This is a genomic window from Flagellimonas olearia, from assembly GCF_004150225.1.
Taxonomy (GTDB): Bacteria; Bacteroidota; Bacteroidia; order Flavobacteriales; family Flavobacteriaceae; genus Flagellimonas; species Flagellimonas olearia.
Window position 1 is genome coordinate 863,104 of sequence record NZ_ML142907.1, and the last position, 115,343, is coordinate 978,446.

Here is a 115,343-nt window from a genome sequence, read left to right on the forward strand (position 1 = left end):
GAATATACTTTTTGGGGTCTTTGATGGAAGAAGGGAAGGTTTCTTTACCACCTCTGAACAAAAAAACACCCTTTTGACCTTTGTGATCAACGGTGCTTTTGAGGTTCAAAATCGGTTGTTGGAATCTCGTGATAGTTTAATATTAAGCCAAACAAGGCTATTGGAGCTAGAGGCACTTTCAGAAAATGCCATTGTTCTGATACTGGAAGAAAATAATTGATGTTGACTTGGTTTTGTTTTTTGATCTTAAAGGCCAGACTCTTACCAAAAGTAACTGTTCTGGTCTTTTTGTTTTAAAACCATATGGTCTTCAAAATACATTATTATCATTCCCAAAAACTTTTTTGTTTCTTTGCTCAAACAAAAATTCCTCCCATTTATGGAAATTCTTGGTATTGATATCGGTGGATCAGGCATTAAAGGAGCCTTGGTGAATGCAGAAACTGGCGAAATGTTAACCGAAAGACACCGTATTCCCACTCCAAAGTCCAGAAAACCAAAGGAAATGGCCAAAGTCGTAGCTGAAATTGTGGAACACTTCAACTACAGTGGCCCTGTGGGCTGTGGCTTTCCTACCATAGTAAAAAATGGGGTCTGCATATCTCCCGGTAATTTGGACCCAAGTTGGGTAGGGGTCAATATTGATGAACTGTTCACCGAAGCCACTGGACATGAGGTCACGGTTTTGAACGATGCCGATGCTGCTGGTTATGCCTCCATGAACTACGGCGCCGGAAAGGGACAGGATGGCCTTGTGATCATGATAACCATTGGTACCGGATTGGGCAGTGGAGCTTTCTACAATGGTGTCCTACTTCCCAATTTTGAATTGGGGCAGATTCCCTATAAAAAATACAAGAAGATTGAAAAGTGGGCCGCAGCCTCTGCCAAGGAGCGTGAAGGGCTCAGCTACAAAAAGTGGGGCAAGCGTTTCAACAAATTCCTGAATTTGGTGGAATTGATCGTAAATCCCGACTTGATCATTGTTGGCGGAGGTACCTCAAAAGACTGGGACCAGTTTAAACACTTGATTGATGTTGAAACCAAAGTAGTGAAAGCGGAACTTATGAACCATGCCGGAATCATTGGGGCTGCCGTAGGTTGTTTGCGCGAGCAACATCACGGACACTTGCATTGACCTTAAGAGTCAAGTTCAAGTACAAACCCACCGTCAGTGGACTATTTTAGTTGGCAAGCCAAACCTCCAGCAAGTACGCCAAAAAGCTTCTTGACTCCTTAACTCACCTTGTTTCGCTTACGGTCTACTTCCTTTAAATAGATTTTTCGGAGTCTGATATGGTTAGGGGTTACTTCCACATACTCATCTTTTTGAATGTATTCCAAGGCCTCTTCCAATGAAAACTTGATGGCCGGTACAATTTTGGCCTTGTCGTCCGCTCCAGCGGAACGAACATTGGAAAGTTTCTTGGTCTTGGTCACGTTGATGGTCATATCGTCACCCCTAGAGTTTTCACCAATTACCTGACCTTCGTAGATTTCCTCTCCCGGATCAATAAAAAACTTACCTCTTTCCTGTAGTTTATCAATGGAATAAGGAATAGCGGTTCCATTTTCCATGGAAATCAAGGAACCGTTCAATCGTTGTGCAATGTCTCCCTTCAAAGGTTGGTATTCCTTAAATCGGTGGGCCATGATGGCCTCACCGGCAGTGGCGGTCAACAATTGGTTTCGCAATCCAATAATCCCTCTTGAAGGAATCATGAACTCGCAGATCATTCGGGAGCCTTTGGCCTCCATGCTGATCATTTCCCCTTTTCTGATGGAAACCATTTCCACGGCCTTTCCGGAAACCTCTTCCGGCAAATCTATGGTAAGGTGCTCCATGGGTTCACATTTTACCCCATCCACTTCCTTGATGATTACCTGCGGCTGTCCAATCTGAAGTTCGTATCCTTCCCTACGCATGGTCTCGATCAATACGGAAAGGTGCAATACCCCACGACCAAATACCATGAATTTATCGGCACTGTTGGTCTCTTGTACCCTTAGGGCCAAGTTCTTCTCCAACTCCTTTTCCAATCTTTCCTTGATGTGTCTTGAAGTAACAAACTTTCCATCTTTTCCAAAAAATGGACTGTCATTGATGGTGAACAGCATACTCATGGTAGGTTCGTCAATGGCGATGGTCTTCAACTTTTCAGGGTTCTCGAAATCCGCTACGGTATCCCCTATTTCAAAACCTTCCATCCCAACAATGGCACAAATATCGCCTGCGGTCACTTCGGAAACTTTTTGTCTGCCCAGACCTTCAAAGGTGAACAACTCCTTGATACGGGTCTTTACAATACTTCCATCCCGCTTTACCAAGGAAATCTGTTGCCCTTCCTTTAAAGTACCTCGTTGCAATCTACCAATGGCGATTCGTCCGGTAAAGGATGAAAAATCCAAAGAGGTAATCAACAATTGCGTGGAGCCTTGCTCTGGTTTAAATTCTGGGATATGTTCCACCACCATGTCCAAAAGTGGCTCAATACTCTCTGTAGGCTTTTGCCAATCGGTACTCATCCAGTTGTTCTTGGCAGAACCATACACCACTGGAAAATCCAATTGCCATTCTTCTGCACCCAATTCAAACATAAGGTCAAAAACCTTTTCATGCACCTCTTCGGGCGTACAGTTTTCCTTATCCACCTTGTTGACCACCACGCAGGGTTTCAATCCAAGGTCAATGGCCTTTTGCAATACAAAACGGGTCTGTGGCATAGGGCCTTCAAAGGCATCCACCAGCAACAATACCCCATCGGCCATATTGAGGACACGTTCCACCTCCCCACCGAAATCGGCGTGCCCAGGAGTATCTATGATATTGATTTTGGTGTCTTTGTATTGAACGGAAACGTTCTTGGAGACAATGGTAATTCCGCGCTCCCGCTCCAGGTCATTGTTGTCCAAAATTAAATCCCCCTTGTTCTCATTATCCCGGAACAACTGGCAGTGATACATGATTTTATCAACCAAAGTAGTCTTACCGTGGTCTACGTGGGCAATGATTGCAATGTTCTTGATTTTGGACATAACCTATTTTTTTAAGGCCGCAAAGATACTGCTATTTTCCACTTGTCAATACGCTAAAATGTTATTTTTATCTTATTGATTTTGTGCAAGTTCTGAAGTTAACGCCCCACACACCATCTTTTTTCGCTTACGATCCAGCCCAAACTCAAATTTACCACCGGATAAATGCCCCCTTTAAAAGGTCCTACATAGTACCCGGCTCCGGCATCAATGGAGAAACTTATTCCGGAATCATAGCTGCGCTGCACGCCATATACCAGACCTCCATAGCCATGAACACCATCCACAATCCTATTCTCCACCACACGACTCCCGGGCGAAAATATCGCTGCCGAAGGAGCCAAGTAATTCCCTGAGTTTCCGTAAATGGGTTTTCTTCTACGCTCCCTTCCATTGAAATTATGATAATATCGGTTCTGGACCGTGATGGTGGGGAAAAAATCAAGATTTTCCATAGGGGCCTCACTGGCAGGTTCCAAGGCCATCTGCCAAGCTACCCGTACATCCAAGGTACTGTTCACTCCCAAACCCATTTCGTACTCCACCCCTGGGTTAAAAACGTTGATCTTGATTTGCCGTATCTCGCAATTCATACCGTATTGGGGAAAGGAAGAAATACTGGAAAACAAGAATACCATAAAAAGAAAACGACGCATGGTAGGTTAATTTGGTATTCTTATAACATTTACTTTTTCAAAATAGTATTTTTGTTGAAAATATATGCCCATGCGACTAGATGCCATTCCCCAAATAAAATATGCCGATAGCAACAACTTTTTTCTATTGGCCGGTCCCTGCGCCATTGAGGGCGAGGAAATGGCCATGCGTATAGCGGAAAAGGCAGTTGCCATCACGGATAAACTGCAAATTCCCTATATATTCAAAGGAAGTTTCAAGAAGGCCAATCGAAGTCGCATTGATTCCTTCACCGGGATCGGGGATGAAAAGGCATTGAAAATCCTTAGAAAAGTCTCCGAGACCTTCAAGGTACCCACGGTTACCGACATCCATGAAATCTCAGATGCCTCAATGGCTGCCGAGTATGTGGATGTGCTTCAAATACCGGCATTTTTGGTACGCCAGACCGATTTGGTGGTTGCGGCTGCAGAAACCGGGAAGGTGGTCAACTTGAAAAAAGGGCAATTTATGAGTCCCGAAAGCATGAAACATGCCGTTACCAAGGTTACGGAAACGGGCAACGAACAGGCCATAATAACCGATAGGGGCACCATGTTCGGCTATCAGGACATGATCGTTGATTTTAGAGGCGTTCCCACCATGAAGCAGTACGCACCTGTGGTATTGGACGTGACCCACTCCCTACAACAGCCCAACCAGTCCTCTGGGGTTACCGGAGGTAGACCTGCATTGATCGGCACCATGGCCCGGGCCGGTATTGCGGCAGGTGTGGACGGTCTTTTTATGGAAACCCATTTTGACCCAGCCAATGCCAAAAGTGATGGGGCAAACATGTTGGATTTAAGTTTATTGGAAAAATTACTGACCGATTTAACGGCCATCCGACGTACCATTAACTCCCTTTAGAATACAGCTTAAATCTTACACACACCACAACCTGATGTTTATCAGTTGATTACAATTATTTAACAACTTTATTTTTAATTAGTCTAAATATTCCTTGCTCGGATAGGAGCTGGACTATACATTTGCAATCAAAATTTATTTAGACCAATTATAAATAAAATGAACCGTATACTACTCATCATTGCTTTGGCCTCCACTTTTTTGGCCCAAGCCCAATCCGGAAACTTAAGAGGAAAAGTAACCGATCAAAACAACAACCCGCTCGGCAACGTGAATATTGCCGTATCCAATACCAGTTTAGGCACAAATACGAACTACTCTGGGGAGTATGAGATATCCGATCTTGCCCCGGGCCCCTATACGTTGACCTTCTCCATGGTAGGTTATGGCACACAGAACCAAACCGTGACCGTTTACGCCAATCAAACCACGAACGTACAAGCCATCACTTTGGTGGAGCGACAAGAACAACTGAACGAGGTTGTGGTTGAAGGAACCCAAGCAAACACATTTGCACGTAAGGCAAGTGTTTATGTATCCAAGATGCCTTTAAAGGACATTGAAAACCCACAGGTATACAATTCCATCTCCACAGAATTGCTGCAGGACCAAGTGGTCACCAATTTTGATGATGCCCTTAAAAATGCCCCCGGAATTGACAAACTTTGGGAATCAACGGGACGTGGTAGTGATGGTGCAGGCTACTTCTCCCTACGTGGTTTTGCCGTACAGCCCACCATGATCAACGGATTGCCCGGTTTAACCAACGGTAGTCCCGACCCTGCGAACGTCGAGTCCATTGAAGTGATCAAAGGCCCTTCGGGAACTTTGTATGGTAGTAGTTTGATTTCCTATGGTGGTTTGATCAACATCAACACCAAAAAACCATTCTACGGCTTTGGTGGGAACATCTCCTATACTTCCGGCAGTTATGGATTGAACCGTGTGAGCGCCGATGTAAACACCACTTTGGGCAACCAGAACAATATTGCGCTTCGTGTGAACACTTCGTACCACACCCAGAACAGCTACCAGGATGCCGGATTCAGGAAATCCTTCTTCTTTGCGCCATCCTTGGCGTTTCAGGCCAATGATAGGCTTTCGTTCAACATCAACACTGAGTTTTATAATGGTAGAAGCACCAATCAAACCATGTTGTTCGTAGATCGTGGTTCGCCACTTCGTGTGACCAATCTGGATGAATTGGGTTACGATTACAAACGTTCGTACACTAGCAACGATTTATACATCGACACACCAACCTACAGCCTTCAAGGTCAGATGAACTATATTTTGAGTGATTCTTGGACCTCCCAGACCGTAGTTTCAAGATCTAATGCAAAGTCCGATGGTTACTATTCCTACTTGTATGAGGTAACCTCAACCGTGGAAGGTCTTTCAGGTGCTCCAATAGCCGATGGCATTATTTTGGCCCGCTATACCAGTAACCAAAACTCCGAGACCTTGGGAACCGACATTCAACAGAACTTTATAGGGGATTTCAATATTGGAACCATGCGCAACCGCTTGGTCGTAGGATTGGATTATTTTAAAACAAGAACCATTAACAACAGTACAGGCTACGGAAACCAAGGTTTCACCTATGTGGGATCAAACCCGGATGAGTTCCAAGCTGTTGTCCCAGCTCTACATGCATACTACGGAACCCCAATGGGAACCGGTTTGTACGACTCGGGTGTATTGACCCAGGCAGGTGCCGATGCAGGAATCGCGACCTTGGCCAATCCAGGGGCCCAATTCAGTGAAGCGGAGCAAGAGATCTTTAGTGCCTACGCCTCCAACGTCATCAACCTATTGCCAGAATTGTCTGCAATGGCCAGCTTGCGCGTAGACCGTTTTTCCAATGACGGGTACAATCAGACCGCATTCTCACCAAAATTTGGAGTGGTATACCAACCTATCCTGAACAAAGTTTCCCTGTTCGCCAACTATATGGACGGATTTAGCAACGTAGCTCCCGTAACCGAGCTATCCAACGGAAACACATCCGTAAGGGCATTGAACCCAGAGCACGCCAACCAATTTGAAGTAGGTACCAAGTTGAACTTGTTCAACGATAAACTTTCTGCCACTTTGAGCTATTACGATATTACCGTGAGCGATATGGCACAGCGAATCGATACCGATGCCAACAACTATTTCTACACCCAAGATGGGGAACAAAGCAGTAAAGGTTTTGAAGCGAGCATTATCGCCTCACCCATTGACGGATTGAACATCGTCGCCGGTTATAGCTACAATGACAGCGAATTGGTTGAGGGAGCAGACAGTTTCACCGGTTTTAGACCCGAGAGTGCAGGTCCAATGCACCTGGCCAATATTTGGGCCAGCTATCGGTTCACACAAGGGACCTTGCAAAACTTTGGTCTTGGATTTGGTGGCAACTACGCCAGCGAGAACAAAATTTTCAATAGAACCAACGGTACGTTCGCCATTGACGAGTATACCATTCTTAATGCATCTACCTTTTATGATGCCAAAGACTTCAGAATCACCTTGAAACTGGACAACATTGCAAACAAAGACTATTATAAAGGTTGGTCCACCATCAGCCCTCAAAATCTAAGAAGTCTTTCGGCAAACTTCACCTATAAATTCTAAGACAAAAGCCATGAAAAAACTCATTACCACCATATTGTTGGTTACCCTCCCCGTACTGTCCGCATCCGCACATTATTTATGGATAGAGACCAACGGAACAGGCACCTTGGGTCAATCCCATGAAATCCGTGTACACTTTGGGGAATACACCTACGGGGTCGTTGAAGAAGTGGAAGGGGAAGCTTTCCCGGCCGTTTCAAAGTTTACCCTTTGGGTAATTGCTCCCGATGGCTCAAAAAATGTACTGAACACCACTCCCAAGAAAGACCATTACCTGGCCCATTTTACTCCAAGTAAAAATGGGGTATATACCATAATGCTCAATAATGATGAGATTGATGTCATTGATTACACCCAGTATGATTTCGGCATCTTCAAAACCCATTATCACTCGACCGCAAAGGTCCAGATTGGCAGTGCTGATGCTGATACCAACGCGGCGAATCCCAACGGTATCGTGGTAAAGCAATTGACCAATAACGGGAATGAGGTTAAGCTCCAAGTACTGTACAAAGACCAACCCTTGGCCAAAAACGAACTGCAAGTCTATGTGGCAGACCTTTGGTCAAAAACCCTGCACACCGATGACAACGGTGAAGTATCCTTTGCCCTGCCTTGGAACACCAAGTACATTGTAGAGACCACGACCAAAGAAGAAGTACCTGGCTCGTACAAAGGAGAAGACTATCAGTTTATTTGGCATTGCGCCACCTATTGCATAAAACAATAAGCTATGGTGACCCTCATTTCATTGCTCACTTTTATGGCCTTTTACCTGCTTTATGGCACCTCTAAAAAGATGGCCTCCATAGGTGAACTGGGCATTGGGAAATGGACAGGTGAACACAAAAAAATAGCTCAAGCAGCCAGTTTGGCCCTAATGATTTTTTCATTGGGGCTTAGCTGTTTTTTATGGGGGCTTGGTTCCGGCACCTTTACTTTTTTCATCCTCTTGATGACCGTTGCCAGTTTGGTGATTCTCTTGGCCCCTTTGCGATTATTGAACTACCCGTTTTTGGGTGTCCTTTTTATAGGCTCTATCCTTTTTGAAACCATACTGTTTTAACCTATGCCCGCCAATAAAAAATATTTGACTCCATCGGCATCCCAACGATTTGCCAAAATAACCGCTGCCATTTTAGGTGGTCTTATGGTGGCCGTTATGTTCCACATGGCCTTGGCGAGTTGGTTCAACCACGTTGCCATAATAATTACCAGTACCTTTTCCGCTTTCATTCTTTGGGCGGTTTTGATGGTCTTGGCGTTTTTGGGCAAAAATGGATGGAAAGTCTGGGGCATATATCTCTTGGCCAGTTTGGTGCTCTTCGTCATATTTTATTTTGGAAAACAAACCAACCCACTTGTTTAAAACCATGGGAAACCGCATTTACAATATTTTGTTCCATACACATACCGTAAGTGGTATTGTGATCAGTGTGGCACTCTACGTCATTTTTTTCACGGGATCCTTCTCCTTTTTTCGGGATGAAATTGCCAATTGGCAACGTGGACATTCCGTAAGTCAGGATGATGCATTGCCCAGCAGCTTGGATGGGCACCTTAACGACCTTTCCAAAGAATACAATTTGTACGGTCGGGAGGTGGAATTAAGACATTATTACAACGAAAGAAGTATTTCCGTTAACTTGGGGGCTTCCAAGGATTCATTGGCATCAGAAGAGGAAAAAGCACCCGTATTTTTCTATCTGGACCCTGAGGCCAAGACCAAGACCGACAGCTACGCAAGCAATTACCATTTGGGGGAATTCCTGTACCGACTTCACTTTCTCGATCAGATCCCCTACCCCTATGGCCGTTACTTGGCCGGATTGGTGGCTTTCTTTTTTCTTTTTGCCATCATTACGGGAATCTTGGTGCATTGGAACAAGATCGTTTCCAATTTTTATATCTTCAGACCTTGGGCCAAATTAAAGACCCTATGGACCGATGCCCATACCGCTTTGGGGGTAATAGGATTTCCATTTCAGTTTGTATATGCCGTTACCGGCGCCTTTTTCCTGTTGAAGGGTATATTGATTCTTCCTCTCGTAGCTGGACTCTACGATGGTGACCAAAACCAATTGTTTGAAGATTTGGAATACAACCACCCCGTTTATGAATTCCAAAACGAAAGACTGGACCAAACCATCAACTTGGACCAATATGTTGCCGATATGAAAGAAGAATGGGGTGATTTTAGGGTTACGGAGACCCATATCTTCAACTATGGCGATCAAAATATGCACGCCGCCATTAGCGGATATCTTGGGTATAACACCAAACTAAACGGTTTGGGGTACCGCATTTATAAAATTGCCGATGGTTCCGTTGCACAGGAAAAAGCACCTATTGCACAAACTTCTTATTTGGATGGGGTAAAAAATATGATGTTCCGACTCCATTTTGGCGATTACGCAGGCTATGGCCTAAGAGTGATCTCCTTTATCCTTGGATTGGTTTCATGCTTTGTGATCCTCTCCGGAATCATGATTTGGTTGGTGGCACGCGACAAAAAGAACATCCCGGAAAAACGCCGAAAGTTTAACCAACAAGTGGCCAATTGGTATATGGCCATCTGCCTTACCTTGTTGCCCGTTACCGCTTTGGAATTTCTTATCGTAAAGTTTGCTCCCGCAGTGAATATGGGTTTCCTCTACAAAACCTATTTTCCCATTTGGTTGTTCGCTACGGTATTTTTTATCCTTAAAAAGGATATTGCCTTTACCAATAAATGGACCTTGATCTCTGGTGGCGTTTTGGGCTTGTTGGTTCCAGTCGCTAATGGAATCGCAACCGGTAATTGGATATGGATGGCCTATCAAAACGGATATCAACATATCCTTTTGGTGGATTTGCTTTGGTTGGTTTTGGGTGTTGCATCCCTTTGGATCGCTTTCTTTAAACTAAGGACAGAAAGGAAGGAACTGACACCAACCCAAGGTTGATCACTTCCAAAAACCCTTATGGTTCACGGTTTCGGCATCTTTGATGACCGCCAAAAAAACATCCGCATCAAGATCCTCCAGAGTATGGTATCGAAGGGATCGCATCACTTTTCTGCCCTCGGTGACCATTTTGTCCAGATGAACGCTAAGGTGCGCCGAACTCCAAAAGCCTACATCCACATAGCCTTTTTTAGGGGATACGTTCAGGTAACAAAATGGTTTCCCTTTTAAATAATAGAAAGGAATGCGATACTTGTATTTGAGTTCCACACCGGGCACCGTGCTCTCTACCAAAACCTGTAATTGCAGCAATATGGTTTTAAAAGGCTCTTCTTGGTTAATGATATAGTCTTCAGCAGGGTTCATGTTCCAAAGATTGGAAATCGATTTCATTTTACCATTTCTTAACCCAAATTATTTTTCCTGCAAAGTGATAATACCCAGGTGTTTCATACATTTGAAAAAACCAAAGACCATGAAACTCCAACCTCTCTTTTTGTCCCTTTTTACTTCTGTTGTTATTTTTGCCCAGGAGCATTCCCATACCAGCTCAAGAGCGTTAACATTTCCCGATATTCCCAATTTTAAGACCTTAAAAACCGATTTCCATCAACACACTGTCTTTTCGGATGGAAATGTATGGCCCACCATCAGGGTCATGGAAGCCCTACGGGACAATTTGGATGTGATTTCATTAACAGAGCACTTGGAGTACCAACCCCACAAGCAAGACATTCCCCATCCCGATAGAAACCGTTCTTTTGAACTGGCCCTGGCCGAAGCAAAGGACCATGACCTTTTGATCATCCACGGCTCAGAAATTACCAGAGGGGCCCCCATGGGCCACAACAATGCCATTTTTATCCAAGACGCCAACAAGCTCTTGCACGATAAAGCGGAAACTGTTTTTGGTGAAGCCAAGAAACAAGGGGCCTATGTATTTTGGAACCACCCGGCATGGTATCCGCAATCCCCAAAAGGAAACCCTATTTTAAGTGATTTCCAAAAAGAGCGTATCAAAAAAGGGGAATTACAGGGGATAGAGGTCATCAATATGGGAGACTACGCAGAGGAATCCTTGGCCTTGGCCCTGGAAAACAACTTGACCATTATGGGCACCAGTGATATCCACGGTTTAATTGATTGGGACTATACCGAAAAAGGTCATGCCCGTCCCATTACCCTCGTATTTGCCAAAGAAAAAACTGCAGCCTCAGTGAAAGAAGCCTTGTTTGCAGGACGTACTGTTGCCGTTTACAATTCCCTATTGGTGGGAAAGGAAGAGAACTTATTACCCCTGCTCAAGGCATGTATTTCCATTGAGGAGGCCACATACATCAACAAAACCTCCATTTTAAAAGTCACCCTAAAGAATTTATCAAGCAGTGATTTGATCTTTGAGAACCAGATGCCCTATACCTTTTACTCCAGTCCTGCGGTGTTCACCGTTCCGGCTGAGGGCACTAAGGTGATTCAAATAAAGACCTTGGAAAAACTGGACTCCCTTTCCTTAAACCTAAAGGCGTTGGGGGCCTATGTAGCACCCAAACAGCACCCCGTGGTTGAGTGGGACATAACCGTTGAAAAAGAGGATTAAGCCACGGAAAAGAGTTCGTGTCCGTTGATTTCCGTATCAAAATCGATACGGATTTTTTCAATATGATCCGCTGGGGTCTTGTCCGATATCCACACCCATTGGTTTTTCATATCCACATCAAAATGAAAACAGGAAAAATCGGTACAGCAATCCCCATCGAACTTGGATAGCAGAAACTTGGTGATTTTAGGCCTAAGCCTATATTCCATGTCTATGCATGCCCGTTTAGCGGAGGAATCGGCATGTTCTGACAATATCCAATTGAACTTCATTTTCAGCGAAATAAGAGAATCAATATACTAAAAAAAACGCTATGTAGCACAAGGTGTTCCGTATACCGATGAAATGGGCTATTCCACCCCCTCCACGTACTCTTGGAGATAAGTGAAGCGAGGCGTCAACTTTCCATTTTGAGTCATCCGGGCCCGTTCCAAAATACCATCCTCATCCCCATTGAAGAAAGCAGGAATCACATATTTGGAAAACGCTTCCCCAAAACCATTGCTGGCATCCCTTGGCAGCTCACAAGGAAGGTTGTCCACTGCCATGACCGCAATGGCCTTTGAATCCATAAAATCGATTTCCATTTCAGAAATGGGATCATACCCATATACAGGGTCCGCGATGGTAGACGATCGTATCGTGGTAGCCACCGGGCCATCAATATCACAACTTATATCGGCCACCACCTTGATGTTGAAATCAGGATGCTTTGCATCTTCCCTTGTATAAAGGTATGGGGCGCCATCCCCATAAAAATGACCTGCAATATAAAAGTCGGTCACTTTGGCAAAACGGAAGAAGTTGGATTGATATTCCTGTGGATTTTGAAAGAAATCGGCCTTGTTGCCACGCACCCCATCTTTTCGCTTGTTGTATTCGGATGCATCAATCTGGCAGTATACGGGCTCTTGATAGGTTTTGTTCAGGTAATCGGAAACATTGACCCGCTTTATTTCCATGGCATCCAACATTTCCCGGGCACCGTTGCCCACCCTTCCCTTGCCGGTCAAAACAATTTTGATGGCGGGCAGTTTAATTCCTTTCAATGCTTTGATCAATGCTTGTTGGTCCTCCAAATTCTCTGCCTTTGGCAAGTTGAACAGTGCAAACTTCAAACCATAGGTCCTTATACCATTATAGGCGCCCACGATACCGGCGTACCGCCCGAAAGCTACCAGACGTTGCTCTTTGGTATTGGTGATCACTTCATGATCGTACAGTTCAATATTTTTCTCCAGAACAGCACGTAGCAAATCCCGATTATAAGGTTGCTTTTTTATGGTATGTGAAAAGAAGAAATACTTTTTATGGGGAAGAAGGGCCTCAATAGGCACTTCCTTTACACCGAGCAATACATTACAGTGTTCCATGGAGTCGGTTACAGGAATATTCCTTTCTTGATATTCTTCATCCGAAAAGACCCGTATTGGGGAGGTTTCCACCTCTATTTGGGCTTCAGGAAAGCTATCCAGGACTTTTTGACATTCCGCAGGAGACAAGACTACCCTGCGATCTGGCGGGTTTTTCCGCTCACGTATAATTCCGAACTTCATACTACGCTTTGGTATAATTGTTGACCAAAATAAGAGTATTGAACAGGGTAAGCAAACTTTTGATTAACTTTGCCATCCTTTTGAAAAAAGTTCTTTATTGTATTGGGGCCGACTGGTTTTGACAGCGAGACCAATGGCTATGTAAGCATGTCGAGCTATGGGAATGATGCTCGTTAATTCAATGTCTCAACTTTTTTAAATGGCGAGTCTAACTACGCTTTAGCTGCTTAATTGACTGAACTATAGTAAGTCCAAGCCTAGTCCCGCAAGGCGGGAAAGCTGAATGTCCCTTGGTAGCCCTTGTTGACGGCGACCTTTTTTGGGGCACCATAAAAGTCAACACCGGATTGTTGTGGCTTCGGCAGGAATCCTAAACTAAAGAAGCTAAGTGTACGATAGGCGGTCCTTGGTCGGTCGTGCATCGAAAATTGAACTTGGACTAAGCATGTAGAAAGCCTAGTTATTGCTTGTTTGGACGAGGGTTCGAATCCCTCCGGCTCCACTAAGACACCATCAAAACAACACATTAAACCTGTAAATTACTGATTTACAGGTTTTTTTATTTTATTTAATTTCATTTAAACTCAAATAAATTCAATTTAAAAGGCACCAAATCGATACCTAATTTACAAATTAAAAAAAGGTATCGATTTCTCTGTAAATTCCTCTTTTTTAATTTTTTACAAAACTCCAATAAGTTATTTTTTATACCTTTATTGACATAAAATCGATACCCAAAAATATGTCAAATTCCTTTGCAGCACTTTTTTACCTTAAAGACAAACGGCTCGACAAGAACGGTAAAGCCGGACTATACCTAAGATTAACAGTGAATGGCCAGCGATCTGTCATTAGCCTCCACAGAAAGATTGACCCTGAAAAATGGGACTCTAGAATGAACAAATTGAAAGGAAAAGGAGTTGAAGCAGAGGAATTGAATCGATTCATGGCCACTGTACGTCATAAGATAAATAAGATTCACCATGAGTTGGTTGAAGAAGGAGAATTTTTCACAGTGCATGATGTAAAAGATAAATTTTTAGGTAATGATAAAAGAGTAAAAATGTTATTGGAACTCTTTGATGAGCATAACGAGCAAATGAAGAAGCTGATTGACATTGAATTTGCCCTAGGGACCTATAAACGTTACCATACCACCAGAAGTCATGTCGCGGAATTTATCAAAACTGAACTGAACAAATCAGATATTCCTGTTCGGGATGTGGATCTGAAATTCATTAAAGGATTTGAATACTTTCTTAAAACGACCAAGGAATGCAATCATAACTCAGCATTGAAATACGTCAACAATTTCAAGAAGATCATCCGAATGGCCGTTGCCCATGAATGGATCAGCAAAGACCCTTTCTACAACTACAAAGTGCAGTTCAAAACAGTGGAACGGGAATTCCTATCCAAAGAGGAATTGCAAGCATTAGTGGACAAAAACATTAAAGGAAAACGCCTAAATATTGTCCGGGATATGTTTGTATTCTGTTGCTATACCGGGCTTTCCTATATCGATGTCCAAAAACTACATCCCGACAATATCGTAAAACATATTGACGGGAGCTTTTGGATAAAGTCCAAACGGACCAAAACCAAATCCAGATTGGGCATTCCCCTACTCCCAACCGCCATGGCCATCCTTGAAAAATATCAGGACCACCCCAAGGTTATCAATGGGGATTGTGTATTGCCTGTTTTGAGCAATCAAAAGTCCAATGCCTATCTCAAGGAAATTGCTGACCTCTGTGGCATTAAAAAAAATCTCACCACCCATTTGGCCAGACATACTTTTGCGACCACGGTGACGCTTTCCAATGGAGTGCCCATTGAAACCGTCGGGCAAATGTTAGGTCATAAAAATCTAAGAACCACACAGCATTATGCCAAGATTATTGATAGGAAGGTGGGTGAAGATATGGCTGCATTGAAAGGAGTATTGGCAAACGAACAAGTACATAGACTTGGAAAAAAGACGAATACTTAATGTATTATTTCGCTTGATAAACTCTTAAAAAAGTGCTTGTTACGTAAGGAATCGCGGGTTCGAGTCCCGTCCAGACCGCTTGGAATATTTCCAAATTTATGCAAAAGCCTGTAAACGAGATGTTTACAGGCTTTTTTCATTTCCATTGACACCAAAAAACATCAAAAAACACCATATAAAAGGTGAGCAATTCGGTGCGCATTTTATCTCCCAAAAAATGCTCACCGCCATCGCTATAATTAGCTGTTTTGCAAATTATTACAAGGATTTGTTAACATTTATTTAAGACCTCTTTTTGTACCTTCAAAGTGTTAAAACAAAACCCTTTGCCATGTTCTCTACAATCAACGTCATTTTTTATCCCAAAAAACGCAAATCAAGTAAGAGTGAATTAGTGCCTATCTATGCCCGTATTACATTGGATAGCAAGCGTGCAGAGTTCAGTACGGGCAAACAGGTCAACCCATTAAAGTGGGATGCCAACACTGGTCGATTACGTGGAAAAACCCCAGAAACACTGGTGCTGAACCGATTCTTCGACACATTGAAAAACAAGTGTGTAACCATCTATGATGACCTGGTCCGTAATGAGGAACATGTGGATGCTGAAACCGTAAAGAACGTCTTTTTGGGAAAGGGGCAGAAACAGTATATGATCTTGGAAATATTCCAAGATCACAATGATGAAATGGAAAGTTTGGTGGGCAAGGAATTCTCCAAAGGAACTCTGCAGCGATACAAGGCCACCTACAAACATATCTCCGATTACATAAGGTACAAATACAAAAAAAGGGATCTACCCCTTAAAAAGCTCGATTATGAGTTTATAACGGGCTTTGATTACTTTTTAAAAAGCCAAAAAAGCTGTTCGCACAATACATCGACCAAATATATCGTCAACTTCAAGAAAATTATACGCATCGCCTATGCCAACCAATGGATCGAACGTGACCCATTCTTCCATTGGTCCGCTAGTTGGAAACACAAGGAGCGGGAGTTTTTGACGCATCAGGAACTGGAATCGATGCTAAAGCAAGAATTTGAATTCGAAAGATTGGACACGGTGCGGGATATGTTTTTGTTCTGCTGTTATACCGGACTGGCCTTTGCAGATATTGAAAAGTTGACCAAGAATGATTTGGTCAAAGACATCAAGGGAAATAAATGGATCAAGACCAAAAGGAAAAAAACCAAGGTTTTGAGCAGCATTCCCCTATTGAGTATTCCTGAGGCTATTATCGAAAAGTACAAAGAGCATCCCAGGGTTATCGAAAAAAAGACATTGCTCCCGGTATACACCAATCAGCGCACCAATTCCTATCTGAAGGAAATTGCAACGGCATGTATGATCAAAAAGACATTGACCACCCATTTGGCCAGACATACTTTTGCAACGACTGTGACACTTTCAAATGGGGTACCGATTGAGTCAGTTAGCAAAATGCTGGGACATACCTCTTTAAAGACGACCCAAATCTATGCCAAGGTATTGGACAGTAAAATATCTGATGATATGGAAAAGTTGAAGAATGATCCTGCCTTATTAGAGTTTGCCAAATCAATCTGAATTAGGCTATGTCCTACTTTTAGGGAAGGCTACATAGGTCCCAGTCCCTATGGGTTTTCGATAAAATAATGAACATCTTGAGCATATACCTTCAATGAATTTTTAACGATTAGTTCAGTGAGCTTTTAGATGCTGATGTTGAGAGAGCTTGGGAACAAAACGGTTCCCTAGTTTTCCCAAGTATAAACTGTCACCACTAGCTAATAGATTAGGTTGGACCCGTCACTTTTCCAAGGCCTTTACTACTCCTTTCCATTACTCTCCACTTTGGAATTTGCTTGTAAAAATGGCGGAAGAAACAACTCTAATACATAATAAAACCACCTATCAAAATGCTTTAAACTTTTTTCTGAAAATCAGATAACTCAAATTAATATGAACGTAGCTACAATAAATGTTTGGAATAGAATTGCAGTAAGAACATTAAAGCCTGTATGAAAAAACAGGTTCCCATTTTAGTGATTATCCCAAACATGCGAACAAGTCCGGTCCATTTTTAGTTGAGAATTTACACTGCACTAATTGATGACAAAATTGATTTCATAAGCTATAGTACCAAACCGAAGACATATCCAGAAATAATCATGCCTACCCGATGACTGAAAAGCAAGCAACAATTAGCTTTTTTCGCATCACTTTTTTAAGAGTGATTATCATCGAATTGATCTACACATACTTTGGTCTACAGGCCCAAGAAACCTGCTAATAAAGTATTCACCCCACTGCACTAAACGGAGCATCTTGAAATATCTATTTATTCAAGCAAAGACCAGATACTTCCAATCAACCATTTTGTTAGTCTCTGTCTTCCGTCACATTTACTATTGTCTTAATAATTGATCAAAAAAATCATAAATCAAGAACAGCTTCCAAGTAGCGAACGCCATATCAGAAAATAGCCCGCTTGTCAAACAACTTTAATACCGGTACCTTAAGCCGAATGGGAATGTCGCTGCATCTTGGAGACATGGCCAAACTCGTATTCATTGCTGTGGAGCATTTTATGGTACACGGTCTCGTCCACGTTGACAGGGATTTTAAGATTGGGGAATTGAATCTGATAGGAATTACCTTTTTTTCCAATGAGTTTTACCTTAATTGGTTTTTTCTCCATAACCTAAATTTTTAAAAAAGTTAAACCATAAAAAAAATACCGTTTCAACTTGGGCAAAGGCCGTACCATAGTTAAAGACCTTCAATCCGTTCATCCTTATTCTTGGCAAAGTGTCAAATAAGATGTCAATATGACATATTCATCGTAAATATTTTATTAAAATCATATTTTCAAACACCAATCATTCCGAAAATATGACAGTGCCATTTAGAATCCCTTAACAAAAAAATGACAGATATCCATTTTGGCATGTGCTTTGTCCATGATACAATGGGGTTTTGAATAGCCCTATACGTTAAAATCATGTTGAACTAAAATTTTTGAAATCATGAGCAATTTAGTTTCTGTACCAAAAAATGGAAGTTTGGCAAAATCAAACCTGGACTTCCCAACCTGGTCCAACTGGATCGACAGTTTTTTCGGATCTGACCTTCCTTCGGTGTTCACCTCCAACTTCAGCACTGGCATGACCGTGCCCAAAGTCAACATTAAGGAAACGGCGGATACCTATTGGGTGGAAATGGCCGTCCCCGGAATGAAAAAGTCCGATTTCCAGATCGATCTGGACAACCAACAACTTTCCATCTCGAGCGAGGTGAAACAGGAAGAAGAGCGCAAGGAGGACAACTACACCCGTAGGGAGTTTGGGTATGCATCCTTCAAGAGGTCTTTCACACTTCCCGATTCCATCGAAGAAGACAAGATCAAAGCTTCGTACAACGATGGCATCCTGAGCATCCATCTTCCGAAGAAGGAAGAGGCAAGGCAAAAGCCGACCAGGACCATCAAGATCTCATAAAAGCATATATTTTTAACATTTAAAATGAACCGGGGCCGACTGACCGGCCCCTTCCATTCAACCCATCAATTGTTGAACCTAAATTTTTGCACAATGAGGATCTTTGGCAAAAAGGTGGGCAAGGCAATCCAAATCCCACCAATTTTAAAACCCTTAAAGTACTGGGCAAAGCGTGAGCGGAACATGGGCAAGTTAAGATCATTGACCATGCCATCGGTTGACAACACTGGTAATGGGACCGACTTTGGACTTTCCATTCCCATGCCCGGGTTCGATAAGGACAACGTGAAGATGGAACTTCAGGGTAACACCCTTATCATCAGCGACGGAAAGGAACAATCATGTGAAGTCAAGAAAAGCTATGGGGTTCACAGGGCATTTGTGCGTACCACCTTCCGCAGGAACTTGGATCTCCCGAGGGATGTCGACCCTAAAAGCATACACGCAACCCTGAAAAATAGGTTGTTGCAGGTTCGTTTTTCCAAAAGGGAAACGATGTACTAACGGCTCCTGAAGGTGACCTGAGCCCAAAGTCCAATATTTTAATATCGGTACGATATGGCACGGAAGTTCAAAGGAGGTGATCGGGTCAAGGCCAAGGGAGCGTCCAGCGGCCCCAAAACGGAGGTGTCCAAATATATCGCAAAGAAGGAACCTATATTTGGATTCACGGACAGGGACACCTATGTAGAATGTGTGTGGTACCGCAATGGTGAGTGAAAATCCCAAATATGCCATCAGAACCGCCTTTCCAAATTACGGGACAAGAAAGGAATCTTCAAGACCAAGCGCACAATCGATGATCAAAACAATGTTGAACCAAAAAACGAACAAAAATGAAAATTCAAACCCTATTTTTATCAGCTTTACTACTGGTACTGACCAGTTGTCAGGGCCAAGAGAAAATGGAAAGTGCATTGACCAAGGAAGGTGACCAGGAAGAGATTGCCCAACCCAAGGGCAGTTGGAAGGTCGACAGGGAATTTGACGAGAATGGAAACCTCATCCGTTATGACAGTATCTATACTTGGTCCTCCGATTCGTTTAGCAACCTTTCAGGTCTGGACAGGGACAGTCTATTGAGCAACTTCGAATCCAAGTTCTACAACCACTTTTCACAATTCAAGAACCAAGGGTTCGGGGACCTTTTCGAACCTGACTCACTTTTTAGTAAAAGGTTCTTCAATGATGACTTTTTTGAAAGCGATTTCGGGGAGGACTTTATGAAGCTTGATAACATCAGAAAGCGAATGATGGAAAGACAGAAGAGGTTCTTGGAGAAGTACCGTTACGACTTGGAGATCCACGAAAGGGACAGTCTGTAAAGAACATGGTACAGGCCAATCTTTGAACCAAACCCAGCTTCTTTTAAAATGAACAACCGAAGAAAGGGGGCAACACCTCCTTTTGACTTAAAATAGTGAAAATGAATTCAGAAACTTTGATCGACACCACCGTAGGGTTGGTGCTCTCCGGTGGAGGGGTAAAAGGAATGGCCCATATTGGTCTGCTCAAGGCCCTGGAGCATCGCGGGATCTATCCAAACCAGATATCGGGCGTAAGTGCCGGGGCACTTGTCGGCGGATTGTATGCTGATGGGGCCTCCATTGAGGAGATGCTCATTTTCTTCAAGGAAACCCCCTTGCTCAAATACAACTTCGTGACATTGAACAAACCTGGACTGTTCGATACGGACAAGTACTTACCCTTCTTTGAGGATTTTTTCACGGCCCATAGGTTCGAGGAGCTCGACAAACGGCTTGTGGTGGTAGCCACCAACCTGATGAAAGGTGAACCGGTATACTTCGAAAAGGGTGCGCTGTTCGGGCCCTTATTGGCCTCGGCGGCACTGCCCCCGGTGTTCAGCCCGGTGTCCATCGATGGGCAACTCTTCGCCGATGGAGGGATCATGAACAATTTTCCGGTGGAGCCCTTGGTCGGTGCCTGTGATATCATCATAGGATGTTATGCCTCCTCCATGAAGGAAGTGGGAAAGGGCCAAGTCAAGAGTGCCTTTCAAATTTCACAAAGGGCCAATCTTTTGATGTTGCATGCCAATTCCATGGACAAACTGTACATCCCCGATCTGTTGATCGTACCGGAAGAACTGGGAAACATCAAGGTCTTGGACAAAAAGGGAATCGACAAGGCATTTATCCTTGGCTATGATCATGCCAACTGGAAGCTAGATGAATGGCTACACTGAATAGGTCTCCATAGCAAAATAAAAAACTGAATGAAAAAACCTTAAAATATTTGGATATGGGAACATTTGCAATCGGAATCTCGTTGATTGTGGCAATTTATGCACTTTTTCTACACATCACCTACCATTATTTCTTGGGGAGCGGAAATTTCAAAAGACTATTCCTTAAAGATTTTTTCAAAAAGCTGAAAAAACTGAAAGAATTTCCAAAATCCACAGACCAAATGGGCAGATTGCAAAAACATTGAGGAGCAGTCACCGAAGGTCACAAGCTTGTAAAAGCTCGAAGCACCACTAAAAGGGTTCGTCGGAACTCGCCTAAGGACATGACCAACTAATTTTTATTTCCAAGAATGGTTTTTAGTGCCAAATTGTTCGGAGCTAAAGGCAAAGCCGCCTATCCAAAGAAAACGAATTGAACAAAACGAATCGAACCAAACGAATTGAACATGGTCAAAAAACTTGTGCCATCATACTATAACTTGGTCAAAAAGCAGGTTGTCGAACAGAACGATACCCATCACAAGGTATCATTTGTTGAAACGTATATCGAGCCATGAAACTTCAGAAATGGCCGATGTCTTGGAATCTTATCGCTGGAATGAATACACGTGGATCAAACCCTTCATCCAACCCATTTCAAAACCCCTCGGCACTAAGGAAAACTTTGTGGTGCAAGAGTGAGTCCTATCGATTTCTAAGTAAACACCATTTAACCGTTACAGTCCATAATTGCAAAAAAAGGTTATTGTTTACCCCCTTTCCAGAACCAAAGTGAGCTTAGCTGAAATGTGAAAGTGAACTACTCGGTTTATCCATATTGTGTCTCTTGCTTATTTTTTCGCCTATAATGCAATTGGGTCAATCCAGTGTCAAATGTTTTGATCTCGACAAACTCAAGTATTTGTTCTGGTCTTCCATCATCAAAAAGTCTCGTGCCACTACCTAACAAAACCGGAATAATTGAAATTACGAATTCATCGATCAAATCGTGCTTCAATAGCTCATTTATGATTTGGGCACCCCCGTCACAATAAATATTTTTTCCTTCCTTGGATTTTAGCCGCTTTACCAATTCCGCCATGCTTCCCGTATAAAAAATTGTTCTTCCCTCCTGTGGTCGTTTGGTCCTGGTGATGACATAAACGTCCCGTTGTCCATTATCATAATGACCAACACCAATTTCCTTAATTACATAATCGTAGGTTTTTCTACCAATGAGTATGGTATCCACTCTGTCCGTAAATTTCGTATAACCATAGTCCTCTCCTTCTTTTTCAACAATTTTTAGAAAACTAAGGTCATCATTAGGCTTTGCAATGTATCCATCTAAACTTGTTGCAATGAAAAGTGATATTTTTCGCATTCCCCTTAAATTTTAATATTTACACAAAAATACTTTTGGACAACCACCTGTACTTTGTAAAAACGCGACAAATTAGAGTTGTGACGGTGTAAGCCCTGTGTTTCTCTTGATTTCATTGGTAAGATGTGAATGGTCGTAATAACCACATTCAAAAGCAACCTCCAACAAACTACGTTTTTTCCCTGAACTTTTAATTAAACCCAAAGCATATTGAAATCGAACAATGTTTGCATATTCCTTTGGGGATAGACCGATGAACTTTTTAAAGTTACGTTCCAATTGTCTTACAGAAGTGAAATTTTGTTTTGACAGCTTGTCAATGGCAATTTGTCCGTTTGTTAAATGAATGTCACTGATAACGGATTGGAGTGGATTGCTTTTACATTTTATTCTCCTTAAGTAAAAATGGTCGAAATAATTGAAGGGGGCTTTAAGCATTTTATCAATATTGAATGATTTAGATTTTTCAAATTCCACGGTGTTATCGATCAATTCATTTTGTGAGGTGTAACTATAAAAATTTGCAAAAGTCCCTGGTTTAAAACACACTCCTATCAAGTGTGTATCATGATCAATGAAGCTGTCTTTGAAAGAAGTCATTGCACCGACCAAATATGTTTTACCAAACTCCAATGAAAGGCCACCATTATCTGTCAAACAACTATTACCTAAATTCATATATAAACCAGCGCATCCGTCAGGAAAAACCCGCTCCCAAAGTCCTTCCTGTTCATTTCCTTTCAATTCCCAATAAAAATGAATAAATGGCTCTAATTCTTTGTACGGCTTTATTTTTTTGTATTTCATTTATTGTTTTAGGATCTTTCTTTACAATGACTACCAAATAGGCTATAAGAATAATAATTATATTGATACAAGAAGAGTTCAACTATGCATTTGTCCTAAATTCCAAGGATTTCATTCCCGATTGTTTTTTTAACAATCGAGTAAAGTAGGATGGACTATCAAAACCCAGTTCATAGGCAGTTTCAGACACTTTATTTTCAGTTCCAATCAGTAAATTCTTAGCCTCTTTGACCAAAAAAATGTAGATGTGCTTCAAAGTGGAACCATAATCAGAATTGGATTGACATTTGACAAGTTAAACGTATTCGGAGTTGCCAAACAAAAGTCTCAGAGTCCAATTAATAACAAATACCCCTCATTCAATAAGTGATGCCCAACACCAATGTGGTCAAACCCCAAAAAAAGAATATCCACAGTTGAACTTGAAAGTTTTGCCGTCCTTTCCCATAAAAGATGGCATGGACATATGTGACGAAGACCATTGGGTCCAAAGAACCCGGATAATGAAACGAAAAGTATGTGGCAATTTAAACTTAGTATATTTGCCAAACAGAGTTTGGATCTTTATATATTTCAACCGCACACAATGAATAAGGACAAAAAAGTATGGTTAATTACAGGGGTGTCATCAGGATTGGGCAGACAATTGGCGAAGGAGGTTCTATCACAGGGACATATCGTGATCGGGACTTTTAGGAAGAAATCCCAAGTAGAGGCATTCAAAAATGAAATACCAGGAAATTCCTTCGGCATTCTCATGGATGTTTCATCTTCACAAATGATAACCGATGGTGTTAAAGCCATTTATAATAGGTTTGAGAAGATCGATGTTCTTGTCAACAATGCCGGTTATGGTATTATGGGGAGTATTGAGGAAGTTCCCGATAAGGAGGTGAGAAGACAATTTGATGTTAACGTTTTTGGTGTTTTGACCCTTATTAGGCAAATATTGCCCCATATGCGCAGACAACGCGCAGGGCACATCATAAATATTACATCGATCGCCGGACGTGTCGGCTCTGAAGGATTAGGCATTTACAACGGTTCCAAATTTGCTTTGGAAGGTATTGGGGAAGCTTTGGCCCTTGAATTAAAACCATTGGGGATTAAGGTCACCAATGTGGAGCCAGGTCCTTTCCGCACGGAATGGGCTGGAAGTTCGGCAGCTTACGACAATACAAAGATCAAGGACTACGAAAGTACCGTGGGTCAGCGTATAAAAAGCTTACAGGAATTAAGTGGAAATCAACCAGGGGACCCTAAAAAAGCTGCAAAGGCCATTTACAGATTGGCACAATTGGAAGAAGCTCCGGTACATTTGCCTTTAGGCAAAATTGCGTATGAGGTTTTTGAAAGGACAAACAATATTTTAATGGAGGAGTTGGCCCATTTTGAACAATTGGGTAAAGAATGTGACTTTGAATAGTTTAACATTTAAAAGACTTTAGAATATAAGGTGGGAATCGGTCAAATTTAATTTTTTGTGTAGAGCAGGAAAGGGCGATCAAATCATATTTCCGTATTTGTGTGTTCCCATAACGGCCAACAAAAACCTTTTCCTAAAGGTGGTCTAAAGTGATGGGTATCTGTTGGAAGGACCCGTACGGGACAGGCAATAAAGAATGGATATGGATATGGTTCGTTGGTACAGAACCGTTTCCCTTGGTAACCGCACCTCTTTTGAATACTAACCCGATAGTTGTTCCCGTTATCTTGTTATGAAGGATTTACACATGAACTTTCCCAGATTAAAGTATTTGGCCTTGTGGGTGTGGCTATTTTTTTTAGGTTGTTCGACTGACCAAGAAACGAAAAGTGATGTTGGCGGTACCCAAGACATCGTTGATGTCTCACAGAACCGAAAATCAGTGGGAGATTCGGCTGTAGACCTATTGGGGAACTCCCAATTTTTAGATTTACATCTTGAGATAGTCTATGTTGAAGGTCTGGAACCCAATTCGACCACTTTGGACAATTTCGAGATTTTTTTAAAGGAAAGGCTTAATAAGCCAGGAAGTATAACGATGGAGTTGACCGAGATTCCTTCCCCGGGACAAGAAGTCTATACGATTGCGGATATCCGGGAATTGGAGGACAATATCCGAACCGCCTATAACGAAACCAATGTCCTTAAGGTCTTTGGGCTGTTCATGGACGGTGAATACTCCGAGAATACTGAACAGGGGTCCGTTTTGGGTATTGCATACAGAAATACCTCTTTTGCATTATTCGCTGAAACCATTAGGGAGTTCAGTGGGCAGCCTCTGGGTCCAAGTACTACGGTCTTGGAAACCACGGTACTAAACCATGAGTTCGGGCATTTGTTGGGATTGGTCAACGCGGGTACCCCGTTGCAAAGTAGACATCAGGACTCCGAGCACGGTAGACATTGTACCACGGATGATTGTCTGATGTATTGGACTGCGGAAACCGGTGAGGGACTGGTAAATATGATCAGTGGTGGCAACATACCTGAACTGGATGCAGCCTGTTTGGCCGATCTGAAGGCCAATGGAGGGAAATAGGATATGGGCCAAGTACAAAAATACCCCTAATTGGGGCTTTTTCTATGATTGGCAATGTGTTCTTTTACAGGGAAGTAGTCCCGGACACGGTGACATTTTGCACTAAGCTGGAGGGCAGAGGTAACACTGATAGCCCTTAGGTTTAGCCCTGTAGCGGACTCTACTTGCAATTGGGAATTCAAATAAAACGTATTGCCTTATTGGGTATAGGAAACAAATATCGACTTGTATACCCCTTCTGCCAAAAAGTTCAAATTATAGGGGTTGTTGATGCGCCCTACCGCGGAACTGGAGGCGGCATTGGCAAACTGGAAATCGCTCTCGCCTTGACCCTGGGTTTCCACCTCGGTATTATAGGACCCTTTTTATAAGCGTACACCACAATTCTGTCAGAGGTATTCTGGGGGTCGGTTACCGTTCCTGATATCTCACCCGTTGTTTCCCGATTAATGATCCATATTCCGGCAACGAGTTCCGAAAGTGTAATGAAATCAAAATCCGATTTTAAAGTTCCCTGCTCCTCCTTTATGGTCCTGGATGGACGGCTCTCCTCACCGCTCAACAGGTTCTACACCACGGCCGAGAGCCGGAAATGATTCAATCTCCTATCCTTCATCGTTCTAGTTTTAAAAAAGTTCAAAACCAAAAAGTCTAAATGAGTTTATCGTTAAAATTTTTATAATTGCCACTTTTTTCTTTTATTTTTTTTTCATCTCTACTAATTTAACCTTTAAAACCCCAAATATCTTTTTAATAAAGCATTGTATAATTAGCATATTAATCAATTGTATTTTTTAATAATAATTATTTCTGTTTTGTTATGTCAACAAATTACTTTTCACTCCATTGTGCGTTTCGGCACATTTTAGTATCAACCATCAATTTTCTTTTTATTTTTTTAGGAATTTCCAATTTGGCCATTGGCCAAGGACCATCAGAAAAAAGGGAGAACGAATCCGCCTTTTTCTCTGATTTGATCAATCTTGAATCTACGGCGGACCAAGTATTTCGATATACGACGACCTTGGAGAACAATTCTTCGAACCCTCAGGTCTATGAGTTGATTACGGAACTTCCCAAAGGATGGTACGCCGCCTTTAAAACCCGAGGCAAACAATTCACATCAATTAAAGTAGATGGTGGCAGTAAGGAAACGATAACTTTAGAGCTTCATCCATCCCATGAAGCTCAACCGTCAAAATATAGTATTCCGGTAACTGCCAGATCTGACAATGAGTCGATTCGATTGGATTTAGAAGCGGTAATTAGCGGTACACATAAGCTGGAAATAAGCACCCCTACAGGACGATTAAATGGAAAGATAATCGAAGGGCAACGCAAGGAAATCCAATTGGTGGTCAAAAATACCGCCTCCTTGGATTTAGAGGACGTTATCCTAACCAGTAAAGCCCCCCCTAAATGGAGTGTTGTTTTCGAACCATCAAAAATAGACAATTTGTCCCCAGGGGAAACAGAAAATGTAATTGCTATCCTGACTGTTCCTGACAAGACCATTGCCGGGGATTACATGACCACCTTTACGGCTAAAAATGCCAATACCAGTGATCAGGCCGTTTTCAGAATGTCAGTGGTCACTTCGTTGACGTCCGGTTTGCTTGGAGGGACTGTCATATTGATCACCATTGCCATTGTGTATTTCCTAATCCGCAAGTACGGTAGAAGATAGGAAGCCATGAAAACATCCATTATTGAACTAAAAGGGTTGACCAAGACCTATGGCTTGACACATGTGGTCGACAATCTTGATCTCAACATAGAAAAAGGTGAAATCTTTGGACTTCTTGGCCCCAATGGTGCTGGTAAGACAACCACAATCCTAATGATGTTGGGCTTGGTCGAACCAACGTCCGGCACCCCCCTTATTAGCGGCCACAATGCCACGACCAATCCGATTTCCATAAAAAGCAAGGTCGGTTATATGCCTGACAATATTGGGTTCTATGATCAAATGACGGGGCTTGAAAATTTAATGTACATAGGACAACTCAACGGACTTTCCAGATTCGAGGTTGAAAAAATGGCGATTGAAGTTATGGATACCGTTGGATTGAGCCATGCCATCAACATGAAGACAGCGACATTCTCCAGAGGAATGAAACAACGCTTAGGTTTGGCCGAAGTGCTTATTAAGCAACCTGAAATTATCATTCTGGATGAGCCTACGCTTGGAATAGACCCGACCGGTGTCAAAGCGTTCTTGGAACTCATCAAGCAATTGAGTCATAAAAAGGGCCTTACGGTATTGCTTTCCTCACACCATTTGAACCAGGTCCAACAGGTTTGTGACAGGGTGGGTATATTCGTTAAAGGAAAATTATTGGCGGAGGGCAATATTTCGGAATTATCCAAAAAGCTGTTTCCAGAGGCCTCCTATCAAATCTACCTAACTTTAAAAGAACCTATTCAAATACCTTGGAAGGATCAACTCGACCTAATGCAATTGCACCATATAGAAAAGGTCACCATTAAAGAGAACCAGATTCATATTGCTTGTAACAAGGATCTGACCCCAGACATTGTACGTTTCATGGCAACCAAAAACTACGATATCATTGGAGTTCATCAAAAAGAGTATGGTCTTGTGGAAATTTATCAAAAGTATTTTGAAAACCCTACCTAAAAAGTTTATTCGAACATTATGATAACTTCTTGTACTGATTTCAATTCAAGAGTAAAGAGAAATGGAAATTCCCCTTTATGGGTGATGGTCAGAAAAGAGATTTCCGACCAGATCCGAAGCTGGCAATTCTTGGTTTTACTCATACTTATATCCTTTACGTTCTTTGGATCTATGTATATAGCTGTGAACAATTTAAATATTACGGTATCCAGTTCAGAGGATCCCAGTGATCTTTTGTTGTATTTGAAGCTATTAACGACCTCTGATGGTAGTTTACCATCTTTTCATGTGTTCATCAGTTTTTTGGGCCCATTATTGGGTATAAGCCTTGGGTTCAATGCCGTCAATGCCGAACAACAGAACGGGACATTGATCCGGATAATGGCCCAACCTATATACAGGGACAATCTGTTACTTTCAAAATTTATCAGTGTGACTTTTTTGGTAAGTATCCTATTTCTTTCGCTAACCCTGCTCATGGTAGGGGGAGGTTTGCTCATCACAGGAGTTCCCATCGAATTTGAGGAATTATTCCGTATATTACTTTACATCCTTATCTGCATTTTCTATGTCGGTTTCTGGTTCAGTCTTTCCATGATATTTTCAATCCGGTTCAAACAAGCTGCCACGGCTGCCATTGCATCGATAGGAGTGTGGCTTTTCTTTACCATTTTCTACCACATTATCCTCAACGTGATTGCTTCTGTTCTGGTCCCCAGATCCAGTCCCTTTCCGGCAAATCGGATTCCTTGGATGGCAGATTTATTACGCATGGCACCCAGTCAGTTATATACGGATGCCTCAACTACTTTATTAATGCCCAAGATTCGCAGTCTTGGACCGATGAGTATAGAACAAATGTCGGGTGCAATACCTAATCCGCTACCTATCTGGGACAGCCTTATGATTGTATGGCCACAAATGAGTGGGTTGGTTTCTGTCACCATTGTTTGTTTTGCACTAGCTTATTATTTTTTTATGCGCAAAGAAATCAAAGGTTAATATAATTGTCTATAGCATGTAAATCTTCAACTAGAAGTGGACTATTTTGATAACATTTAAAGCGACACTTTTAATATGGAAAAGAAAGTATGATAAGGATGGGACCGAAGGTCATTTAAGGAAAAAGCGGAAATCTGACACCTACCCCAACAGAATTCATCAAAAGAAGGTCGAATTGATTTTACGCTTAGAAAGGAAATACAAACTTGGCACATGGCTTATCAAATGGCACTTGGAAAGATATTATGATGTCAATATTTACGAATCAAGTTTTTAAAGGCCCCTTAAAAGAAATGACAAAAAAAGTATTGTTAAATTTATAGTAAACTAGGTCTTTAATGGTTCTAGGAACAGTTTTTGATATTTATTTTTCAGAAATAAAGCTTAAGTTACTATGATTAGATATGTACTTTTCCTATTTGGTTTATTTGTCGTTTCGTGTTCTTCGGATAACAATGTGGAGCAAGTTTTTGATATCAACAAATTTCCTCAAGAATGGGTTTTAGTGACATCGGAAATTACAAATAGCATGCCCAAAAGCGACACCTTGAATGAGCAAGAAAGTATAGTGTTGTTGTCTTCTGGAAGATTCACCAAGACTAAAGAAACTGAAAGCGGATATATTTCAAGTGAAGGTGACTTCGAATTCGTTCAATCAGATGATCAAATAACTATACAATTGAATCACGATGCTCAAAATGAATTAATAATTAATTGTTCAGATTCATTAATTGAACTATTTGCACTAGTATCCGATTCTTCATTATCTGGGGGAGCTGTTCCCTGTGACGGACCTTCAGTTTTTTATCAACGAATTAAATAGTTATTTTTCCTACATATCTTAAACTAAAGTTGGATGTAGACTCCTCATAAAACCGAACTATTTAAAAGAAGAATAATTAGACCCCCAAATCTTACATTATAATAGTTTTGTAGAAAACCTGTCCTAAAGATCGGGGTATCTACAGGATTAACTTGCCTTTAATAACAAGGTGTACAGCATTAGATTTGCAATCCCGATAGGGAATATTATAAAAATGTGGTTGATTTAGTCTCTTGTGATTTTAAGTCCACTTCCAAAGGACTTCAATATCTTTTTGCTTTCCAAAGCGTTTTAAAGGTACTCTTAGCCCAGTAAAAGAATTGATAATAGCAATACTGTGCCAACAACCAATATAACACCAGCTATTTCTCTAAAACTTAAAAAACCCAACGCCAAGCTTCCGTTAATTTTTTTGATTGTTGAATCTAACAAAGTCGCAAAATCCATAAAAGACAAAGCTGCTTTATGGGGATTTTCAACTACCCAATTTTTTATTCTTTTCGTTTTCATATAATTTAAGCATCCAAAAAAAATAATATTGTTGTTTACAATCAAAATAGCACCCAGGTATGTTTGTTCAATGTTAATTCATGTATCCGTAACCCAGATTTAATGATGGTTTTTTATCACTATCAATGCAAGTGCAAGGGCAGCCCATGTGGACGCCTCCCTCCTACAAGGCCACAACATTGAGTCCGACATATTCCAGTCATGGGGTAGATGGCATATCCCTTGATGAGTTGAAATACCATTATAAATAGACATTGGAATCGGACGGCTTCCTAATCATTGAGGATAACCAATGTGTGGGCCAACAAGAGGAAACTTTCATTTTCTATGACCGTCACGTTGGGTAATACTTCTATGCTCTTCAAGTAATCTTTGAAACAAAAGGATCAATTGGGTTTTGATCCTTTCAAAGTTTAAAGAACGCTCTATGAAATACAAGAAACCCAAGTCCATCCAACACTTCTGAAAGGGATGTATCCATCAAACTAAAGCGTTAAAAATGCCAGGACGGACAAACAAACCGAAATGAGAAAAGTGGTTGAACTGATGATGCCATATAACAAATTATGGGCCAATTTCCCTATAAGTTTCATGGAAGGGTCATAATAATTGTATTGATGTTTATCAATCATGAGGTATCTATAAAACCCTCTAAGGGACCCTACTATGAAGTGAATCTGAATGAACTTTACAATCATGGTCTCCATGTCCATATCCGAAGATTATTTATCTGTTTTGATGACATCACCCACACCTATAAAGGGAATGGCACCTGCACCTGTTACCCGGGGCAAGATCCCGTTCCATTTTTCCATGGCCTTTAGGTTTGCCTCTATCTTCCTGAGTTCGATCAGGTCGGGTGAAATATTCATTTTTTTTAGCCGTAATGCCTCTGCTTCGGCAGTTGCTGCAGCAATGGTCTGTTCGGCCTCGACCTTTATCCTGTCCAAGTCCCTTTTGGCCTTCAATGCATTTTGTTCAGCAGTTTGTTTTGCCTCTATGGCATCGGTAAAGGTCTGGGAAAAACTGAATGAGATGATCGAAAAGGCATCAACCGATATGTTCGATGCGAGCAATCTTGAAGTAAGGGCTTCTTGCATTTCCGAGCTTACCGCAAGTCTTTTGGTAATCAATTCCTCTGCGGTATACTTGGCCGACACTGCTTTCATAACCTCTTGAATGGCAGGGTCGATGATACGTTCCTTAAATTCCACACCGATGGTCTGATACACCAAATTGGTCTTATCGGGTATGATATGATAGTTAAGTGCAACGGACAAATCCACATCCTGAAGATCAGAGGATGAGGAAGCGGCATTGTCCAGAATTTTGGATCTTTATATCCATGGGGATCACGGTCTGTACTATGGGTATTTTGAAGTGGATCCCTTCATCCAATACCACGTCCTGTACCGCTCCAAAATTCTGGACAATACCTCTTTCACCTGCACCGATCTGCACCCATGGTTTAAATAGGAAAAGGAACACCACTAACGCAACACTGATGATCAAACCTCTCCATTGCCTTTTTTTCAGTACATTTTTTATCTCCCTCAAAGGGTCATTATCCATAATAATTGTGTTTAATTGCAAAGATGGGATTTAGCATCCCCAATATGTTATACCTGATCGGTCAGGTCTTACATAAATCATACTATGTCAAGCCTTGGCACATGGCCCTTTCCCATATTCCGGTAACCAAAAAACCAGAGTTGTGAAAGAAAAGGTGAATCCGATAGAAAAGGGATTATGGGAATTTGGCCTTTGGCGAAAGACCATTCCTGGAACAAAAAGTGTTTTAAGCCCCTCCGAAGCGTTTCGGGAGCGTTTTATCATTATCTGGCATTATGGCCTTTACAGCACTTTGCCGGTAAGGGGACAATTTCAAAATCTTAGGCCATTAAATAGCCCACGTCACCCATTTTATCTGTCTTAGCGCCATGTTAAACCCATCCCTATTATGTAAAGCTTAGACTATCTTTACATGCTATATCCAAGTGTTTATAAGGGAGCGTTTTGCCCCCATCACTAATAGTTAAATAGAGAAGAGTTATGAAGCCGAAAAAGAAAGTGCCCCAGGATAACAATCCGAGCATTGACAGACCAATAAGTCGTCATGAGAGCTGGAAAAACCATCGAAGGCACACCGCTCCGTTGCTAATGCGTTTTTCTTAATACCATAAATAATAAAGAGGGTTTTCACCCTCTTTTTTTTGTTGAATGTATTCTTGTCCAAGATATCCATTTCCCCAGTGTATCTCGGCATTTTTTAGGTTATGGTACCATACATGGCATATTCCCTTTCTTTTCCAATGGCCCACATGACATTGCCATAATCAAAATGCCAATATTCTTTCAGATCACACACAAAATCTTCATCTTCAAATAATCCGATCAACAGGGCCCTGTTTTTCTTTGCTTCTAGACCGATGCCCGGGTGGTAGGGGTAACATTGCTTTGAGAGTTTGATTTCCAGTCCAGTATTGGTTCCAAAATCCATGACGCAATCTTGAACGGCATCATAGATCAATGCATCTATTGCACCGCCTGTGGTATGCATTGACTTTTGGGGCGGAGCAATAAAATGGCTGACCATCTCTTCAATCTCTTTCGAAGGCTTTTCAGGATACATCCTTTGCATCCGTTGAAAGGATATGAATTTGGTTTCCCAAAGTAGCTGTTGGTGCTCAAAGGACCTCCATGCGGAGCGGATGATCAGAATCTTGTTCTGTGCGCCCAACTTTCGACTTATACGAGCTATTTTTTCGATCATATCCTCCCGGACCAGATATTGATAATCATCCATGAACGAAGGTTCAAAAATCAAATCAAGACCTGTCTCTTTTAAGCTTTTAAGGGCGGTGTGATTTTCCCGGATCGGAATGGTCGGGACCAAGATCTTGTTTCGGGCATCTTTGGCTTCCACTGCTTCACAATACTTCTTGGCATTTTTGATAGTTGACATGGTTTTTTGTTATATGTATAGAATTCAGCCCTCTCAAGAGGGCATTGTAGTCAAGGTCGAATGTCACGGTATCCCCCACCGTTAAATTTGCCTTATTGTTATCCACCACAATATGATCGCTACTTGCCCCTAAAATGGTCACCTCTTGTTTTGGTACAATTCCGGAAACCAAAACATCCTGTTGGCCAATGCCCAAAATGGCCCTGCTCATTAATCCAATATCTTTAAAACAGGGGATTTCACCGTTCATGTTTTGATAGGCTTTACCATAAGGCATGGAAGGCTTTTGTTTTGCCTCTATAACCTCGGCCACAAGGGTAAATATATCGGTGAAAAGCCCAGGGATGGGTTCCCTGCAAAGTGCTTCCCTACCAAGAAAAATAGATTCTCCCAAACGCAAACTGTTAATTCTGCCCAGTTTTTTTGACGATTTGAACCAATGATAATTTGCGGAGTTCCCCCCTGACACAATGTTCAAGCAAATACTGAACTTGTTTTCTAAATGTACTGCTATGGAGGATAGCTCGGTCATCTTATCAAGGTCGGGAGCTATTCCATTGAAACACGCAAGGTTTGTACCGATCCCAATCAAAACGATGCCTTTCAAGCCGATTACTTCCCGTACCATATTCTCCATTTCCGAAGGCATGATCCCCTCACGCAGATCTCCAAGTTCCACCATTAGGATCACTTTATGGATACTATGATTTTTCAAGGCATGCTTTGAAAGTTCCTTGAGCACTATGAGTTCCGAATTCAGGCTGATATGGACATGGGTGGCCACTTTCTCCACTTGGCTGAGTGCGGGTGACCTTAGTAACATGTACTGTGCCCTTATACCGGCTTTACGCATTCTCAATATGTTTTCCAATCTGGAGTCCGCAAGGATTTTGATGCCATTGTCCACCAAGATCCTAGCAATGGCCGGATTTCCGCCAATGACCTTGGTAACACCTATTATTTTGATGCCTTTGGAGCCATATAGTGTTGTCAATTTTTGGACGTTATGTGCAATTTTCGCGGAATCGATATCTATTCTCGGAAGATTCAAACGGAAACCGATTCCCTTACAAGCTCTGGAAATGTCCTGAGCAATGCTTTTACCAATTTATCGCACCCATACTTCAAAACATCTGTGACGGGCAGATTAAATTCGGATTCATATCTCTTAATGAATTGGCTTATTTCGGCATTGTCCATCTTTTCATGATTAATGGTAATAGCTATGATTCTGGCCTTGGAGAATGTCTCAATCATTTCAATCTCACCTACCAGCCCCAACATTGGAATTTTCGGATAATCACAATAGCTTTTTCGCTTGGGAGGGTGTTGTAAAATAATGACATCGGGCATTGCTCCTCGCAGGATGGCGCTTGAAGAGGTAAATGCGGGATGGCTCAACGCTCCTTGACCTTCCACTACAATGATATCAGGTTCCTCTTTCTCACAGGCATTCAGAATGGCATGCTCAACCTCTCCCGTGGCAAACCCAGAGGTCAGTACGTCCACTGCCACCCCATATTCGGAACCTTGGAGGAGGCCCGTTTGACCGGTGGTGACAAAAACGGCATTTAAGCCTTCATTCCGAAGTGCTTCCACTAAAAACAAGGCAGTGGTCCTTTTGCCGACCGCACAATCAGTTCCCATGACCGCTACGATCGGAACCTTTATGTATTGGATACGTCCTGTAAAATTGTGGAGGTTTTCACGTGCAGGTGGTTTTCGCACATCTTGGATGGATACCCCATATTCATGGGCCACCCGAACAAATTGTGGGTCATCGTTAAAAAATTCGGGAAGACCATTGACGATGTCCATCCCATTTTTCATGGCCGTAAAAATAACCTCTCTTTGTTCATTGCTCAAAAATGAGGTAAGTGGTGCGATACCATAGATAAAATATTTTGGAATACTGCCCAGCTTTTCCAGGGCACTCCCAATGTTCTTAAAAATTGGAATTGCCCTTTTCACGCCATCAAGATACTCTCCTGCATCTTGTCCGGCTTTGGTACTGTCCACTACCCCAACAATGGCATATCTTTCCGATTGCCTAATGAGTCCATTGGCCACTTTGCCGTCTAAACTCCCAAATTCGTTTTCACAATAAACCAAGGCACTTTGTTTCATACTATTTGTTGTTGACATTTAACAATCGACAGATTGCCTAAATAGGGTCTAAGCTCGCTGTCGAAATAAACCAGTTCATTTGCGGTAGGGTCGTTGTGGATGGCACAGTAGTAGACCTTGCGGACATACAATCGCACAACAAGTGTGACACAGGGCCTTACCTTTGCGTAAACAAGGTCTCCTTTTTTATATCTATTTGTTATGTGATTCTTTTTCATTGGATATGCTTTTGTGCAGAAGAAATGTATGGGGTCATTCATTTTTCATAGTGGTACACAACATCTTAAACTTATGGTTTGCTTCAAAGGAGCAGGATGTGGATGCAGGTATAATTATGGAATCCCCTCTCCGCATAAAAGTGGAATTGCCGTTTATGACGACCTCGGCCTTTCCTTCAATGATATGGATGAATCGAATAAAAGGGGATTCATTATGGGACAAAACCTTGCCATAATCAAATGCGAATGCCTGTATGATACAGTTGTTCTGGACACATATGTTTTTTACCACGATGGCATTGGAATTGAACTCCAGTATATCTGCTAGGTTAAACGTCTTGGATTCCTCAAATTCACCCCTGTCCATAATCAATGGTATTAAGATCAATGTCCCTTTTTCTCTATTCCGACCAATCTTTGGCATTCCGTTTGGCCCTTTTTGCCGCCTTTTTTTCTTTAGGGGTTTTTGAAGGTGGGGTTTTTCCCGATTTTTTCTTTCCCTCTCTTTCTTTTGACATAGTGTATTTATTTAAGTTATGATTGCTTCATGGCAATGTGCTTGCCAGTACGAGCATTGTTATGAACAGAATAAAATAGATGACACATTTTCGCATCAGGGTATTGATTTAACATTATTGGGGCCCGTTCTGTGTTTGTGGTTTCAAAACCATGTTCATAGAGGCCGTGGGCCATTTTGGAGTTTGGCACTTTAGGTTTAAAAAGGGCAGTGTTTTTTAGTTCCTGCCCTTTTTTGAGCCCCTGAAAAAAAAATCAGAAGCATTTACTCACTTACTAAATCAGTAGAATTTTTGAAACAGAAGGCTGTACAAATTATATAGGCCCCTTTAATCTTTTCTGGTCTTAAATGAACCAATGTGAATTTTTGTCGGTTTTTAATTCTTCAGTTATTCGGCCGCTTCTTCCATTATAAAACATGGGTCTACAGAAGCTCCTGAATTTTTCAAGGACAAGGTGGATAAAGTTTTTTCTTTTCATAGTATATCATATTAGCTGTTCGCTTTTTAGTCAAAACCGAACAACACAAAGATGGCACATAGAATTGGGGAGTCCACAACATAAATCTTTATTAATCTTACATATATCATAGGTCTATCGCATATTGATCATAAATTCTTCATCAAAACGACCCTAGTTCCCAATGAGACACTATATCATCTGATCATATTCCTTCCCGGTAATCTTTGCTTCTCAAAAACCCTGAGCTGTACCTTGAGAAATTTATAATACTCCTCAAATTCGATTTTGGACATCCCTTTGTTTTCATAGTCCAAAAAGAGTGGTGTTTCCGATAAATTGTCGTATATTACAGGGAACTCCATTTGAAAGGAAAGCGTCAAATCAAAAATCCCTTTCATCAGTTGATTTCCTTTTCTTTTATTTTGCATAGCCTTACTTTTCTTGCTCGATGGAAGGTAAGTTTAAATCCGCTTCTGTTATTTATATGATTTCCAGCAAAAGTTATATAAATCACATAGTTACAATCCCAGCTCTTGGCTTTTCCTTGAACAACAAACACAAAAAAAATGTTGCTATTCATAAAATACATGGTGAGCCTGCGCTGCAAAATGGTGGTAAAGGAGGAGCTCAAAAAGCTTGGCCTTCATTATGTCAATGTGGATCTTGGAACCATAGAGATCTTGGAGGACATCACTGATCTTCAAAGGGAGCAGCTACGTGAAAGCCTCATGAAATACGGTCTTGAACTTCTTGATGACCATAGGAAGATCATCATTGAAAAAATCAAGTCGGTGATCATCGAAATGATCCATTATTCGGATGAACTACCCAAAGTGAACTATTCTGACTACATCAGCGAAAAATTGGGATATGATTATACCTATTTGGCAAACACGTTTTCAGAAGTAAAGGGAATCACCATTCAGCAATTCATAATCATGAACAAAATAGAAAGGATAAAGGAACTTTTGCTCTACGATGAGTTGAACCTGACCGAGATATCCTATTTACTGCATTACAGCAGTGTCTCACATTTATCGAACCAGTTTAAAAAAATTACGGGACTGACCCCTTCCTATTATAAAAAACTGAAAAAGAAGCGCTTTAAAAACCTGGAAGATCTGTGATTGTCTTGGAAAAGGAAGATTGCCCAGGCTAAATTCCCGGGATGCAACAAATGTCATTCCGACACCTATTAACTATACCATAAATGTGGGAAAACTGCAACTATTCCTCTTCCACATGTAATACATTATCCTTAAAAATCCCGCACCTTTATCCGGACGACGGGGAATGCCTAAAACCCCTATTACCTCCCCGTAAAATTTTAGCTATGGAAAATAATATAGAGGTAGAAAAATCAAAAGTCTTTATCATTGTCGAGATCATTGAATACATTCCCAATGCTGTGGTCATCAAGACCATCATAAAAAAAACCACTGGGAATGTCACTGCGGTCTCTTTTGATTCAGGTGAAAACCTAACAGAAAAAACATTGCCATTCGATACGTTCATCCAAATCATCGAGGGCAGGGCCGAAATCTTGATCGACGGCAATTCACAAACCTTGGAGACGGGACAGGCCATTATCATTCCTGCCCATTCAAAAAATGTCATAAAGGCCAATGAACGGTTCAAAATGATCTCCACTATCATTAAAAGTGGTTATGAGTAGCCCCATCTTAAATAAAGTCATCAATGAACAACATTAAAATAGTCTGATATGTATATGTATCCCTTGATTGGCCTTCCCATATTGATCTTTTTATTGATAGGGATTAAAATTGTCCGCCCCACGCAGAGAGGCCTAATAGAAAGATTGGGGAAATACTCAGGTTTTGCCGGTCCCGGGTTCCATTGGATCATCCCGATCGTTGACCGTATGTTCATTGTCAACGTTACGGAGCAAATGGTGGATGCGGAGCCCCAAGAGATCATCACCAATGACAACCTGAATGCCAGCGTGGATGCCCAGGTATATTTTAGGGTAAAGGATAACGAGGAAAGTGTTAAGGGATCTATCTACAATGTAAACGATTATAGGTATCAAATCGTAAACCTTGCCCGTACAACCCTTAGGAACATTATCGGAACCTTGACCTTAAAATCCGCCAATAGTGAGCGGGGAAAGATCAATGCGGACCTATATAAAACACTCCACACGGAAACCATGGGTTGGGGCATTGAGATCGTGAGAACGGAGTTAAAAGAAATCGATCCTCCAAAGGATGTACAGGAAACCATGAACAAAGTGGTAAAGGCGGAGAATGAAAAAATTGCGGCCGTAGATTCTGCCACAGCTGCGGAAACTGTGGCAGACGGTATAAAAAGAGCCAAAATAAAAGAAGCCGAAGGATATAAACGGGCCAAGATACTCCATGCCGAAGGCGAGGCCGAAGCGATAAAGCTCGTAAACGAGGCTGCCGATAAGTTTTTTATCGGCAACGCACAGATCCTTAGAAAGCTGCAAGCTGTGGAAACTTCCTTACAGACGAACACCAAAATAGTGGTGCCCACTGGCACTGAACTGGTAAACATAATCGGGGAAATGGCCGGCGCAGTTCTTCCTATGACCAAAAAATCCAAAATGGAATAAAGCAAAAGTGCAATATAAACCTTCAAAACCATGGAGAAAAAGAACGTTTTGGTAATTGTTGCGCACCCAGATGATGAAACCTTGTGGTGTGGGGGCACCGTGCTTATGCATCCAGAGCATACATGGTTCATTGCCTGCCTTTGCCGAAAAAATGACCGTGATCGCGCCCCAAAATTTAAAAAAGCCTTGGCGGCTTACAACGCCAAGGGTCGTATGGGCAATCTAAACGATGGCGTGGAGCAAAAACCATTGAACAAAAATGTGGTAAAGAAAGCTATCTTGAATCTACTGCCCGAACAGAAATTTGACCTTGTCCTAACGCACAGTCCTACAGGTGAATATACACGACATTTACGTCATGAAGAAATAGGCAGGGCGGTAATCGAGCTGTGGAACGAACAAAAAATTTCCACGAATCAGCTATGGACCTTTGCCTTTGAAGACGGATACAAAAAATACTATCCCCAGGCAATAAAGGGGGCAAGTATCCATCATATGCTTTCAAAAAACATTTGGCAGGAAAAATACCGGATAATCACTGAAATATATGGGTTTGACAAGACAGGATTTGAAGCAAAGACAACACCCAAGGAAGAGGCCTTCTGGAAGTTCGAAAACCGGATAGATGCCCAAAAATGGCTGGAGCACGAAGGAATTTAACAGCAACCCCCTAAAGATTTAGGAAATGAAAGTCCTGGTCCTTTACGATTATCCACCTTCCCCCGGCGGTCTTGCAACGCAGGGCGACCTGCTTTATCGTGGGCTTTTGGAACTTGGCGTGGACACATATGCGGTCCACTTTGAATCGGCACAGGAAAAAGAGTGGTATTATAGATGGTTTGAACCCGATGTGGTAGTGGGCATTGGTTATTGGGGCCATACCCCTCACTTGGTACTGCACCCCCAGCGCTATGGCATCGAGCCCATACCTTGGTTGGTTGCCGATGGCTATATTGCCAACTACCAAGAGGTCCTGAACGATCTGCCCCTGATTCTGGTGACTTCAAACTGGGTCAAGGAAATGTATGTAAGGGATGGCATCAAAGCATCAACTATCGAGGTGCTGCCTGTAGGTTGTGATACCATGTCTTTTGTCCCCTTTGACAAAAACGATCCTAAAATTGTGGCGGTACGTGAATCATTGGGCATTCCCCCCGACCAGTTAATGATCTTGACCGTTGGCGGTGATGCCGCTTCAAAAGGTGCCCAGGAGGTCATGCAGGCCTTGGCGATCATTGACGCCAAGGCCCCTGACTGGAAATACGTCTGCAAAGTATGGCCACAACCGAGGACCAAGGCCCAGAACCTCCTAGATCTGGAAATGGCCACCCATTTAGGCATTGAAAAGAATGTCACCTACGCGACCAATACCGTTTCCAGAAATTTCATGCCGTATCTTATTGGCGCATGTGATATTTATGCGGCCCCCTCACGTCTTGAAGGGTTCGGTATGCCCCAGGTGGAGGCGGGAGCTTGCGGAAAACCTGTCATAGGGATCAAGGCCATGGGAATGTTGGACACACTTTTACATGAAAAAACGGCCTTTCTCGCCGAGGTGGCACAAAAAATCGTCGTTAAGGAAGTGCTTTTGGGAAAAGAATCTGGTTTTGAAAACAAACACAAAATCGTGTTCGATATTCCCAGAACGGTCGATTACCGGGCCAATGTGCAGGAAATTGCCAAGTATATGCTCCTGCTCATGGGCAATGAACAACTACGGATAGCCATGGGCCGTGCCGCAAGGGAACATGTGGTGGAACATTTTGATTACAGGGTCGTGGCCAAAAAATTCATCCAAATTATACAGGATAAACTAGGTATAGATTAAATGACCTCGGAAAACAAACAATTCATAAAATCCGCGGAAAGGGCCGCTCTGGAAGTGCTCCTGCACAATTCAAAGGGGCCGTTCCTTGATCTGCCGCGAACAGCCGGTTGGGGATATCCCGAACCCTATACCCGTGACCTTTTGATCTCCGTCTTAGGGATTGCTGTAACAAAAAATGCCGTACTGTTGCAAACTGTCCGCCATGTTTTGCTGATGTTGGCCAAAAACCAATCCAAGCGAGGCCATATTCCCTCTCTGGTCCATGATAGGGAAGATCGGGGTGCCAGCGATACCACCCCCTTGTTTCTAATTGCTGTCGGAATCTTCAGGAAAGTGGCCAAGGAACCTTTTTTTTTAGAAGATTCCATAAAAGATGCGCTTTTATGGATGGAATACCAAAGTCCATCGGACCAATACATGGTCTCACAAATGCCCACCAGCGACTGGCGTGACGAACAATGGGTATTGGGACATGGACTGTTTGTAAACACTTTGGTCCACACCTATTTAAAATTGTTCGGTAATACAAAAAGAGCCGAAAAATTAAGGCTTGAAATGGAACGACCAATCTTTTGTCCGGATAAAATAAGCAACAAAGAACCTGAAGGGCTGACCATTGACGGTCAACCCTATTACGCCTTATGGTCCTATAAGGTATACAGTAGCGAGCGTTTCGACCTATTGGGCAACAGTATGGCCATTTTATCAGGTATTGCCTCACCATCAAGGGCAAAGGCCATAATCGATTGGGTTGAAACATCGTGTTCCACAATGAGAAAAACAAAGGAGCTGTCCAATGACCTCTCCCCTAATTTTTTCCCTTTTATCCAACCAGGCGATTCGGATTGGGTCCCTAGGTACGCTGATTTCAACCAACCTGGAAATTACCACAATGGCGGTATATGGCCTTTTATAACCGGGTTTTACATTGCGGCCCTTGTGGCCAACAAAGACTATGGTTTGGCGGAGACAAAACTTCTGGCATTGACCCGGCTTATCAAAAAAGCCAGGAACAAGGAACTTGAATTCGGTTTCAATGAGTGGTACAAGGCCCAGGACGGAAAACCCATGGGGCAGGACTGGCAGACTTGGAGCGCATCAAACTACCTATATGCAGCGCAATGTGTGGCAGAAAAAAGGACGCCATTTTTCGACGTCCTCAGGTAATGGTCCTAAAAAAGAATCTTATAAAAGGCTTAACGTCCATTAAGGGCAAAACCATACTCTTTATTTCCTTAAAAAAGATGAGCCGTCTTTTCACACGACATCGTTTACCTTAAAATATTCTCCATATCAATTAATTGATCAAAGCATAATAGTAATTGACCTCCAATTCATTTTTTACTTGACTGATGCCAGGAGTATTCCATGCAATACGGCCAGCCTCTTCTTTTTGATACCAAGAATGTACATCTCCGGTAAGTGTTACCGTTGTTCCAGAAACCATGACATGGATATCGTGATCATCAATGGACCAATTTCTTCCAATGGCATCCTCGACATCCCGTTGTTCGATGGCGTCATGCGACTCCGGAATGATTCTAATATTATTACTTATTCCTTTAATTCCGGTCAGATAGCGTATGGCATCCATTGCAGCTTCTTTTTGATAATTCCATGAAAGCTCACCTTCTAGGGTAACCCATCCATCCTCTACTTTTATGGTCACCTTGTCATCGGGTACGGAACCATTCAATTTTAATGCTCTCAAAACTTTTTTTGCAATTTGCTCGTTACTTTTCTTAAATGAGTCATTAAACTTTACCTCAATGTTTTCCACAAGGGCATTGACCCCAATCACGCTTTTTGCCACATTTTCAGCCTCCATTTTTTTTGTGTAGCTATCCACCACACCTGTCAAGGAAACCATACCATCCTTGGCCGTGACACCAATCTCAGTTGCATGTAATAGAGGTTCCCATTTAATGGCATTTTCGACATCCTTCTGTAATATTTTGTTACTTTTCATAATAAGCTATTTTAAAGGTGTGAATTATTTTTCACAACCTTATAAAGGTCTTATATATAATCAGCACTACCATTGTACACTTGTGAAAAGCAATTACAAAAATCACACATTGACTTACCTGTGGAATCCTATATTCCCGTATTAATGTCAAAAACGCAATTCAAATAATTGGGCACTGCTCAATCCCAATATCCATTAATCACGGAAGGAATCTGTGATTTATGCAACTCAATTCCTTTTTTATTCAACTTTTTTTTGTTGATTTTCAATATCTTATGATTGTTTCCCGATATAGATTCGGAAAACCGGATTTCACTAAACCAAAGAAAATGTCAAAAGGAAATAAGACCCCTGCAAAATCCAACAAACCCAAGCTCGCACTGAGCCTAAAGCAAAAAAGGGAGCATAAGGATGTCAAGATAAACATTGAAAATAGAAACCACAAGAGGCATATCCCATAGAGGAGTAGTCACCTTGTTCCACCAAAATCCTATCCAAGATGAAGCTAGCCTATATCGGTACCTATCCACCACGCGAATGTGGTATTGGCACGTTTACCCAAAACCTTGCCCACTCCATGTTGGAAAACGGCAAGGGGGTCAAAGAAATCATGGTTATTGCCATGAACGACCATAACCAGGACTATCCCTACCCTCCCGAAGTAAAATTGAGCATCAACCAAGAACAACAGACCGATTATCTGGAAGCTGTAAACTACATTAACCTCAGTGGGGCGGATGCGTGCATACTTGAACATGAATTTGGTATATATGGAGGTCTGGGTGGAGTTTATATCCTACCCCTCCTACACCGCCTGAACATCCCGTTGATCACAACCTTACATACCATTCTGGAAACACCATCCTATAATGAAAGGGCCATCTTAAAGGAAATTTGCAAAATGTCCGATAAAATTGTGGTGATGAGCCACAAGGCCATCCATTTTCTTGTTGGGATATATAAGGTGCCCAAAGAAAAAATAGTGCTTATAGAACACGGTGTCCCGGACATCCATTTTGATAAGGAGGAGTCGAGAACGGAATTTAAACTGAATGAAAGGAAGTTGCTCCTGACCTTTGGCTTCATCGGTCGCAATAAGGGCATTGAAACCGTGATCAAGGCCTTGCCACAAATCATTGAAAAACATCCTGAAGCTCTGTACATCGTCTTGGGAAAAACGCATCCCAATGTGTTGCGGCATTCAGGGGAAGAATATCGAAATTATCTCCAGGTCCTTATAAAATCATTGAAACTCAATGAGCATGTATTGTTGCTCAATGAGTTTATAGATGAGAACGAACTCTTTAAATATCTTTCTGCCTGTGATATTTACATTACCCCCTACCTTAGTGAGGCACAGATCACCAGTGGCACACTTTCCTATGCCATGGGTGCGGGTTGTGCCGTAGTCTCCACCCCCTATTGGCATGCCGCGGAATTGCTTGTGGAAAACAAAGGGCGCCTTTTTGATTTCAACGACTCTGATGGCCTGTCCGAAGTTTTAAACGAATTACTGGAAAATCCAGAAAACCTGCACGAGATCCAAGAACATGCAACGGAATATGGGCAAGACATCACCTGGCCCAAAGTTGGTCAAAAATATACCGATCTTATAACACAGGTACTATCGAGACCCAAGGTGCCCTTGCCAAAGAAAGAAAACGTCATAGATCCTTTGCTGTTGCCCCCATTTTCCCTGGTCCATATCAAAAGATTGACCGATGACACCGGTATTATCCAACATGCAAAATTCGGGATTCCCAACTTAAAGGAAGGCTATTGTCTGGATGATAATGCCCGGGCTCTTTTAATGGTCTGTATGACCTATAAACAGAAAAAAGATCCACTTGCCCTGGAGTTCATGCCCGTATATTTGAGCTATATCCATTACATGCAGAACAAGGACGGTACTTTTCGTAATTTTCTGAGCTTCAACCGTAATTTTTTGGATGAAAAAGGTTCCGAGGATTCCTTTGGGCGTACCATTTGGGCCCTGGGATATCTTTTGGGAAATGCGCCGAACGATGCCTATTATCAAACAGGCAAATTGGTCTTTTTCGATGCCGTTCCCAACTTTGACAGCATCAAATCCATAAGGGGGATCGCCAATACCATGATCGGAATCAGCTATTATCTAAGGACGAATGCTTCCGATGATGCCATGAAAGGGACCTTGCACAAGTTGGCCAATATACTGGTTTCCCATTATCATCAAAACCATACCGAAAATTGGGAATGGTTTGAATCGCTTTTGGCGTATGATAACGGCATTTTACCTTTAGCACTCCTACATGCGGCCGAGGTTCTGGAGGACGGGGATATTTCCAAAGTTGCCTTTGACACCATGGATTTTCTTACCGAGCATACAATGAAAGATGATTATTTGTCCGTTATCGGAAACAAGGATTGGTATGTAAGGGAGAAGGAACGTTCCATGTTCGCACAACAGCCCATCGATGCCGAGGCCATGGTGCTGATGTACCATCAGGCTTATGTATTGACAGGTGACCGGGATTTTCTAAAAAAATTGTTCACCTCGTTCATGTGGTTTTTGGGCGAAAACGATATGCGTATGAGTCTGTATGATTTTGAGACCAAAGGGTGTTGTGATGGTTTCGAGAATTATGGCGTGAACCGAAATCAGGGGGCCGAGAGTTCGTTGGCCTATCTTATCTCCCATCTAACCGTACTACAGGCCTATGAAGAGTCTTTTCAATTAGAGGAAATCAAGACCTCAAAAGCCAAAAAATCGACTATAAATGAATTGCAAGACTGATGGGGACAGTGGCAAAATCTTATCGTTATTTTTTTAACGCATCGAACAGTGCCTCCATTTCGACAACGGCATAGGTAGCTGAGTAATCCGATATGGCATAAGGGAGTATCAAACTGTCATTATGGATGATAGATCCACAGGAATAGACCACATTGGGCACATAACCTTCCCGTTCTTCTTCCAAGGGCATCAACAGAGGCTCTTCCAAACGACCAATTTCTTTTGACGGGTCCTCAAGATCAAACAAAGAAGCGGAGATACAATACCTTCTCATGGGCCCCACACCATGCGTAATGACCAACCATCCGTGTTCGGTCCACAAAGGGGACCCACAATTTCCTATTTGTGTGAATTCCCATGGGAATTTTGGTTTTTGGAGAAGGATGGGATCGTTCCATAATGTGGCCCTTTTTGAATACATGAGATAATTGTTCACTCCATCGATCCGGGAAAGCATCGCGTATTTCCCCTTGATCTTTTTGGGGAAAAGTGCCAAGTTCTTGCCTACGGCGCCATTTCCATGCAAAGGCATGATCCTGAACGTATAGAAATCATCCGTAGAAAGAAGCTTTGGCAATATGGCATGGCCGTTATAGGCGGTATAGGTGGCATACACCTTTACGCTGCCATCATTTTCCGTAAAGCGGACAAAACGGGCATCTTCAATTCCCCTGCTTTCCGATTCCGAAATAGGGAATATAACGCGTTCGCTCAAATCGGAATCATGCTCAAACGCGATGTCGTAATAGGAATCCACCAGCCAGGTAATTTCTTCAAGTGCCAACCTTTTTTCAAGACTAATGGCCGTGTCGTCCATTACTTTCCTTACCGCGTTCTTTAGCACGTAATACTCGAATTTATCCGGTAGGTCCTCCATGATACTTTTTGAATACTTTATGGGGATGCGCATCTCCCGCATCTTTTTAACAAATCGTCCTTTATCATAGAGTTTCTTATGGGAGATTTCTGCCATGTCGATCGAATTGCCTACACCCATCAAATGCAGGTCGTTGTTTTTATCGATTATCCCCCTTCTGAAAACTATGGAAGAAATATGCCCTTCCCCTGTTGCCCGAAACGAAAGGATCACGCGCATTTCACCCTCTTCCAAATAGGACTGGTCAAAATCTTGGATGATGGAGGGATTAAAAAAAGCGGCGGACTCTATGGAATACTCCATGGTAAGGTAAGAACCGATGAGCAATTTTCGCTCCATGGAAATAGCATCAAAATCCATGTTCATTTGCCCAATGATATTCCTGATGCCATCACAATGTTTATGGAAAAGCTTGGTGATGTTACGGTGCCTACTTGCAAATTCCCTTAGGGTCTGTTCCAAGGATTCCCGCACTTGACTTTCGCTCATCCCAAAGATCAGGGACAGCAAATCCTTGGTCCGCTGTTCCCCGTTCATAAAGGAGCGGGCCACCACCCTACTGGCATCTGGCAGAAATTTTACGTGCTTACGTGTTACGGAAACCCTCATAAGTATAGAAAAAAATAGTAGGATAGATTATAAAAAAGTAATCGAGCCATTTTAAAAACATCATGTAGCGTATTTGTTCCAGGCTATATTTTCTCAAATACAAGCCTATAATGATCCATTATCTCTTTTTCAAAGCATATTTTGTTGGGGCTGATCTTAAAGACGGCTACTTGATGCCTAAATTCCTTGTCCATGATGTATTTGGGAACCAAGGATAGATAGAGCCAATATTTTTTCAGGTTGAACTTCCTGAACTTCTTTCGCCATTGGCTTATCGTCTCAATGTAGTCCAGTCTTCCACTGCTTTTCGAGATCAATTTAAAATTCGGTTCTGCATTCCGTATCACCATTTCAGGTCCATAGGGCAACCATGAGCCCGGAAATTCTTTGACCATCAGCGCCATGACATGGGCCGCGGAGCCTTTTTTGGCCTTGACATCCAGTTCTTCATAATCGATCATATTTTTACTGAACGTCATGGTCTGCATATAGAACCTCCCACCTTTTGGCAACAAATTGGCAACGGTCTTAAAAAAGTCACTGTACACTTTCTCTTGTTTTCCTTCTTTCCATTCCTCAACGGAACAGAAATGTTCCAATCCCCCAATGCAGCTAATGGCATCAAACATTCCAAAATCTTCCGGTACGATGTAGCGACAATCCTTCACAAGGACCTTCATTCCATGCTTCTGACAGGCTTCCGCCTGTCCCTCGGACAAGGTCAAGCCTGTGCAAATGCCTCCCCTATCTTGGGAAGCATATTTGATAAAGGGGCCCCAGCCGCAGGCCATGTCCAAGACTTTGCTTCCATATTTAATATATAAGCTATCCGCTATAAACCGATGTTTTTCCATTTGCGCCTCTTCCAAGGACATTGAAAAATCACCATCGTACTTGGCTCCGCTGTAATCGGCGGTTTCCCCCATGCTCAAACGGAATATCCTGTCTATGGTAGTGTAGGTAAAATCCAAATCCTTTTTATCAGCCATTTTTTTGTTTAAGTTTTAAACGTTCAATTCTTTTGAAGGCATCCTTGGGGTGCCTTTCTTATAATTGCGGTTTTATTTCATTTCCGCATGTTGGTTTCAGTTAAAAACACCGAGGTTTAAATAAGGATACGGTAGTTTCCCAATTGAATCGTGAAGTGTTCGTAAGCAAGTACCCATCCCTTACCTGTTTTTGGATGTCAAGTACCTGTGTAGGATGCTATGCATGATTTTCCTAAAGGTAGTCATTTAACTGTTCCCATGGACAATCGACCTACTATTCTTTACAAAAGGTAATTCATTTGACTACAGCAATTTAACATACTTTTTAAAGGACACGTTATAATTAAGCCTACCTTTAGTATCAATCGTCCCGTGCAACGTGCAATCCATTACCGGATTTCATTTTGGTCATGGTTTGGTCCTGCCCCCACGGAAAAACAATGCAATAGTGCAATAAACGGTTTAAGCCACGTTTTTAAGGAATAGCGACCAGGTTATCTGATGTCATTCTTGATGTAAGTATTCGTCTTCATTATAGATATCCCATTTAATTTCCTCACAGTTCCACAAGTTTCAAACAACAACCAAACCTTTGGTTTGCAATAGGGACTCATGATAAAAACGCTTCCATTGCAATGGAAAACGGACAAAGGCTTTAAAAAAAGAACAGTATCAAAAATCCAAAATTTGCGAAAAGAGGAGGATCCGACTTTTCAAGAGCATTAAAAACAAGGGTCAACCAGTATTTTGATTCCAAGGGAATCAGTAAATATGCCAATAAGAGCATGATTGCCAAATCAGTCTTAATGTTATCGCTATTTGTGGTTCCCTTGTTACTCATCAATTTGGGAATGGCCTCAAGTCCCTGGCAACTTTTTCTGCTCTATTTTATAGGAGGACTTGGAATGGCGGGAATAGGAATGGGCATCATGCACGACGCCATCCATGGATCGTATTCACGAAACAAGACCGTTAACCGATATATGGGATACACCATGAACCTGGTGGGTGCCAGCTCGGCCGTATGGAGGATACAACACAATGTTTTGCACCATACCTATCCCAATATCACGGGATCGGACGATGATATCAATGCGCCCTTTTTTCTGCGATTTTCCCCGAATGCCAAGAGATATGTGTTGCACAGGTTCCAATTTATATACGCCTGGTTTTTTTATAGTATATCGACGATTTCCTGGGTCACCACCAAGGATTTTGTCCGCATGAACCGCTATAGGAAAATGGGCTTTTTGAACAAGCGCAATGAGTTCCAAAGGGAAATCTCCATACTGATTTTGTGGAAGCTTGTCTACTATACCTTCGCGCTCGTCCTACCATTGATCGTGGTCCCCCTAGCTCCCTGGATCATCATACTGGCTTTTATAAGTATGCACCTGGTGACCGGATTTTTGATCAGTACCATATTTCAGGTTGCGCACATCATGCCCAGTTTGGAGTTTCCCATGCCGGATGAAAACAATACGGTCTCAGGCGATTGGGCCATGCACCAAATGGCCACAACCACTAATTTTGCACCAAGGGGCACCCTCTTCTCATGGTTGATAGGAGGGTTGAACTACCAAGTGGAACACCATCTACTGCCCAACATCTGTCATGTACACTATAAAAATCTATCCCGTATCGTGGCAGAGACCGCCAAAGAATTTGGTATGCCCTACCATTGTCAAAAAACCTTTTGCAGTGCTATTTGGAATCATATTAAGATGTTGCGCTCCTTGGGAAAAACTGTTCCGGTTAGCACTTAACGGACACGTATCCCCTATTTTTGGTATACCCTGACAGCATTCGGGTTGGTTTGAATTACAGTAAATTTCCGTTCCATGCTGAAATGCACACAAAATGGTAAAAAACAACAACCTTCCTAGACTCCAATCCGTCCCATTGCAAGGCCATCAGGTATAGACCCGGGTTGTATGGGTTTTTTGATGGGCTTGGATGGGTTTGGTCCAAGGCTCCAATTTTTTGCAGGAATTGCCAAAGGGCCACATTGGTTGTTTCTTCTTTTATCACCCGTTCCAAGAGATTTGTCCCCAACGGCCAAACAACTGTGAAGAATACGGGACCTGCCCCTAGGGAAATGTGTGAATCATGCAACTAATACAGTTTACTGCATAACACTTATCAATGGTTATCGGACCATCTTTGTCCTGTGAAATGTTTCACTTAAAAATTTAAATCATGAACTACAAGACAAAAAAAATATCAACCCTGATCTTTGGATTGGCTTCCGTTGCCATGGCCGTCATAGTGTTCAATGGCTGCAAATCGCCCGCCAAAGACAAGGAGACAACACATACAGATGAGGCCAAGGAAAATCTAGTGGAAGCAAAGGAAAGTCTTGATGAGGCCAAGAAAGAATATGTCCTTAGATATGAGGCTTTTAAACTGGAATCGGACAATAAAATTGCAGAAAACGATAAGGTCATTGCCGAATTAAAGGCAAAAGCCAAAAAGGAAAGCAATACTGCCAAAAAGGATTTTGAAAAAGAACTTGCCTTATTGGAACAAAAAAACCAATCGTTGAAAGAAAAAATGAGCTACTACAAGGATGAGGGCAATGATGAATGGGAATCATTTAAGGCTGAATTTGATCAAGATATGGATAGCTTGGGGCAAGCATTAAAAGATCTGACCAAAAATAATACGAACTAATTTCTACAAAAAGCTAAAATTATGGCAAATCTACTGTACACGGTGGCCGTAGTGTTAATCATCACATGGGCCATTGGATTTCTTGGATATCATGCTGGAGGAATCATCCATACCCTATTGGTCATCGCGATCATTGCAATCATATTAAGTATGGTTCAAGGACGAAAATCCAAGTAACCAACAACTTATACGTAATAACGACAAGTACAGCCTCCCGAGTATCCAAGAACATACAGCGATGTTTTTGGATACTCTCTTTTATGCCATTATTTTTTAGTGGGAGCTCTTTACCCCCTGATTCAATTGTGAATAAAAAGCAATACCTTTTACTGTGGACCATTGCGATGCCTATTTTGGCATGGCTCGCCTATTTTGGTATTCCGCTGGATCTGGGGGAACCATATTCTCTGTTCCTTGGCATTTTACTGATAGGATCTGTCATTGCTGCGGTACACCATGCTGAGGTAATCGCCTATAGGGTAGGAGAACCTTTTGGCACATTGTTGCTGGCTTCAGCGATTACGGTAATTGAAGTGGCACTGATTGTTTCATTGATGTTGAGCGGGGGACGGCTTGAGGCAGTTACGCTTGCCCGTGATACGGTTTTGGCATCAGTAATGATAATCCTCACGGGGATAATAGGAATCTGTATATTGGTAGGGGCGATACGTTACAAGGAACAGGTGTTCAGCCTCCAAGGCGTTAGCGCGGCCTTGGTCACCCTTACTTCCATATTGGTGTTCGCCCTTATCCTTCCCAAATTCACTCCAAGTCTTAATGGTTCCATTAACAACCCCCTACAGTTGATTTTTGTTGCGATAGCTTGTCTTGTCCTGTATATCACATTTGTAATGGTGCAGGCGGTACGACATCGTGCCTTTTTTTTATCCCCGGAAACCACTGAGAACAAAAATATACTGCCCTCTCCTCCGACAGTGATGGAAACACTCATTAGTGCCCTTTTGTTGGTTTTGTGTCTCGGGATAGTAGTACTGCTCGCCAAAGCCCTTACATCCGATATAGAAAACGTCGTCTTGCAAGCAGGGGCACCAAAATCCCTGGTAGGGGTGATCATAGCAGCGGTAGTGTTATTGCCCGAGGGACTTGCCGCCTATCGCGCTGCCAGAAAGAACCGCCTCCAGACCAGCCTCAACCTTGCCCTGGGCTCCGCTCTTGCCAGCATAGGCCTCACTATACCAACCGTTGCTATTGTATCCATTATAACTGGAATGAAAATAACACTTGGCATTGATACAAAAGCCATGGTTTTATTGGTACTGGCCCAATTTACCATTGTACTTTCATTGGCCACCGGGCGTACCAATGTGCTGCAGGGAATCGTACTTTTAACAATCTTTGTGGTGTATCTTTTTGCAATTATCTCCCCATGACATGGCCACTTGGCACCGCTATGTGGATTCGAGTCCATGCTTCCAAATATCATGATGATATAACCAACGGTAAATACTTTATCCATAGTTTTTTTGGCGTGACCAAATACCATGTGTGAATTATGCAATTCATTTTGATCATTGTGTATCGTATTGGTCAGGTATAAGGATGATCTTTATGCTATCGTGAAAATTCATTCACAACATAAAAATAATTCCTATGAAAACGAATGCAGAATTACAGGTGGATGTTCAGAATGCCATTAAATGGGAGCCTTTGTTGCATGCAGCTGAAATTGGGGTCACGGCCAAGGATGGTATTGTTTCCTTAACAGGCGTTGTGGACAGCTACATAAAAAAAATGGAAGCGGAAGATGCGGCCAAAAAAGTCATTGGCGTGAAAGCCTTGGTTGAAAATATTGAGGTGAGATTTCCGAGCAAGTGGACAAAAACGGATGTCGAAGTTGCCACTGAAGCTTTGGAAGCTTTGAAAGCCAACTATTGTGTCCCCGACGATAAGGTGACCATGAAAGTAGAGGATGGCTGGGTCATTTTGGAAGGTGAATTACCTTGGAATTACCAAAGGGAAGCCGCAAAAAAAGCCATACATGTCCTTAAAGGCGTAAAAGGGGTGAAAAATAACATCAAGATCAAATCCGAAAGCAACGGGACAATTGAACAAAATGCTATTGAAAGTGTACTGAGAAGAAGTTCGATCGATGACAGTGGTATCGATGTATCCGTATCCGGTACAACTGTCACATTGAGTGGAACAGTAAACTCTTGGTATCAAAAAGAAGAAGCGGGCCGCATTGCATGGAAGACTCATGGTATTTGGGATGTGAAAAATGAACTTTCAGTTGAATATGATTATCATCTGGTCGATTAACACCCCCAAATGATAGGGAGACTTTCCTATATCCATTTTCTATTGCTCGATTAGGGGGTCCACAATGCATTCCAAACTTGGCTTTTTCAACCCCAATGGAGATTTTCCACCCATTCAATTGGGAAAAAACAGAAGGGATTAGATTGGAGCATGGAAACGGAAGTGGGTTGAAGGAAGCCCGGATATTTCCAATATTGGACCTGACGATTGGAAAAAGCCATGGGAAACGAGATGAAAAATGGATAACATTAAAACAGAACATCATGAAAATAGTAACAGGGCTAATTGAAATCAACCGGCAGGGGGTTGTCAGGGTATTGGCAAAAAATTTAGCGGACGAAACGGTACTTTACATCAAGACAAAAAAGGCCCATTGGCATGTTGAAGGAGCTGATTTTTATGATAAGCATAAATTCTTTGAACTTCAATTCAAACAATTGGATGAAATCATGGATAGCGTCGCGGAACGCATACGTTCCATTGGCCACTATGCACCGGCTACATTAAAATCGTATCTAAATTTGACCCATCTGACAGAGTCAGAAAGTGAGAAAAACGATAGTCAAGGGTTCATCAAAGAACTACTGGCCGATCACGAACGTATTATTATGGATTTACGAGGTCATATAAAATCGTTTACCGATGATTTTCATGATGCGGGCAGCAGTGATTTCATTACCAGTCTTATGATTACCCATGAAAAAATGGCTTGGTTCCTGCGTTCACATTTAACTAAATAAAGCCACCATGTATTACAACAGTTATCATTTTTTGGGAATGCACTTTATATGGTGGTTCGTTTGGGGCATCCTACTTTTCTGGATTTTTGCCATACCTTATAAAATTCCCGGGCAAAGAACCAAGAAAGACACCCCAAGTGATATACTGAAAAAACGCTTTGCTTCCGGGGAAATCAATAAGGAAGAGTACCAAGAAACGAAGAAAATCCTAGAAGGTTGACCATCCCTTTGCCCTAAGAAAACAAGTCCCATATGGATCTCCCCCCGATAGTTCACCCACTATAATCATCCACTTGCCCTTCCCTTGATCATGTTCCAATGGAACTCTCGAAGATATCTGGGAGTAAAAATAAAGGATATCCCTTTGATCCCGAGAATAGAATCAGGGTAGGTTTTCCACGGCGCGGCAATGTATAGACCTCCCCACAACATAGCAATCCCGAACAGCCAACATTTCATCACTGGCCACTGGCCTGGTACTGGTCCCATTGAATAAAAAAACAAGTATAACCCTTTAATAACGAAAACATGAAAAATTTAAAACTGATCGCGAGTATGATAGTACTGCTTGCCATGATGCAGGCGCACGCCCAAAATGGACCGACAGGGGTCCTGAACTCAACCACTACCAACACCTTCAACTATATCAAAGAAGGTGTTAAAATGCCTTATTCCGTTACGGTACAAGAGAGCCGGAATTACAAAACCATGTTTGACCTTGCAGATATAGGAAAAGTTGATAAAAACAGGATAAATACTCCTGTCAAAGTATCGAAACTCATTACCGTCACAAACAATGCCAATCCAAGGGACAATAGTGTCATAGCCTTACGATATGACAAACGGGTTGCAGATACCTTTAAATTGGTGTCCACTGAAAAGGGGTTTGCCATATCTGTAGATAATAGGACCATGGAATATATCATGGGCAAGGGAATCCAGTTTGCGAATACAGCGGATAGGGAATTCTTTATGGTTGACGAATTTGATGGTATGGAATGAATGGAATTTATTTGATTTGTTGATGCGGAATCCCTAGAAATAGGGATTTTTCTATTTATTGTGGCAGTAATCGCCCTAATTTCTACGCCCTTCCTTTACCCCTTTTTGGCCCAAGGGCAATAAGATGGGCCAAAGGAAACTTTGTCCATCAAATGCCCGGTTACCCAATGGATGCCCCTTGGCTTGTCAATCAAAAACTGCCTTGAAACAATTGATATGGGAACTTTGATCGATGAATTTTCCATGGGTACAGAGGTAATGGGAAATAACCCTTATAGTGTGCAAGAAAGTCAAAGGGACAATTCCCTTTCAAAATACACCTCTTCCTTATCATCCGGAGAATCCTTGACATAGCAGTAGTATATTTTATTCAGGAATGCCCTGACGATCAATGCCTTTCTTGGGTTTTTACTGGAATAGACGGTTTGTCCCGCTTTGTACAGTTTGTTTACAGTGGATTTTTTGTTCAGTCGCAAACATTTCAGGGTTAAATTCAAGTCTATGAATATCATTTTGAACCTATGCGTTGCAACAATCAAATAATCCGTAAACTTTGGGATAACTACGGTGTCCCCCAATTTCAAGAGGGTCGTTTCGTTGTCCATGGTTATTTGGGCCTTACCCTCTATGATCTCAAAAAATATGGATTTTGTAGACCCCTTGCCCTCCAGTTCCATTCCCTCATCAAAGGACATTGCCTTGATCTCCCCCGTTTTTTTCTTTAGTATCGAGATCGTGGATATGGCGTTGGGCGCATAGGCCGATCTTTCTGTTATGTCATGGGAAATCATCTTTGAAAATTGTGTGTCGATCATGGTATGGAATGTTAACGTTAATAGGGGTATTTATATCTTGAAAACCATTATGGCTTTTTATCATGGGGCCTTTGCCCAGAACCTTTGATCAAGAACCAGATGTACTTTCTATTGGGCTTCAATCAGTTCGGCGTTTTAATTTTTCTTGAAAATCGCTGATCACCCCTCCTTTTAAAAGGACTTCCATCTGTCGATCGCTCATGGTATGTACTGCTTCAAATGCAAACGATTGTCCGGAGGCATCGGTTACCCTTATGGGGATACTGGTCCTGCTTTTGATACCAGCTCCCAAGTTTTCAAAACTTAGCACATTTCCTTGTTCTATTTTATCATAATCTTCTTCATGTATAAATTCAAGGGGGAGTATACCGAAGTTTATCAGGTTTTGCCAAGCAATCCTTGCATAGGACTTGGCTATTACACATACCTGCCCCAAATATTTCGGGGCCAAAGCAGCGTGCTCCCTACTGGATCCTTGGGCATAATTTTCGCCTGCTATGACGACATGCCCCCCATATATAGGTCTGGACTTGATCGCCATTTCGTAAAAAGTGGTGTCTATCACTGAATAGGTATACTTGCTGATTTCAGGGATGTTGCTCCTAAATGGCAGCACATCCGCTCCTGCTTTGAGAATTTCATCAGTGGATATATTGTCACCCATTTTTAACAACACAGGGATATCGTATTGATCAGCCATAGGTAAAAAATGTGGCAGCTCTTTTATGTTGGGACCTTTCTTCAATTGAACTTCAGACCCGTCTTCAAGTGGTGCCACCAAAAGGTCGGAATTTATGATCTCTTTTTCGGGACTAGAATAGGTAGGATACGGTATATCGAATAATTTTCCCAAATCCCTGGGATCGGTAATTTTCCCTGTCAAAGCTGATGCGGCTGCCGTTTCAGGACTGCACAGGTACACTTGGTCATCTTCAGTTCCTGACCTGCTGGGAAAATTCCTTGGCATAGTCCTCAAGCTGATGGTATTTGAAGATGGGGCCTGTCCCATACCAATACAGCCCATGCATCCTGATTGGTGGAACCTAGCCCCTGCCTTGATCAAATTTGCAAAACTATGGTTCTTGATCATATTCAGGATAAGCTGTCTCGATGTTGGGTTGATATCAAAGGACACCCCATTATTGACCGATCTGTTTTTAACAATATGACCAGCGATCCAAAAGTCCCGTAGTCCGGGGTTGGCAGATGATCCAATTACGACCTGGCCAACGGGTCTTCCGGCCACCTCTCTTACGGGGACCACATTTCCCGGACTGGACGGCAGTGCAATTAAAGGTTCCAACCCATCCAGGACAATTTCTTCGTTTAGGTCATATTTACAATCCTTATCTGAAATGATTTCGACCCAGTCCTCAGGTCTCCCCTGCGCCTTTAAAAAGCGGTATGTTTCATGGTCACTGGGAAAAACCGTACTGGTGGCACCCAGTTCCGCTCCCATATTGGCGATAACATGCCTGTCCATGGCACTAAGGTTTTTCAATCCGTCACCATAATATTCTATAATCTTGCCGACACCTCCTTTTACCCCATACCTCCGCAACATTTCCAGGATGATATCCTTGGCACTGACCCACTCGGGAAGGTTCCCCGTAAGCTTCACTCCCATGATCTGTGGCATTTTGACATAAAACGGTTCCCCGACAATCACCGACGCCACATCAAGTCCTCCCGTTCCTATGGCGAGCATTCCAAGCGATCCAGCGGCACAACTGTGGCTATCGGAACCAACCAGTGTTTTTCCAGGGATTCCGAACCGTTCCATGTGGACGGGGTGGCTTACACCATTGCCGGGACGGCTGTACCATAAACCAAACCGTTGAGCTGCTGTATAAAGAAATAAATGGTCGTCCGCATTCTTATGGTCGGTTTGCAACAGGTTATGGTCCACATATTGGACCGCTATTTCTGTTTTAGCCTTTTTAAGGCCCATGGCTTCCAGTTCAAGCTGGACCAAGGTTCCGGTTGCATCCTGTAAAAGGGCCTGGTCGATCCTTATCCCTATTTCCCTTCCGGGGATGGCTTCGCCTTCAATAAGGTGGTGGTCAATCAGTTTTTGGGTCACATTGAATGGGTTCATGGCCTTCTATGTTTTTTACTGGACGAAAAATCAGGGAGCCACTTTCTTATACTGTTCCGTAGGGGGAAGGTGGATATCAAAAATCGGGCAGGAGGTTTCCTTATTAAGTTACGTAAATTTTCTGGATAATTTCGATTTTTCGGGAGAATTCATGGCCATGGCTTTTCAGGATGGAAGAGACCATATTAACGAATGGTCATTATGGAGTGCCAGGTTTATCCGACCTTCCCGTTTTAGCACCTATCCTGATAATTGATGAATGTAAAAGCTTCACTCAAAGTTAAGCCCACGAATTCATAAATCCATATATACCAGTAAAAAGAGATATAGTGCAAAAAACGGTCAAAGCGAACCACTGAAAACGGAATTCTTTAAGCCATCCAAAAAACCGTTTCAGACTATGTCATAAAAGAGTTTATATTAATTTTTGCTATGCTCTCTTTAACCCGGCGCGGGTGGTATACTAAGACCGTCCTATCCACACATGTGCACATTTTCAATGAAAAACAGTTAATCCAATCCACTCCACTAAAACACATCCAAAACAAAACGTAAACCTTTAAATTATTGATTTACAGGTTTTTTTATTTTATTTGTTTCATTTGACACATTTTTATTTTTATACCCTTTAAGGTATAATTACTATAAAAAAACATGTTTTATACCCTAAAAGGTATAATTTGAATTATTTTATCTATATTGTACCCGCTAAGGTATATCTATGGAAGATTGGAATAGAAATAATCCCATAGCTCAATTTATCAGGAAAAGACGTAAAGCACTTAACTTGACCCAAGTTGAACTTTCAGATACCACTGGAGTTGGGCTACGATTTGTCCGTGAATTGGAGCAAGGAAAACCTAACTTGATGACGGATAAGATCAATCAGGTACTTTTATTCTTTGGACATGAATTAACCCCTACACCCATAAGTGATGAGACAAGGAGAAATTTGGGTGGATAATAATTTGGCAGGAATCCTGATGGAAGATGAGGAAGGCTCCACTAAAACATACCCAATTCAAAACATTAAACCTGTAAATTGCTGATTTACAGGTTTTTTTGTTTTAATTGATTTCATTTAACTCCAAATAATAGCAATAAAGAAGTCACCAAATCGACACCTATTTAAAAAAAATCAAAAGTGGTATCGATACCCTTGTAATTATCTCTTTTTTAATATTTTACAAAAATCTATCAAATTGTTTTTTGTACCTTTAAGAGTACAAAAAGACACCCAAAAGTGGATAATTTTTTCTCCACACTTTTTTATCTTAAAGATGAGCGAAGGGATAAACACGGAAAAGCCGCATTATACTTGAGAATAACGGTAAATGGCAAACGATCAGCTATTAGCATGCACCGCAAAATTGACCCCGAAAAATGGAACTCAAGAATGAATAAAATGAAGGGTAAAGGTGTTGAAGCCCAAGAATTAAATCAATTCATGGCCACAGTCAGACATAAGGTGAATAAAATACATCATCAATTTGTAGAAGAAGGGAATTTCTTTGCAGCCAATGATATAAAGGACAAATTCTTGGGTAATGACAAAAGGGTAAAAATGTTATTGGAACTCTTTGATGAACATAACCAACAAATGGAGAAACTGATTGATATTGAATTTGCCTTGGGAACCTATAAACGGTATCATACCACTAGAAGCCATGTGGCAGAGTTTATCAAATCAGAATTGCATAAATCTGATATTCCAGTTCGGGATGTGGATTTGAAATTCATTAAGGGTTTTGAATATTTCTTGAAAGTGACAAAAAAATGCAATCATAACTCAGCTTTGAAATATGTCAACAATTTCAAAAAGATAATCCGAATGGCCGTGGCCCATGAGTGGATCAGTAAGGACCCTTTTTACAACTATAAATACAGTTCAAAACGGTCGAACGAGAATTCCTATCTAAAGAGGAATTACAGACTCTGGTGGACAAAGAAATGGATGGAGAACGTTTGAACGTTGTCCGGGATATGTTTGTGTTCTGTTGTTACACTGGGCTTTCCTATATTGATGTTCAAAAACTGCATCCTGATAATCTCGTGAAGTATATTGATGGGAGCCTCTGGATAAAGTCCAAACGCACCAAGACAAAATCTAGATTGGGCATTCCCCTACTGCCAACTGCTTTAGCCATCCTAGAAAAATACCAGAACCACCCCAAAGTTGTCAATGGGGATTGTGTGTTGCCCGTTTTGAGCAACCAGAAATCCAATGCCTATCTCAAGGAAATTGCTGACCTCTGTGGCATTAAAAAGAATCTCACCACCCATTTGGCCAGACATACTTTTGCAACTACTGTAACACTTTCAAATGGCGTACCTATAGAAACCGTTGGGCAAATGTTAGGACATAAAAATCTTAGGACTACACAGCATTATGCCAAGATTATTGATAGGAAGGTGAGTGAGGATATGGCAGTTTTGAAAAATAAGTTAAAAGCACTCTAGTAATCGGGATGACTGAATCATCGACGAAATCTTATCGTATTGAAAATCATTCTTTTAACCCTGTAATCCTGTAGGTGTTCCCGTTAAGAACACGGAAAGCAAAAAACAGGAACAGGAACACTAAAAGAATGATCACCAAATAGGAAATGACCACGGCTATCAGGATATTCTCCGATTCCACCACGAGTGCACGGACCGTGATCCTATAATTTTTGCCATTGATGGCGGAGAAGGTGGACAGTTCCCTGAACTCCTCCATTTCATCTTGGGAGGGATCATAGATGATGGTATCCTTTAGCACCTCCCTACCCAACCGGGATACCTTTTGGATCTCAACGACCGGGGACAATTGAAAAAGCTCGGGGTTTTCGACCAGGGAACTTTCGATCCGTGCCTCTGTGGAACGGAGCTCCTCCTCCACTTCATCCTGTAACAGGTTTCTAAGATAAAAATAAAGGGCCACCGTACTGACCAACATCAACAGGGCACTGATTCCCAAAAAAGTTTTGGAGGTCTTTCGGATCAATCGTATTTTTTTCAAGGTATCCCCCATAGGTCACTCCTCCACGAACTTATACCCACTTCCGTAGGCCGTTTTGATATACTTTGCCCCGGCTTCGGTCAATTTTTTACGCAGGTTGTTGATATGGACATAAATAAAATCAAAATTATCGGCAAGATCGCTATGGTCCCCCCATAAATGTTCGGCAATGATCTCTTTGGAAAGTACCCGTCCCTTATTGGTGACAAAAAAAAGCAAGAGATCGAATTCCTTACGGGTCAGGGAAAGGGTTTGCTCATTGACATAAGCGGTCCTAGAGCGCGTATCAATGGATATCTCGTGGAATTCCAAACGGTCATTGCCCCCAAACTTGCCCCTTCGCAAAACCGCCTTTATCCGCGAATTGAGCTCTGCCAAATGAAAGGGTTTGGTCAGGTAATCATCCGCACCCAGATCCAATCCTTCCAGTTTATCATCCAGAGAGTTGTTTGCGGAGATGATGATAGTCGGGGTCTCCGATCGGTTCCGCTTCAACAGTTTTAGGATATCCAAGCCACTACCGGTGATCAGGTTGATGTCCAGGACCAACAGATCGTATTCATAGAGATCGATCTTGTAGAGGGCCTCGTGGTAGTCTGAAGCCATTTCACATACATTGTCATCCCTTTCCAAATAGATGGCAATGGATTTCTGGAGTTCGGTCTCGTCTTCTGCAATAAGGATCTTCATACCTTAAATTTAAGGTATAAAAATAGATTCCAAATCTTTAGGAATTCTAAAGCAATCTGTAGCCCTACCCCTTTTGGACTGAAGCTGGTCTAAAGTTAAGTGATGGTTTTGTTATCTTCAAGGCTAGCCTTGAAGATGGATTCATTAACCATTTAAATCACTTAAAATGACAAAGAAGAAGAACACGGAATTTAGGTCTCAATGTCCTAGCTATATGTCAATGTTTTCAACATCTCCCAGGGTACAATGTCCCAGTGAACAATTAAAATTTTCTTCATTAACAAATATAATATCCTGTTTATTAGTAGATTAATGTAAACAACACAGCTTTAGCGTGTTGTCGTCTTGCTCTACCACTTTTCCAAAAGGTGGAAAATCGTTACGACCTGTAGCCTTTGGCCCCAGCGTTTTAGGGCACTTTATAAATTTTCAAATTTTAAGGAGCCACTTAATTATGGGACATGAGGTATCCCATTGCATTTTTCAAAAGTCTCCTAGCCCTTAGTTTTAGGCCCTTTTCATTGTCCTATTCAAATGGGACATCAAAAAATACAATTTAAATCAGTCTTCCAACCTTTGTGAATATTTTTCATATATAATTAATAAATCTTCCTACCAAAACCAGAAGTTCTATTTAAGGGTGCAGTTTGATAATTATATTAATTATGTAGAGAAACTGTCCTAAAGATCGGGGTATCTACAGACAAAATATGCCTCGCTCAGTAGAATTAGTTAAGGGTAAGATGTGGGACTTGCAGCACTCCACTTTGTTTCGTTCGCCCATAAATTGATTCCCATATACGGGCAGGGTTTATAGGTTAATCTTTTCATTTGATTTCACAAGCCTATTCCTTTCGCATTGATAGAACTATTTTGGAATAAAGTTTATGGTCAAATAACTCGTTGGTCCTTTATTGCCCAACATATCAAACGCTCTAATCTCCAGCATGTTTATTCCAGTTGATAGTTTCCAGAGATAGGTAGTGTCTTCGGTATTCAATATTTTGTTGTTATCCTTGATTTCAAAATATCTTAAATTGGGACTGTTCGTGGCCATTACAATTCGCAATAAACCATCTTGGCTTGTAGGCTCAGCACTGAAATCAACGGAAAACAGGTTTTCGTATAGGTCAGATTCACGGGAAACAAAGTTTCCATGTTCATTGGTCATTGGGGTCTGAGCATCTGTCCAGGCTAAATACCCATCCCATCCCCAATGGGTACGGCCATGATTTATAGGCATAGGTAAAGGCTGGCTAAGCCAATTGCTCCGTGGAAGCCAGCGTAGAAAAGCGGTATTGAAAAACCCGTAACCACCTGCATATCCCGGAGCCTGTCCTTCGGTTACCTTCCACCAGACGTAATCTTTCAACTGACCTGACAAAGCATTGCCTCCCGTCTGTATCTGTATAGGCAAACTTGAAACGTCTATATCTTTTGAACGACGATCGCGATCTTCAATGGTCCACGAATCCCTATCCATAACCTCATCTGGATAATACGTGTCCAAAAAAATATGGTGTAATTCAAGTACATTCAATGGGATGTTCTTTTTTTTACAGACAAACATCGAATCAAAGTTTGCATCCATCATGATCCATTTCCCGTAATCGCGGGACCATACCTCCACCACCTCATGTCCTCCCATCACCGAATGGTTAATGTTCACAATCCTTGCAGGGATTCCAAAACTCTGGCAAGCCTGTGCCAATACAATTGAATAATACAGGCAATATCCCCCCACTTTTTTGGGGTTACCCTTACGATCCATATCATCAAGAATATGAAATGCATTCCATTCGGTTTGGACCTCAACTTCCACATCTGGCAAAAACCAATCCCAATGCTTGGCCACCCACCCCCTTAGCTTCAGTATTTTCTCAAATTCGGTAGTGGTCCCTTTGACCACATTATCCAAATGATAATCTGTACGTAACTTCTGGAGTGCGGGTAGCAAAGTATTCTCATATTGAAATTCATAGGAACTTCTAATCAGGGGGTAAGTATTGGAGTCTACAATGGAGATGCTGTTACGTGAAGTTTCTTCCCTATCAAACTCACTATCTATTTGAAACCCATTTAAGATGGGTGTATCCTTACTGGTTTTTGAGATAAACTCAATCCTAAATTGAACATACCGATCATGTCCCGGCTCAATTACTCCATTGGTCTCCACCTCTTGCCAGTCGGTCCATTCTCCGGCTTCAGGCCATTGGGTATTGCCTTTTCTCACTTTTACCAAGACGTTTTCCTTGTCTCCCATTTTTGCTAAAAATCGGGAAGATTCAACAAAGACAGGAAGTTTTAATATATCCTCTTGGGCAGAGGCTGCCATATCAATGGTATTGGTCTGTAACCAACCGCTTTCTTTATATGCCCTTAGATTTAATCGAATGGGGTATTCACCTTTTTTATTATTGTTTACACCCAAATCTTCATAGGCCCATGTCAATCCGTTATCCAAACTCCTTGCACTTTGAAAATTAGGGGTATGGGGTTCTAAGGACCCATACCTATAATTGTCATACAATGCGATGGGAACACGAAATATAGACTCCGAATCCTCAGTGGTTACCTGAATTTCATTCTTACCCGTTTTGATGTAGTCAGCGGAAATAGATATGGAAGTCCAGTTATGACGTACCTGGTAAAAAATGGGATCATTTCCATTCACACGGACTTGCAATTTTCCTTGTTTTGAATGATCGAATGTATTTACAGCGTAAATCAGTATGGCCAATTTGGCGTCGGTATCGGGCAATCTATCTACCATCAGGGTCTTCTTCAATATGGTCCCCTTCTTGATGATTTCCCACGACCCTTCATCGATAGTGCCCAATCCGGAGGCATCATCTTCAATTAGAATATGACCTTCAAGAATAATCCTGTCATCTTGAAACTGTAGGCCTTGGGAAGTGGACATATCCCATAATTCTTTGGCGGTCCATTGTTGTTTCCTTGTATGTTTTAAAACAACCGACGAATCCCCTAAAGTTACATCGCCCGACCTCTCTCCGTTGGAAGGCAACATAAACACTGATGGACCGGTCATTGCCAACCCCAATCCACAGGTTATACCCGCTATCTTGACAAATTTGCGCCTATCAACTGATTTCTTCATGTGCTTTATCAATTTAGGGGACCTTGAGCTTTTCAATACTGGCTTATATGATTTCTCCCTTTATGGATTTCCGTACGTAATGGAATACCGTTACCTGAAACGTAGGGTCCCAAAAAACTCCGGCAGGTGGAATTGTGGCTTGGGGTTATCCACATACGACCATGTGAGCCAATGAGGGTGTGAACTCTTATCAGCAATTTTATAAAAATTGGCCTTCCATTCCACCTCCGGGGCTGGATGCTCCATTTCATCAAAATACGTTGACAATACATCAAATGGAATCCGATACTCAAGGGTCCATGTAACAGGTTCCTTGATCTCAGGGTACACCTTTTTAGGAAGGGAATGTGCCACGGTTATGTGATCAAAACTTTCCTTGGGAATTTTCAATTGTCCTTTTCTTGCCTTTTCTTGAAATTTGAACAAACCTGTTCCACCGCAGTTCATTTCCAAGTTAAAATACCCTTTCTGTATATCTTGTCCCGGTGTGAAGAAAAACTCTACGGTACTGTCTTGGGAAACTGGGTCTTGATACTCCTCCAAAACACATCTAACGTATTGATCATCCACTTTATAGATCACATAGATAGCCTCCTCGTCGTACATAACCTTCACTTGGACTTTTGGCATGTGCTCTGGATATTCCCCCATGTGGTTCTCCAGTTGTAATGGTTGGACATCCCTCCAAGCATCTTTTGACCAATCCCCGTCTATTTCAATGGGGACTTCCCTTTTGGCCACCTCATATACATTATCCACTTCTTCTGGGCTACACCCGAAAAACATAGGCAAAAACAAAAACAGCATTAGCTTGTTACACATTACTACCGCTTTATGGATATATCGTTTCTACCTGACGGCACCATGATTTTCAATAATCCATCATTGGCCACATACTCCCATGCTTGGTGTTCACTACCATTCATTGTCACCGAAGAAGGACTCCGATCCATTGATATCTCCAATTCGGTTTCCTTATCTGATTGTACTTCCAATTTATTTGTTGATGGTTCCGAACTCCATGCGAATGTTATTGGAACCCCACTTTTGATTGAAATACCATGTCCTTTGAAATCGTTTCCTTCAAAATAAACCTTATCCAGAGTTCCATTCCTATTTAAAGAGGCGGTGAAACGATTGGCATCCGTGGAAAAACCAAATATTTCATTGGAAGCCTCCTCCACCCTAAAGGCACCCACATCGACCGTTCCATCATTGTATTTTACTTGGGCGGCAAGCCATCCCTCTTCATCTATCCGCGCGGTTTGGGGTCGTTGCCCAAAAGCTCCCGACAGTTGGGGTTCGGGCAATAGTACAGCCATGAAGTTTGCTTCCGTTAAGTTGGGCTCACTGGTAAGTGTCACAAAACTTTCGGCATCGTCTTTATTGGCACGGATAACACCAGACTCGATTTTTGGGGAAATAATATCAATGGTCATTCTGGCCTTTGGACGATCAATGGTAACCCTGTTGTCCTTATAATCCATGGAATTTTCTGGAGCATGGAAAAGCCAATCGTAAACATGACCTTCCGTTGATTTACTTTTTACTTGATCAAGAAGAAACATTGCGCGCGACTTATTAAAGAGCATTGTACGGTTGTACTTCTCCAGCTTGTCTTTGTACACGCTGGTTAGGTCTCCCTCAAATGCATCTGCTATTTCCCCTGCAAAACCATGTGTTCTTGGCCAGATCCTATGGGCGGTAATACCATTATCGTAATGTGCCGCCTTCTGACTTTCAGGATCATGGTCTACCAGCATTACATTATGGGCAATGGCCTGTATGTTGTATAAATTGTAATCCAAATTGGCATAATACCCTCCTTTACCGTACTCAGGGTCCGTAAGCAATCGTTCTCCATTGACATTGATTTGAAAGGTACCTTGATCAAAATGATAATGGTTGGAATGGGGGCCCATTCTAACGCTTATGATTGTTGAGGCATCATCCCAACCTGAACGCATCACCATCCCTTGGGCATTAAAAATCTTGGAGCTTGGCAAGGTATTCCTTGAAACCGGGTCTATATCATCCCTATACCATAAATACCCAAAATATCCTCCTTTACCTTCATCCCAAAAAGATTTTACATGGGGATATAAATATGGATTGCCCATTCTATATACAAAATATTGGGCATGATCTTGGGTGAATCCAGGTATTGAACTCCATCCACTGCCCTTTTTATTCAAGCTACTTCCAGAATGAAGTTTGGAAAATCCACCAAAGGTATGGCCTCCATCACCAAAATCGGGCATTAGTCCACTTGGGTGTGTGGCCTGCAAAGGATATTTGTAAAAACTTTTCACGTTGGTGGACTCAGTCCAATCTATCCCAAAGTTTCTTTCAAAAGCCTCCATAATAAGCACTATTTCACGTGTTGCCATGTTCATGTAACCAGACTTGGGTTCTCCATAGCTTCCATCTTCATAATAGGTGTTGTCAATAAACGCCTTGGCTTTTGTGATAATTCCCGAAAGATAGGGTTCCAGATAGGGGTTATCGGGATCATCACCATAGATTGCGGTAGCTGCCACACCGTGACCACCCACCAAAACGGCTATATGGTTGGTGAGGTTGGATGACATCCGGTTCATTTCCACCATATCCCTATGGAAAAGCTTTAGTCCCTTTTCCATAATGGCTTCCCTTACCATTTTTTGCTCCTCTTCCGTAAGTAGGTCATGCAGCAAATCATATCCATACGAAACCGGCAAAAGGGTGTATCCTACTGGGTAATAGGTCCAGAATTGTCGTTCGAGCATCCAAGCTGCATTCCACTTTTTGAAAGCGCACAATTTCAACAATGCCTCTTTTGCTTTTTCGCCAGCTTCGCGATCTCCGGTAAATGCATAGCGAAAGCTTCCTTCCTCTATGATCCTTCCCAGTGCCCTATTTGGGTTGTTCCATTCTGCATAGGCGTTAAAACCAACCGAGGTCTTTGAGTATGGTCCTCCTACCAAATTCTCAGCCGTATAGTCAACCCCTTCATTAATGGAGGCAATATCCACTTCCATAAAATCGGTATCCTCCAATGCATTTTCCAGGATTTTCTTGGCCACTGGCGAAGTCTCGTTCTCCAGTCGCTCTTTTAATTCTCCTTTGGAAAAGAACAAACGAGGGTGCTCTGTAGGACGTTTTCCGGGCATAAGGAACTTGAAGCCCCACGCTATTTTTTCCCCTGACTGGGAAGTTCCTTCAAGAACAATTTCCCACTGCCCCGTAGCATCCTCTTCGGTTGGGCTATAAATCGATTCATTTATCCATTCCCCTCCTTCTTCCTCAAAAGTGATGTCTTTTTTTACAATATTTCCTTGACCATCAAAGAGTGTTCCTTTCACCTGATTAAGCTGAACATTACCTTCCGGTTTTGTCTTTAAGGATATGTCCTGTCCATGAAAAAAATGCTTTTTGAGTACGGAAACCCCGAACATATCAAAATTCTCGGATGGGGGTGTCGTTGCAATGAATTGCCTTTGACGTTCTCCATTTATAGAGAAATCATCCATCAGTATGGTATAGGTATACAGATAATACACTTGAGGGTAACTTGCCTCAATGGTTGCCACCTGAATATGTTCTCCCGCTTTCAATGGGCCATTTTCAGACTTAAAAGCCTCTATGGGAATGTCCAATTCAATCCATTGGTTCGCCTCTACGTTTTCAATTATATGGTGATAGAGTTCGCCTTCAAAAGTACCCAGCGATACATCCAATTTCTCCGCATTCCGATCGCTCTGCAAATAAATTGCCATTTTCACTTTGGTTTCCGGCAGTGTCCAGATATCGATTCGCTTTGTGAAACCTTGGTAAACTTCCACTATATCATTGGGCTTTACCGGCCTTGCCAATGCATACTTACTGTTATTATGGGTGGGAGTTTCATGAGTGGAGAACAGGGCATCAAAACCAATATCCTCTGCATAAGGGTACTGCTCCCAACCGTACAACTCGCCTGTCTCGAAATCATCGAAGATGGTATATGGAATTCTTTCAATGGAGCTTGAATCCCCCATACACCCGAAGATTATAAGAGATGGAATTATCAATAAAACAATTTTGTCCAAATGCGGTAATCTTAGTTTTATCTTCATTTTACTTTAGTGTTAGGTTGGGTTTACAGTTTTAGGGAACACATAAAAAATGGGTTCATTTGGTTGGTTTCTGGAATCAACGATTCTCTGGGAATGATACCCAACACAAGAAACCATTGGTATTAAAAACAACGTTGGTTATAACATAGCAGCGCTTGCTTCGTCTATGAACAACTCTGCATGGGGGTGTTTCCTCAATATTGTGGAGGGGTAATTCTCCTGTATAGGGTCATTTATGGTATGTCCAATGGCCTCGGCTTTATTAGGTCCAGGGGCAATGGCGTAGGCATAAGTAGCTTTGAACAGTGCCGGAATGGTCAATGTAATGGCATGTGTAGGAACTTCTTCTATTTTATCGAAGCATATTTCATCCTCTGGATCTACTTGTTGCTGTCTGTTTTTTTCATCCAGGTCTACAATCTTTACAACTTTAGGATCATTGAAATCGGCTACGTGCGGGTCATTGAATGCAAGATGGGTATTCTCTCCCACTCCCAGTATAACAATATCAGTAGGATGCTTTTCCAATAGTTCCGTATATCTGGCACACTCCTGTTCTTGCTTATTTTCATCTCCATTCATATAATGGACACTCTTAAATGGCACCTTATCAAAAAGAGCCCCCTTTAGGTAGTTTCCAAACAATTGTGGTGCACTTTTGTCCACACCGATGTATTCATCCATATGAAATGCATTTATCCTACTCCAATCCACATTTTTATCTGCAAGGGAGGTTAAAAATTCATTCTGAGACGGTGCTGCGGCGAAAACAATATTCACTTGATCCTTCTCTTTCAATAAAGATTGGATCTTACCACTGATCACTTCTGCCGCGTCTGCCCCCATGAGTGACCTAGTTTTGTAAATATTAACTTTCAACTTGTCTTTTGAAATTGTTTTTTTCTCCATAATTCTATTGTCCTTTAATTTTTATGTTCACTATTTTTTAAATGTGATTTATTTTTCCTTGTCATATACCACCCGACCCTTGACAATGGTCTTGGCTATTTCCACATTATCATTAAAAATCACTATATCTGCATCCTTTCCGGGAACTAGGGATCCCTTAGTATCTGAAACTCCCATAATATTGGCCGGTGTTATACTGGCCATTCGAACCGCATCGCATAATGGTGCTCCGGCCAAATTCACCATGTTGCGCACCAACCTGTCCGTGGTTGCCACGCTGCCCGCAAAAGAAGTTCTATCGGGTAATTTGGCAACCCCATCTTCCACAATAACCTTTATGCCGTTTTCAAGACTTCCCAAAATACTCTCTTCGCCATCTGGCATTCCGGCGGCACGTATGGAATCCGTAACAAGTGCAATCCTATCTGGACCTTTGGTACGGTATATTAACTTTAACAAAGAAGGTGGGAGATGCTTTCCGTCCGCAATTACCTCAACATTCATTTCATCAATAAGAAAGGCGCTTTCCACCCCGCCCGCAAAGCGGAAAGAATGCTTGCGTATTACCCCGGTCATTCCGGAGTATAGGTGTGTGGCCAGGGTACATCCATTTTCAAATGCTTGCAAAACATCTTCATAAACAGCAGATGTATGCCCCATTGATGGCAGTACTCCTTTTGATTTCAAATATCTGATGAATTCTATTCCACCTTCCCTTTCAGGTGCGGAATCCCATCGTTTGATCATGGGTGAACGGGATAGTATCTCTTTGTACTCTTCTGGATCTGCATTTCTAATGTACTTTGGGTTTTGGGCGCCCTTTTGTTCCATTGAGTAATATGGTCCTTCCAAAAACACACCTAAAAATTGGGCCCCCATGGTGTTTTCCTTATTTGCCCTCTCATAAACCCCCAGATTCTTGTACAACTCTTCCTTGTCTCCGGACAATGCTGTTGGGTACATCGATGTTGTTCCATGCATGGCATGTAATTCCGCCGCTTTTAAAAAGGCATTTACCGAACCATCCAAAAATGAATGACCACCTCCCCCATGTACGTGGAGGTCTATAAAGCCCGGGGAAATGGTCAAGCCCTTTGCATCTATTTCCAAAGCTCCTGGAACTTCAACATTGGCCGACCCTACTTGTTTGATTATTCCATCTTCAATGACAATGGTACCATTTGCTATAGTTCTGTAAGGGGTTATGATATTTCCATTATATATCTTAACCTTTCCTGTATTGGACATAACCGTCCCTTGGCTGACTTTTTTCTCCCCACCCATCGAATTTGTTGCATACAGTCCACTTCCGGCAACAATAGAAGCCATTCCTAGTTTCTGAATAAATTCTCTTCTGTTTTCTGACATCTTCTATGTTTTTATTTTGACAATATTCCCCCGTATCTTTTATGAATTGGACTTAAAAAAATCCTTTTATGGCAAAGTATGTGGTCACCAAAGAAAAAGCGATTACGATGATGAGTCCAATATTCATGGGCAGTGTCGCCAAGTATTTGGTTGACATGACGCCTTTTTTGTTCAACAACAGAAAAACAGGAATGGCAACCGCAGGCAATATTGCGGCTTGGAAAGCCATGGAAAAGACCATTAATATGGTAGGGCTATGTTCCAAGAACAGAGACCCAAAAGCAAACAAAAGTCCAATAACGATCAATACCCGAAAAGGTGTGGATTGGATGTCCCTTGGTTTATTGGAATAATCTGAAATTAACCAAGGGGCGATCAATACAATTGGAAATATGGTCGAAAGTCCTGCTCCCGTAATACCCAATATCAAAAGTAAGGCGGCAACCTTGCCCCCAATGGGTTCGAAAAGCGATATCAATTCTAGCGTATTGTCCAGTTTTAATCCCATAGTATGGAGTGTACCTGCCGCAACCGCCATAATCAATCCACTAATAAGTAGCATCATGAAAGATGATACAAATGCATCCCTTTTTTCATCTTTAAGGTTATTGATGTTCCATCCCTTTTCAAGCACAACGGTACTCCTAATTATAAAAACCGCCGCAGAACATGTTGTTCCCGCCATTGCCGCTACTAATCCAAATGCATCGGGCGAGTCTGGTATATCAGGAATCATTCCCGAGACGATCATACCCATATCCGGAGCCATCATGAAAAAGACCACTACAAAGCTCAGTGCCATAATGATCACAAAAATGGTCAGTACCTTTTCAAATGTTTTATACTTTCCGTACCAAAACAGGATGGATAGGAAAAAAATGAAAACCAGAATAATCCACTCCTTCGCTATCATTGTACCATTCGTCAATAAGCGAATTCCTTCCTGCACCAAATCTGCCACTATACCCATGATTCCGATCAGCGCCAATAGTTCTCCCAAAATCAGGGCTGCCATAATATAAAGCGCCAACCACTTCCCTCCCTTCAATTCAGTTTTTATATTGAACAATGCTGTTTTTCCCGTAACCAAAGTAGTCTTGCCATAAGCAACCATTAGGATATAAGTGAAAATGCATGAAATAACAATGGCCCAAAATAGGGTCATGCCATACGTTGCCCCAGCTTTAGCCATGGTGGTGACACTACCTGTTCCAATATTATAACCAATAAGAAAAAGCCCAGGCCCAATGGCACCTAGGAATATCAACACTTTCTTTTTTAGAGTATTTGGCATCAATTACCTTTTTTTTAGAGTACGTATTCTCTTGTTTTACATTCAACTTCTGTCCTTATTGTCCTACAACAAGAACTGCATAGCTTCTCTTAGTAAATGACCTTAAAGGGGCTGAAAGTCCCATTCATAAGATAAAAAAACCTTTGGTTGTCAACATTCCTTCCTAGCTTCCCTCTAATAATGAGTTGGTTAATCCTTAAAAAGATATTGTATCCATGTAAACTTTCCATGTTTTTTGTGGAATTTATGGGCAGGGGAATGCTTCTGATTGTTCTAATGATAATTTGAAATAAAATCTTGGAGTATTAATTGGTTATCGTGCAGTGTTTCAAAATAAAGTTGGAATGGAATGGAATGCCATGCCAACTACCATAACCCAATTAAACCAATGAATGAAAAAAGATGGGAGAAAGAAACCCGCAACTGGGAAATGGCCTTTCCCAATTGGTTTTGAACAGTTTTCCTTGATACCCCCAATGCACTGGATATCTCTTTAGTGGTCAAGTCTTCATGGAACCGCAGACGAAATATCTTTTGCCTCTTTGGGGGCAGCTGTTCTACATGGGACTGATATTCCTTATGAAACTCCTCCCATAAAATACCTCTATCCGCCAGTAATCCTGCTTCTTGAAAATTTTGAATATTGTCTATGAATGGGCACTTCTTTTTCTCTTTGGCTATGACCTTAAAAACTTGGTTACGTATTGCCACATGCAGATAGGCTTGAAAGTTGGATATGGGATTTTCTCTCCTGAGCCATATTTTGACAAATACATTTTGAACCACATCTTCCGTTTGACTCGAGTTTCCCAAGCGGGCAAATGCTCTGGAATATGCCCAATCCCAATATTTATTATATAGTTTGTTGAAAGCCGCTTTATTGCCTTGCTCCATTTGCAACAATAACAACTTATCACTTTCGCAGTTCACTTTTTCGTTCTCCATAATGGTCTTTTTAAAACTAGTATGTGCACTTTCAACAACTACTAAACATTGTTTTTTCTTTCTGTGTACATATGTACACGATTTAAATTTATTCTTTTTTTTTAATAATCAAATATTTTTAACACTATAATTTCATTTTTTTTTGTTATACCCAGTTTTTCACCCCATAAGCATATGCTTTTATCAATTTTATTGAGCAAAATTCAAATTATATCACTCTTAGGAAGGTAGGTCTATCCATGAATCTTAAGGTTTTGCCATTTAAATCAATATAGTCCTAGAACAAAAGGCCTAAATTTTGGAAGCAGGGAATAAAATTCAAACCATGTAAACGGGCATATCTTTACAAAGCATGGTCCCTACATTATATTCAATATACTGGGGGATTTAAAAAAAGTGATGCAAAAACCAATTTGTTTTTTCAATCATCCTATCGATTATCCAGTACATTGAGCAACTTGTCATTGAATAGTTTTACACCATTCTGATTTAAATGATGGGAATCATAGAAGTTTAAGGAATCGGTCAGAGCCTCTATCCCATTAAAATTATAGTATGCAGAGTAGCCCTTCATAATGCTGTCATAATACTCGTTGCCCAGATATCTATCATAGTTGGAATGCGGTATGGGAGCATACACCAATATCACTTCAATATTCCTGGTTTTAAGCTCATGAACGATATCCGAAAAAACTGCAACTTGGCCTTCATCAAGGATGATCTTCTTTTTCTCGTATTGCTCCACAGGTAAATCGCAACCTTCTTCTTTTTCAACGAACCCCCCTTGGATATATATGTCGCCTTCCTTCTGCCTGGGTTCTTCAAAAGCTTCATTTAACCTCAACGCATTATGTGCCAAAGCATAAAGCAATGTGTTATAGGTCTTTATATTATTGATTTTTAACACCATCCTAAGGGTAAGTTTATCTATCCTGTCATTCGCAATTAGGTCAAGGGTTGATTCCACACCATCGATCATAAATGTTTCGGGATACATTTCATAAATCACCATTTTTGGGTTCAACTTATCCAGATATCTTTCCAGAAGGATTTTTGTCTGAATGGGCGTTTGGGAACTTGACCCCAAATTAAAGGTGTGATACCCATGATCGGAAAAAATTCTGGTGTCAAATCCCCTATATGCATGGGACGAACCTAAAAACAGTATATCTACATCTTTATAATTTCCAACCTCGGAAAGTCTTGAATGCATATGTCCAATGGAGCCAATCTTATAGTTGATATTGGGTTTATATTCCATTGGAATACTATAGCCCCAAAGAAAAGTGGCCAGAAGGTAAAACAAGCCCGCAAATGGAATGAACATAAAAATATCCTTGATGAATCTTCGCATGGCAACTAAAATTGGAAATAAATGAATGGGGACTCATTAGATGGCATAAACATCCCTATGGCAAACAGTATCAGTGAATAAAAACCCCATCTCAGTGGCCTGTGCCACTCTTGCCCAAGTTGCGCTATTGCATACTCTCCTTCCCGGCCTTTCCACTCAAGCAACATGAAGACCAATACCAGTATCAAGGTCAATTGATATCTTTCCCCGTCCAGAAACATTGGTGCCTTGAACAGGGAGCCTGAAAAAATACCTGAAATATAGTCAAAGGCATGTCCAATATTCTCGGCCCTAAAAAATATCCAAGCAAAAACAGTCAACCCAAAAGTCTTAAGCGTCAACAGTGATTCCTTTGCTGTGGGAAAATACCTTCCTTGTGCCATTATGCCCAAGTTGTCCCTGTTTTTATTGGTCAACAGGAGCGGTAAAAAATAAATGGCGTTGATTGCCCCCCAAACAATAAAGGTCCAGTTTGCACCATGCCAAAACCCGCTGACCATAAAAATTATGAAGGAGTTCCTTACTTTCATCCAAGTACCTCCCCTACTACCTCCAAGCGGTATATAGAGGTAATCCCTAAACCATGTTGAAAGCGAGATATGCCAGCGTCTCCAAAATTCCGCAACATCCCTTGAAAAATAGGGAAAGGCAAAATTGCGTTTTAGGTGAAACCCAAATAATCTTGAAGTCCCTATCGCAATGTCCGAATACCCTGAGAAATCCCCATAAATTTGAAATGTAAAGAACAATGCTCCCAGGAGTAGGGTGCTACCATTCAAATCTACCGAATTATTGAAAATCCGGTCCGCAAGTTCCGCACAATTATCCGCTATGACCAGTTTTTTGAACAATCCCCATAAAATTTGCCGCATACCATCGACCGCCTTGGAATAATTAAAAGACCGCTTGCGATAAAATTGGGGAAGCAACTCGGTTGCCCGCTCAATTGGACCCGCCACCAGCTGTGGAAAGAAACATACAAAAGCCGAGAAGGCACTAAAGTCTTCCGTGGGCTCAAGTCTTCTTTTGTAAACATCAATAGTGTAACTTAAAGTTTGAAACGTGTAGAAACTTATTCCAACCGGCAAAATTATGGATAAGGTATTGGGTTTTATTTCCATTCCGAAGAATGAGAAAGCAGTTATAAAATTATCCAGAAAGAAATTATAGTATTTAAAAAATCCCAGAAACCCAAGGTTCACCAAGATACTTGTCCACAAGAATATTTTTCGCTTAAAAGTGTCCTGTTCATCCTTAAGTTTAATTCCTATGGTAAAATCAACAACGGTACTGAAAAGAATCAATGCCAAAAACCTCCAATCCCACCAACCATAGAAAACATAGCTGGCCAGTATGACCAATATATTTTGATCCCTAAGGTTCTTGTTCACCACAAACCAATAGAGTATAAAAACTACTGGTAAAAAAACTGCAAAATCAAGTGAATTAAAAAGCATTCCCTACCCTTTGATTGGTTTTTGATTAAACTTTGGTCTTTGGCATCCGTAGCATTCCCCAAAGCATAAAAAGTTCAACAGTTTTATGGAAAAATAGGAGTCATGGGATATTGGATTGCAAATCCCAGACCAGCACATTACTTAGCTCTCCTTATAATTAATTTGTAAACTCCAGTTACGAAATGAAACCAACCATTACTTGGAAGAAGGTTTTTTTTCATACTCATGGATTTTAATAACTGGAGGGGTATTGTACTTTTTGGCCTCAGCCTCAACATACCCTACGAACGATTTTTCATCATTGTTGACCGTACCAAAGCTCCATCCTCCAAAAATCCTGAACTCATAAGAAAGATCTTGGGTTACCGGCAAAGCGAAAAGGTGGTTTCCGCCATACTTTTCAACAGGAACGTATTTTGGCAAGTATTCATCCTTGACCACAAGCCCTATACCCTGCCAAGGCACCACCAACACTTCTTCTCCCAAGTCTTCATCCGGAATACGGGCCTCTATATTTTTTCCCATCGAGATTGCGATTCCCTTTTTATTGATGGATCTGTACTCCTCCATTATTTGGCGGATACCCGCACCAAACATAACATCATTGCTCGGAGGCAGGAATTCTGTATACTTAATCTCAACGGTACTCCATGATTTATGGGCCACCGCGGTATAGAATTGCTCCATTTCATAAAAACCCTGTCCAGAATTCCAATTGGTCGTTGTTACCTTTATCTGGCTTCTTAGCGGCCCATTGAACACCACATCAAAAGCGTATCGTGTATCAATTATGGGTCCTTTATCCTTTGCGGGGGAATAATTGGGACGGGAAACGGTTTCCATATCTTCCATATCCTCGAATAGTCCCATACTGCCCGACCCAAAAGTACTTGCCACCGTCATTATATCCGTACCAAGTTCCCATGGCATATAGTATCCGGATTTATTGTTCGCATATTCATAGTAAGCGGTAAGCATTGGCTCCCGTTTTCCATGTAGGTCTACCCCATGGGGGTACCAAAGTTTCCAACCCATGTATTCCGATTCCCAAAGAGGAACCGTATGACGTCCATAATTACCGATAGCGGCATGAACAAGGTGTTTTGTCATTCCTCTTTCATAGGCACCGATGTACACATAAAATTCCCTTGTTTCCTTAGGCGCCAATTCTGTCATGAAAAATATTTCGTCCCAAACACCATCTTTATCCAAATCATCGACTTGAACATCCAAATAATGACCATTTGTCTCTTTTCTTCGGACGTATCCTCCATCTTTCATCAACTCTTCGTGCGTGGGCTCTTTACTGGATTCCAAATTGGGATCTACAATATTGATCCATCGTTCCGGTATGTTCTGTATAGGCAGTTCTTGACGACGTATAACAATTGGACTGTTTTCCAAGGGAATATCCAGCGGATTGGTAATCGTAAAGCGAACTCTTTGAGCAGGCTGATAATCGTCCCCTTCCGTATACCAGCCATAGGAAGATTGGGCATGTACCTGTATCCATGTGCCCATTATGGCCACAATAAAAATTACTTGATGGCGTACCATCATGGATGGGTTGAAAAGCATTGCTTTTTTAAGCCTAGAGCCTAACCATTTTTCAAACTGTTCCAAAATTTTTGAGCATTTATGATTCATATTCTCAATTCTTATCTATGTCTCTTTTTTGTAATACAATCATCTTCTTTTCATTCATGACCATTGGTCCATTCAATCTTTCCCAAGAGTTTTATCCCCATCATAAATTAGGGGTTATAAACCACCTTTAAGTGACTTATTGGCCCTAAAACGTTTCTACTGTTTTTACTTCGGACCTTAATATTGTTCAATCCACTTTTGAGAACCCAATCACGAGCCAATGTACTTTGAGATGACCAATCACTTCCATTTAAGCTTATCAGGAAAGTATCAAAGCCGCCCGGAGTAAACGTATCTGCCTCTATTTTAACGGTACCAGGGGTCTTGGTCTCTACAAGGGATACTTTTGTCTGGTTCAAGGGCTGGTAAAAATCAATAGGTCTATTGGTATATCTTTGGTACTCATCCCGCTTTGGAAACTTGGTATCATACCAATTTAGAAAACCGTCCCATCCCCAACAGGTAGCTCCCGTATGCACGGGCACTGGTGTGGGATTTGACAAAAAATCGTTTCTGGGTATGATTCGAAAATGTCCCATTGTTTTTAAAAGATATTCCCCTCCCCCATCCGCTATTGGAAACGGATTGTTTCCCTGGCGCATACCAATATCTATCTTTGAGACCACCTTTTTCCCTAATAGGGGCACATAAGGGCTTTCCCAGGTTTCCACAAAAGGTACCTGTTCAATAAGTTTGTTGTGGATTTCCAGTCCATTAAGGGGCACACCGGTTTCCGAATCAAAATAATAATAGTCCCTTGTTGCATCCATATATACCCACTTATTGAACTCGTTGGACCATACTTCGATGACTTCATGCCCGCTCATGCCTTCGCTGTGAATGTTTATGTGACGTGCCTGATACCCTAAGGAAAGTAATGCCCCAATCAATGCTTGATTTGGATACAGACACATCCCTACCATGCGCCTTCCTTCAAAATAGGGGCCATTTAGCTTTGGCATCTCAAATGAACTTTCCGTTTCAAACTTGGGCAAATCGGATATTGCTGTTTCAACGGTTACATCGTTCCAATCCCAAGAATAGGGGTCTAGGGTAATGGGTACCCTATAGGCCCAATTCAAAAGGCGCATCATGATTTCGAATTCTGAAGTCGCCCCTTCCACAATCCGGTCCAATTGGTGTACTTCCCTATACCTCTTTAATCCAGGGTGATTTAAGTTTTCATAGGAGAACGGATAGGACGGAGAAACGATTTCCCCATTATTGACAACATGCACGTTGAGCCCAGTACCTTGGTTGGGAGAGTGATCTTCCCACTCCGTCTTTATGGATAATCCCTTTATGCGAGGGGTCACCATAGGGTCACCCGTTTTTAATTCTACCCTCCATTGCATATATCTCATATCCTGCAATGCGTATTCCTTTCCATCTACCATGTGCTCCCAGTTGGTCCATTTACTTCCAGAGGCGGGGCCAAGTCCAAATCGAACAAATACTTTTGCTTCTGTTTTCGATGGCACTTCGAGTTTGGGCCATATGGATGTTTTTAGATTATGGCTTAACCGTTTTAACGGCGAGTCCATATCCACCAAATCAATGACAGAGGAGGTATAGGTTCCAGAGTCTTGATAACGGTCAAGGCTTAGTCTAATGGAATACTCCCCATCTATAGCATCAAATGCGCCAAGCCGGGAATCATTCCAAGTTCTTCCTCCATCCTTACTTTTTAGTGATTTATTGGGGTGTTGGGTACGGGTCAAAGAACCCCTTTTAAATTCTTGGGCATGTGCAACAAGAATCCTCCAAGATGTACTTTCACTATTGGTCCACATTAAGAGTTCATTGTCTCCTTGTTTTAGTTGGTCAACTGGCAGGTCCACATAATACCATCGATCCCAAACAAAATCTATGTACTGTCTTGCCTTGGTATAGGCCACCCGTGAAGCTTGCCGTACAATCTCTTGGCCATTGATGGAGATATACAAGGGTTCTTGGTTGCCTTCTACCTCCATTGCCTTGAATACTACCCTGGCCGAAGCCGCAGATGGGTCATCAAGGGTCAATATTTTTTTTATGACCATCCCTTTTTTCAGGTCCTCGATCCAGGCCACAGGCCCACCATCGCTCTGATACATTTTATACCCTTCGGGCACTCCTGTTGCGGGAGCGTCATCCTCAACCAGAAGTATACTGTCCAGTTTTATGGCATTCCTTTTTGCATCAAAATGCAAGTTGGCCAACTGAGCGTTCTTTTCAATATCACTCGCATCCCATTCTATTTCAGTTTTACGTAATCTTGGAGTTTCACTGGGCTTTGATTTTGACCAAAGGGAATCAAGGTCTGTAAGCAAGGAGCCTGTACCATAAAAAAAACACGAAATATCACTGTCATGTCCTTTAAAAAAATGTGCATGCACATGACCATTGGCCATGCACATACACACTACAATCAAAACAATACTAAATGATTTTATCTTTTGTATTTCTTTCATGAAAATTTAGAAATCACCAACGTCCACTTAATTATTGTGGATCGGTAGGAGTTGGATAATCTGACAATGGTTTTGCATCCCACCAAACCCGCGTATCGTTTTCATCCGGCCCACCGAGCAGTGAAACAGCTGCTTCGGTTTCTTCCAGGTTGTTGGTGTATTCGCTTGGAACAAAGGTCAACCTCCTCACAAGCTCTGTAGTGGAAACCCTTGGGTTAAGCGATTCAATTATGGCATATCCTCTAGGGTATCCTGTTCTTCTGCGTTCGGTCCAGGCCTCCCAGTCATTCATTGGATATAGGGACAACCACTTTTGCGTGATAATCTGCTCCAGTCTGGTCTCAAAACTTCCAGCTTCTTGATACAATACAGGAATATCGGATACGGGTGGGCTATCATATAGATCCGCTTCCCCTGTGTAGGTAAGTGGTTTTGCAGGTGTATTGGTGCTTACCACGTATGCATCGATCACATCACTTGTTGCATCGGTACGGGCTTCGAGAGATGCCCTGATACCGCTTTCGTATAGATCCTTGGCGGTACCTCCCATATTCCAACCTCTCAATGCTCCTTCCGCTCTTAAGAAATATACTTCAGCGGCTTCCATCAACCTATCAGGCTCATTGGTTCCGCCATCTGCAATCGGCAACCATTTGCTACCAACAAAGGAATTGTTTTGCTCCAGGTCCCTACCTCTATCAGAAGATGGCATCCCGTTTCTCATCCCTACATACCCTTCGCCCTCAAACTGTTGCAATCTTCCACAGCATGGTTGCATATAAACATCCAATCGAGGGTCATCGTACCCTACCAAAAGGCTCTGCATGGTTGAGCTTACCACAAACTCGGTATGGTAGGTAATGGAACTTAGTTTGTTAATATTGTTTACTGTGGATTCCAACAGTGCGCTATCAGCGTTCTCCGTAATGACCCCTCCCGGAGCGCTTATGGCCTTTTCCGCTTCTTGCTGTGCCAATGAGGGGTCTGCATAAGCAATTCTGATGGCGAGTCGCAAACGAAGTGAGTTGGCCCATTTCAGGTACTGGTCCACATTTCCACCATATACCAAATCGTTGGTCCCAAAGGCCTCTTCGCCTGAGTTGTTCTGAAAAACAGTCACAACCTCATCCAAAGTCTGGAAAAAGCTTCTGTAAATGTCTTCTTGCGAATCATAGGCAACGCTTGTTTCCCCGTTTCCAAATTGCGAATAAATGATCGGGCCCCAATAGTCGGTAATTCTGTGGAACAACTGTACTTTCCATACTTTGGCAATGGCATTCTCCACAGTAAGATTGTTCTCTTCCGTAAAGTCCTCAACCAATTTAAGCTGAGTCCCTGCCGCACCCCATCTCGTATTGGTATAAATCCCTGTAAAAGTGGGGTCGGACCATGATCCCACCTCAGTAAAGTTTGCTGAAGGGAAATTTGGGTGAATAATTGTAAAGAACTGTGACCATTCCCCTGCATATAGGTTGTGTGATACTTGATACCATGTCATCATTCCTGAATATTGCGCTTGGGCAAGGGCGGAACCTACAGTTTTCACATCCAGTTGATCAATGGTTATTTGATCCTTCGGAGTATTGATTTCATCAAAATTCTTGGTACAAGAGCTTCCAACTAGAATTGTAACTGTTAAAACGAACAATCTAGCTCTTTTTAATCGGTAATATATTTTATGTGAAGTCATCATTATTCTTTTTAGCATGTTTGTTTAAAAATCTATAGTAAGGTTAAAACCAAAACTTCTTTGGGTTGGTGGCACGAACGATTGAAAACCTGCTGCTGTGGAATTCGTTGCAGTAAGGACTTCAGGGTCCCAATTCCCCTTTTTTGTAATGAAAAACAGGTTTCGTCCCACTAGGGAGACCTTCATATTGCTAAAAGGTAATTTTTCCATCAATTTTGAAGGTAATGAGTAGCCCAAGGTAGCTTCCCTTAACCTAGCGTTGGTGGCGTCTTCCACAAAAGCTTCCCCGACCGGGGTGTTCCTTCCTCCTACGCTTCTCCAAAAATCTTGTGAGCTAATTGAAATGTTATTGGTAGTTCCATCTTCCAAAACAGCTGTTTCGCCGGCAAAAAGGTTCTGGCCAAAAACAAGGCCTCCATCCCTTCCTTCTAGGGTTTCTTTGGAAACACCTTCCCCATTTAGTACCGCATCGGTCATGGAAACATAACTACCACCTTGTCTGTGTTCTATAAGAAAACTTGCACTAAAGTTTTTATAGGTAAACGTATTGGCGATACTTCCTGTCCAATCCGGGTTGAAGTTCGCTACCTTAACCGTTCTACCTGAAGTGATCAATGGCACACCATTGCTTCCAACAATCACCCTTCCTTGGTCATCTCTTTCCCAACCTCTTGAATATATATTTCCAAATTCTTCTCCTTGTTCAACCACAAACTCCCGAACATAAGAATCAGACCCAACAACCACTCGTGGTCGTTGATCGGAGATACTGTTCACCCAGTTACGGTTGGTGGCAAAATTTGTGACTATATCCCAATTAAAATCATTGGTTCTTACCGGTACCAAGGTCAACATAGCTTCATAACCTTTGTTTTCAACATCACCTCCATTGGTGAAAAAGGAAGAAGCACCGGACCCTGTTGGCAATGCAACAGAAAACAATTGATCAAAGGTATTGGTCTTGTAGTAGGTAAGATCCAGTCCCAGACGATCGTTAAAGAAACGTAGGTCAAGCCCCAGTTCCACTGACTCTGTTGTTTCCGGTTTTAGGTCTACATTGGGCAGTGTACCGCTCAACTGTATAAAACCATTATTTCCACCCGAAGAAATATTTGCCGTCCTACTTAACATGTATGGTGGTGCACTGTTACCTACCTTGGCCCATGATGCCCTCACCTTTGCAAACGACAGGGTTCCTTTTAAGGATGGTATCAAGTCGGAAAGAACGGCGGAAACACCCACTGAAGGATAAAAATAAGATCTATTGTGGGAAGGTAGCGTTGAGCTCCAATCGTTACGACCGGTAACGCTTAGATAAAGGGCTCTTTTCCACCCAAAATTTCCTGAAAAGAACAAAGACTGTGTCTCCGTTTCATTACTTGGGTTGAAAGAGGCATTAGGGAACAATGTATTGGACAGGGCAAAGAAGTTGGATATCAGCAAGCTTTGTGTAGTGTTTGCTGAGAGTGCTCCAAGACCAGCAGTTTTTCTAAGAATACCCCCCGCCTGTACATCCAAGGAAATTGTTTCCGAAAGATCTTTATTATAAGACAATATAAGATCTGAATTCCAAAGACTTGAATTGCTCTTACTTACACCATAGTATCCAAAATTATAGGCCGAACCATAAGTGTCTTCACTTACTTTGGTTTCGTTGGAACTATTTCTTTCATCATACGCGGTACGAGCAATCAGGTTTAGGTCGTCGGTAATATCAAAATTTACGGCAAGTAACAAGTTCAAACGATTGGAGTCTACAAAGTTCAACACTTCGTTCATTATCCAATATGGGTTCTTACCTGAGGTAGATCCAGGGTTGAAATAATTCTGTTTTTTGGACCCATCAGCTGTTTCATAAAAGTAGTTCCTGAAATCCGCATCCCTAATATTACGAGGCATTCTATAGATATTCCGGTATGGATTGGTATGTTGGCTGTCCCCTGTGGTATTGGTATTGTCGTTGCCCTGCTTCATATAGCTTACCTTGGCATCCAGGGAGATTTTATCCGTTAACTTATTGTTGAGTCTTAACGTTAAATTGTGCCTTCCCAATCTGGTGTTGGGCATTAAGCCTTCCGCATCTGTCCTGGTATAAGAGAAAGCTGTTTGGGTTTTCTCACTTCCCCCGCTTATGTTTATTCCAGATGATACATTGAACGCTGTTTCAAAAATTCCTTTAAAGTTGTCTGGTTGGGGTAAAAATGCATATTGTTGTCCGGCAGTGGCTGGGTCTGGAGACCAAAAATCCACAAGCTGTCCTTCCATTCTTGGACCCCAAGACTCTTCGGATGTTGAATTATATACTCCTGACACCCCTTGTCCATATTCATTTTGAGTTTCAAAAAGAAAAATAGGATTCCCCATCATAACCGTACTGTTCACCCTTACGTTCATTTTTCCTGCCTCTCCTCTTCTGGTCTCAATGATAATAACACCATTTTGCGCTTGGCTTCCGTATAGTGCTGCTGCATTAGGACCTTTAAGCACATTTATGGAAACAATATTATCAGGACTCATGCTGCTGATTCCCCCATTGATCGGAACACCATCAACAACATACAGAGGCTGACTGTCACCAGAAATGGATCTATTTCCCCTAAGTATCACACGGGATTCTGCCCCAAGACCTGTTCCTGATTCATTGATACGCACACCGGCCACTTTTCCTTGCAAAGAGTTGACCACATTAATTTCACGTGCCTCTGCCAATCCATCAATATCCACCGACTGCGTGCTATAACTTACAGACCTTTTCAATTTCTTAACCCCAAACGCTGTAACGGTCACCTCGTTAAGGTTTGTAAGAGCTTCTTCCATGGAAACGTTGACCACATCGCTAGATCCCACCGGAACCTCTTTGGTCAAGTATCCCAAATAAGAGAAAACCAAAACCCCCTGATTGGGAACCGAGATAGCGTAATTACCATCAAAATCACTGATAACCCCAACAGAAGACCCTTTTAAAAGAATGTTCACCCCCGGGATTGGCACACCGTCCATATCGGTTACCGTACCGGATACCATCTTATCCTGAACAGTTCGTAACTTGACCAAAATATGGTTTCCCATTTGCTCGTATTCAAGGCGGGTATCGATAAGAATATCATCCAAGTAAGCCTTTACGGTTTTCTTGCCGGAAGGAATGTCCAGATGGTTTATTTTGGAAACATCATTTTTATTGTACATAAAATAAAACGGTGTTTTTTTCTCAATCTCCTTAAACACCTTAATCAATGAGGCATCCGAGATTTCCAATGATATTACCGTCTTATCTATCGATTGATTCTCCATAAATGCAGAGGCAAATAGATTACTGCTTGCAAAAAAGGCCGCCATAAAATACATTAAAACACCTTTGCTGACTGCAAGCGAGGTTGAACCACGTTGTGGACATCCACTACAACTTCTGGATTTTTTTCGAAGGAAATTTTCGAAAGGTCTGATAAAATTCATAATCGGTTTTTTAGAGTTAGTTAATTAAATCACCTTCTTTTTGAAAAGGCTTAGTTTGAAGGTTTAAATCTTGAACAAAAGGGTTTTCCCCTTATTCTTCCGTAATGAAAACAGTATGTCCCATAAATTTTCTCATATTAAACTTTGTTAGAACCAAGCAAAAGAACACATCACAACTTGCTGATGGTTACCGTATTGCCCTCTCCATCAAAATGAAATTCAGCTTCATTGAAATGACAAAGGATCTTAAGCAATTCATCCATACTTTCTCCTTTCAGGAAAGTTGTGCTAAATCGTTTGGTTAGGAGTTCCTCATCTTTGAACTCAATTTTTACGTGAAATCGATTTTCAATAAGCGAGGCCGCTTCTTTCATGGTTATGTTATCCAGAAAAAGGTCTTGTGTCTGCCAACTTTTATCAAACTCATCGGAATGCCCCTTGATCTCAACTTCCCCTGAGTTTTTATCGTAAACAAGTCCTTCGTTTCGTTTTAGAACACCGAAAGATCTTTCCTGATCGGAGACATCCACCAATCCAGTGCTTACATCCACAGATATATCTTTTTCCAATGGCCAAGCCTTGATCCTAAAAGATGTTCCCAGGACCGTGGTCTTTATCTTGCCCGTATGGACTATAAATGGCTTTTGCGGATTCCGCTCAACTTTAAAAAAGGCCTCTCCATTTAGATAAACCTCTCGCTTATCGCTATCCTCAAACGATCCATAATCTATCTCGCTCCCTACGCTCAAGAGCACAGAACTACCATCGGGCAAGGCAACCAATCGCTGTTCCGATGCGAAAATCTCCTTTTGCCCGGGCAAGTCCATGAAAAAATAAAGTGTCAGAGAGGAACCGATCATCAAGACAATGACGGCAGCGGCAATCTTCAAGCTCCATCTCCGTTTGGCCAAAGTTTTACCTTTTTCAACCGTGGATATTTTTTCCCAGATGGCCTTGTTCATTTTGTGCTTTACCCGCTCTCTTTCTTCATCAGATAATAGCTCGGAGATTTCCTTATCATCAAACAAGTCATAATATTCCATTAGAAATCCTTGTTCCTCATCCGTAATATCCCCATTGAGATATTTTTTTAGCAACTTCTTTAAATATGACTTATTGATCATTTCTGTTGAACATTTAATATTATGACCGGAAAGCACGAAAAAATCCTACTCCCGTCTGCATTTTTTTTGATTTTGATGTACTTTTTTTGATTGTAGGCACTGGGAAGACAAAAAAAATACTTGTACCGGCCTTAACCGATACAAGTATCTCTTGCTTTTCGTTCCGCTTAAATTGAATACGTCCTTTGGAATCTACCTTTGGACTTGGACAGAACGTATAAATTGCTACGTCATGTTTTGATGATTAAACACCACCAAAAATTGAAAATCCACCATCCACACAGATCATGGAGCCCGTAACAAACTGGGATGCATCACTCAGCAACCACACCAAGGCACCTCCCAATTCATCGGGTTGGCCAAATCTTTTAAACGGGGTTTGATTGATCACCAATCCTCCCCGCTCGGTATATCCACCATCTGGAGTGGTTAAAAGATTCTTGTTCTGTTCCGTAAGAAAAAATCCTGGGGCCAATGCATTCATTCTAAGTTGATCGCCATATCTGTTTGCCATTTCCACAGCAAACCATTGGGTATAACAATCAACGGCAGCTTTTCCCATATTGTAGCCCAGAACCCGGGTAATCGCCCTCTTTGAATTCATGGACGATATATTTACGATACTCCCCTTTTTTGCAGTATTGCATATGGCTTCCCCAAAAATCTGGGTGGGCTTCAACGTTCCCCAAAGGTTAAGGTCCATGACCTCTTTCATTCCTTGGAGATTCATATTAAAAACATCTTCATCTGGCATCAAGACACCCTGTGGCATTATACCTCCTGCGGCATTTACAAGGCCGTCTATCTTACCATACTTGTCCAGCACCTTTTCCTTGGCTGCAACCAACTGCGCGTCATTCATAACATCGGCAATGAGTGCTATGGCTTGCCCTCCTTGTTTTTGTATCTCCTCTACCCTTTTATCCGCAACGTCCTTGTTTCTGCCAAGAACCCCCACGGTCCCTCCGGCACCATGAATGGCTTTAATGAAGGATTTCCCCAATATACCAGTACCTCCGGTTACTATAATTACTTTATCCTTTAAAGAAAAGTTATCCATAATCAAGGTGTGTTTTCTATCCAATTTAGTTTTATTCCGTTACAATGACACCCTCACCTTGTGGCAAGCTCAATTCAATTGTCTTTTCAGAATTTTTATATGTATAGTTCTTAACTCTTTTACCATTTATTTTAACCGATGATGGCCTTTGGGACACTCCTAAGGTTACCTTGCCCTCTGAGCTGCGGTAAAATTTTATTTGCTGCCCTGAAACTTCAAAAGTCATTGGCAAATCTGACTTAAGAAGGTTGTGGCCATTTTTGGAAAAGACAGTGGCCGAGGCAACAAAGGTAACCCCATTATCCCAGACCACGGATACAGCATCGGTCTCCATTTCTTCAACGGAATAGATTTGACCAGGCTCTGTGGTAAATGCAATTTTATTTCCTTCTATGGTTCCCGAAACAAAACCGTCATGGGTTTGGACATCAACATCTGGTATGGACCCTTCATCAGTGACAGAGAGCACGTTTGCCATAACAAGTGGTTTGCCTTGGGTACGTGCGGTCACCGTAAGCATACCCTCCCTTTCCAATGGCCTAACATTCAACAAGGTCTTAAGGTAATGAGGGGTCTCTACGGCTTCTACATCCATCACATCTGGTGAAAGATGAACAATATTCAGGCTGGAACCACCTTTTGTTATGGAAGAAGCTTCTTTACCTGCTTTGATATCCTCCAGTCTCAGTGTCTGATAAAGTAATGTAACGTCATGGTCCTCCTCATTGGGAACTGCTATATCTAGCATCAATAAGGTTCTAGGTTTTAAGTACACCACATTTCTGGTGAGGGATTTTACTTTACCCCAGTATAGCCTTCCAATATCACCTGCGGAAAAAGCTGCCTTCTTACCATCCAAGAACTGATCAATAAAAGCATGGTCATCAAAACCGGGAGCAAAATTCAAAGGGTCTCCAACGCGTTGACTTTGATGGTTCCCGTCAATAAGAATAGTAGAATGCCCCACAGGTTGCGTCAACCAAGGTTGATACAAGGGGTCATCATAATAATTTGAATTTTTCAGGTGTCTTTCCTCAATGAATATATTGCCCCGATCGGCCAACCAAAAGCTTCCTTGATCTAAATGTTGATGGTTATAAAAAGCCCCGGTCCGCATTACAAACACAAAATCATCTTTCTCCCATCCGCTTTTGAAGACAGTGGTCCCTACATTTTTGAACATTTTGACCGGGCTTTCATCGAAAGGTGAATCCTCTTTTACATTTTTGGTATCATAGAACACATCCTGGATGGTTTCATTTTCTCCTGCGGATGTACCTTCCTTGATACCCGAGTCCCCATTACTTGCCTGTGTGTTGGACTCAATATACCCCCCCTTCTTCAAATAGTTGTAAAACCATCCAAGTCGAGGTTCCTTTTGCATATCAAGTAAAAATGCCCAATTAGTGGCCGGATTCATGTTGCCTCCGGAATCCCCATATTCAAACCAATGCCTATCTTTAATGATGCCACCCCAAATGTATTCATTATAGGTACCTATTAAAGGGGCACTCAAATCAATATTAAATACATTTTTAAGTGATGGTACACTGTAGCCCATATTGGAAAAGGTATAGTTGTTATAGCCAAGACCTTCACCCCACGAACCATCATTTGAGTCTGTTACCTTGGTAATGAACTCATAATATTTCATCATGGTTCCTGTAAAATAAGGCTCAAGATTTTCCACATCGGGCCCATCGCCATAAATGGCCGCCATACTCATCATGGCCCCACCACTTATCATCCCCAACCAGTTTGATGTATTGGAAGTGATATTATCATTGTACACATAGGTCCTGAACGAACCCTTTACAATATTGTCTATGATTGCCTTCCGAATCTTACTTGACTCTTCATCGGTCATGAGATCATACGTTAAATCATATGCCTCTGCCACCCTGTGGGACCAGCTTCCAGTACGGTGTTCACTGAAACGACCTCTTTTGATTTGCCATGGATGACCCCAATTGGGCCATTCCGAAAGTTTAAGCAATACATTCTTGACATACATCCCTGCCTCTTTGTCCCCATGAAACGTATATGCCATTGCATTCATACGTAACGCACCATCTGTACTATAAATGTGTGAACCCCAAGCGGACCAAGTAGGAAGCCAATCTTCATCAGGAAATTGGTCCAGATCAAAAACCAAGCTTTCCACGGGAACCTTTTCCCGTTCTTCCCTCGCATTTTTGGCAATGTCATTGTACACTTTTTTAAATTGAGGTTGCTTAAATCTTTCCTGAATCCATTTCTTCTTTTCATCATCATAGAGCAGTCTTGGGTGCACCCCATCAATCTTACTTACTTTTGGTGCTATATGAATGGTAAACTCTGTATCCGAAAGTTGTTTTGATCCTTGATAGGCTGTAAGTTTCCCAAGATAAAGGCCATCTGGAAACGAAAGTTTCATGGGAGAAAGGGTCCACAGTCCATTTTTCTTGCTCAATCTTCCTTTGTAAACCACATGTTCCCTATCAGTATAGGACACCAACTCCAATTGCACCTTTGTTGCCTGTAACGGCCATTCTCCTTTTAACTTGAACTCATCCCCATAATGATATGGTTTCTCCGGAATAAAAGGTTTATACTCGGGAAGTTTATGCATGGTAGGTTCAGAAAAACGAAATACCATGTCGCGCTCCCCCTCAAAGACAATATCATCCAAGCCAAGATAAAATGGCATCTTGGGGTCTGCTTTGGGAATTTTGGTCAAGATGGCCAAAGCATAAATTTTCACCTGTTCCTTATTCATTAATCCAGGGTTCTCCTTGATGACGTCGTTAAAATCCACGGTTACCCATTCCCATGTATTGGTTTTGGGAGCGGGTATGGTAACATCCAATTTCCCTAACTCCCCTGCCGCAAATCTTACTTTAATGAATTCCGGGGCAAGATGGGTCTTGACGTAGTATCTAAACTTGATCTTGGACCTACTCGTCAAATACATATCCAACAACTTTTGGGCCCCTGCATAATTATCCACATGGGTATATGGGGTTACCTTTTGCACAATTGAAATGTTAGGGTCCCCGGGTACCATTTCGTCAATTCTAAAGTTGGGATCGTACGCTGTATCTTGCCAAAGGGGGTAAGACGCCCATGCCCCCAAGGCACGGTCTTCAAAGTTTTCAGAATAGGTCCAAGGCTCAAGGACGGTATCGGCAAACAACCGAATAGAACTACAAAGACAGATGATAAATAAAAACTGATACTTACTCATAAAATACATTCTTGTTAAATATTAAACTACATAGAATCCTTACTTAGTTCATTCTCATCAGAAGCCCATTCTATCTTATGACCCAAAAAAAGGAAAAAGTCCCTCTCTTGTTTCCGTATTTTAACATTCTAAAAAAACAATGGGTTTATCTTTAAATAAACACGCCTCCCAGCATAACTTTGACGTATTGTTATGGATTTTTTCAAAAAAAGATCAGAACCCGGTAGGAGAATCCCTTGTTTTCCGGTCCTATAAGAAGAAGAAAGGATAATTAGACTCTTTTAATATAAAACCCAAATGAAAAAAAGAACTGAAAGCACAGGTTCGGAAGCCAACAAAATGGGCAGAAGAAAATTTTTGGGCAATAGTAGCGCCGCTTTTCTTGGAATGGGTGTGACTGGAATTTCAACCCTTAAGGCAATGGAAAACCAACCTGTTGGGATGCTCTCCGATGACCATTCTGGCCTTTTCCAAGAAAGAGGGTTCGAAGCCATGGTGAAGAAAGCCATTCAATACAAGAAAATTGACGCACACAATCACACCGGAAACTTTCCGGATATGATTGAAAGCATGGATCGTGTGGGCATACAATGGGCCGCCATATCTGATCTTCAAGGGAAGAACACCCCTGAAAATTTCAGAAAATCAAATGATGTGGTCCTAAAGGCCGTAAAACAGTACCCGGGCAGGTTCCTCGGAAAATGCCGAATTAATCCCGGCTACACAAAGGAAGCCTTGGAAGAGATAGACAGATGTGTAGACCAAGGGATGGTGATGTTAGGGGAACTATATGATGAATACAAGGCCAATGACCCCGTGTATTATCCCATTATTGAACGCTGTATTGACCATAAGGTCCCTATTCTTATACATTCCGCCAATATCTTAGGCCTTTGGAGGGAAGGGTATCCTAAAGTTGGGAGTTCCATAAACACATCCATTGCCGATCATTTTGTGGATATTGGCAAAAGATACCCTGAGGCATTGATCATTTGTGGTCATATAGGTGGTGGTGGCGATTGGGAGTATGTATGTAGGGTGCTACGAAATGCACCTACAGTATATCTGGATACCAGTGGAAGTGTCTCCGATGAAGGCATGATCGACATGGCCGTGGAACATCTTGGTGTGGACAGGCTCCTGTTTGCCACGGATGTCAACTATGAAACAGGTGTCGGCAAGATCATGAGTGCCAACCTTACCGAGAAAGAAAGAAAAAAAATCTTTTTTGAAAATTTCAACAATCTTCTAAAACCAGCAGGCAATCATGTTAATTGATATAAACTCATACATTGGTCACTGGCCATTCCGACCATTGCGAGGTAATACATTGGAAGATCTGCTCCAAAGAATGGACGAGTTTGGTGTGGACAAATCAATTGTGGCCAACATCAACGGAATCTTTTATAAAGATGCCCAAGGTGCCAATGAAGAATTGGATAAAATGGTTAAGTCAAAAACCATATTCCAGGATAGATTCATTCCTTTTGCCACCATCAACCCTGTACTTCCCTGGTGGGAAGAATCGTTGAACACCTGTCATCAAAATGGAATGAAAGGTATTCGCATATACCCCATTTACCATGAATATGATATTCTTGATCCACGGTGCATAGAGCTCGTAAAGGCGGCCAGGGACCTGAAAATGCCTGTCTCCATTCCTTTGCGAATGATAGACTTGCGACAAAGATCATGGCTGGATGTAAATTCAGTATTGGATTTGAACCATATAGCTTCCTTGGTCAAGCAAGTGCCGGACGCACAATATATGGTATTGGATATGAGGGTGGGTAGCGGCAGGGCCACCACTGCTGAATCTCTCGACATATTGAAAACCGCCGATATCCTATTCGATACGGTTCGTGCCAGCGGTGTGCCTACCACAGGGTACAACGGTGAAAGTTTAAAGGGAATGATGGACACTTATGGACCCGAAAAAATAGCTTTTGGCACGGAAACCCCATTTACAGATTACTGTACCCCTTTTATCCGTGTAGCCGTATTCAATGAAGCCAATGCCGGGGTCAAAGAAAAAATCTATTCTGGAAACGTACGCCGCATGCTGCGTTTGTAAAGACTTGATCAGGTGAGATAAAACATATAACCAATTATATAAATAAGTTTTCAAGGCAAATACCATAGAGTTTTCATTCATAAGTTGTTTTAGTTAGCTTTTAGCAAGGAAGAGGAGGGCTTAGTCATGCCCTCCTTCTCATTTTGTATAGACCTTTCTATAAAAGATTACTTTAAACCTAGAGATTTCATGAACATTCCACGCCCTATAATACGTCTTTTCCCACCCCTTAATTTGTTCTATCATTGCTATTATACCTTTGAGTTTCAATTGTATTTCAATAGGGTTTATTATGTGATTTTTATAATAATCTTTAAATTTAACCCGTTTTTTTGTGTCGATGTTTGCACATTTACACGCATCCCAAATTGATTTTAAAGCCCACAAGCTACATGTTCATCAATCTAAAAATCAATTTGCTTCATCTGAATTTAAATTTATGAAAAACCAAAACGGAGGGTTAGCGAACATACGTGTTAAGCCTGATTCATATGAATGTACCATAACAACAGATATTGCTGTTTTCGGGTATCTCGATGGAAAACTGAAAATTTTGCTCACCAAAAGATCGTTGGCAAACTATAAAAGTCATTGGCTATTGCCGGGTGGAACAATGGATGCCGATGAAACGGTTGAAGAATGTGCAAAAAAGACACTTTTTGTATTGACCGGCTTGGAGAATATACGCTGTGAATATATAAAACTTTATAGTGCCTTGAACCGGCACCCGATCAAACGGGTTGTGACCGCTTCATTCTGTGCCTTGATCCAACCGGAAAAACACCCTTTGGTCTTAACGGACAATGTGGAGAGTCTAGAATGGTTCAGCATGGACGATTTACCCACCCATATTGCATTTGACCATACCCATTTGATCAATGACGCTTATAATTTCCTAAAAGAAAATTTAGAGGATAAACTACATTTTGGTGAACTATTACCCAAACAATTCACCCTATCCGAGCTTCAAATCTTGTATGAGACCATTTTTGAAGTCAAGGTGGATAAACGGAATTTCAGGAAACGAATCATGCAAATAAACCTTATTACCAATACCCGAAAAAAAAAGCGGGGGGTTAAGGGAGGGCCATTTTTGTTCGAATACAAACTCATTCACTAAACCATCCTATCCTTTCAAAAAATAAAACCTAACTCAAGACCGGAGCTTATTAAAGGGACTTCTTTGTCACTTGAGCATCATTATTATAAGATAATGGATAATTTCCACTAAGTCGGGTTTATTAAACAATGCGTTTACTCATAGGCAAGCCTAAAAAGGGAAACTTAAATATCCGATTTTAAGATAGGTTTTCAGCCCATAAAAAAGTAGAGTAGGACATTATCTTCTTTTCGGGTCATATTGATATAGGGAACATTATAATTCAACACTGATTATCAAATAAATATACTTGTTTATCCCTTGTCATCAATTAGGTTGCTGATTGATTTCGACATGGATTTATATGAAGAAACGGACTAATCTTTAAACAAAAAATTATGAAAAAAGTATTTCTGTATTCCATTTATTGTTTTTTTACCGTGTCCTGCACTGACAAGGAACCGCTCCAATCATTTGAGGACAATACAACTAATGATTCTTTGAAAATGGTAAACTTGACCGTTGAAGAATCTTCATTTCCTTATTGCCAAGAGAATCCCAATCCCATTGGAGGAGGAGGAGGGTATGACGATATTTTGTCCGCCACAGGTGCAGACATACACATCACGTCATTTTCAGGTGCTGTGAATTTCAAAAATACCATTGAAAGTGCCCCAATTGGATCTGTTATTTACATTGATAACAACTTGACCATAGATTTAAGTAATTTTTATGGCATCACCGGATCAGAGTCCATAATTGTACCAGAAGGGGTCACCATAGCAAGTGGAAGAGGCGGTAATCAGGGAGCGGATTTAGGCGCTTTAATCTACACAACTGATTTTGACTACTATACATCAATTTCCCATTATGGGCTTCCTGTATTTATTGTTGGTGGAGACAACGTAAGGTTTACAGGTTTAAGATTTCAGGGGCCATCCCAACAAGAAGGAACAAATTCACCTTTGAGTAGCATCAAATTTAAAACCTGTATTGAAATATCAAATAATTATGACGGTCTAACCGTGGATAACTCTGAATTTTTTGGGTGGCCTTATGCGGCAATAAGAGTTGGAAAGGGATACACTGATGGGTCATTTAACAATAACATAATCAACAATTGTTTTTTTCACGATAATAAACAAAGAGGCCTTGGCTATGGCGTTATCATTGATTGGGGGTACGCTACAATAAGTTCCAATATTTTTGAGGCCAATAGACATGATATTGCAGGCTCGGGAAAAACTGATAGTGGCTATGAAGCTTCGTGCAATAAAGTATTGACAGGAGGTACAGCCCATAATTTTGATATGCACGCTGAAGGCAAAAGCGATGGAAGTGAAAATGCAGGACGCTTTATTTATATCCATCATAATGATTTTGAAGACCTAGGCGCAAATAGGTACCAAAGTGGCAATGATTACAATATTGTCATTAGGGGAAGACCTGATGTGCAATGTAGAATTGAGAACAATAGATTTGCCCATAGTGGACCAGCAGCTTCAATAAGACAGCAAAATGCCCATGGAGGATTTGGAAATATGCTGGTATGGAACAATATATATGACACGGATGACTATTTGGGGTGGTATGTAAAAGAAGATTGGTCCAAAGCAAATGCCAGTAATTTTGTAAACCTACCGTCGTCCAATGATGCCATAATGAACACGCCAAGTTCAGGTAGTAACTATGATTTCTCTTTTACCTTCGGCGATTATGATGGTGACGGTAATACCGACATATACAAACTTGAAAACGACAAGCTTTATACCATTCCATACGATGCTGCAACTTATGGTATTAGTGCAAATTGGGCTCAAATATTAAACACTGGCTATCCGATGTCATCACTCCGCTTTGGGTTTTATAATGGAGATAATATTACAGATATTATAAGGCAATCAGGAAACACTATTTATGTATCCTGGAGCGCAAATTCATCGTGGACCACCTTGCTGAATACTTCAGTGCCACTTTCAGATCTAAAATCAGGTGATATCGACGGAAATGGAATTGAGGATCTATTCTTGGCCAATGGTTCTACTTGGCGCGTCTCATATAATTCCAATAGTAGCTGGACAATAATAAACTCGTCAAGTAGCCTACCCAATGAACTTTCCTTGGGCAGGTTAAACGCAAATAACATGAACGATGTTTTTACAGCAAATGGATCAAATTTTAGAGTTTCATATGAGGCCACCTCATCTTGGACCAATTTGATCACGTCATCATATATAACACAAGATTTATTAATTGCCGATTTTGATGGGGATGACATTTCAGATGTAATTGACCCAGTATTAAGAAAAATTTCTTTAAGTGGAACAACGAGTACTTGGATGAATACCAAAACCGCTAATTTCCCAATAAATACGTTTCCCTATGGAAACTTTTGACCTTAAGGATTTACGAAACTTGTTTCTAATTGGCTGTCTGACCAACTGAATTGACGTATGATCATGTTGGACAATCAATCATTAGATTCGCTAATGGTTTTCGGTTGTTCTATTTTTTACATTATCACTGGTTTCATGGGGCAATTATTTCTTTGAACAAATAATTGCCCCATGATTTTGAGACAACCCTCTTACACAAAATTCTATATTCTCTTTCATTTGTTTGGCATTATAAGACTTCTCTACCACCTAAATATCCTGTTGCAAAAGTTAAGCAAGGAATTGATAATATCTCTTAGATTCAACAATAGGCATAACTTGGGAATGAAAAAATGGAAATTGTACAAACATTTCTCCGAATAGTTTTGGCAATATGGTGATAAAGTTTTAAAAAGTTCTACCTCACCCCGCGTCTCACTTAAAAAGAATATTGAGAAAGGCTCTTCCTTTTTTATAATCTACGTTTAAACAACCTCGCACTTTATCAAGTATAGCATTAACATAAGTAATCTAATGCTGATTATTCTAACTCATTAAAAAATATAAATCATTATTGGGATTTGAAGAAATGAACTATTTGTTATTTTGGTTTTTCCAATATAAGATTCTAATAAAATTTCAAAAGAAAAACAATTAAATAAGCCCATAACAATTTTTATAATTACTCCTTAAACCCCGGATTTCCCCATATATTGACTAAAATCAACATGGGAAACTACCTATTCGGTGAGCATAAAATCTTTTCGGGCCATAACCCCTTTATTTATTAGGGTTTCAGGAGATAGATTCGAATCCCTCCGGCTCCACTATTAACCCTCGTAAGCACAGTATTTACAAGGGTTTCAGATTATAGTTGACTGTTTAGTTGACCTTTTTTGGTTTAAAACCCTTGGTATCCTCATTACCTTTGGCTTGTATTTATGGAGTAAGCCTTCAGTTGAGCCAATTGAAAACCATCAATAAATGGTCACCAATGCCAAGAACCCAAAAGCCACAGGAGATAATTCAAAAAAAGGATTTGAAATGCCAAAAAAGTGAAGTCACCCAATTCTGGGCAATTTGTCCAAAATTTTTGATATTCATTGCCTGTATTTGTATTCTTACAAATAATTCTCAATCCTGATATGAAACTAAATGTAACCACTTATATAGTAGGGTTCTTATTTCTCATTTGCTCATGCAGTTCTGAAAGTACAGATTCCGACAATCCGTCAAGACCTGCGGATGGGGAGGAAAATAACGGTGACGAAGGAAATAATCAAGATCCTATCGTTTTACCGGAAGTAAAGACTTTGGACATTGGTGAACTATTGATTTCATATGCAGAATTCAAAGGCGAGTTGATAAGTGAGGGTGATTCTCCGGTTATAGAAATCGGATTTGTCATAAGCACCGAGGAAGGCGCCACCATAGAATCCAATTTTTCCAGGCATCCAATCCCAGAAGAAGCTTCGGACAATTTTTCCCTAATTGTATACGACATTCCAGCAGACATAAATTTTTATTTAAGGGCATATGCCTTAAATGCTGATGGCGTAGGGTACGGAAATGACATAGCATTCAAGACTTTGGAAGACAATGCATTTGAAGGGAATGTGCACTTGGACACCCAAGAAAAGGTAGTAAACTTTGGAGAAATGGGAATAACAACCATTAACGGTAATCTCACAATTACAGGAACAGTCACCGACCTTAGTCCTCTAAGCAGTTTGGAACGGGTGCGTTCCGCCATAGATATTATTTCCACATCAGAACTAAAAACACTGCATGGACTTGATAATTTGACGCACACTGGATATTTAACACAAAGTCCCTTAAGGATAATATCAAATTCAGGCCTGGAAAGTTTACAAGGTTTAAATGGCCTTGTGAATGCCGCTGGAGGAATTATGATCGGTTCCATTGATTCATTGGTTGATTTAAAAGGGTTGGACAGTTTGCAAAAGGTAGAGGGAAAAAGCAATTTATCATTATACATTAGCAATTGTGCAAGTTTGAACAGTCTGGAAGGACTGAACAACCTTGAATCAGTGAGAGATCTGCATATTGCCGTGAACCCCTTACTTTCTGATATTTCTGCATTAGCTAACCTAGCAAACATCGAAAACTCGCTTACCATTCATTCTTGCCCATCATTAGTGGATTTGAATGGCATACAAAGCATCACAAGACTAACAGAAATCAGTATTTTAAACAATGATGGGATTACAAACCTTAAAGGGTTGGAAAATATTGATGAAGTACAGACTGTTGTTATCTCTGATAATGAAATTTTGACAGATGTAACTGCACTTGGAGGTATTGGCCAATTGGAATCTTTGGTTTTCAGCAGAAATGATACCATGGTTGACTTTCAAGGGCTTGAGAGGATAACTTTTGTTTCTACCCTTTCTATAGAGGACAATTCCATTTTAGAATCGTTTGCGGGATTAGAAAACCTTGAAGAAGTCAATGAATTATATGTGAACAGAAACCCCATTATTAAAAACTTCAATGGGCTGGAAGGGCTCAAAAGAATTTCAAACAACAATTCCTTAAAAAGTATTTTGGGTATATTTTCCAATCCAGAACTTATTTCGTTGGAAGGATTAGGGAACCTTGCATCCCTTGAAGGAGATTTAACCATAACGAATAACGGGAATTTATCCAATTTCTGTGCTCTGGATCTTCTTTTTGACAGCAATGGTCCGGGAAGGGAAATAGTAATAGAGGACAATAACTTCAATCCATCCCCCGAAGAAATGAGTACCGGAACCTGTTCCCAATAACAAATTTAGAGCCTAAGAACCTGTGAAATCATCTAATCCCCTATTGCTTGTCCCACTGGCGTTTCTGTTTGCTTCCTGCTCCAAGGAGGATGATTGCACAAAAACCCAAATACTATATGGAAATCCAAATTTTGGAGGTGACAAAATAATTGAAGTACCCTGTGACACCCCAGAGCCATTGCCATTGGCCAAAACAATTTAGTTGGCCAAAACAATACCAGTGTTTTGTGACACTGATCAACCTATCTCTTTGGCAAACTTACCTAAAATGTATTTTTTGGTCACTTTCTCAGCATTTCCTCCATGGCCATGAGACTAAATCCAGACAATGAGTTTTGGGTTGGAGTTGTACCGCCCTGATTAGCTATTGAGCCACATAGTTCTTTTCCAACTTGGCCATCAATTCCCATAAATACAACACCCCTCTTGGCACATGGAAACACCCCTTCCATTTCCCGCCCTTCAGGTGATGCGTCACTTTGCCTTCCCGGGACAAATAGCCAAACCATTCCCCATGGTCTTCATCCACAAAATGCGACCATGTATATTCATGTAGTGTCATCAACCATTTCCAACAGCGCACATCGCCGGTCAAATAATACCCTTTTGCACAGGCTATCATGGCCTCGATATGGGGCCACCAAAGTTTATGGTCCCATTCCAATTGCTCGGTAGGATTGCCCTTGAGGTCCATAAAATAAAACAGCCCCCCATACTCTGAATCCCAACCGTACTCCAATGTGGATATCACGGCATCCGTACACTTTTGGATAAGTTCCCTATCATTTTGTCGTTCAGCAATATCCATTAAAAACCATAGGGTTTCCAGGCCATGCCCAGGATTGACGAGTCTTCCTTGAAATGTATCACTGAAACTGCCGTCCATGCCCACATTCTCCATAATCAGGCCATGCTCGGGCTTATAAAAGTAGGATAGAATCTTCCTTTTGACACTGTTAAGCTGATCGTCCACAATCTTGGCATCCAGAATATGGCTGAGTTCCAATACCAAATTACTCAAAATCATGGGTAAGCTTAGACTTTGCAGCTCCCTGGTACCAGGATATGTCTTTTCGTATTTTCCCTTTGGGTTATCCTGCGCATCAAGAATGTTATAAAAAGTTTGGGTTGCTATGGCAGTATGTTCGGTTTTTCCCGTGATTTTCCCCAGCTGGCCAAATGCCATAGATGCAAAACAATCTGAAAAGATATTATAGGGTTGCACCAAAGGACTTCCTTTTTTATCCAAGGAAAAGTACCATCGTCCAGATTCGCTTCTACCGAATCTCTGCAGAAAATCAGCACCATAGCTCGCTATATCAAGCCAATCTCCCTTTGGCTCGACTTCATTGTAAAGTTTGGCAAACATCCATACCTGCCTGCATTGGAGCCATACAAACTTATCCGTATCATATACACTCCCATCCACGCCCAAACAGGTGTAAAATCCTCCATCCTCTTTATCTATGGAATGTTTCTCCCAAAAAGGCAGGACATGCCCCAATAGATTTTCCTTGTAAATCTCCTTATACTTTCCAAAATCCTCTTTCCCTACGACCAAAACTTATAATTTTTGTTTCCTTTTCTAAACTTGCGTGACGGCACGAAACAATATTAATTTTTAATTACTAATAATGCAATAATTAATAAATTATTTTATTAATATAGTTATGCAGAATAAAAATCAAGTGCATTTGACAACCTTTTAAAACGCTCCTTTCTAGCGATTTAGCAACAACCCATAAAAATCCATCAACAAAACCGCATCGCTCGGATAATCTGTTTTCATTGCCATTATAGTTTTCTTACTATTTTTATCATCGCTCCTCGGTCTAAAAAAGAAAGAATGAAACAAAGCAAGCACAGTATTTTCAACGATATTCCGGACGAGCAGAAAAGCGGTGTCGTTTTCAAAAACCACCAACTCAAAAAGAAGATCATTAAGCTGCTGGACAAAAAAGGAGCCACAACGATCAACGACATCTCAAAAAAATTCAATTCCAGCTCCCCCAAGGTAAATAAGCTCATCCAAGAACTCATTGATGAAGGACTCATTGAAGATCTTGGCAAAGCAGAGACCGATGTCGGTAGACGCCCCCATCTTTATGGGCTCATTGGTGATTCCATGTATTTTTTAGGGGTTGATTTGGGACGCAATTCCATAGAAATAGGGCTTATGGATTTCAATGAGAATCCCATCCATTTTTCGAGGGATATAGAATTCAACTTGGAAAACTCGGAAAAATCCCTACTTCAATTGTGCGACATCATCAACCGTTTTATAGACCAAAATCCCGGTTGGAGAAACAAAATTGTACGCATCGGTGTTAACCTTTCTGGCCGAGTTAACCATTTAAGCGGGTACAGCCATAATTTTTTCAACTTCACCAAAACCCCGTTAAGTAGCATACTTGAAGAAAAAACCGGAGTCCCCTGTTTTATTGAAAATGACACCCGGGCCAGGGCTTTTTATGAATTTTACAGCCATAAATCCAAGGACAGCGGAAACATCCTTTACATAAACGCAGATTACGGTCTGGGGCTGGGAGTTTTGGCCCAAGGAAGACTTTTGTATGGAAAATCAGGCTATGCAGGGGAGTTTGGGCATATTCCCTTTTTCGACAATGAAATCATCTGCATATGCGGTAAAAAAGGCTGCTTGGAAACGGAAGTTTCAGGAAGAGCCCTTGAAAAACAGTTCAAGGACAAACTCAAGGAAGGGCAATCTTCATCCCTACAGCATAGCTTTGTAAACCTTGAGAACATCAGAATGGACGACATCATCAAAGCGGCCAACAATGATGACACCCTATCCATTGAACTCATTGGGGTAATGGCCGAAAAGCTCGGAAAGGGAGTCACTACCCTGATACATTTATACAATCCGGAACTGATTATTTTTGGAGGCGCCTTGGCAAAATCCAAAGACCATTTTTTCCTTCCCCTTCAAATGACCGTCAATAAATACTCCCTAAGCATTGTTAGGGCCGACACGCAATTGGAACTATCAAAAGGCACCGAGGGAGCCGGAGTATTGGGCGCCTGCTATTTGGCAAAGCACAAGGTTTTAAATCCAAACCCCTCCTAACTTTATTGTTCCCAAAACCGCTCTATCTCCTCAAGGGTCTTGCCCGTTGTCTCCGGAACCAGTTTCCATATGATGTACATGTAGGGGAAACACATTACCGCAAATAACACAAAGGTTCCCTGAGGACTCAACACCTCCAAAAGCCACGGTGTCAACTGCCCTACGATAAAGGTTCCCGTCCAAAGTGAAAATCCTGCAATGGACATGGCCATACCCCGTATTTTGGTCGGGTACATCTCAGAAAGTAGCACAAAAATCACAGCGGATATGGAGATGGCCGTAAAAAAAACATATGCCAGGAACAAGATCAACAACACATAGGATGGGATATTCCATTCAGAAGCTTTCACAAAGTAGCCCGAGATGAGCAGTAATGTAAGTATCATCCCGGTCACACCAAAATACACCAGTTTCTTTCTCCCCACCTTATCAATGATGTATAGCGCAAGAATGGTGGTAAGCACATTGACACCCCCTACAAACACTTGATAAAACAAGGCATCTCCACCAGACATCCCACTTTGTTCGAAAATGGTGGGACCATAATACAGCACGGCATTCACTCCCATAAACTGCCCCAATATGGCCACTGCGGCACCAATGAGTATCGCCTTCAAAAAATTGGGACGCAACAACAGCCTCCAATTTCCTTTATCCACCTCACCCAAAGAAAGCTTCATCTCATGTACTTCTTCCTGAATTTTTGCAGGAGAGCTGTAAATCTTACCCAGCACCATTGTCGATTTATTTTCATCACCTCTAAAGAATAACCATCTGGGACTTTCCGGTAAAAGGAACACCATCAACAAAAAGAGCAGCGCAGGAAACGCCTCCATGCCCAACATTCCTCTCCACACCTCCTCCACAAGCAGCTTATTCCATTGAGCTCCTTCAAGTTGACCAACGCTATCCGAAAAATCGAGCAACTCAAAATTCACAAGATACGCCGCCAAAAAACCGACGGTAATCGCCAATTGGTACAAGGTGACCATTGCCCCCCTGTATTTTGCAAAAGCAATCTCGGAGATATACATTGGGGAAATGATCGAAATCATCCCGATACCAATCCCACCACATATCCGAAACAACACCAGCTGGAGCATATCCGCTGCCAACGCACAACCTACGGCCGACACGAAGAAGAAAACAGAGGAAATCAACATGGCCTTTTTTCTACCGATCAAATCACTGATGTAACCAGCGACCAACACACCTCCGATAGAACCGATCAAAGCTGAGCTGACATACCACCCCTGTAAAACGGAATCCAATTCAAATTGCGAAGCAACCATGGTTATGGTTCCAGAGATCACTGCAGTGTCGTAGCCAAAAAGGAAACCCCCAAGGGCCGCCACAGCCGAAATAAAAACCACATACCCCAGATTACCTTCTTTGCCGATTTGATCAAGATTCATAATACACGCTTAATGAGTCGCAACTTAATGATATTTATTTTTATAATATCTCTTATTAATAATTTTTTTTACAAATACATGTACAGAAACCACCCCAAGACACTTTTCCCGCGAGTTTATATCCCAAAATACTCCCTATATCGGTTATATAGATGACCCGCTTGGAGATATGCCGATTGCGGGCTCATGAAATGTGAAAATTCAAAGGTAATGGCCTTGTGATAATTTGCCCGTTGCGCCGCTTCGAGCTTCATTCTCAGCTTATCAAATTTTATAGGGAAAAACTTTATGGGCATATCCCTACTGAAGGATTCTGCATTGGTCCAACACTCTATTCCATAGCGATCGGCCAATTTCTTGTTCACTCCAAAGAACGCATCCAATTCGTCATAATCAATATGTCCATCTTGAAAGGCGCAGGCATCCACCACCTCATGGATTCCGGAAAATATTTCGTCCCATTCCCTTTCATGTTCCACAACGGAAACCGCTTCGGATTTGGTCAAGGTTCCCGAAGCCGCAGCCACGGCTTTTTTTCCATCGATCCAAGGGGAAATCAAGGTTGGCAATCCTCCAGAGACATCCTTGCAATGTTTGCCCAATTTGTGAAAAGATGTAATGGCTCCCTTGGTCCTTCTGCTGATCTCACCACTTAAGTACCAGCCTTGAAAACTTTTGTATCGACTACCGTAATTCTTCCAAACCTCATCGATTACATAGAGATTGGAATCGATTTCCTTGGTCAGATCCCCAGTATCCCAATATTCCCCTGAGTCGTATAATCCAAAATAGAACTTCATTTTATACTTCTCAGCCAATCGGAGGAACAACTCCAACAAATCTACCGAAGGCCTATAGCACCCTTTTGAAAGAAGATATTCAGAAGGGTAGGTGATAAATTTTCTATAACCGGACCTGATCATGATCACCGTATCTATCCCGATTGCCTTCATATGCTGAAAATCCTTTTCCCATTCCTTTTCTCCCCAATTTTGATGTGGAATGTCATGGGATATCTCATCAAGAAAAGTACCTGTGATCTGCAGACCCTGCTGTTTTGGAACAATCAAATTTGATTCTTCCATAACAAACTCCGGCTCGGAGGCATTTAAATATGGTTCTGCAAATAAAGCCGTTCCACCGAGCACAGCATTTTTCATGAATTGTCTACGTTTTGAGTCTTGTTTTCCCATAAAAAGTTCTTAGTATCCTGCAATTAAGTTTAAGTGAGTTATTTATAAGGTCAGGAAATATGTGGCATCAAAGTGATTCCAAATAATCCGGGTCACTAAAATATACAATTCACCCCACACATTGAATCCATTCCACTGATCCATTTGAATTACTTGCAACGCCCCATAAACCCGCATCATCTGCGCAATAACGATGTCTTTTACCTAAAACTGTACGCAATCCATATCAAAATCTCATCAAAATGCATGTATTACATGTAAATAGTCCTGTAAATCCTTAGTTTAGCATTTTATTCCATGTAATGAACAAGGACAAAAGACAAGACATCATTCTCAATCTGGTCAATTCCAAAAGAAAAGTATATTCCAATGAATTGGCCATGGAGCTAAATGTTTCCGAAGACACCATACGAAGGGACCTGAACAGCCTTTCGGCCGAAGGTCTGATCAATAAGGTGCACGGTGGCGCCATTAGTAAGACCCAAAAATATTACAGCTACAATCACAACCTTATCATCAACAATGACCAAAAGGAATCGATTGCAAAAAAGGCTGTGACCCTTATTGATGATGGTGCATCCATGATCATAAGCGACGGCACAACCAACCTGACCATGGCACGTTTTCTGCCCAACGATATCAGGGCTACCGTTTACACCTATTGTTTGCCCATTGCCATGGAGTTGGCCAATCGCCCCAACATTGAACTTTTCTTTTTGGGTGGAAAAATCAATAAGAATTCTTTGGTCACTATTAGCTTGGACGTCATCCAAAAAATCTCCAGACTCAAGGTCGATTATGCTTTTTTAGGCACTGGTAGCATTACCCCTGAAGGCATTACCGAAGGTTCTTATGAGGTGGCCAGCATTAAACGGGAATTTGTAACCGCCTCAGACCAGACCATCTCCTTGGTAACTTCGGACAAACTCGACCGAAAACAGAGCCATATTGTGTGTGACATTGATGAAATCTCAACCTTGATCACCGATTTGGACCCTGCTGACAAAAGGTTGGATGCGTATCGGGCCACAGGTGTTAAACTACTCTAGATCCATAAACAAAGTCTCCCGCTGTCACCGGTTCTTTTTATCCAACACCTCGTCCAAGGACACAAACTCGTAGCCTCTACCATTCAAGGCAATTACAAGCCCTTCCAACCTCGCGTAGAGTTTATCGGTTCGTTTGGGGTCCGTGCCCACATGTGTCAAAAGCAAGAAACCATTCAACCCCTCTTTTGCTTCATACGCTAAAATGGACTCCATAATCTCATCACTGCTCCGGTAGTTTTTCATATCCGGAGTGGTGTAATCCGCATGGGAAATGGTCCCGGGCGTGTAATTGATCAAACTTAAGTCCAATTGGTTGGTCCATTGCGTAATCTCGCTGCTGTTCCACTCGTAAGGGGGCAAGAAAAAGGGAGCGTTCTCTTTTTGTACCCCATGTTGCGCCATGATTTCATAGTTGTCCAACAGATCTTGCTGAAATTCTTCCTGACTTACCAACAGCTTCTTTTGGGGAGACCAGTCGTTGTATAGCAAGTGCTTATCCGAATGTGCACCCAAGTAATGCCCTCCGTCCTTTAATTTCTTGATCAAGCCGGCATACTTTGGATTTCGATAAAAATTCCCGGTGAAAAAGAACGATCCCTTGATTTGATGTTTGTCCAACACCTTCAATATAGCAGGCAACCCATCGGCGTATTGATCTCCGGTAAATGTTAGGTTGATTTTCTTTTCGGAAGTGTTACCCCGTATCAACGCCCCACTATCATCATAGGTGAAATTCGCTTTTTGATGTCCAGTTTTTTGACTTCTGGCCTCCATAGAAGATAAATAATATACCAAAGAAGCTGTCCCGTCCATGGTAGGTTCGTTGGTGGAATAATCCCCAACATCGTCATGATAGACGACCAAATCGGACTGAAACTCAGCATAGCTGTCCTCCTCTTCCAACTTGATACCGATAAGACTATTGAAAATAGAGCCATACACGGGTCCATCCACCAACCCTCCGTAGGTAGCATATCCCTCCAACACAGTCAATGACGAATGGGGTTTTACAGGCGAATCGGCGTGCTCTGGCAACCCAACGATCATACTTGTTCCCCAAGGATTGCACCCAAACAGCCAATCCCTAAGGGCCGCCTCCATTTCCAAATAGGTATTGTCACCGGTGAGCTCATGGTACATATGGGATTGTGTGACCGCGGCGGTGACAAAGTTATTGGAACACCACACAAAAGGCGTTCCTATAAGGAAAGCATTGTCCTTTCCGCGCTGCCGAATGGCTTCCAAACCTTTCTTGTACAATGCAGCCATATCTTTGGCCTTCTCATTTTTTCCTGAAATACCTAGCTCAAAATGCCCGGCATTTAAAAAAGGGTAATATTGATAATGTCGAACGGTATCCCTTCCCATCCATGGGGAAACCTGTTCTTGATCGGCAAAATCAATCCCTTCCCTTTTATACCTATCATCTCCTGTAAGATTGTACAGGGCCCCGGCAGCCAGTTCCATATCGTCATGCCAGTTTTCCTCTTCATAAAAATAAGGGCCCTTGCACGGTGCCGTCTGACTAACCCCTGGATTCTTCTTGCCAAAATCATAAGCATTCACCGCTCGGGAAAGAAGATCCTCGGTATAATTTGGATAAAATTCTTTCAATACCATACCCCCCATGGCAAAAGAAGAGGCAAACTTGCCCGCCGTGGAGGCAACCCCAGTAGAACGGTTTTGGTATTTTTTCAGGCCTTGCTTTTCGGCAGAGGCCAAATAGACCGGCCTGCCTTTTCTGTTCTCGTTGTAAACCACAGTATCCTTGTTGGGCAAACGGTACCCAGCATGATCCCTATCATCTGCAATTTGGTTGTAGTACTCTTCTGGGGAAGGATTCATTTTTTTGAGCCAATCCATCCCAAACTTGGCCTCATCTATTACATCTGGAATGCCATTTTTCCCTGGGAGTCCGTTGGCTTGGAACCTATCCCCGAACGCTTCCGGATTTTCCCTGTAGGCCAACAACAATTGGTATACCGCATTGGCCGAAGTGGCCGTGTATTGCAAATAATCCGTGGCATCATGCCATCCGCCGGTGACATCGATACGTTCCCCTTCCCTTTTGGGATTATAGATGATATAACCATCATCCAAATGACAGGAATCCGTTAAAAACGGATTATATCCGCAGCGCTGTTGCCGCATATATTTTAAAAGGAAATCCGCAGTATTGTCATAAACATTGGCATTGATATCAAATTCTGGAGACGTAATGGCATTGACCTTGATAAAATATCGTCCTGTTTGCTCAAAATCACCAAAATCCAACCGATACGATGACTCAAAAGGTCCGTAAGCACCCTTGGGCGTTACCTTTTGGGATGAATAGACCTGTTTTCCCGTGACCGCATCCACCAAGGAAAAGGATGTAACTTTCATCTTTGCCTTGGAGCCCAATACCGCCACTTTTATGGATTGGGGCAAATACCCCAAATTGTTTATCCGTATCCAAGATTTTTCTTCTTGGGCACTAGCCAAGGTCAAACAAAAAAGAAAAAGAACCAACAGCCCCCTGTTTTTCATATCAAAAAGTAGTTTAACGATCCAATCAATCCTTTTTAAGGTCATTGAAGTTGATCAAATCAAAATTATAATTCAAATAGTCCCTATGGATTCTCTCAACATGATCAATATCCCATTGTCTATCCCTATTAAGGCTGGAATAGCAACTTGGGTCATAGGTGCCGGGATGAAAGACCAACTCATAGGTCTTTCCTTTTTTCAGCCCCTTTAGCCAATCATCTATTTCCGAAAAATCTTCCACGGAACCATAAAAGTATTTTTTGTCCGGCATCATCACTCCCCTAAAAGCCTTACCATGATTCCGGAACGGCAATCCTTTCTCGCGACAAAATTTTGCCACAATAGAGTGGTACTTGGTGTGCAAATGCTCTTTGTGCACATCCAAATGGCTGGGAGCTATACCAAAAATATCGATGAATTTCTGGTATTGCCCCTCCACTTGTTGCTTATGTTTGTCATACGTGAATTCAACATGCAGGCCAACGCTGATATCGCTGTATCCGTTCAGGTATTTCAGCTCCTTCACTGTTGCGGCCTGGCTATCCGAAATTCGGTTTACCATCACCGTTGTGGAAGTGATTTTCTTTTCCAACAGAAGTTGGATGATACTCCCATTGAAATGATCGCTCATTCCAAAATCATCCGCATTGATTATCAAGTACGCCATGTTTCAATCTTAAACTCCTGCGATCCTTCTCTTATATTCACTCAACGCATCTGCCAATCGCTGTTTGGAGGTTGAATCCCCTGGCACGTTGTGCGATGGATGGATATGGAGCTTGACTCCTCTATCGGCCAATATTTCGGCCACTGTGGTAACGGTCATCCACACCGCCGTGATAAATGCCATAGTGGAAACCGGGCCCACTTTATCCACATGGTTCTTCAACGGCACGGATGCATCTTCACCTGGCGCACAGGTATCCACCACCAAATCGGCGAGTTGAAACAATGTTTTTCCACAGGAATGTTTGGTGGTCTTATCTTTGGCTTCGGCCGCTGAACCGAACACGATGACCTTCATGCCTTTTTCCTTGGCATCCAAAGCAATATCGATGTTCACGGCATTGACCCCGGTATGGGAGAACAACCACATGGTGTCTTCCTTATCAAAATTGTGCCCTTTCATAATCTCGCGGCCATAGCCTTCCACCCGCTCCAAGAAGATGAATTGGTCCACTCCCATCTGCCCAACAATGTTGGTAAAAAAGGTAAGAGGCAGCTCCACAATGGGATGAAAGCCCACAAACCCACCAATTCTGGGATACATTTCCTCAATGGGCAGCGTGGCGTGGCCACACCCAAAGGTATGTACCCATTTTCCCTTTTCTATTGAATCGGCCATGATCTCGGCCGCTTTTTGAATGTTCTCCATTTGAGTTTCCTCGATTTCGGACATTACATTCCTGGCATTGTTAAGCCACTGTTTTGCTAACATTACTGATATATTTAATATTAAAATTGATTTAATTTTCTTCGTAATCCGAGTATGAGTCCACCCATGACCAAGACCAACAGCATCAGAAGCACCGGATAAAACCCTATACCGAAGTATTGTGAAACCCACCCCATAAGATGGTTGCTCAATACATTTCCGATCAACGCTATGGTAATGACCAGACTAAAGGCCGTACCCGTCAATTCTTTATACATCTTTCCCACATAGCCCAACACCACCGGAAAACCAGCAGCTAGGCCAAATCCAAAACCTACAAGGCCGATCAAGGAAAGCAAATGGGTTTGGAAAGTCCAGATAATCCCTGCACTTCCCATAAGGATGCAAACACTTAAAAGCAACACTGTATAGGGATTCATCACTCGTAATATTTTCCCCAACAACAATCGGGCAACACAAAGTCCGGCCACAAAAAGGGACAGGGTAAACAAAGCATCCGTTGCCTCGAACTGCCTTTCGGATTCCAAAAATGTTGTGGTCCAATTATTGGCTATCCCTTCCAGTCCACTTTGAAAAAACAGCACAAAACCCAATACCAACAAAATGGGATCCTTCAACATTCCTAAGCTCTTCGCAATTGGGAACCCATGTGCATTTTTTGGTTTCGGAAAAGCGGTTATGACAAAAAGAATCACGGGCAATAACATCCCCGCACCCATCCAAAAAATAAGCACATCCAGTTCCAAATATTTTTGCAGAAAACCCACCATGGCAGGAACCCCCAAAGCACCCACACCGTAGAAGACGCCCAACAGGCTCAAATTGGCACTGTGCTTATCCTTACTGATATCCGAAACAAGGGCATTGGTGGCGCCGTTCAAAATTCCACCTCCCAGTCCGATCACAACAATGGCCCAGTTCAAATGATTTGATTGAGCGGTAATACCAAGACCTTCAAACCCAAAAAAAGAAAGGAGCCCCCCAATGATCAATATAACCTTGTACCCAAACCGATCTACCAAGGGACCAAAGACCATGGATCCCAACAAAATGCCAAAGGGCAACAAGGACAAAGTAGCGCCTGTTTCGAGTTTGCTCAGATAGATTTTTTTTGAAATGGAAGGTAACAATGACCCCAAGGAAATCATCACGACCCCAAACAACAACATGCCCAAGCATGCTGCCACAAAAACCACTTTGTAATTGTATTTTGAGTCTTCCATTACCACAATTAAACCTTATCCCTTAACGACTTAAGCGCCAAATAGCCTGCCCCGACCAGTCCAGCATCACCTTCCAAGGTAGAAGCCTCTATGGTCACTTTGCCAAAACTGATGGGTTGGGCCCATTGTTCCGACACCGATATGATCTTATCCATAAATTGGGAAGCGGGACCAAAAACACCACCACCAAATATTATTTTTTCCGGATTGAAGGTGCTTATCAAATTGGCCGCAAAGACACCCCAATAGGAAATGGCTGTTTCCAAAGCAGATACTGCAATCGGGTCATCTGTCTCATAAGCTTTGAATACATCTTCTGTGGAAAGGGTCTCCTTGGATATTTTTCGTAGACCGCTCTCAACCTCAGGGGATTCTTCCAGAAGTTTGGCGGCATGACTCGAAATCCCACTCCCAGATGCATATTGTTCTAAATTTCCTCTTTGACGATCGGTGGAAGAGAGCGCCACGTCCATTCCCATCCATCCAATGGAACCTGCAATGCCATGTGCCCCGTTCAAGACCGTGCCATTGGCCCAAATACCAACACCTATCCCTGTACCTACGGTAACGAACAAGGCATGTTTACAGCCTTTGGCCTTTCCTTTCCAAACTTCAGCAAGAATGGAACAGGAACGGTCATTGTCGATAGCCACTGGTATTCCCGAGATGTTTATCCCCTTTTCAACCACATCCTTTAATTTAAATTCTTCCCATCCGGGAATATTTGGCGCCCAAACCGTGTTGGTGTTTTCATCATATATTCCAGGAACACAAATCCCAATAGCGGTGACCTGCCATCCTTCCTCCTCCGCTGTATGCAAAAGCTCATTCACCAAATCCACAATCAACATCCCAACGGCTTCACCCGTTCTACCCTCAAGCTTCTTTACTTCCTTTGTCAATAGGGCACCCTCGAGCTGAAAAATACCTCCGGCAGCTTTGGTCCCTCCCAAATCAATACCGATCACCACCTTCTTATCGCGCTCCATACTTTTTGATTTCTTTAATAACATGCACAATGTAAGCAAAAAATATATTCATTGTACTTTATCAATACAATTTATGCTTTTTTAATGCACATTTATTTTTTAATTAATCAAATAAATGCATAAAACATGCAAATAAAGTCAACGAATTAAACAAAAGCCCTTACGCCAACAATACTCTTATGGACTATAGGGCCCCAGCACCATCCTTTTTCGTTATCTTAGTTCGCACCACCCACCTAAACAGACTTTTATGAGAATTTTATTCCTGTTGCTATCCTATTTCTTACTGCACACCACCTCCATATTGGCCCAAGAAGATTCAACACCTTTTGAAAATCTTACATTTCGTTTCATAGGACCCGAAGGCAATAGAGCCATTGCCATCGCAGGGGTGCCGGGCGACCCTATGGTCAATTATATCGGTGCGGCATCGGGCGGACTTTGGAAAACCATGGATGGAGGCATCAACTGGAATCCCATTTTTGACGATCAAGAGGTTTCATCCATTGGGTCCTTGGCCTTGGCACCTTCCAACCCCAACATTATATGGGTGGGAACAGGTGAGACTTTTGTAATCCGTCCAGCCCACGCCATGGGTGATGGCATCTACAAATCTGAAGATGCTGGAAAAACCTGGAAAAGAATGGGCCTCGAAAAAACTGGGCGCATTGGCCGGGTAATCGTTCACCCTACCAATCCGGACATTGTCTATGCCGCTGCATTGGGCCATACCTACGGCCCCCAACAGGAACGTGGCGTGTACAAAACCACTGATGGAGGAAAAACTTGGAAACAGATTTTGTTCATCGATGAGCATACGGGAGCCGCCGAACTGGCCATCGACCCAAAAAATCCAGACCGATTGCTCGTAGGCATGTGGTCGATTCACATCAATACCTGGGGTCTGAACAGTGGTGGACCGGGAGGCGGTGTATACCGTACCACCAATGGCGGCAATTCTTGGGAAGCGCTATCCAAATACGGTTTGCCCGGAGGAAAAAACCACCCCGTTGGAAAAACGGCCGTGGCCATTGCCCCTTCACAACCCGATGTGGTCTACGCCCTTTTTGAAATTGATAGTCCCGCCCTATACCGTTCAGAGGATTTCGGGAACACATGGACCCTTCAAACCCGAAACCACGATATTGCCGAAAGAGCCCCGTATTACACTCGAATGGCCGTTTCTCCGGATGACCCTGACGAAATCTATTTTGCAAGTGTAAAATTCAGCACCTCAACAGATGCCGGAAAAACCATATCCGGAGGATATGCCGCAGGTGGGGACAATCACGATATTTGGCTGGACCCCACCAATGCGGACCGCATGATGGTTGCCCATGACGGTTGCGCGAGCATCACCCTGAACCACGGGGTGAGCTTTCAACGCATTGTCCTGCCCATTGCCCAAATGTACCATGCTGCGGTGGACGATAAAATCCCATACAATGTATATGGAAACCGTCAGGATGGGTATTCGTACAAAGGACCCAGCAATAGTCTTCAAGGTTATATTCCCCTTGGTCTTTGGGAAGGTGTGGGAGGTTGCGAAAGTGGATTTGCCCAACCCGACCCTTTTGACAATGATATTGTTTGGTCCGGTTGCTATGATGGCGGACTTCAACGGTATAATGCCCGAACTGGCCATGCACGTGATGTGCGCGTTTGGCCCGAAGCCGGATATGGATGGGAACCCGGCAAATTAAAATACCGTTGGCATTGGAACTTCCCCTTGGCTTTTTCGCCGCATACCCCACATCGGGTTTATGTAGGGAGCCAATTTGTACATAAAAGTGATGATGACGGACAAAGTTGGCAGGTCATTAGTCCCGATTTGACCTTGAACGACAAAACACATCAGCAAAATTCAGGTGGGGTGGCCATTGATAATCTAATGACTTTTGATGGCGCTACGCTCTTCAGCATTGCGGAGTCCAAACTGGAACCGGGACACATCTGGACCGGCAGCAATGACGGACAGGTACATTTGACCCAAAACGGCGGGGAAACTTGGACCAATGTGACCCAAAACATTCCCAACCTCCCCAAATGGGGCACCATTGCCAATATTGAGGTTTCTCGATTTAAAAAAGGTACCGTATATATAACTGTGGACCTTCACCAAATGGGTGATTTTAACCCGTATGTGTACAAAACTTCCGATTATGGCCAAAGCTGGAAATTGATCAGTGGCTCAGTGCCTAAATCCGTCCATAGTTTCGCCCATGTGATCAAGGAAGACCCCAAAAGGGAGGGCATGCTCTATTTGGGTGTGGACAATGGCATCTACGTGAGTACCAATGATGGGCAAAGTTGGATGCGCCTGCGAAACAATCTCCCCCCAGCACCGGTATATTGGCTGGAAATCCAGGAACGGTTTGATGATTTGGTCGTGGGAACCTACGGAAGAGGGTATTACATTCTGGACAATATTTCACCCTTACGCGAATACGATATGGACGCGCAGGATAAGGATGCCCATCTGTTCAGCATACGCCCCTCTTATCGGTTTCAGGAAAAACAGAGCATAAAGACCGATGGCCCCAGTCTTAACTCCGGGACAAATCCAGCCTATGGGTCAGACATCAACTATTTTTTAAAGGACAGTACCCATCAAAAAGTGGAAATCCAGATTCTCACCTCCAATGATGAGATTGTGCGTACGCTACAAGGAAAAAATGATGCGGGTATACACCGGGTGATGTGGGACCTTAGATACGAACCCACTTACAAACCCAAATTACAATCCACTCCCCCTGGCCGACCTTGGGTACAACTGAATGGTGAAGGTTGGCGTCCCTTGGTCACCTGGGACTTGGATTTGATGCGAGGACAATATGGCCCCAGAGTGGTTCCCGATACTTATAAAGTAAAACTGATTGTTGGGGAAACAGCATATGTCCGGGAAGTGGAAGTCCTGAAAGACCCTTCCACCGAAGGAACCTTGGAAGATATCCAAAAACAAGTAGCCTTTTCCCTAGAGCTCAGGGATGCCATAAACGTGGCGGTGACTATGATCAATGATATTGAATCCATTCGGGCCG

General features: G+C 41.9%; 101 protein-coding genes and 1 other RNA gene (2 of these 102 only partly in view). 51 read left to right on the forward strand and 51 right to left on the reverse strand.

All coding sequences use genetic code 11. The features are described from left to right. Both DN53_RS04005 and ppgK read left to right on the forward strand, forming a co-directional pair. Window positions 1-220, forward strand: the end of a protein-coding gene (locus DN53_RS04005; protein ID WP_129653102.1) for a pirin family protein. Its footprint begins 437 nt before the window's first position; only the last 220 of its 657 coding nucleotides appear in the window; its start codon lies beyond the left edge, outside the window; the stop codon is at window positions 218-220. Between the two features lie 159 nt (window positions 221-379). Beyond that, window positions 380-1,138: a polyphosphate--glucose phosphotransferase gene (gene ppgK, locus DN53_RS04010; RefSeq protein ID WP_129653103.1), complete on the forward strand. Its 759-nt coding sequence runs from the start codon at window positions 380-382 to the stop codon at window positions 1,136-1,138. Window positions 1,139-1,236: 98 nt separating this feature from the next. Here ppgK and typA read toward each other — a convergent pair whose 3' ends face one another. Beyond that, window positions 1,237-3,036, reverse strand: a complete 1,800-nt coding sequence (gene typA / locus DN53_RS04015; RefSeq protein WP_129653104.1) for a translational GTPase TypA — start codon at window positions 3,034-3,036, stop codon at window positions 1,237-1,239. A 98-nt stretch (window positions 3,037-3,134) separates the two neighbouring features. Then, window positions 3,135-3,692, reverse strand: a complete 558-nt coding sequence (locus DN53_RS04020) for a hypothetical protein (protein WP_129653105.1) — start codon at window positions 3,690-3,692, stop codon at window positions 3,135-3,137. Window positions 3,693-3,762: 70 nt separating this feature from the next. On the opposite strand from DN53_RS04020, the gene kdsA reads away from it, so the two are divergent. The 4 genes from kdsA to DN53_RS04040 all read left to right on the forward strand — a co-directional run bounded on the left by kdsA (window position 3,763) and on the right by DN53_RS04040 (window position 8,269). Continuing rightward, on the forward strand, window positions 3,763-4,581 hold the full coding sequence (gene kdsA, locus DN53_RS04025) for a 3-deoxy-8-phosphooctulonate synthase (protein WP_129653106.1): 819 nt from the start codon (window positions 3,763-3,765) through the stop codon (window positions 4,579-4,581). Between the two features lie 159 nt (window positions 4,582-4,740). Beyond that, on the forward strand, window positions 4,741-7,203 hold the full coding sequence (locus DN53_RS04030) for a TonB-dependent receptor (protein WP_129653107.1): 2,463 nt from the start codon (window positions 4,741-4,743) through the stop codon (window positions 7,201-7,203). 10 nt (window positions 7,204-7,213) lie between these two features. Continuing rightward, a complete protein-coding gene (locus DN53_RS04035; RefSeq protein WP_129653108.1) occupies window positions 7,214-7,933 on the forward strand; it encodes a DUF4198 domain-containing protein in 720 nt (239 codons plus the stop codon). A 3-nt stretch (window positions 7,934-7,936) separates the two neighbouring features. Continuing rightward, window positions 7,937-8,269 carry a hypothetical protein gene (locus DN53_RS04040; protein WP_129653109.1) on the forward strand — a complete coding sequence of 111 codons (333 nt, stop codon included), beginning with the start codon at window positions 7,937-7,939 and terminating at the stop codon, window positions 8,267-8,269. On the opposite strand, the gene DN53_RS18150 is transcribed toward DN53_RS04040, so the two are convergent. Continuing rightward, window positions 8,266-8,535: a hypothetical protein gene (locus DN53_RS18150; protein ID WP_165357255.1), complete on the reverse strand. Its 270-nt coding sequence runs from the start codon at window positions 8,533-8,535 to the stop codon at window positions 8,266-8,268. The two genes, DN53_RS04040 and DN53_RS18150, sit on opposite strands and share 4 nt — an antisense overlap. Window positions 8,536-8,576: 41 nt before the next feature. Between DN53_RS18150 and DN53_RS04050 the strand changes: the two genes are divergently transcribed. Beyond that, window positions 8,577-10,148, forward strand: coding sequence for a PepSY-associated TM helix domain-containing protein (locus DN53_RS04050; protein WP_129653111.1), 1,572 nt, complete (start codon window positions 8,577-8,579; stop codon window positions 10,146-10,148). On the opposite strand, the gene DN53_RS04055 is transcribed toward DN53_RS04050, so the two are convergent. After that, on the reverse strand, window positions 10,149-10,541 hold the full coding sequence (locus DN53_RS04055) for a DUF1801 domain-containing protein (protein ID WP_242502058.1): 393 nt from the start codon (window positions 10,539-10,541) through the stop codon (window positions 10,149-10,151). 82 nt (window positions 10,542-10,623) lie between these two features. Between DN53_RS04055 and DN53_RS04060 the strand changes: the two genes are divergently transcribed. Then, the gene (locus DN53_RS04060; protein WP_129653112.1) at window positions 10,624-11,745 is read left to right on the forward strand and encodes an Sb-PDE family phosphodiesterase; all 1,122 of its coding nucleotides are present in this window, start codon (window positions 10,624-10,626) and stop codon (window positions 11,743-11,745) included. Here DN53_RS04060 and DN53_RS04065 read toward each other — a convergent pair. Together DN53_RS04065 and DN53_RS04070 are read right to left on the reverse strand one after the other, a co-directional pair. Continuing rightward, a complete protein-coding gene (locus DN53_RS04065) occupies window positions 11,742-11,954 on the reverse strand; it encodes a hypothetical protein (RefSeq protein WP_129653113.1) in 213 nt (70 codons plus the stop codon). The genes DN53_RS04060 and DN53_RS04065 overlap by 4 nt on opposite strands. A gap of 141 nt (window positions 11,955-12,095) precedes the next feature. Further along, window positions 12,096-13,301 carry an NAD(P)-dependent oxidoreductase gene (locus DN53_RS04070; protein WP_129653114.1) on the reverse strand — a complete coding sequence of 402 codons (1,206 nt, stop codon included), beginning with the start codon at window positions 13,299-13,301 and terminating at the stop codon, window positions 12,096-12,098. 104 nt (window positions 13,302-13,405) lie between these two features. On the opposite strand from DN53_RS04070, the gene ssrA reads away from it, so the two are divergent. The 3 genes from ssrA to DN53_RS04085 all read left to right on the forward strand — a co-directional run bounded on the left by ssrA (window position 13,406) and on the right by DN53_RS04085 (window position 16,861). Then, window positions 13,406-13,806: a transfer-messenger RNA gene (gene ssrA, locus DN53_RS04075) on the forward strand. 237 nt (window positions 13,807-14,043) lie between these two features. After that, window positions 14,044-15,294: a site-specific integrase gene (locus DN53_RS04080; protein ID WP_129653115.1), complete on the forward strand. Its 1,251-nt coding sequence runs from the start codon at window positions 14,044-14,046 to the stop codon at window positions 15,292-15,294. Window positions 15,295-15,625: 331 nt separating this feature from the next. Next, window positions 15,626-16,861 carry a site-specific integrase gene (locus DN53_RS04085; RefSeq protein ID WP_129653116.1) on the forward strand — a complete coding sequence of 412 codons (1,236 nt, stop codon included), beginning with the start codon at window positions 15,626-15,628 and terminating at the stop codon, window positions 16,859-16,861. Between the two features lie 931 nt (window positions 16,862-17,792). Here DN53_RS04085 and DN53_RS04090 read toward each other — a convergent pair. Continuing rightward, on the reverse strand, window positions 17,793-17,975 hold the full coding sequence (locus tag DN53_RS04090; protein ID WP_129653117.1) for a hypothetical protein: 183 nt from the start codon (window positions 17,973-17,975) through the stop codon (window positions 17,793-17,795). A 328-nt stretch (window positions 17,976-18,303) separates the two neighbouring features. On the opposite strand from DN53_RS04090, the gene DN53_RS04095 reads away from it, so the two are divergent. The 7 genes from DN53_RS04095 to DN53_RS17865 all read left to right on the forward strand — a co-directional run bounded on the left by DN53_RS04095 (window position 18,304) and on the right by DN53_RS17865 (window position 21,664). Further along, a complete protein-coding gene (locus tag DN53_RS04095; RefSeq protein WP_129653118.1) occupies window positions 18,304-18,774 on the forward strand; it encodes an Hsp20/alpha crystallin family protein in 471 nt (156 codons plus the stop codon). Window positions 18,775-18,957: 183 nt separating this feature from the next. Next, window positions 18,958-19,278 (forward strand): Hsp20/alpha crystallin family protein, encoded by a 321-nt coding sequence (locus DN53_RS04100; protein WP_207211068.1) that lies wholly within the window; start codon window positions 18,958-18,960, stop codon window positions 19,276-19,278. Window positions 19,279-19,332: 54 nt separating this feature from the next. Further along, window positions 19,333-19,494, forward strand: a complete 162-nt coding sequence (locus DN53_RS18055) for a YodC family protein (RefSeq protein ID WP_242502059.1) — start codon at window positions 19,333-19,335, stop codon at window positions 19,492-19,494. A gap of 116 nt (window positions 19,495-19,610) precedes the next feature. Continuing rightward, complete coding sequence (locus tag DN53_RS04110; RefSeq protein WP_129653120.1) at window positions 19,611-20,099, forward strand: hypothetical protein; 489 nt, start codon at window positions 19,611-19,613, stop codon at window positions 20,097-20,099. A gap of 101 nt (window positions 20,100-20,200) precedes the next feature. Beyond that, window positions 20,201-20,980, forward strand: coding sequence for a patatin-like phospholipase family protein (locus DN53_RS04115; protein ID WP_129653121.1), 780 nt, complete (start codon window positions 20,201-20,203; stop codon window positions 20,978-20,980). A gap of 56 nt (window positions 20,981-21,036) precedes the next feature. Further along, on the forward strand, window positions 21,037-21,228 hold the full coding sequence (locus DN53_RS04120; RefSeq protein WP_129653122.1) for a hypothetical protein: 192 nt from the start codon (window positions 21,037-21,039) through the stop codon (window positions 21,226-21,228). A 289-nt stretch (window positions 21,229-21,517) separates the two neighbouring features. Further along, window positions 21,518-21,664 carry a hypothetical protein gene (locus tag DN53_RS17865; RefSeq protein ID WP_165357257.1) on the forward strand — a complete coding sequence of 49 codons (147 nt, stop codon included), beginning with the start codon at window positions 21,518-21,520 and terminating at the stop codon, window positions 21,662-21,664. A 127-nt stretch (window positions 21,665-21,791) separates the two neighbouring features. Here the strand turns inward: DN53_RS17865 and DN53_RS04125 are convergent, their stop codons facing one another. From DN53_RS04125 to DN53_RS18195, 3 genes are all read right to left on the reverse strand, one after another. Continuing rightward, a complete protein-coding gene (locus DN53_RS04125; protein WP_129653123.1) occupies window positions 21,792-22,346 on the reverse strand; it encodes a dihydrofolate reductase family protein in 555 nt (184 codons plus the stop codon). Window positions 22,347-22,418: 72 nt separating this feature from the next. Further along, entirely contained in the window at window positions 22,419-23,153 is a 735-nt protein-coding gene (locus DN53_RS04130) for a helix-turn-helix transcriptional regulator (RefSeq protein WP_129653124.1), read from the reverse strand. An 82-nt stretch (window positions 23,154-23,235) separates the two neighbouring features. Then, window positions 23,236-23,409, reverse strand: coding sequence for a helix-turn-helix domain-containing protein (locus tag DN53_RS18195; protein ID WP_129653125.1), 174 nt, complete (start codon window positions 23,407-23,409; stop codon window positions 23,236-23,238). A gap of 330 nt (window positions 23,410-23,739) precedes the next feature. Here DN53_RS18195 and DN53_RS04140 point away from each other — a divergent pair, with 330 nt between their 5' ends. Next, complete coding sequence (locus tag DN53_RS04140) at window positions 23,740-24,579, forward strand: oxidoreductase (protein ID WP_129653126.1); 840 nt, start codon at window positions 23,740-23,742, stop codon at window positions 24,577-24,579. Between the two features lie 307 nt (window positions 24,580-24,886). After that, on the forward strand, window positions 24,887-25,678 hold the full coding sequence (locus tag DN53_RS04145; RefSeq protein ID WP_129653354.1) for a membrane metalloprotease: 792 nt from the start codon (window positions 24,887-24,889) through the stop codon (window positions 25,676-25,678). Between the two features lie 197 nt (window positions 25,679-25,875). Here DN53_RS04145 and DN53_RS17870 read toward each other — a convergent pair whose 3' ends face one another. Continuing rightward, entirely contained in the window at window positions 25,876-26,022 is a 147-nt protein-coding gene (locus DN53_RS17870) for a hypothetical protein (protein WP_165357259.1), read from the reverse strand. A 476-nt stretch (window positions 26,023-26,498) separates the two neighbouring features. Here DN53_RS17870 and DN53_RS04150 point away from each other — a divergent pair, with 476 nt between their 5' ends. The 4 genes from DN53_RS04150 (at window position 26,499) to DN53_RS04165 (ending at window position 30,144) form a co-directional block, all read left to right on the forward strand. Beyond that, window positions 26,499-27,365, forward strand: a complete 867-nt coding sequence (locus DN53_RS04150) for a COG1470 family protein (protein WP_129653127.1) — start codon at window positions 26,499-26,501, stop codon at window positions 27,363-27,365. Between the two features lie 6 nt (window positions 27,366-27,371). Continuing rightward, window positions 27,372-28,319 carry an ABC transporter ATP-binding protein gene (locus DN53_RS04155; protein ID WP_129653128.1) on the forward strand — a complete coding sequence of 316 codons (948 nt, stop codon included), beginning with the start codon at window positions 27,372-27,374 and terminating at the stop codon, window positions 28,317-28,319. A gap of 84 nt (window positions 28,320-28,403) precedes the next feature. Then, window positions 28,404-29,321, forward strand: coding sequence for an ABC transporter permease (locus DN53_RS04160; RefSeq protein WP_129653129.1), 918 nt, complete (start codon window positions 28,404-28,406; stop codon window positions 29,319-29,321). A 394-nt stretch (window positions 29,322-29,715) separates the two neighbouring features. Next, window positions 29,716-30,144 (forward strand): hypothetical protein, encoded by a 429-nt coding sequence (locus tag DN53_RS04165; protein ID WP_129653130.1) that lies wholly within the window; start codon window positions 29,716-29,718, stop codon window positions 30,142-30,144. Window positions 30,145-30,447: 303 nt separating this feature from the next. Here DN53_RS04165 and DN53_RS04170 read toward each other — a convergent pair whose 3' ends face one another. The 8 genes from DN53_RS04170 to DN53_RS04200 form a co-directional block, all read right to left on the reverse strand. Further along, window positions 30,448-30,654 carry a hypothetical protein gene (locus tag DN53_RS04170; protein ID WP_129653131.1) on the reverse strand — a complete coding sequence of 69 codons (207 nt, stop codon included), beginning with the start codon at window positions 30,652-30,654 and terminating at the stop codon, window positions 30,448-30,450. A gap of 722 nt (window positions 30,655-31,376) precedes the next feature. Beyond that, a complete protein-coding gene (locus tag DN53_RS04175; RefSeq protein WP_207211069.1) occupies window positions 31,377-31,940 on the reverse strand; it encodes a prohibitin family protein in 564 nt (187 codons plus the stop codon). 10 nt (window positions 31,941-31,950) lie between these two features. Then, on the reverse strand, window positions 31,951-32,226 hold the full coding sequence (locus DN53_RS18105; RefSeq protein WP_207211070.1) for an SPFH domain-containing protein: 276 nt from the start codon (window positions 32,224-32,226) through the stop codon (window positions 31,951-31,953). 697 nt (window positions 32,227-32,923) lie between these two features. Next, complete coding sequence (locus DN53_RS04180; protein WP_129653132.1) at window positions 32,924-33,619, reverse strand: M15 family metallopeptidase; 696 nt, start codon at window positions 33,617-33,619, stop codon at window positions 32,924-32,926. Continuing rightward, a complete protein-coding gene (locus DN53_RS04185) occupies window positions 33,585-34,670 on the reverse strand; it encodes an alanine/ornithine racemase family PLP-dependent enzyme (protein ID WP_129653133.1) in 1,086 nt (361 codons plus the stop codon). Before DN53_RS04185 ends, DN53_RS04180 begins: the two co-directional genes overlap by 35 nt. Further along, window positions 34,667-35,746 (reverse strand): N-acetyltransferase DgcN family protein, encoded by a 1,080-nt coding sequence (locus DN53_RS04190; protein ID WP_129653134.1) that lies wholly within the window; start codon window positions 35,744-35,746, stop codon window positions 34,667-34,669. The genes DN53_RS04185 and DN53_RS04190 overlap by 4 nt, the downstream gene beginning before the upstream one ends. Before the next feature lie 252 nt (window positions 35,747-35,998). Beyond that, the gene (locus tag DN53_RS04195; protein ID WP_165357261.1) at window positions 35,999-36,331 is read right to left on the reverse strand and encodes a cupin domain-containing protein; all 333 of its coding nucleotides are present in this window, start codon (window positions 36,329-36,331) and stop codon (window positions 35,999-36,001) included. Between the two features lie 805 nt (window positions 36,332-37,136). Then, complete coding sequence (locus DN53_RS04200; RefSeq protein WP_129653136.1) at window positions 37,137-37,370, reverse strand: hypothetical protein; 234 nt, start codon at window positions 37,368-37,370, stop codon at window positions 37,137-37,139. Window positions 37,371-37,508: 138 nt separating this feature from the next. Between DN53_RS04200 and DN53_RS04205 the strand changes: the two genes are divergently transcribed. From DN53_RS04205 to DN53_RS04230, 6 genes are all read left to right on the forward strand, one after another. Continuing rightward, a complete protein-coding gene (locus DN53_RS04205; protein ID WP_207211072.1) occupies window positions 37,509-38,069 on the forward strand; it encodes a helix-turn-helix domain-containing protein in 561 nt (186 codons plus the stop codon). Window positions 38,070-38,275: 206 nt separating this feature from the next. Then, window positions 38,276-38,617 (forward strand): cupin domain-containing protein, encoded by a 342-nt coding sequence (locus DN53_RS04210; RefSeq protein WP_129653137.1) that lies wholly within the window; start codon window positions 38,276-38,278, stop codon window positions 38,615-38,617. Window positions 38,618-38,665: 48 nt separating this feature from the next. Then, window positions 38,666-39,538, forward strand: a complete 873-nt coding sequence (locus DN53_RS04215) for an SPFH domain-containing protein (RefSeq protein ID WP_129653138.1) — start codon at window positions 38,666-38,668, stop codon at window positions 39,536-39,538. Window positions 39,539-39,568: 30 nt separating this feature from the next. Beyond that, window positions 39,569-40,198, forward strand: coding sequence for a PIG-L family deacetylase (locus DN53_RS04220; RefSeq protein ID WP_129653139.1), 630 nt, complete (start codon window positions 39,569-39,571; stop codon window positions 40,196-40,198). Between the two features lie 25 nt (window positions 40,199-40,223). Next, window positions 40,224-41,366: a glycosyltransferase family 4 protein gene (locus DN53_RS04225; RefSeq protein WP_129653140.1), complete on the forward strand. Its 1,143-nt coding sequence runs from the start codon at window positions 40,224-40,226 to the stop codon at window positions 41,364-41,366. Next, on the forward strand, window positions 41,367-42,533 hold the full coding sequence (locus tag DN53_RS04230) for a glycoside hydrolase 100 family protein (protein ID WP_129653141.1): 1,167 nt from the start codon (window positions 41,367-41,369) through the stop codon (window positions 42,531-42,533). Between the two features lie 130 nt (window positions 42,534-42,663). Here DN53_RS04230 and DN53_RS04235 read toward each other — a convergent pair whose 3' ends face one another. Further along, window positions 42,664-43,335, reverse strand: a complete 672-nt coding sequence (locus DN53_RS04235; RefSeq protein WP_129653142.1) for a BON domain-containing protein — start codon at window positions 43,333-43,335, stop codon at window positions 42,664-42,666. A gap of 329 nt (window positions 43,336-43,664) precedes the next feature. On the opposite strand from DN53_RS04235, the gene DN53_RS18110 reads away from it, so the two are divergent. After that, window positions 43,665-43,796 carry a hypothetical protein gene (locus DN53_RS18110; RefSeq protein ID WP_262707901.1) on the forward strand — a complete coding sequence of 44 codons (132 nt, stop codon included), beginning with the start codon at window positions 43,665-43,667 and terminating at the stop codon, window positions 43,794-43,796. A 38-nt stretch (window positions 43,797-43,834) separates the two neighbouring features. Next, window positions 43,835-46,111 (forward strand): glycosyltransferase family 4 protein, encoded by a 2,277-nt coding sequence (locus tag DN53_RS04240; protein ID WP_129653143.1) that lies wholly within the window; start codon window positions 43,835-43,837, stop codon window positions 46,109-46,111. A 25-nt stretch (window positions 46,112-46,136) separates the two neighbouring features. Here the strand turns inward: DN53_RS04240 and DN53_RS04245 are convergent, their stop codons facing one another. Further along, on the reverse strand, window positions 46,137-47,597 hold the full coding sequence (locus tag DN53_RS04245; protein ID WP_129653144.1) for a glycoside hydrolase family 130 protein: 1,461 nt from the start codon (window positions 47,595-47,597) through the stop codon (window positions 46,137-46,139). An 83-nt stretch (window positions 47,598-47,680) separates the two neighbouring features. Continuing rightward, the gene (locus DN53_RS04250) at window positions 47,681-48,586 is read right to left on the reverse strand and encodes an SAM-dependent methyltransferase (protein ID WP_129653145.1); all 906 of its coding nucleotides are present in this window, start codon (window positions 48,584-48,586) and stop codon (window positions 47,681-47,683) included. Between the two features lie 806 nt (window positions 48,587-49,392). Between DN53_RS04250 and DN53_RS04255 the strand changes: the two genes are divergently transcribed. Then, window positions 49,393-50,352 (forward strand): fatty acid desaturase family protein, encoded by a 960-nt coding sequence (locus DN53_RS04255; RefSeq protein WP_129653146.1) that lies wholly within the window; start codon window positions 49,393-49,395, stop codon window positions 50,350-50,352. Between the two features lie 55 nt (window positions 50,353-50,407). On the opposite strand, the gene DN53_RS04260 is transcribed toward DN53_RS04255, so the two are convergent. Further along, complete coding sequence (locus DN53_RS04260; RefSeq protein WP_129653147.1) at window positions 50,408-50,701, reverse strand: hypothetical protein; 294 nt, start codon at window positions 50,699-50,701, stop codon at window positions 50,408-50,410. An 84-nt stretch (window positions 50,702-50,785) separates the two neighbouring features. Here DN53_RS04260 and DN53_RS04265 point away from each other — a divergent pair, with 84 nt between their 5' ends. The 7 genes from DN53_RS04265 to DN53_RS04295 all read left to right on the forward strand — a co-directional run bounded on the left by DN53_RS04265 (window position 50,786) and on the right by DN53_RS04295 (window position 55,281). Then, the gene (locus DN53_RS04265) at window positions 50,786-51,259 is read left to right on the forward strand and encodes a sll1863 family stress response protein (RefSeq protein ID WP_129653148.1); all 474 of its coding nucleotides are present in this window, start codon (window positions 50,786-50,788) and stop codon (window positions 51,257-51,259) included. Between the two features lie 21 nt (window positions 51,260-51,280). Further along, the gene (locus DN53_RS04270; protein ID WP_129653149.1) at window positions 51,281-51,436 is read left to right on the forward strand and encodes a lmo0937 family membrane protein; all 156 of its coding nucleotides are present in this window, start codon (window positions 51,281-51,283) and stop codon (window positions 51,434-51,436) included. Between the two features lie 128 nt (window positions 51,437-51,564). Next, window positions 51,565-52,650 carry a calcium:cation antiporter gene (locus DN53_RS04275; protein ID WP_129653150.1) on the forward strand — a complete coding sequence of 362 codons (1,086 nt, stop codon included), beginning with the start codon at window positions 51,565-51,567 and terminating at the stop codon, window positions 52,648-52,650. A gap of 220 nt (window positions 52,651-52,870) precedes the next feature. Beyond that, window positions 52,871-53,539: a BON domain-containing protein gene (locus DN53_RS04280; RefSeq protein ID WP_129653151.1), complete on the forward strand. Its 669-nt coding sequence runs from the start codon at window positions 52,871-52,873 to the stop codon at window positions 53,537-53,539. Between the two features lie 263 nt (window positions 53,540-53,802). Then, window positions 53,803-54,279 carry a Dps family protein gene (locus DN53_RS04285; protein WP_129653152.1) on the forward strand — a complete coding sequence of 159 codons (477 nt, stop codon included), beginning with the start codon at window positions 53,803-53,805 and terminating at the stop codon, window positions 54,277-54,279. A gap of 7 nt (window positions 54,280-54,286) precedes the next feature. After that, complete coding sequence (locus tag DN53_RS04290) at window positions 54,287-54,499, forward strand: SHOCT domain-containing protein (protein WP_129653153.1); 213 nt, start codon at window positions 54,287-54,289, stop codon at window positions 54,497-54,499. Between the two features lie 335 nt (window positions 54,500-54,834). Further along, window positions 54,835-55,281, forward strand: a complete 447-nt coding sequence (locus DN53_RS04295) for a hypothetical protein (RefSeq protein WP_207211073.1) — start codon at window positions 54,835-54,837, stop codon at window positions 55,279-55,281. A gap of 290 nt (window positions 55,282-55,571) precedes the next feature. On the opposite strand, the gene DN53_RS04300 is transcribed toward DN53_RS04295, so the two are convergent. Together DN53_RS04300 and DN53_RS04305 are read right to left on the reverse strand one after the other, a co-directional pair. Next, window positions 55,572-56,096 (reverse strand): cupin domain-containing protein, encoded by a 525-nt coding sequence (locus tag DN53_RS04300; protein WP_129653155.1) that lies wholly within the window; start codon window positions 56,094-56,096, stop codon window positions 55,572-55,574. A gap of 118 nt (window positions 56,097-56,214) precedes the next feature. Continuing rightward, window positions 56,215-58,194 carry an aconitate hydratase gene (locus tag DN53_RS04305; protein ID WP_129653156.1) on the reverse strand — a complete coding sequence of 660 codons (1,980 nt, stop codon included), beginning with the start codon at window positions 58,192-58,194 and terminating at the stop codon, window positions 56,215-56,217. Between the two features lie 721 nt (window positions 58,195-58,915). Here DN53_RS04305 and DN53_RS04310 point away from each other — a divergent pair. The 3 genes from DN53_RS04310 to DN53_RS18160 all read left to right on the forward strand — a co-directional run bounded on the left by DN53_RS04310 (window position 58,916) and on the right by DN53_RS18160 (window position 60,654). Continuing rightward, entirely contained in the window at window positions 58,916-59,158 is a 243-nt protein-coding gene (locus DN53_RS04310; protein WP_129653157.1) for a helix-turn-helix transcriptional regulator, read from the forward strand. A gap of 279 nt (window positions 59,159-59,437) precedes the next feature. Beyond that, window positions 59,438-60,163 (forward strand): phage integrase SAM-like domain and Arm DNA-binding domain-containing protein, encoded by a 726-nt coding sequence (locus DN53_RS18155; RefSeq protein WP_313790126.1) that lies wholly within the window; start codon window positions 59,438-59,440, stop codon window positions 60,161-60,163. Beyond that, window positions 60,133-60,654, forward strand: a complete 522-nt coding sequence (locus DN53_RS18160; protein ID WP_313790127.1) for a site-specific integrase — start codon at window positions 60,133-60,135, stop codon at window positions 60,652-60,654. Before DN53_RS18155 ends, DN53_RS18160 begins: the two co-directional genes overlap by 31 nt. Window positions 60,655-60,700: 46 nt before the next feature. On the opposite strand, the gene DN53_RS04320 is transcribed toward DN53_RS18160, so the two are convergent. From DN53_RS04320 to DN53_RS04405, 18 genes are all read right to left on the reverse strand, one after another. Then, window positions 60,701-61,195 (reverse strand): hypothetical protein, encoded by a 495-nt coding sequence (locus DN53_RS04320; protein ID WP_129653158.1) that lies wholly within the window; start codon window positions 61,193-61,195, stop codon window positions 60,701-60,703. Window positions 61,196-61,210: 15 nt separating this feature from the next. Continuing rightward, window positions 61,211-61,885 (reverse strand): response regulator transcription factor, encoded by a 675-nt coding sequence (locus DN53_RS04325; RefSeq protein WP_129653159.1) that lies wholly within the window; start codon window positions 61,883-61,885, stop codon window positions 61,211-61,213. An 868-nt stretch (window positions 61,886-62,753) separates the two neighbouring features. Continuing rightward, window positions 62,754-65,006: a transglutaminase-like domain-containing protein gene (locus tag DN53_RS04330; RefSeq protein ID WP_129653160.1), complete on the reverse strand. Its 2,253-nt coding sequence runs from the start codon at window positions 65,004-65,006 to the stop codon at window positions 62,754-62,756. A gap of 90 nt (window positions 65,007-65,096) precedes the next feature. Further along, window positions 65,097-65,828, reverse strand: a complete 732-nt coding sequence (locus DN53_RS04335; RefSeq protein WP_207211074.1) for a carbohydrate-binding family 9-like protein — start codon at window positions 65,826-65,828, stop codon at window positions 65,097-65,099. Between the two features lie 2 nt (window positions 65,829-65,830). Next, a complete protein-coding gene (locus DN53_RS04340; RefSeq protein WP_165357264.1) occupies window positions 65,831-69,025 on the reverse strand; it encodes a DUF4962 domain-containing protein in 3,195 nt (1,064 codons plus the stop codon). Window positions 69,026-69,241: 216 nt separating this feature from the next. After that, window positions 69,242-69,949 carry a 6-phosphogluconolactonase gene (locus DN53_RS04345; protein WP_207211075.1) on the reverse strand — a complete coding sequence of 236 codons (708 nt, stop codon included), beginning with the start codon at window positions 69,947-69,949 and terminating at the stop codon, window positions 69,242-69,244. Between the two features lie 111 nt (window positions 69,950-70,060). Continuing rightward, window positions 70,061-71,380, reverse strand: a complete 1,320-nt coding sequence (gene nagA / locus DN53_RS04350; protein ID WP_242502060.1) for an N-acetylglucosamine-6-phosphate deacetylase — start codon at window positions 71,378-71,380, stop codon at window positions 70,061-70,063. A gap of 52 nt (window positions 71,381-71,432) precedes the next feature. After that, complete coding sequence (locus tag DN53_RS04355; protein WP_129653162.1) at window positions 71,433-72,674, reverse strand: Nramp family divalent metal transporter; 1,242 nt, start codon at window positions 72,672-72,674, stop codon at window positions 71,433-71,435. 366 nt (window positions 72,675-73,040) lie between these two features. Next, on the reverse strand, window positions 73,041-73,619 hold the full coding sequence (locus DN53_RS04360; RefSeq protein ID WP_129653163.1) for an RNA polymerase sigma factor: 579 nt from the start codon (window positions 73,617-73,619) through the stop codon (window positions 73,041-73,043). A 430-nt stretch (window positions 73,620-74,049) separates the two neighbouring features. Beyond that, complete coding sequence (locus DN53_RS04365) at window positions 74,050-74,973, reverse strand: hypothetical protein (RefSeq protein ID WP_129653164.1); 924 nt, start codon at window positions 74,971-74,973, stop codon at window positions 74,050-74,052. A 5-nt stretch (window positions 74,974-74,978) separates the two neighbouring features. Continuing rightward, window positions 74,979-76,430, reverse strand: coding sequence for an MBOAT family O-acyltransferase (locus DN53_RS04370; protein WP_129653165.1), 1,452 nt, complete (start codon window positions 76,428-76,430; stop codon window positions 74,979-74,981). Between the two features lie 195 nt (window positions 76,431-76,625). Beyond that, window positions 76,626-78,008, reverse strand: a complete 1,383-nt coding sequence (locus DN53_RS04375) for a DUF4861 family protein (protein ID WP_165357266.1) — start codon at window positions 78,006-78,008, stop codon at window positions 76,626-76,628. Window positions 78,009-78,184: 176 nt separating this feature from the next. Continuing rightward, a complete protein-coding gene (locus DN53_RS04380) occupies window positions 78,185-80,530 on the reverse strand; it encodes a hypothetical protein (RefSeq protein ID WP_129653167.1) in 2,346 nt (781 codons plus the stop codon). Between the two features lie 31 nt (window positions 80,531-80,561). After that, window positions 80,562-82,178: a SusD/RagB family nutrient-binding outer membrane lipoprotein gene (locus DN53_RS04385; protein ID WP_207211076.1), complete on the reverse strand. Its 1,617-nt coding sequence runs from the start codon at window positions 82,176-82,178 to the stop codon at window positions 80,562-80,564. Window positions 82,179-82,244: 66 nt separating this feature from the next. Next, window positions 82,245-85,556, reverse strand: coding sequence for a SusC/RagA family TonB-linked outer membrane protein (locus DN53_RS04390; RefSeq protein ID WP_207211077.1), 3,312 nt, complete (start codon window positions 85,554-85,556; stop codon window positions 82,245-82,247). Window positions 85,557-85,843: 287 nt separating this feature from the next. After that, window positions 85,844-86,770: a FecR family protein gene (locus DN53_RS04395; RefSeq protein ID WP_207211078.1), complete on the reverse strand. Its 927-nt coding sequence runs from the start codon at window positions 86,768-86,770 to the stop codon at window positions 85,844-85,846. A 271-nt stretch (window positions 86,771-87,041) separates the two neighbouring features. After that, entirely contained in the window at window positions 87,042-87,857 is an 816-nt protein-coding gene (locus DN53_RS04400; protein ID WP_129653170.1) for an SDR family oxidoreductase, read from the reverse strand. Window positions 87,858-87,888: 31 nt separating this feature from the next. Next, complete coding sequence (locus DN53_RS04405; RefSeq protein WP_165357270.1) at window positions 87,889-91,083, reverse strand: heparinase II/III family protein; 3,195 nt, start codon at window positions 91,081-91,083, stop codon at window positions 87,889-87,891. A 297-nt stretch (window positions 91,084-91,380) separates the two neighbouring features. On the opposite strand from DN53_RS04405, the gene DN53_RS04410 reads away from it, so the two are divergent. The 5 genes from DN53_RS04410 to DN53_RS04430 all read left to right on the forward strand — a co-directional run bounded on the left by DN53_RS04410 (window position 91,381) and on the right by DN53_RS04430 (window position 99,420). Continuing rightward, window positions 91,381-92,361: an amidohydrolase family protein gene (locus tag DN53_RS04410; protein ID WP_129653172.1), complete on the forward strand. Its 981-nt coding sequence runs from the start codon at window positions 91,381-91,383 to the stop codon at window positions 92,359-92,361. Continuing rightward, complete coding sequence (locus tag DN53_RS04415; protein ID WP_129653173.1) at window positions 92,351-93,157, forward strand: amidohydrolase family protein; 807 nt, start codon at window positions 92,351-92,353, stop codon at window positions 93,155-93,157. Before DN53_RS04410 ends, DN53_RS04415 begins: the two co-directional genes overlap by 11 nt. A gap of 439 nt (window positions 93,158-93,596) precedes the next feature. Then, the gene (locus DN53_RS04420; RefSeq protein ID WP_165357272.1) at window positions 93,597-94,277 is read left to right on the forward strand and encodes an NUDIX hydrolase; all 681 of its coding nucleotides are present in this window, start codon (window positions 93,597-93,599) and stop codon (window positions 94,275-94,277) included. Window positions 94,278-94,654: 377 nt separating this feature from the next. Next, the gene (locus tag DN53_RS04425; protein WP_129653175.1) at window positions 94,655-96,652 is read left to right on the forward strand and encodes a hypothetical protein; all 1,998 of its coding nucleotides are present in this window, start codon (window positions 94,655-94,657) and stop codon (window positions 96,650-96,652) included. Window positions 96,653-97,776: 1,124 nt separating this feature from the next. Further along, the gene (locus tag DN53_RS04430) at window positions 97,777-99,420 is read left to right on the forward strand and encodes a leucine-rich repeat domain-containing protein (RefSeq protein WP_129653176.1); all 1,644 of its coding nucleotides are present in this window, start codon (window positions 97,777-97,779) and stop codon (window positions 99,418-99,420) included. A 364-nt stretch (window positions 99,421-99,784) separates the two neighbouring features. On the opposite strand, the gene DN53_RS04435 is transcribed toward DN53_RS04430, so the two are convergent. Beyond that, entirely contained in the window at window positions 99,785-100,981 is a 1,197-nt protein-coding gene (locus tag DN53_RS04435) for a n-acyl-d-glucosamine 2-epimerase (protein ID WP_129653177.1), read from the reverse strand. A gap of 285 nt (window positions 100,982-101,266) precedes the next feature. Between DN53_RS04435 and DN53_RS04440 the strand changes: the two genes are divergently transcribed. Further along, a complete protein-coding gene (locus tag DN53_RS04440; protein ID WP_129653178.1) occupies window positions 101,267-102,508 on the forward strand; it encodes an ROK family protein in 1,242 nt (413 codons plus the stop codon). 2 nt (window positions 102,509-102,510) lie between these two features. Here DN53_RS04440 and DN53_RS04445 read toward each other — a convergent pair whose 3' ends face one another. Together DN53_RS04445 and DN53_RS04450 are read right to left on the reverse strand one after the other, a co-directional pair. Further along, window positions 102,511-103,923, reverse strand: a complete 1,413-nt coding sequence (locus tag DN53_RS04445; RefSeq protein ID WP_129653179.1) for a sugar porter family MFS transporter — start codon at window positions 103,921-103,923, stop codon at window positions 102,511-102,513. Window positions 103,924-104,039: 116 nt separating this feature from the next. Further along, window positions 104,040-105,083, reverse strand: a complete 1,044-nt coding sequence (locus DN53_RS04450) for a DUF4434 domain-containing protein (RefSeq protein WP_242502061.1) — start codon at window positions 105,081-105,083, stop codon at window positions 104,040-104,042. 335 nt (window positions 105,084-105,418) lie between these two features. Here DN53_RS04450 and DN53_RS04455 point away from each other — a divergent pair, with 335 nt between their 5' ends. Beyond that, window positions 105,419-106,165: a DeoR/GlpR family DNA-binding transcription regulator gene (locus DN53_RS04455; RefSeq protein ID WP_129653181.1), complete on the forward strand. Its 747-nt coding sequence runs from the start codon at window positions 105,419-105,421 to the stop codon at window positions 106,163-106,165. Between the two features lie 24 nt (window positions 106,166-106,189). Here the strand turns inward: DN53_RS04455 and DN53_RS04460 are convergent, their stop codons facing one another. Genes DN53_RS04460 through DN53_RS04480 form a run of 5 tightly spaced genes read right to left on the reverse strand, consistent with a single transcriptional unit; the run spans window position 106,190 to window position 112,302 of the window. After that, window positions 106,190-108,694, reverse strand: a complete 2,505-nt coding sequence (locus tag DN53_RS04460) for a bifunctional glycoside hydrolase family 9 protein/polysaccharide deacetylase (protein ID WP_129653182.1) — start codon at window positions 108,692-108,694, stop codon at window positions 106,190-106,192. Window positions 108,695-108,719: 25 nt separating this feature from the next. Beyond that, entirely contained in the window at window positions 108,720-109,361 is a 642-nt protein-coding gene (locus tag DN53_RS04465) for a ChbG/HpnK family deacetylase (RefSeq protein ID WP_129653183.1), read from the reverse strand. 9 nt (window positions 109,362-109,370) lie between these two features. Next, complete coding sequence (locus tag DN53_RS04470) at window positions 109,371-110,132, reverse strand: sugar isomerase domain-containing protein (protein ID WP_116218517.1); 762 nt, start codon at window positions 110,130-110,132, stop codon at window positions 109,371-109,373. Between the two features lie 17 nt (window positions 110,133-110,149). Further along, on the reverse strand, window positions 110,150-111,313 hold the full coding sequence (locus DN53_RS04475; protein WP_129653184.1) for an MFS transporter: 1,164 nt from the start codon (window positions 111,311-111,313) through the stop codon (window positions 110,150-110,152). A gap of 8 nt (window positions 111,314-111,321) precedes the next feature. Beyond that, a complete protein-coding gene (locus DN53_RS04480) occupies window positions 111,322-112,302 on the reverse strand; it encodes an ROK family protein (RefSeq protein WP_165357274.1) in 981 nt (326 codons plus the stop codon). Window positions 112,303-112,552: 250 nt separating this feature from the next. Here DN53_RS04480 and DN53_RS04485 point away from each other — a divergent pair, with 250 nt between their 5' ends. Further along, window positions 112,553-115,343: the 5' portion of a WD40/YVTN/BNR-like repeat-containing protein gene (locus tag DN53_RS04485; protein WP_129653186.1), read on the forward strand. The gene runs 371 nt beyond the window's last position; the window shows 2,791 of its 3,162 coding nt (coding positions 1-2,791); its start codon is at window positions 112,553-112,555; its stop codon lies off the right edge, out of view.

Bases quoted from the DNA above. Each gene is read 5' to 3' on its own strand.
- ppgK (WP_129653103.1), top strand. From the start codon at position 380: ATGGAAATTCTTGGTATTGATATCGGTGGATCAGGCATTAAAGGAGCC.
- typA (WP_129653104.1), bottom strand. From the start codon at position 3,036: ATGTCCAAAATCAAGAACATTGCAATCATTGCCCACGTAGACCACGGT.
- DN53_RS04020 (WP_129653105.1), bottom strand. From the start codon at position 3,692: ATGCGTCGTTTTCTTTTTATGGTATTCTTGTTTTCCAGTATTTCTTCC.
- kdsA (WP_129653106.1), top strand. From the start codon at position 3,763: ATGCGACTAGATGCCATTCCCCAAATAAAATATGCCGATAGCAACAAC.
- DN53_RS04030 (WP_129653107.1), top strand. From the start codon at position 4,741: ATGAACCGTATACTACTCATCATTGCTTTGGCCTCCACTTTTTTGGCC.
- DN53_RS04035 (WP_129653108.1), top strand. From the start codon at position 7,214: ATGAAAAAACTCATTACCACCATATTGTTGGTTACCCTCCCCGTACTG.
- DN53_RS04040 (WP_129653109.1), top strand. From the start codon at position 7,937: ATGGTGACCCTCATTTCATTGCTCACTTTTATGGCCTTTTACCTGCTT.
- DN53_RS18150 (WP_165357255.1), bottom strand. From the start codon at position 8,535: ATGACGAAGAGCACCAAACTGGCCAAGAGATATATGCCCCAGACTTTC.
- DN53_RS04050 (WP_129653111.1), top strand. From the start codon at position 8,577: ATGGGAAACCGCATTTACAATATTTTGTTCCATACACATACCGTAAGT.
- DN53_RS04055 (WP_242502058.1), bottom strand. From the start codon at position 10,541: ATGAAATCGATTTCCAATCTTTGGAACATGAACCCTGCTGAAGACTAT.
- DN53_RS04060 (WP_129653112.1), top strand. From the start codon at position 10,624: ATGAAACTCCAACCTCTCTTTTTGTCCCTTTTTACTTCTGTTGTTATT.
- DN53_RS04065 (WP_129653113.1), bottom strand. From the start codon at position 11,954: ATGGAATATAGGCTTAGGCCTAAAATCACCAAGTTTCTGCTATCCAAG.
- DN53_RS04070 (WP_129653114.1), bottom strand. From the start codon at position 13,301: ATGAAGTTCGGAATTATACGTGAGCGGAAAAACCCGCCAGATCGCAGG.
- DN53_RS04080 (WP_129653115.1), top strand. From the start codon at position 14,044: ATGTCAAATTCCTTTGCAGCACTTTTTTACCTTAAAGACAAACGGCTC.
- DN53_RS04085 (WP_129653116.1), top strand. From the start codon at position 15,626: ATGTTCTCTACAATCAACGTCATTTTTTATCCCAAAAAACGCAAATCA.
- DN53_RS04090 (WP_129653117.1), bottom strand. From the start codon at position 17,975: ATGGAGAAAAAACCAATTAAGGTAAAACTCATTGGAAAAAAAGGTAAT.
- DN53_RS04095 (WP_129653118.1), top strand. From the start codon at position 18,304: ATGAGCAATTTAGTTTCTGTACCAAAAAATGGAAGTTTGGCAAAATCA.
- DN53_RS04100 (WP_207211068.1), top strand. From the start codon at position 18,958: ATGGGCAAGTTAAGATCATTGACCATGCCATCGGTTGACAACACTGGT.
- DN53_RS18055 (WP_242502059.1), top strand. From the start codon at position 19,333: ATGGCACGGAAGTTCAAAGGAGGTGATCGGGTCAAGGCCAAGGGAGCG.
- DN53_RS04110 (WP_129653120.1), top strand. From the start codon at position 19,611: ATGAAAATTCAAACCCTATTTTTATCAGCTTTACTACTGGTACTGACC.
- DN53_RS04115 (WP_129653121.1), top strand. From the start codon at position 20,201: ATGAATTCAGAAACTTTGATCGACACCACCGTAGGGTTGGTGCTCTCC.
- DN53_RS04120 (WP_129653122.1), top strand. From the start codon at position 21,037: ATGGGAACATTTGCAATCGGAATCTCGTTGATTGTGGCAATTTATGCA.
- DN53_RS04125 (WP_129653123.1), bottom strand. From the start codon at position 22,346: ATGCGAAAAATATCACTTTTCATTGCAACAAGTTTAGATGGATACATT.
- DN53_RS04130 (WP_129653124.1), bottom strand. From the start codon at position 23,153: ATGAAATACAAAAAAATAAAGCCGTACAAAGAATTAGAGCCATTTATT.
- DN53_RS04140 (WP_129653126.1), top strand. From the start codon at position 23,740: ATGAATAAGGACAAAAAAGTATGGTTAATTACAGGGGTGTCATCAGGA.
- DN53_RS04145 (WP_129653354.1), top strand. From the start codon at position 24,887: ATGAACTTTCCCAGATTAAAGTATTTGGCCTTGTGGGTGTGGCTATTT.
- DN53_RS04150 (WP_129653127.1), top strand. From the start codon at position 26,499: ATGTCAACAAATTACTTTTCACTCCATTGTGCGTTTCGGCACATTTTA.
- DN53_RS04155 (WP_129653128.1), top strand. From the start codon at position 27,372: ATGAAAACATCCATTATTGAACTAAAAGGGTTGACCAAGACCTATGGC.
- DN53_RS04160 (WP_129653129.1), top strand. From the start codon at position 28,404: ATGGTCAGAAAAGAGATTTCCGACCAGATCCGAAGCTGGCAATTCTTG.
- DN53_RS04165 (WP_129653130.1), top strand. From the start codon at position 29,716: ATGATTAGATATGTACTTTTCCTATTTGGTTTATTTGTCGTTTCGTGT.
- DN53_RS04170 (WP_129653131.1), bottom strand. From the start codon at position 30,654: ATGAAAACGAAAAGAATAAAAAATTGGGTAGTTGAAAATCCCCATAAA.
- DN53_RS18105 (WP_207211070.1), bottom strand. From the start codon at position 32,226: ATGGATAATGACCCTTTGAGGGAGATAAAAAATGTACTGAAAAAAAGG.
- DN53_RS04180 (WP_129653132.1), bottom strand. From the start codon at position 33,619: ATGTCAACTATCAAAAATGCCAAGAAGTATTGTGAAGCAGTGGAAGCC.
- DN53_RS04190 (WP_129653134.1), bottom strand. From the start codon at position 35,746: ATGAAACAAAGTGCCTTGGTTTATTGTGAAAACGAATTTGGGAGTTTA.
- DN53_RS04195 (WP_165357261.1), bottom strand. From the start codon at position 36,331: ATGGACAGGGGTGAATTTGAGGAATCCAAGACGTTTAACCTAGCAGAT.
- DN53_RS04200 (WP_129653136.1), bottom strand. From the start codon at position 37,370: ATGCAAAATAAAAGAAAAGGAAATCAACTGATGAAAGGGATTTTTGAT.
- DN53_RS04205 (WP_207211072.1), top strand. From the start codon at position 37,509: ATGTTGCTATTCATAAAATACATGGTGAGCCTGCGCTGCAAAATGGTG.
- DN53_RS04210 (WP_129653137.1), top strand. From the start codon at position 38,276: ATGGAAAATAATATAGAGGTAGAAAAATCAAAAGTCTTTATCATTGTC.
- DN53_RS04215 (WP_129653138.1), top strand. From the start codon at position 38,666: ATGTATATGTATCCCTTGATTGGCCTTCCCATATTGATCTTTTTATTG.
- DN53_RS04220 (WP_129653139.1), top strand. From the start codon at position 39,569: ATGGAGAAAAAGAACGTTTTGGTAATTGTTGCGCACCCAGATGATGAA.
- DN53_RS04225 (WP_129653140.1), top strand. From the start codon at position 40,224: ATGAAAGTCCTGGTCCTTTACGATTATCCACCTTCCCCCGGCGGTCTT.
- DN53_RS04230 (WP_129653141.1), top strand. From the start codon at position 41,367: ATGACCTCGGAAAACAAACAATTCATAAAATCCGCGGAAAGGGCCGCT.
- DN53_RS04235 (WP_129653142.1), bottom strand. From the start codon at position 43,335: ATGAAAAGTAACAAAATATTACAGAAGGATGTCGAAAATGCCATTAAA.
- DN53_RS18110 (WP_262707901.1), top strand. From the start codon at position 43,665: ATGTCAAAAGGAAATAAGACCCCTGCAAAATCCAACAAACCCAAGCTC.
- DN53_RS04240 (WP_129653143.1), top strand. From the start codon at position 43,835: ATGAAGCTAGCCTATATCGGTACCTATCCACCACGCGAATGTGGTATT.
- DN53_RS04245 (WP_129653144.1), bottom strand. From the start codon at position 47,597: ATGAGGGTTTCCGTAACACGTAAGCACGTAAAATTTCTGCCAGATGCC.
- DN53_RS04250 (WP_129653145.1), bottom strand. From the start codon at position 48,586: ATGGCTGATAAAAAGGATTTGGATTTTACCTACACTACCATAGACAGG.
- DN53_RS04255 (WP_129653146.1), top strand. From the start codon at position 49,393: ATGTTATCGCTATTTGTGGTTCCCTTGTTACTCATCAATTTGGGAATG.
- DN53_RS04265 (WP_129653148.1), top strand. From the start codon at position 50,786: ATGAACTACAAGACAAAAAAAATATCAACCCTGATCTTTGGATTGGCT.
- DN53_RS04270 (WP_129653149.1), top strand. From the start codon at position 51,281: ATGGCAAATCTACTGTACACGGTGGCCGTAGTGTTAATCATCACATGG.
- DN53_RS04280 (WP_129653151.1), top strand. From the start codon at position 52,871: ATGAAAACGAATGCAGAATTACAGGTGGATGTTCAGAATGCCATTAAA.
- DN53_RS04285 (WP_129653152.1), top strand. From the start codon at position 53,803: ATGAAAATAGTAACAGGGCTAATTGAAATCAACCGGCAGGGGGTTGTC.
- DN53_RS04290 (WP_129653153.1), top strand. From the start codon at position 54,287: ATGTATTACAACAGTTATCATTTTTTGGGAATGCACTTTATATGGTGG.
- DN53_RS04295 (WP_207211073.1), top strand. From the start codon at position 54,835: ATGATAGTACTGCTTGCCATGATGCAGGCGCACGCCCAAAATGGACCG.
- DN53_RS04300 (WP_129653155.1), bottom strand. From the start codon at position 56,096: ATGATCGACACACAATTTTCAAAGATGATTTCCCATGACATAACAGAA.
- DN53_RS04305 (WP_129653156.1), bottom strand. From the start codon at position 58,194: ATGAACCCATTCAATGTGACCCAAAAACTGATTGACCACCACCTTATT.
- DN53_RS04310 (WP_129653157.1), top strand. From the start codon at position 58,916: ATGGAAGATTGGAATAGAAATAATCCCATAGCTCAATTTATCAGGAAA.
- DN53_RS04325 (WP_129653159.1), bottom strand. From the start codon at position 61,885: ATGAAGATCCTTATTGCAGAAGACGAGACCGAACTCCAGAAATCCATT.
- DN53_RS04330 (WP_129653160.1), bottom strand. From the start codon at position 65,006: ATGAAGAAATCAGTTGATAGGCGCAAATTTGTCAAGATAGCGGGTATA.
- DN53_RS04335 (WP_207211074.1), bottom strand. From the start codon at position 65,828: ATGTGTAACAAGCTAATGCTGTTTTTGTTTTTGCCTATGTTTTTCGGG.
- DN53_RS04340 (WP_165357264.1), bottom strand. From the start codon at position 69,025: ATGGGGGATTCAAGCTCCATTGAAAGAATTCCATATACCATCTTCGAT.
- DN53_RS04345 (WP_207211075.1), bottom strand. From the start codon at position 69,949: ATGGGGGCAGACGCGGCAGAAGTGATCAGTGGTAAGATCCAATCTTTA.
- nagA (WP_242502060.1), bottom strand. From the start codon at position 71,380: ATGTCAGAAAACAGAAGAGAATTTATTCAGAAACTAGGAATGGCTTCT.
- DN53_RS04355 (WP_129653162.1), bottom strand. From the start codon at position 72,674: ATGCCAAATACTCTAAAAAAGAAAGTGTTGATATTCCTAGGTGCCATT.
- DN53_RS04360 (WP_129653163.1), bottom strand. From the start codon at position 73,619: ATGGAGAACGAAAAAGTGAACTGCGAAAGTGATAAGTTGTTATTGTTG.
- DN53_RS04365 (WP_129653164.1), bottom strand. From the start codon at position 74,973: ATGCGAAGATTCATCAAGGATATTTTTATGTTCATTCCATTTGCGGGC.
- DN53_RS04370 (WP_129653165.1), bottom strand. From the start codon at position 76,430: ATGCTTTTTAATTCACTTGATTTTGCAGTTTTTTTACCAGTAGTTTTT.
- DN53_RS04375 (WP_165357266.1), bottom strand. From the start codon at position 78,008: ATGCTTTTCAACCCATCCATGATGGTACGCCATCAAGTAATTTTTATT.
- DN53_RS04380 (WP_129653167.1), bottom strand. From the start codon at position 80,530: ATGAAAGAAATACAAAAGATAAAATCATTTAGTATTGTTTTGATTGTA.
- DN53_RS04390 (WP_207211077.1), bottom strand. From the start codon at position 85,556: ATGGCGGCCTTTTTTGCAAGCAGTAATCTATTTGCCTCTGCATTTATG.
- DN53_RS04400 (WP_129653170.1), bottom strand. From the start codon at position 87,857: ATGGATAACTTTTCTTTAAAGGATAAAGTAATTATAGTAACCGGAGGT.
- DN53_RS04405 (WP_165357270.1), bottom strand. From the start codon at position 91,083: ATGAGTAAGTATCAGTTTTTATTTATCATCTGTCTTTGTAGTTCTATT.
- DN53_RS04410 (WP_129653172.1), top strand. From the start codon at position 91,381: ATGAAAAAAAGAACTGAAAGCACAGGTTCGGAAGCCAACAAAATGGGC.
- DN53_RS04415 (WP_129653173.1), top strand. From the start codon at position 92,351: ATGTTAATTGATATAAACTCATACATTGGTCACTGGCCATTCCGACCA.
- DN53_RS04420 (WP_165357272.1), top strand. From the start codon at position 93,597: ATGAAAAACCAAAACGGAGGGTTAGCGAACATACGTGTTAAGCCTGAT.
- DN53_RS04425 (WP_129653175.1), top strand. From the start codon at position 94,655: ATGAAAAAAGTATTTCTGTATTCCATTTATTGTTTTTTTACCGTGTCC.
- DN53_RS04430 (WP_129653176.1), top strand. From the start codon at position 97,777: ATGAAACTAAATGTAACCACTTATATAGTAGGGTTCTTATTTCTCATT.
- DN53_RS04440 (WP_129653178.1), top strand. From the start codon at position 101,267: ATGAAACAAAGCAAGCACAGTATTTTCAACGATATTCCGGACGAGCAG.
- DN53_RS04445 (WP_129653179.1), bottom strand. From the start codon at position 103,923: ATGAATCTTGATCAAATCGGCAAAGAAGGTAATCTGGGGTATGTGGTT.
- DN53_RS04450 (WP_242502061.1), bottom strand. From the start codon at position 105,083: ATGAAAAATGCTGTGCTCGGTGGAACGGCTTTATTTGCAGAACCATAT.
- DN53_RS04455 (WP_129653181.1), top strand. From the start codon at position 105,419: ATGAACAAGGACAAAAGACAAGACATCATTCTCAATCTGGTCAATTCC.
- DN53_RS04460 (WP_129653182.1), bottom strand. From the start codon at position 108,694: ATGAAAAACAGGGGGCTGTTGGTTCTTTTTCTTTTTTGTTTGACCTTG.
- DN53_RS04465 (WP_129653183.1), bottom strand. From the start codon at position 109,361: ATGGCGTACTTGATAATCAATGCGGATGATTTTGGAATGAGCGATCAT.
- DN53_RS04470 (WP_116218517.1), bottom strand. From the start codon at position 110,132: ATGTTAGCAAAACAGTGGCTTAACAATGCCAGGAATGTAATGTCCGAA.
- DN53_RS04475 (WP_129653184.1), bottom strand. From the start codon at position 111,313: ATGGAAGACTCAAAATACAATTACAAAGTGGTTTTTGTGGCAGCATGC.
- DN53_RS04480 (WP_165357274.1), bottom strand. From the start codon at position 112,302: ATGGAGCGCGATAAGAAGGTGGTGATCGGTATTGATTTGGGAGGGACC.